The following is a 113,432-nucleotide window of genomic DNA, read 5'->3' on the forward strand; positions in this document are numbered from 1 at the left end:
CTCCGGGCCGTCGCCCTCCCAGATGTCCTTGATCTCCAGCTTCGCCGGGGGCTCGCCACCGGGGAAGTCGACCTCGGGCTTGTCCGTGTTCTTCACGTGAATTGCTCCTGCTGTTTCGAATGTGCAGCGGGGACAGTCTTACATCTTGATCGGATCCCGCAGGACTCACATCTTGGCGATGATGTCGACCGTGAAGACCAGCGTGGAGTTCGCGGGGATGCCCTGCTGCTCCTTGTCGCCGTAACCGAGGTCCGGGGGCACCACGATCAGCACACGGCTGCCGATCTTCTTGCCCGTGAGCCCCTGCGACCAGCCCTTGACGACCTGCGCCAGCGGGAACTGCGCGAGCTGCTTCCGCTTGTACGTGGAGTCGAACTCCTTGCCGCCCTCCCACAGCACGCCCTTGTACTGCACGAGCACCGTGTCCGAGGCCTTCAGCTCCGCGCCGTCGCCCTCGATCACATAGTTCGAGACGAGCTTCTTCGGGGCGTCCTTCTTCGGGACGTCGATGGAGGGCGCCTTGCCGTCGGTGTTCGTGCCGGCCTTCGGCAGGTCGATGTTGTCCTGCGCGACCTCCTTGCCCTTGGCGGAGCTCTGCGCACCGAAGGAACCCACGATGTCGACGACGAAGACCAGGGTGTCGGTGCCCTTGATGCCCGCCTGCGGGTTGCCCTGCTTGCCGTACCCGAGCGCCGGCGGGATCGCCAGCTCCACGCGGCTGCCCACCTTCTTGCCGACCAGCGCCTTGTCCCAGCCCGGGATGACCTGGCCGACGCCGATCGGGAAGACCGCCGGCTCCCCGCGGTCGTACGAGTTGTCGAAGACCTTCGCCGAGGCCCAGATCTGGCCCAGGTAGTCGGCCTGCAGCGAGTCGCCCTTCTTGACCTCGGGGCCCTTGCCCTCGATCAGGGTCTTCACCGCCAGGTTCTTCGACGGGTCGCCCGAGCCCTTCGCGACCGTCGGCTTCTGGCGGAACTTGTCGCCCTTGGTGATCTCGGGCAGCGGCCCGTCCACGATCTTCGCGGCGGCGTCCGCCGAGTTGGAACTGCCGTCCGTGTCCTTGGACTTGGCCTTGTCTGCCTTGTCGTCGCCGCAGCCGGCGAGCGTCAACAGTCCGGCGGGAACGGCGAGAAGCAGCGAGCGTCGGCGCACTTGGGGCCTCATCATCGGTAGATCTTGTGTGTGGGGTGCGCGCAACTCTACGACGTGAGAAGGGCGCCGTACGAGAAACGTACGGCGCCCCGCGTTGCGTTCCGCCCTCAACGGACAGCGGAACAACGGCGATTCATCACTTTCCGGAGATCACCCACCGGAGCTCGCATACCGGAACTCACATACCGGCGATGAGTTTCTCCACCCGGTCGTCCACCGAACGGAACGGGTCCTTGCACAACACCGTGCGCTGCGCCTGGTCGTTGAGCTTCAGATGCACCCAGTCCACCGTGAAGTCCCGGCGCTGCTCCTGCGCCCTGCGGATGAAATCACCGCGCAGCCTGGCCCGGGTGGTCTGCGGGGGCACCGACTTGCCCTCGAAGATCTTCAAGTCGTTGCAGATACGGGCGGCTTGCCCCTTCTTCTCCAGCAGGTAGTACAGCCCACGACGCCGGTGGATGTCGTGGTACGCGAGGTCTATCTGCGCGACCCGCGGATGCGACATGGTCATGTTGTGCTTCGTGCGGTACCGCTCGATGAGCTTGTACTTCATGACCCAGTCGATCTCGGTGTCGATCTTGTCCAGGTCCTCCTGCTCGATCGCGTCGAGCGTACGGCCCCACAGCTCCAGGACCCGCTCCACGGTGCCCGTACGAATGCCGCGGCGCTCGCAGAAGTCCACGGCCTTCTCGTAGTACTCGCGCTGCACTTCCAGGGCCGAGGCCTCACGGCCGCTGGCCAGGCGCACCTTGCGGCGGCCCGTGGTGTCGTGGCTGACCTCGCGGATCGCCCGGATCGGGTTCTCCAGGGTCAGGTCCCGCATCACCGTGCCCGCCTCGATCATGCGGAGCACCAGGTCGGTCGCGCCGACCTTCAACAGCATCGTCGTCTCCGACATGTTGGAGTCGCCGACGATGACGTGCAGCCGCCGGTACCGCTCGGCGTCCGCGTGCGGCTCGTCCCGGGTGTTGATGATGGGCCGGGAACGCGTCGTCGCGGAACTGACGCCCTCCCAGATGTGCTCGGCGCGCTGACTCACGCAGTACACCGCACCGCGCGGCGTCTGCAGCACCTTGCCCGCGCCGCACAGCAACTGCCGGGTGACGAGGAACGGAATGAGAATGTCGGCCAGCCGGGAGAACTCCCCGTGCCGGGCCACCAGATAGTTCTCGTGGCAGCCGTAGGAGTTGCCCGCTGAATCGGTGTTGTTCTTGAACAGATAGACGTCGCCCGCGATTCCTTCCTCGTGCAGGCGACGCTCGGCGTCGACGAGCAGGCCTTCGAGAATGCGCTCGCCTGCCTTGTCGTGGGTGACCAGCTCGGTCACGTTGTCACATTCGGGTGTTGCATATTCCGGATGTGACCCCACGTCGAGATACAGGCGGGCGCCGTTCCGCAGGAAGACATTGCTGCTGCGGCCCCATGACACGACTCGGCGGAAGAGGTAGCGCGCCACTTCGTCAGGCGACAGACGGCGCTGTCCCCTGAACGTGCACGTGACGCCGTACTCGTTCTCCAGCCCGAAAATGCGGCGGTCCATGACTGAACATTACGCCTGATGCCCCGCACTGAAACCGGGTTCGACAGCACCGTTTCGATCACTTTCCGCCGAGCTCGCCACCTGCCCGCCGCCCGCGCGAGCCGACAGCACCCGCACCGTGCCGAGCAGCACGAGGAGCGCGGCCACTCCCCCGGCACCCGCGACCGCGAACCCCGCGGGCGTCCCGGCGCCCTCGATCGCCGGTCCCGCAACGCCCGTTCCGACCGCGGCGCCCACCCCGAACGTCGTCACCAGCCACGAGAAAGCCTCCGTCACCGTCCCCCGCGGCGCGTGCCGGTCCACGACGATGAACGCGCAGGCCAACGACGGCGCGAGGAACACCCCGGAAACCGCGGCCAGTACGCACATCGCCAACACGTCGGGCGTGAACATCAACGGCAGGTAACCCAGCGCCAACAGCCCGACAAGCACCCGCAACCGCCGCTCCGGCGCCCCCGCCCACTGCCGCGCCCCGTACACCACACCGCCGAGCAGCGCGCCGAGCCCGAGCGCCGCCATCAGCCAGCCGTACACCGACTCCCGGCCCTGGTCGTCCGCGTACGCCACACCCGCAACGGTGATCGAGCCGAGCGCGAGGCCCACGAAGAAGAACGAGCCCAGCAGCGCGAGCAGCCCCGGCGAGCGCAGCGCACCCAGCCAGTGCGCCTCCCGCGGCGCCGAACGCCACTGCCTGGACGGCTCGGAGACCACCACCGACAACGCGCCCACCACCCCGACCGCGTTGATGACGAGCAGCGCCGCCCCCGGCGACCACAGCGCCACGAACAGCGTCACCAGCAACGGGCCCACGGTGAACATGACTTCCTGCGCCACCGCGTCCAACGCATACGCCGCATGCACCTTGTCCGCACGCCCGAGCACATTCGGCCACAGCGCCCGCAGACCGCCCTCCAGCGGCGGCGTGAACAGCCCGGCGACGCCCACCGCCACGTACGCGAGCCACAGCGAGCCGATGCCGACGAACGCGAACATGGCCATGCCCAGGGCCGAAAGCACCGCCGCAGGCAGCATCACGCGCGGCTGCCCCCGCAGGTCCACCGCCCGCCCCAGCAGCGGCTGCCCGACGGCCGTCGCCAGCCCGTACACCGCCGCCAGCGCCCCCGCCAGGGTGTAACTGCCGCCCTCGGCGCGGGTGAACAGAACGATCGCGATGTGCCCCGTCGCGTTCGGCAGCCGGCCCACGAGCGTGCCGGTGAGCAGCCGCGCCGCATGCCGGGTCCGCAGCAGCTCCACGTATCCCGCGGCCATGTCCTGCCCCTTCTCCCCGCCCCCTCGCAGCATCCCGCGCCGCACTCACCCGCGCTCGGGGACACCCGTGGAAGTTTTACGTATAACGTCGACCTCATACGTACCATGAGCCCGGACCGACGGTCCACCCCACCGCCGCCCCACCACAGCCAGAACGGAGCCCGACGTGGCACGGCCCACCAGCAAGGACGTCGCCAGGGCAGCCGGCGTCTCCCAGGCCGCCGTCTCCCTCGTCCTCGGCGACAAATGGCACGGCCGCGTCTCCCCCGCCACCGCCGACCGCGTCCGCGACGCCGCCCGCACCCTCGGCTACCGCCCCAACCTCGCCGCCCGCAACCTCCGCCTCGGCCGCACCCGCACCGCCCTCCTCGTCGTCCCCGCCCTCACCAACGACTTCTTCGCCCGCGTCTACACCGGCGCCGCCCGCAAAGCCGCCGAACACGACTTCGGCGTCGTCCTCTACCCCTCACCCGAAGGCCTCGGCCCCGCCAAGGACCCCTTCGCCTCCGCCCGCGCCGCCCTCGACGGCGTCATCGCCTCCTCCATGGCCGCCCAGACCCTCACCGCCCTGCACGGCGCCGACCTCCCCCTCGTCATGCTCGACAGCGACCCCACCGACCCCACCGCAGGCGCCCACGTCAACCTCGACGTCGCCGACGGCATGCGCCAGATCACCGAACACCTCCTCGGCCTCGGCCACCGCCGCTTCCTGCACCTCGCCGCCGACGTCGACTCCTGGACCTTCGCCGCCCGCGCCCAGGCCATCCAGGACACCCTCGCCGCCACCCCCGGCACCACCCTCCGCACCGCCCGCGCCCCGCTCTCCGCCGCCTACTCCCGCGCCGCCGCCACCCAGGCCCTCGCCGCCCCCGGCCCCCGCCCCACCGCCGTCATCTGCGACGGCGACATGATCGCCGCCGGCGCCTGCAAAGCCGCCCGCCGCATGGGCCTCACCGTCCCCGACGACCTCTCCGTCACCGGCTTCGACGACCTCGCCCTCGCCACCGCCGTCGACCCCGAACTCACCACCGTCCGCCTCCCCGCCGAACGCGTCGGCGAACGCGGCATGGAAGCCCTCACCGCCATCCTCGACGGCCGCAGCCCGCAGAACGACGCCCTCCCCACCCAACTCGTCGTCCGCGACTCCACGGCCCCGCCACACACCCCCTGAACCCGAAAAAGCCCCGCGCCCCCACACCGCTCACCGAGCGACACAGGGGCACGGGGCCACAACCAACCGGCGAAGACCTACTCCTCGCCCTCCTCCTCGTCCGACGGCGCATCCGTCGGCGCCGACGCGGCACCGTCCGCCTCCAGCAGACGCGCCAACTGCCGGCCCACGATCCGCTTGAACTTCCGCTGCTGCGGCCGCGTACGGTCAAGCACCGCCACCTCGAGCCGCTCGGCCGGAATCTCCCGCTCCCCGCCGTTCGGCTCCCGCGACAACGCCTGCACAGCCAGCTTCAACGCGGCCGCGAGACTCATCCCGTCCTCGTGCCGCTGGTCCAGATAGCTGCTGATCTGCTCGGCATTGCCACCCACCGCGACCGAACCGTGCTCGTCCACGATCGAGCCGTCGTGCGGCAGCCGATAGATCTGGTCACCCTCGGGCGTCTCCCCGACCTCGGCGACCACCAACTCCACCTCGTACGGCTTCTCCGCCGCACTCGAGAAGATCGTGCCCAACGTCTGCGCGTACACGTTCGCCAGACCGCGAGCCGTCACATCGTCCCGGTCGTACGTGTACCCCCGCAGGTCGGCGTAGCGGACGCCGCCGATCCGCAGGTTCTCGTACTCGTTGTACTTACCGGCCGCGGCGAAGCCGATCCGGTCATAGATCTCGCTGAACTTGTGCAGCGCACGGGACGGGTTCTCGCCGACGAACACGATGCCGTCGGCGTACTGCAGCACAACCAGGCTGCGACCACGGGCGATGCCCTTCCGGGCGTACTCCGCCCGGTCGGCCATGGCCTGCTGGGGTGAGACATAGAACGGCGTAGACACCGGCTATCCGTCCCTTTCTGTCAGTGGCTGGGCGATCATTCCGGGGCCTTCTCAGAGCAGCGCGGCACGCGGGCCGTCCGGCTCCTCGAGCCGCCGCTCGAGCACCGACCGCGCGATCTCCGAGGCCTCCTCGTCGGTCAGCCGGCGGAAACCCTCATCGGTGATCACGGTGACGATCGGATAGATCCGACGGGCCACATCCGGCCCACCCGTCGCCGAGTCGTCGTCCGCCGCGTCGTACAGCGCCTGCACGACCAGCGTCGTCGCCTGCTCCTCGGTCAGATCGTCCTTGTAGAGCTTCTTCATCGACCCACGCGCGAAGATCGACCCGGACCCGGTGGCGGCGTACCCCTGCTCCTCGGAACGGCCACCCGTCACGTCGTACGAGAAGATGCGGCCCTTCTCGCGATCCAGGTCGTACCCCGCGAAGAGCGGGACCACGGCGAGGCCCTGCATCGCCATGCCGAGGTTGGAACGGATCATCGTCGAGAGCCTGTTGGCCTTGCCCTCCAGCGAGAGCGTGGCCCCCTCGACCTTCTCGAAGTGCTCCAGCTCCAGCTGGAACAGCTTCACCATCTCCACCGCGAGCCCCGCCGTGCCGGCGATGCCGACCGCGGAGTGCTCGTCCGCGGGGAAGACCTTCTCGATGTCGCGCTGCGCGATCATGTTCCCCATCGTCGCCCGCCGGTCACCGGCGAGGACGACACCGCCGGGGAACGTCGCGGCGACGATCGTCGTGCCGTGCGGCGCCTCGATCACGCCCTTGGTGGGCGGGAGTTGACGATTGCCCGGCAGCAACTCCGGCTGGTGCTCGGAGAGGAAGTCCACGAAGGACGAGGATCCAGGCGTCAGGAAGGCAGCTGGTAGACGCCCGGTGCTACGAGGATTGGCTTCCACGAGTTTCCTTCCAGGTAAGCGGCGGCTCGCCTCATGGCGTCCGGTCGATCCTTGAACTGGCCCAAACCTGCATTGCAGCTGAAGCACAGCACGCCACGGACCTTACCCGTCTCGTGACAGTGATCAACATGTTCTGCAGGAGCTGCGAGACAGATGCAACAGACGCCCGCCTGTTGGCCTTCAGGTCGTCCAACTCACCAGGCGTCAGGCCGTACTTGCGCTTGAAGTAGGCAATCCGGTTCCGCTCCGCGCGACAGTCACGGCAGTAACTGGCCCAGCCGTCGGACGAGGTCTTGTTCCGCTCCCATTCGGAATGCGGCTTGACCTCACCACAGTCCGGGCAGCGCTTGTGCCCTCGCGGCACAGGCACCCGAATCCGCACCGGCTTCCCCTTGGCCTCCTGACGCTGCCGGTAGTACTCAGCTGCGCACTCCCGGCAGTACGCCTGGAGGCCATCCCTCATGGACCGGTTGCTAGCAAACGCCGCACGCGGCAAGACACGGCGACACCGCGAACAACACTTCGCCCCATCCGCCTCAAACACGACTCAACCTTCGATTCGAAGGCGAAATCACTCTCCACCCTTCTGAACGAAGGACCGCACGAAATCCTCGGCATTCTCCTCCAGGACATCGTCAATCTCATCCAGCACCGAGTCGACATCGTCGCTCAGCTTCTCCTGTCGCTCCTTGAGGTCCTCCGAGGCCTCGGCGTCCTGCGCCTGCTCCTCGACCTCCTCGGTGGAACGCGTCGCCTTCTGCTGTCCGCCGCCAGTGTCCTTGGTCGCCATCTGACTCACCCCGCTCGGTGTCGACGTTCGACGTTCTTGATCAGACCCTACGTTCCGGGTCGGACATCGGCCCCGCACTTGCATCAACGTGCGGGACCCACCCCAGTGATTCCCAGCTCCCGGCCTTTCAGCCGCCGGTCAGTTGCCCGAAAGCACCCGGACCAGCTCTTCGGCAGTCCTGCACCGGTCGAGCAGCTCCTTAACGTGATTACGCGTTCCGCGAAGCGGCTCCAGGGTGGGCACCCGCTGCAGCGAGTCCCGCCCGGGCAGATCGAAGATCACGGAGTCCCAGGAGGCCGCCGCGACGTCGTCCGCGTACTGCTCGAGGCAGCGGCCGCGGAAGTAGGCGCGGGTGTCCTCCGGAGGCTTGGTCTCGGCCCGCTCGACGTCCTGCTCGTCCAGGAGGCGCTTCATCTTGCCGCGTGCCGCCAGACGGTTGTACAGGCCCTTCTCGGGGCGTACGTCCGCGTACTGGAGGTCGACGAGGTGCAGGCGTGCGGCGTCCCAGTCGAGGTTGTCGCGCCGGCGGTAGCCCTCCATGAGTTCGCGCTTGGCGACCCAGTCGAGCTCGCCGGAGAGGCTCATCGGGTCGGTCTCCAGGCGGGTGAGGACGTCTTCCCAGCGGGTGAGGACGTCCTTGGTCTGCTCGTCGGCGTCGGCGCCGTACCGCTCCTCGACGTACTTGCGGGCGAGTTCGAAGTACTCCATCTGCAGCTGTACGGCGGTGAGGGTGCGGCCGCTGCGGAGGGTGACGAGGTGTTGCAGGGACGGGTCGTGGGAGACCTGGTGGAGGGTGCGTACGGGCTGGTCCACGGCGAGGTCCACGGCGATGAAGTTGTCCTCGATCATGGAGAGGACGAGGGCCGTGGTGCCGAGCTTCAGGTACGTCGAGATCTCGGAGAGGTTGGCGTCGCCGATGATGACGTGCAGGCGGCGGTATTTCTCGGCGTCGGAGTGCGGCTCGTCGCGGGTGTTGATGATGGGGCGCTTGAGGGTGGTTTCGAGGCCGACCTCGACCTCGAAGTAGTCGGCGCGCTGGCTGATCTGGAAGCCGTGTTCGTGGCCGTCCTGGCCGATGCCGACGCGGCCGGCGCCGGTGACGACCTGGCGGGAGACGAAGAACGGCGTGAGGTGGCGCACGATGTCGGAGAACGGGGTCTCCCGCTTCATCAGGTAGTTCTCGTGCGTGCCGTACGAGGCGCCCTTGTTGTCGGTGTTGTTCTTGTAGAGGTGGATGGGCTGGGCGCCGGGGAGCTGGGCGGCTCGTTCGGCGGCCTCGGCCATGATGCGTTCGCCGGCCTTGTCCCAGAGGACGGCGTCGCGGGGGTTGGTGACCTCGGGGGCGCTGTACTCGGGGTGGGCGTGGTCCACGTAGAGGCGGGCGCCGTTGGTGAGAATGACGTTGGCGAGGCCGATGTCCTCGTCGGTGAGCTGGCTGGAGTCGGCGGCCTCGCGGGCGAGGTCGAAGCCTCGCGCGTCGCGCAGCGGGTTCTCCTCCTCGAAGTCCCAGCGGGCCCGGCGGGCCCGGTGCATCGCCGCCGCGTAGGCGTTGACGATCTGGGACGAGGTGAGCATGGCATTGGCGTTGGGGTGGCCGGGGACGGAGATGCCGTACTCCGTCTCGATGCCCATTACTCGCCGTACGGTCATGCGGCCCTCCTTGCCCGGCGGCGTTCCCTTGTGGGAGCGGCGCTCAAGTACCGCTGGTTCTCCGATGCGTGTGCGGTGCCCGTCCCCGCACTGCGCTTCTCGGCGGTACGGAAGAGCCTAGAACGCCTTTGCGCTGGTGGGGAGATCAATTCGGTCATTGCTGTGGCTCGGTGTGTGTTCCCCGGGTGTTCCGGGGTGTTTCCGGGGGTGTTTCCGGAAAACAGTCGGCTGCGGGTACCCCGTGATGGGCACCCGCAGCCGCCCTGTTTTTTACAGGTACTGTCCGGTGTTCGCCACGGTGTCGATGGAACGTCCGGTGTCGGCGCCCTGCTTTCCGGTGACGAGGGTACGGATGTAGACGATCCGTTCGCCCTTCTTGCCGGAGATGCGGGCCCAGTCGTCGGGGTTGGTGGTGTTGGGAAGGTCCTCGTTCTCCTTGAATTCGTCGACGCATGCCTGGAGCAGGTGTGCGACGCGGAGGCCCTTCTGGTTCTGTTCGAGGAAGGCCTTGATGGCCATTTTCTTGGCGCGGCCGACGATGTTCTCGATCATTGCGCCGGAGTTGAAGTCCTTGAAATAGAGGACTTCCTTGTCGCCGTTGGCGTACGTGACTTCGAGGAAGCGGTTCTCCTCGGATTCGGCGTACATCTGCTCGACGACGGACTGGATCATGGCGGCTGCGGTCGCGTCGCGGTCGCCGGTGTGTTCGGCCAGGTCGTCGGCGTGCAGGGGCAGCGAGGACTTCATGTACTTGGCGAAGATGTCCTTCGCGGCCTCGGCGTCGGGGCGCTCGATCTTGATCTTCACGTCGAGGCGGCCGGGGCGCAGGATGGCGGGGTCGATCATGTCCTCGCGGTTGGAGGCGCCGATGACCACGACGTTCTGCAGGCCTTCCACGCCGTCGATCTCGGCGAGCAGCTGGGGGACGATGGTGTTTTCCACGTCGGAGCTGACGCCGGATCCGCGGGTGCGGAAGAGGGATTCCATCTCGTCGAAGAAGACGATGACGGGGGTTCCCTCGCTGGCCTTCTCGCGGGCACGTTGGAAGACGAGGCGGATCTGTCGCTCGGTCTCGCCGACGTACTTGTTGAGGAGTTCGGGGCCCTTGATGTTGAGGAAGAAGCTCTTGCCTGCGGCCTGTCCGGTGACTTCGGCGACCTTCTTGGCAAGGGAGTTGGCGACGGCTTTCGCGATGAGCGTCTTGCCGCAGCCGGGCGGGCCGTAGAGCAACACGCCCTTGGGCGGGCGGAGTTCGTGCTCCTTGAACAGGTCGGGGTAGAGGTAGGGGAGTTCGACCGCGTCGCGGATCAGTTCGATCTGGTTTCCCAGGCCGCCGATCTGTTCGTAGCCGATGTCCGGGACCTCTTCGAGGACCAGTTCTTCGACCTCGCTCTTGGGTACGACTTCGTAGACGTATCCGGAGCGGGGTTCGAGCAGGAGGGCGTCGCCGGGGCGGATGGTGATGTCGAGAAGCGGCTCGGCGAGCCGGACGACGCGCTCTTCGTCGGTGTGGCCGACGACCAGGGCGCGTTCGCCGTCCTCGAGGATCTCCTTGAGGGTGACGATGTCGCCGGCGCGCTCGAATTCCATGGCCTCGACCACGTTGAGCGCTTCGTTGAGCATCACTTCCTGGCCGCGTCGGAGCTCGTCGAGCTCGACGCTGGGGCTGACGTTCACGCGGAGCTTTCGGCCGCCGGTGAAGATGTCGCAGGTTCCGTCCTCGTTGGCCTGCAGGAAGACACCGAAGCCGGCCGGGGGCTGTGCGAGCCGGTCGACTTCCTCCTTGAGGGCCACGATCTGGTCTCGGGCCTCACGGAGGGTGTTCGCGAGCCGTTCGTTCTGGGCGGAGACTCCGGCCAGGTTTGTCTGCAGCTCGACGATCCGCTCTTCGAGAATTCTCGTGTGCCGCGGAGAGTCGGCGAGCTTACGTCGCAGGACGGCGATCTCCTGCTCGAGATAGGCAATCTGACCGGCGGGGTCGTCGGACCCTCGACCCGGGCGGATGCCGCGGTTCATGTCGTCGTCGTGGGCTGCCACGGTCCTCACCTCCTCCAAGGGGAGCTGGACGCTTCCTGACCCTACCTGGGCCGGTACGGATTGAAACCCCTAGATCACAAAGTGCTCTGGGCTGTGTCCGATCTTCACCCCTGTGTACTCCCTCACGCCAGGTGAATACCCACGGAACAACATCAAAAAGCGAGCGGTTGTAGGGTCGGAAGGTCCAACACCCGTCAGTACGGGGCCGACTTGTGAGTGAAGCGGGAGAGATGAGCGTGCAGCAGGAGGCCCGGGGAGCGGTCGTCGACGAGGAGCTCGAGGTCTGGATCGATCAGGACCTGTGCACCGGTGACGGCATCTGTGCGCAGTACGCGCCGGAGGTCTTCGAGCTCGACATCGACGGTCTTGCGTATGTGAAGAGCGCGGAGGACGAGCTGCTGCAGGATCCGGGGGCGACGACGCGGGTGCCGCTGCCGTTGTTGCGGGATGTCGCGGACTCGGCGAAGGAGTGTCCGGGCGACTGCATTCATGTACGGCGCGTGACGGACGGTGTCGAGGTGTACGGACCGGACGCGGAGTAGCGGCCCGTACACCTGGGGTGGGCGTCGGTCAGACGCTCTTGGCGGCGGGTTGTTCGCTGCGGACGAACGTGCCGTCCTGCCATTGCCACTTGGCCTTGTCCTGGGTGTCCGGGCAGCAGCTCGGGACGTCGGGCGAGGAGTAGCCGAGGAGGGTGGCGGTGACGGCTCCGCCGCGTACGGCGAAGTCGGTGACGCTGAGGCGGTCCTTGGGGTCGACGAGGGTGGCGACGACGCGGGGCTTGCCTTCGGTGCCTCGGGCGATGACGTAGACGCCGCTGGGCGGGGTGCCGGAGCCGGAGGCGCAGCGGACGACGGCGACGGTCTCGGGGCTGCGGTCGCCGTCGAGGTCGCCGGTGGCCTTCTTCTGGATCTGGGGTGCGGTGACGCCGCACTGCAGGGGGTAGTCGACGTTCTTCGGGTCGGGGGCGGCGGTTCTGGTGGCGGCCGGGGGGCCTGCCTGGGCTGCGGTGGCGTGGTCGGGCTGCAGGAACGAGGAGCCCGCGACGACTGCGGCCAGTGCCGTGGCGGTGGCGAGCCAGTGCACGGGGCGGGGGGTTGTGTGTGCCAGTTCCGGGACGGCGGGGTGCTGCACTAGGAGCGTCTCCTGTGGGCTGTGCCGGTGGGAGGGGTGCCCAGCATGGTGCCATACGTCACAGTCGGGTGGAACGGCGGGGTCCGATGTGGTGGCTTCGGGTATAAGCGGCCAACGGCCAAGCGCCGCCGTCGAGTTCCGTGTGTGGTGCGGGAACTCGGCGGCGGCGCTTGTTCGTTGGGGTGGTTCCTTCGGTGCGGTCAGCGGCCGGTGGCTGCGCCGCGGTCGGCGTTCGGTCCCGAGTAGTCCTCGCCGTACGCGCCCTTGGCGGGGCGGCGGCGGCGCATGGGGGGCTCGACTCCGTCGGCGAGGCGGCGGGCGGTGAGCAGGAAGCCGGTGTGGCCGATCATGCGGTGGTCGGGGCGGACGGCGAGGCCTTCGACGTGCCAGTTGCGGATCATCGATTCCCACGGCTGGGGCTCGGCGAAGCAGCCGATCTCGCGGATCGACTCGACGGTGCGGGCCAGCTGGGTGGTGGTCGCGACGTAGCAGCAGAGGATGCCGCCGGGGACGAGGGCCTTGGAGACGGCGTCCAGGCATTCCCAGGGGGCGAGCATGTCGAGGATGACGCGGTCGACGTCGGTGTCCCACAGGTTGTCCTGGAGGTCGCCGACGGTGAGCTGCCAGGCGGGGTGGGGGCCGCCGAAGTAGCGCTCGACGTTCTGCTGGGCGATCTCGGCGAAGTCCTCGCGGCGCTCGTAGGAGTGCAGCATGCCCTGGTCGCCGATGGCGCGCAGCAGGAAGCTGCTGAGCGAGCCCGAGCCGACGCCGGCTTCGACGACGCGTGCGCCGGGGAAGATGTCGGCGAAGGCGAGGATCTGCCCCGCGTCCTTGGGGTAGACCACGGCGGCGCCGCGGGGCATGGACAGGACGTAGTCGGGGAGCAGGGGGCGGAGCGCGAGGTAGGCGACGTTGCCGGTGGTGCGGACAACGCTGCCCTCGGGGGCGCCGATCAGCTCGTCGTGCGGGAAGGAACCCTTGTGGGTGTGGAAGTTCTTTCCCTCTTCGAGCGTGAAGGTGTAGTGGCGGCCCTTGGGGTCGGTCAGCTGTACCTGGTCCCCGACCTTGAAGGGCCCGCGTCGGCGGGCGGCACCGGTCGGTTCGGACATGCGACCAGGGTACCGGCCCGGCCGTGGGCGCCCGACCACGAGGGGGCGCCGACGACCGGGGGGTGCGGGTCGGGTGGAGCGGTGCGGTCAGTGGGAGCGGGCCATGGCCTTGACGAAGGCGCGCTCGACGTCGGCGGTGGAGAGGACGCCGTAGATCTCGCCGGTGGGTTCGACGACGAGGTACTCGGTGGCGGGGGTGGCGCGCAGGGTGTCGATGAGGTCTTCGCCGGCGAGTTCGGCGGAGACGCGCATGCCGTCGGTGAGGTCCTGGGCGAGTCCGCTGACGGCGACCCAGGGGCGGCGGTGTTCGGGGACGCCGACGATGGCGGCTTCGCGTACGAGCGCGGTGGCGTCGCCTTCGCTGTCGACGACGACGAGGGCGCGGGCGCCGGCGGCGTTGGCGCGGCGGAGGGCTTCGGAGAGCGGGGTGTCGGAGGTGACGGGGACGGCGCGGCGGGTGAGCTTGCGGGCCTGGAGCTGCGGGAGGTGTTCGCGCAGGCGGGCCATGCGGAGGCTGTTGCCGGCGCCGGTCCAGATGATCGCGGCGAGGATGGCGGCGAGCAGGGCGTCGGTGACGGTCTCCATGCCGATGCTGCGGGGGGCGGTGCCGCCGAGGGCGCCGGACTGGGTGAGCAGCGGGAGCCCGATGAGTACGGAGACGGCGAGGGCGCGGCCGACCCAGGCGGCGGCGACGGTGCCGGCCATGGGCTTGCCGGTGAGCTTCCAGACGACGGCGCGGAGCATGCGGCCGCCGTCGAGGGGCAGGCCGGGCAGCAGGTTGAAGATCGCCACGATCAGGTTGGAGATCATCAGGCCGGCCATGAGGACGCCGGGCACGGTGCCGGGTTCGACGACGTACATGCCCGCGTAGAAGACGGCGGTGAGGACGAGGGAGAGGAGCGGGCCGACGAAGGCGAGCATGAACTCGCGGCCGGGGGTCTCGGACTCCTTCTCGATCTCCGATACGCCTCCGAAGAACTGGAGTTGGATGCGGCGGACCGGGAGCTTGTACCGCAACGCGACGACGGTGTGGGCGAGTTCGTGGACCAGCACGGAGGCGTAGAAGGCGACCGCGAAGAACAGCGAGACGAGGTAGCGCAGGGCGCCGAGCTCGGGCAGGATCCGGTCGAGCTGCGCGCCGAAGACCCAGGTGATGAGGGCCGCGACGAGGAACCAGCTGGGTGCGACGTGGATCGGCACTCCGAAGATCCGGCCCATCACGATCCCGCCGCGGGTCCGCTCCGGCTTGGGGGCGGGAGCGGGGAGGGCCGCGGGCTTGGGGGCGGGTTCCGGCTTCGCGGGTTCCGGCTTCGCGAGGTCGGGCTTCGCGGGTTCCGGCTTCGCGGGTTCGGGCGTTGCGGGTCCGGGGGTTTCCGTCGCCGGTTCTTGCGCGCGCTCGGCCCGAGGCTCTTCAGGCGTCGGCCCGGGCTCGCGCTGCGGCTCCGGTTCCGACTCCGCTTCGGGCTTCGACTCCCGTGCCGCGGAAGGCTCCTGGGGTGCGTCGTCCGCCGGGGCGGGTTCCCGTACGGCGGACTCCTTCGGCTCGTTCGGCTCGCTCGGCTCGTCCGGCGTGCGCTCGGCGTTCTCCTCGTCGGCGCGCCGGGTCTGGTCCCGCCGGGCGCTCTCGTCCGTACCGGGGGCCGCTCCCCCGGCCCGGGAGCGCGGCTGGCCGCTCTCGTCCACTGTGACCCTGTCTCCTCGTTCGAAGCGTCTTCCGCCGCCGTGTGACGCGCCCGCCCGTCTGCCGGCCGGCGCGTCCCGTCGGGCGCCGTGAGCCGCTGGTTCTCTGATCATGCAGTGCGAGAGGGTGTGACGTCGATGGTATGCGTCCGCTGTCAGTGGCGGGTCGTAGGGTCTTCTCCATGGAAAACAGCACCGACACTGCCGTGGCCGCAGTCCCTCCGGCGTCGCTCTCGCCGTCCCGGGCGAGCGATTTCATGCAGTGCCCGCTGCTCTATCGCTTCCGGGTGATCGACAAGCTGCCGGAGAAGCCGAGCGAGGCGGCCACGCGCGGGACGTTGGTGCACGCGGTCCTGGAGCGGCTCTTCGACGCCCCGGCGGCCGAGCGGACCCCGCCGCGCGCGAAGTCCCTGCTGCCCGGCCAGTGGGACCGACTCCGGGCGTCCAAGCCGGAGTTGGCGGAGCTGTTCGGGGAGGCGGACGAGGAGGGCGCCGGGCAGCGCATGGCCGAGTGGCTGGCGCAGGCCGAGGCGCTGGTGGAGCGCTGGTTCACGCTGGAGGACCCGACGCGTCTGGAGCCGGCCGAGCGGGAGCTGTTGGTCGAGGCGGAGCTGGAGTCGGGCCTGAAGCTGCGCGGCATCATCGACCGCGTGGACGTGGCGCCGACGGGCGAGGTCCGCATCGTCGACTACAAGACGGGCAAGGCCCCGCGCCCGGAGTACGCGGAGGGCGCCCTGTTCCAGATGAAGTTCTACGCGCTGGTGGTGTGGCGCCTGAAGGGTGTCGTGCCGCGGCGGCTGCAGCTGGTGTATCTGGGCAGCGGCGATGTGCTGACGTACGACCCGGTGCCGGCGGATCTGGAGCGGGTGGAGCGGAAGCTGCACGCGTTGTGGGACGCGATCCGGATCGCGACCGAGTCGGGCGACTGGCGGCCACGGCGCACGAAGCTGTGCGGCTGGTGCGACCATCAGGCGGTTTGCCCGGAATTCGGGGGGACTCCCCCGCCGTATCCCCTTCCGGTCAGGGCGCCCGGCTCCGGCGGGGACGAGCAGGGCAGAATGGGCGACCCGGTCTAGACCGTCCGCTCTCGAAGGAGATATCTCGTGGCGATCCGCGTTCTGCTGGTCGACGACCAGCCGCTGCTGCGCACCGGCTTCCGGATGATTCTGGAGGCCGAGCAGGATCTCGCGGTCGTCGGCGAGGCGGGTGACGGGCTGCAGGCGCTCGACCAGGTGCGTGCGCTGCAGCCCGATGTCGTGCTGATGGACATCCGCATGCCCCGCATGGACGGGGTGGAGGCGACCCGGCAGATCACGGGCCCGGAGCGGGACGGCCCGGCGAAGGTGCTCGTCCTGACGACGTTCGACCTCGACGAGTACGTGGTGGAGGCGCTCAAGGCGGGCGCCTCCGGCTTCCTCCTGAAGGACGCGCCGGCGCACGAGCTGGTGCAGGCGATCCGGGTGGTCGCCGCGGGCGAGGCGATGCTGGCGCCGAGCATCACCCGCCGGCTGCTCGACAAGTACGCGGACCATCTGCCGTCCGGCGAGGAGCCGGTGCCGGACACGCTGCACACGTTGACCGAGCGCGAGGTCGAGGTGCTGAAGCTGGTGGCGCGTGGCCTGTCGAACGCGGAGATCGCGGCGGACCTGTTCGTCAGCGAGACCACGGTGAAGACGCATGTGGGCCATGTGCTGACCAAGCTGGGCCTGCGCGACCGCGTGCAGGCGGCGGTGTACGCGTACGAGAGCGGGCTGGTGCGGCCCGGCGCGCAGTAGCGGAACGGACGCGCGCGACGGCCCGGGGCGATCCTCCGCCCCGGGCCGTCGTGCGTCCTGCCGTGTGCAGGTCAGTGCTTCTCGAGTTCCCAGAAGCGGAAGACCGTGGAGGCGTCGAGGCACCATTCGACGCCGGTGACGCGGTCGGAGGTCACGGCGTACTGCTTGCCCTGCCAGACGGGCAGGACGGGCAGCTCGTCGGCGACGATCTCCTGGAGTTCGCCGAAGTCCTTCGCGGTGGCGGCCCGTTCGGTGACGGCGGCGGTGTTGGGGACGATCCGGTCGGTGATCGACTTGTTGCTGTAGTTGTTCTGCAGCACGTTGTCGTGGCCGAAGAACGGCTGGGTGAAGTTGTCGGGGTCCGGGTAGTCGGGGACCCAGCCCTTCACGTAGACGCCGTACTTGCCGTCCTTGATGTCCTTCTCGTACTGCTCGAAGGGCACGGACTTGACGTCGGCGTCGAAGAGGCCGCTGGCGTTGAGCTGGTCGGCGATGGCCTTGAACTCCTGGACCGTGGCCGGGCCGTAGCGGGACGGGGTGGCCCACAGGGTCAGGTCGACCTTGCCGCGCACGCCGGCCTGGCGGAGTGCGGCGGCGGCCTTGTCGCGGCGCGGGCTGTCGCCGTACGTGTCGAAGAACGGGGTGGTGTGGCCGGTGATGCCGGACGGGATGATCGAGTACAGCGGCGTCGCGGTGTCCTCGTAGACCTTGTTGACGAGGGCCTCGCGGTCGAGGAGGTAGGCCATGGCCTTGCGGACGCCGGGCTTGCCGGTGACCGGGTGGTCCATGTTGAAGACGAGGTGCTGGACCTCGGCGCTGGAGCCCTCGACGACCTCGACGCCGGACGCGTCGCCCTTCTTCTCGATGTCGGCTATGTCCTCGGCGGCGAGGCCGCGGTAGGCGAGGTCGATGCCGCCGTCGAGGATGGCCTGCTTGAGCTTGTCGCGGTCGCCGTGGAAGAACTTCAGGGTGAGCGCGGAGTTCTTGCGCTCGGCCGGGCCGCGGTACTTGGTGTTGGCCTTGAAGGCGGCCTGCTCGTCGCTGAAGGACTCCAGCGTGTACGGGCCGGAGCCGACGGCCTTGTCGTCGTCGCGCAGCCGGTCCGCCGGGTAGACGCGGTGGTCGACGATGGCGCCCGCGCCGGTGGCGATCTTGCTGGGGAAGGTGGCGTCCGGCTTCTTGAGGCGGAACACGACCGTGCGGGCGTCGGGCGCCTCCACGTGGTCGATCGAGGAGAGCATGACGGCGGCGGGGCCGTCGGCGGCGTTGATCTCACGGGTGCGGTCGAAGGAGAACTTGACGTCCTTCGAGGTCAGCGCGTTGCCGTTGCTGAACTTCAGGCCGGAGCGGAGCGTGCAGCTGAAGACCCGGGTGTGGGCGTCGGTGAAGCCGCACTCCTCGGCCGCGTCGGGCTCGGGCTGCGTGCCGCCCTTGGGGAAGCTGAGCAGCGACTGGAAGACGTTGTTGAACAGCAGCCACGAGCCGGGGTCGTAGCCTGCGGCGGGGTCGGTGGCGAGGACCTCGTCGGACATGCCCATGACCACGGCGCCGGCGGTGTCCTCGGCGCCCTTGTCGGTGCCGCAGGCGGTGAGCAGTCCCGCGGCGGCGAGGGAGGCCGCGAGGAACGGGGCGTACCGCTGGGTGCGCTTGTTCACGTTCTGGTTCGTTCCTTTGGTGCGCAGTGGTTCACGTGGTGCTGTACGTACGGAGGTTGGGCCGGTCGGGTCGGCCGGTTCAGGCGCCGGCGCCGCGGCCCAGCTCCCAGAGCTGCATGTTGGACGAGGAGTTGAGCGCCCATTCGACGCCCGTGATGTCGTCGCGGGCGGCGACGTACTGCTTGCCCTGCCACAGCGGGAGGACCGGGACGTCACGGGCGACGATGTCCTGGACGTCCTCGATGGGCTCGGCGGCGGAGAGCCGGTCGGTCTCCTGGCGGGACTCGGGGATGAGGGTGTTGCGGATCGTGCGGTTCGCGTACGGCGAGGCGAGGAAGTTGTCCTTGTCGAGGAACGGCGCGATGAAGTTGTCGGCGTCGGGGAAGTCGGGGAACCAGCCCATGCCGTAGACGGCGTACTTGCCGTCGAGCTCGTTCGGGCGGAACTTCAGCCAGTCGGTGCCCTTGATGTCGACGTCGAAGAGCCCGGAGGCGTTGAGCTGCTTGCGCAGGAGCTCGAACTCGGTCTTCGTGCCGGGGCCGTAGTGGTCCGTCGTGTAGTTCAGGGTGAGCTCGACGGGGGTGTCGACGCCGGCCTTGGCGAGGAGGGCGCGGGCCTTGGCGGTGCTGGGGTCTCCGTACTCGTTGAAGAAGGAGTTGGTGTGCCCGGTGATGGTGGCCGGGACGAGGGAGTAGAGCGGCTCGGCGGCGTCGCCGTACACCTTGGAGGTGATCTCGCCGCGGTCGACGAGCTGGGCCATGGCCTGGCGGACGGCGCGGTTCTTGACTTCGGGGGCGTCGGTGTCGAAGCCGAGGTAGCGCATTTCGAGGCCGGGCATCTCCACGACGTCGATCTTGTCGTCGTCGTTCTCGGAGAGCTTCTTGACCTGCGCGGCGTCGAGACTGCGGGCCATCAGGTCGATGTCGCCGCTCTCCAGGGACTCCCCCATGGCGTTGGAGTCGTCGAAGGAGCGCAGCTCCACGGTGTTGCTGCTCTTCGGCGTCAAGTTGCCTTTGTAGTGCGGGTTCTTGGTGAAGACGGCCTTCACGACGGTGTTGTCGTCGACCTCGGTCTTCAGGGTGTACGGCCCGGACGCGTCGATGTCGAAGCCGCTGCGCAGGTTCTTCGCGTCGTACTTCTCGGGGTTGACGATGCCCGCGGCGGGGGTGGCCAGCTTGTACGGGAAGGTGGCGTCGGCGCTCTTCAGGTGGAAGATCACCTTGCGTTCGCCGCTGGTCTCGACGGCGTCGATGTTGGCGAGGAGGCCGGAGGGGCCGTTCTTGTCCTTGATGGTGAGGACGCGTTCGATGGAGTACTTCACGTCGTCCGCGGTCATCTCGCTGCCGTCGGAGAACTTGAGGCCGCCGCGCAGGGTGCATTCGAAGCGCTCGTTGCCGCTGTCGGTGAAGCCGCAGCGCTCGGCCGCCTCCGGTTCGGGCTCGCCGCCGCCGCGGGGCAGGTGCATCAGGGTCTGCACGGTCTGCCGCAGCACGTTCCAGGAGCTCGCGTCGTACGCGTACGCCGGGTCGAAGGGGGCCGGGGTGCCGCCCGAGGTGGAGAACCGGTCGGTGGTGCCGACGACGATGGCGCCGTCCTTGTCGTCGCCGCCGTCCACCGCGCCGCAGGCGGCGAGGGCCGGGGCGAGCAGGCCGATGACGGCCGGCAGCACCAGGGTCTTGCGGTTCATGCTCGGACTTCTCCAACGTTCGTCCCCGCGGCCTCCGCGACAGGGGTGGGTCGGGGAGGCACGGGATGCGGTGCGATGTTCTCGCGACGAGATTAGTCCGCGCTGTCAGGAACGCTGGAGACGCCCGGAGTTGGACGGTAATCACGCTGTGACAGCGGATGTGGACGCAACGAATACCCAACCGCGGAAGTTTTCGTGCACGCGGCAATGAATCGGGACACAAGGTCACGCAAGTCCCTTGCCCTGTAAGGCTTGCAGCACATCCGGGCAGGGCTGTCGACCGGCGCTCGCGTGACAAAGCTCACGCCCGGAAGTCACGTGCGGGGTGAACTCCCGCCAATCCGGGCCTGTCCGGCAGGCGGCCCGGTCGGGGCTCGGCGGACCGGCGGGGTCAGTTCTCGGAGGGGAGCGGGATCAGTCCGCGGAGGAACGCGAGGTTCACGTCCTCCAGCGAGGAGACGACCGTACGGCCTCCGTCGGGGGTGATCGGCGCGACCGAGGGGACGGCGACGACGCGGCAGCCGGCGGCCTCCGCGGCGGCCACTCCGGTGGCGGTGTCCTCGACGACGGCGCAGCGCGCGGGGTCGGCGCCGAGGCCGGCGGCGGCGTGCAGATACGGGTCGGGGTGCGGCTTGGTGCGCTCCACCTCGTCGCCCGCGACGGTGAGGGCGAAGTGCTGCGGGCCGAGCGAGTCGAGGACGCGGTCGATGATGCGGCGGTGGGAGGCGGAGACCAGGGCGGTCGGGATCTCGTGCGCGGCCAGTTCGGCGAGCAGGCGGGCGGCGCCGGGCATCAGCGGGAGCTTGCGGCTGATGCGGTCCTCGAAGCCGTCGTTGAGCAGCACGGTCAGCTCGGGCAGCGTGATGTCGGCGCCGGTGGCCTCGATGAGGAAGCCGGCGCTGCGGGTCATGGGGCCGCCGACGACCACGTGCCGCCAGGACTCGTCCAGGGCGTGGCCCAGCTTCGCGAAGACCTCGACCTCGGCGTCCCACCAGAAGCCCTCGGTGTCGACCAGGGTGCCGTCCATGTCGAGGAGCACGGCCTGCAGGGCGGAGCCTTCGGCCGTTCCGGTACCGACTGCGGGGACCGTTGTGGTCATCCGGGCACACCTCCGTAAGGGACGAGAAGGCCGGTCGACCTGCGCAGCGGGGGTGAAACCCGCTCCGTAGCCGACCGGCCTGCACTGGACCGACCAGTGTACGTCGACGGACGTGGAAACGCCTCGGGATAAGGCCCTCGCCTGTCCGACGAGGGCCTCACCTGTGGTTGTGCGTCGTCACCGTGCGTTGAAGTACTTCGCCTCCGGGTGGTGGATCACGATGGCGTCGGTGGACTGCTCGGGGTGGAGCTGGAACTCCTCGGAGAGCTGGACGCCGATCCGCTCGGGCTGCAGGAGCTCGGCGATCTTCGCGCGGTCCTCCAGGTCGGGGCAGGCGCCGTAGCCCAGGGAGAAGCGGGCGCCGCGGTACTTGAGGTCGAACATGCCCTGCATCTCGGCCGGGTCCTCGCCGGCGAAGCCGAGCTCGGAGCGGACGCGGGCGTGCCAGTACTCGGCGAGGGCCTCGGCCAACTGCACGGAGAGGCCGTGGAGTTCGAGGTAGTCGCGGTACGAGTTGGCCTCGAACAGCTCGGCCGTGGCCTCGCCGATCTTCGAGCCGACGGTGACGACCTGGAGGCCGACGACGTCGGTCTCGCCGGACTCCTCCGGGCGGAAGAAGTCCGCGAGGCACAGGCGGCGGCCGCGGCGCTGGCGCGGGAACGTGAAGCGGGTGCGCTCGGCGCCGTCCTCGCCGAGGAGGATCAGGTCGTCGCCCTTGGACACGCACGGGAAGTAGCCGTAGACGACGGCGGCTTCCAGCTGGTTCTTGGTCTGCAGCTGGTCGAGCCAGCCGCGCAGCCTCGGCCGGCCCTCGGTCTCGACGAGCTCCTCGTACGTGGGGCCGTCACCGGTGCGGGCCTGCTTGAGGCCCCACTGGCCCTTGAACAGCGCGCCCTCGTCCAGCCAGGACGCGTACTCCTTGAGCTGGATGCCCTTGACGACGCGGGTGCCCCAGAACGGCGGCTCGGGCACCGGGTTGTCCACGGCGACGTCGGAGCGCACCGGGCCCTCGTCGGGCCGTTCCTCGACCTGGACGGAGGCGGCCTTCACGCGGCGCTGCTTGAGCTCGGGCAGGGTGGCGCCGGGGACGCCGCGCTTGACGGCGATCAGCGCGTCCATCAGGCGCAGGCCCTCGAACGCGTCGCGGGCGTAGCGGACTTCGCCCTCGTAGATCTCGTGGAGGTCCTGCTCGACGTAGGCGCGGGTGAGGGCGGCGCCGCCCAGGATGACCGGGAAGTCGGCGGCCATCTTGCGCTGGTTGAGCTCCTCCAGGTTCTCCTTCATGATCACGGTCGACTTGACCAGGAGACCGGACATGCCGATGACGTCGGCCCGGTGCTCCTCGGCGGCCTCCAGGATCGCGGAGACGGGCTGCTTGATGCCCAGGTTGACGACGTTGTAGCCGTTGTTGGACAGGATGATGTCGACGAGGTTCTTGCCGATGTCGTGGACGTCGCCGCGCACCGTGGCGAGGACGATGGTGCCCTTGCCCTCGGCGTCGGACTTCTCCATGTGCGGCTCCAGGTAGGCGACCGCGGTCTTCATGACCTCGGCGGACTGGAGCACGAACGGCAGCTGCATCTGGCCCGAGCCGAACAGCTCGCCCACGACCTTCATGCCTTCGAGGAGCGTGTTGTTGACGATGTCGAGGGCCGGGGTGTCCTGGAGGGCCTCGTCGAGGTCGGCCTCCAGGCCGTTCTTCTCGCCGTCGATGATGCGGCGCTGCAGCCGCTCGTCCAGCGGCAGGGCGGCCAGCTCCTCGGCCTTGCCCGCCTTCAGGGACTTCGTGGTCGCGCCCTCGAAGAGGGCCATCAGCTTCTGCAGCGGGTCGTAGTCGCCCTCGCGCCGGTCGTAGATCAGGTCGAGGGCGGTCTGCACCTGCTCCTCGTCGAACCGGGCGATCGGGAGGATCTTGGAGGCGTGCACGATCGCAGAGTCCAGGCCGGCCTTCACGCACTCGTCCAGGAAGACGGAGTTGAGCAGGATCCGGGCGGCCGGGTTGAGGCCGAAGGAGATGTTGGACAGGCCGAGGGTGGTCTGCACGTCCGGGTGGCGGCGCTTCAACTCCCGGATCGCCTCGATGGTGTTGACGCCGTCCTTGCGGGACTCCTCCTGGCCCGTGCAGATCGTGAACGTCAGCGTGTCGATCAGGATGTCCGACTCGCGGATGCCCCAGTTGCCGGTCAGGTCGTCGATGATCCGCTCGGCGATGGCGACCTTGTTCTCGACGGTGCGGGCCTGGCCCTCCTCGTCGATGGTCAGGGCGATCAGCGCGGCGCCGTGCTCCTGGGCGAGGCGGGTGACCTTCGCGAAGCGGGAGTCGGGGCCGTCGCCGTCCTCGTAGTTGACGGAGTTGATGACCGCGCGGCCGCCGAGCTTCTCCAACCCGGCCTGGATGACGTCGACTTCGGTGGAGTCGAGGACGATCGGCAGCGTCGACGCGGTCGCGAACCGGCCCGCCAGCTCCTCCATGTCGGCGACGCCGTCCCGGCCGACGTAGTCCACGCACAGGTCCAGCATGTGCGCGCCCTCGCGGATCTGGTCGCGGGCCATCTCCACGCAGTCGTCCCAGCGGCCGTCCAGCATGGCCTCACGGAACTTCTTCGACCCGTTCGCGTTCGTCCGCTCACCGATCGCCATGTACGAGGTGTCCTGGCGGAACGGCACCGTCTGGTAGAGGGAGGCGGCGCCCGGCTCCGGCTGCGGCGTCCGCTCGGTCGGCGTCAACTCCCGCACCCGCTCGACGACTTGGCGCAGGTGCTCGGGCGTCGTGCCGCAGCAGCCGCCGACCAGGGACAGGCCGTACTCGCCGACGAAGGTCTCCTGGGCGTCGGCCAGCTCCTGCGGGGTGAGCGGGTAGTGGGCGCCGTCCTTGCCGAGGACGGGCAGGCCCGCGTTCGGCATGCAGGAGATCGGGACGGTGGAGTGGCGGGCGAGGTAGCGCAGGTGCTCGCTCATCTCGGCCGGGCCGGTGGCGCAGTTGAGGCCGATCATGTCGATGCCGAGCGGCTCCAGGGCCGTCAGGGCGGCGCCGATCTCGGAGCCGAGGAGCATGGTGCCGGTCGTCTCGACGGTGACCGAGCAGATGACGGGCAGGTTCACGCCGGTCGCGTCGAGGGCGCGGCGGGCGCCGAGGATCGCGGCCTTGGTCTGCAGCAGGTCCTGGGTGGTCTCCACCAGGAGGGCGTCGGCGCCGCCGGCGATCATGCCTTCGGCGTTCTGCTGGTAGGCGTCGCGGAGCTTCACGTACGGGGCGTGGCCGAGGGTGGGGAGCTTGGTGCCGGGGCCCATCGAGCCGAGGACCCAGCGCTGCTGCCCGGTGGACTCGGTGAACTCGTCGGCGACCTCGCGGGCGATGCGGGCGCCGGCCTCGGACAGCTCGAAGACGCGCTCGGGAATGTCGTACTCCCCGAGGGCCGCGAAGTTCGCGCCGAAGGTGTTGGTCTCGACGCAGTCCACGCCGACCGCGAAGTACTCGGCGTGCACCGAGCGGACGATGTCGGGGCGGGTGATGTTGAGGATCTCGTTGCAGCCCTCGAGCTGCTGGAAGTCGTCCAGGCTCGGGTCCTGGGCCTGGAGCATCGTGCCCATCGCCCCGTCGGCCACCACCACTCGGGAGGCGAGGGCGGCGCGCAAGGCGTCCGCGCGGGTCGTGCTCGTGTTTACGGGGGTCGGCTGCGAGGCCATGGACGATCTCCCTGGAGTGCGACGGCTGTCGGCTTTGCGGCTACCGGCGGGAAGCCGCACGCGGCCAGGGTAGCCGGGTGCACCGCCCTCGTGGGAAGGGCGTCCAGCAGGCAGACAGCGACTCGGTCAGGTCGGCCCGCGCCGCTTCCCCCGGAAGGGTCGTACGGCACCCGGCTCGGGCCCCGGACGACGGAGCGTGCAGAATCGGCCACCGGCGGCGGAGACCCCGTGAACTCCCGCCGCACCCAGGGCTTCCGGCGTGTGCACGGAAGGCGGTCGAGCGCGTCGTGCGTTAGGACAAGTTCGGCATGGGCCGATAGTGTTCAGCATTGCCGAACGGGGCACGTACTAGGCGCAGGAACGGGGACGCACCGACCCCGGGCGCGCCGACAGTGGGAAGGGAGCCGACGCGGTGGCGAAGAACATCCAGTCGCTCGAGCGGGCGGCGGCCATGCTGCGGCTGCTCGCGGGCGGCGAGCGGCGCCTCGGCCTCTCCGACATCGCCTCCGCACTCGGCCTGGCCAAGGGCACCGCGCACGGCATCCTGCGCACCCTCCAGCAGGAGGGCTTCGTCGAGCAGGACGCCGCCTCCGGCCGCTACCAGCTGGGCGCCGAGCTCCTCCGCCTCGGCAACAGCTACCTGGACGTGCACGAGCTGCGCGCCCGCGCCCTGGTCTGGGCGGACGACCTGGCCCGGTCCAGCGGCGAGAGCGTCTACCTGGGCGTGCTGCACCAGCAGGGCGTGCTGATCGTGCACCACGTGTTCCGGCCCGACGACAGCCGGCAGGTCCTGGAGGTCGGCGCGATGCAGCCGCTGCACTCCACGGCCCTCGGCAAGGTCCTTTCGGCATACGACCCGGTGGCGCACAGCGAGGCCGTCGAGGGCGAGCGGAAGGACTTCACGCCGCGCACGGTCACCGAGCCGGCCGCGTTCGAGCAGCTGCTCGACCTCACGCGGGCGCGCGGCTGGGCGGACGACGTGGAGGAGACCTGGGAGGGCGTGGCCTCGGTGGCGGCGCCGATCCACGACCGGCGGCGGATGCCGGTCGGCGCGGTGGGTGTCACGGGCGCCGTGGAGCGGCTCTGCCCGGACGGCGAGCTGCGCTCCGAACTCGTGGCAGCGGTGCGCGACTGCGCCCGCGCGGTCTCGCGGGACCTGGGCGCGGGCCGCTTCTGAGCCGCCCGCGGCCGCCCGGCGACCGCACTCCCCCGTACGGGACCGGGCTTGGGTACGAGGCTTCCGCGCGCTCTGGAATCGCCCCGCGGGCAGGCTTTTCGTACCCGTCGGTAGCCGCTCTGTCACTGGGGTGACAGCCTCTCGACGTGCGAATTCCCGTGCGGTGGATAACGATCGCGATACCCCTCACACAGCTCTTGACGTCCACTTAACCCGGAGGCAAAACTGCCGTTCATCGGTCGGCATTGTCGAACACCTACCGGTAATGCAAGGTAGGGTGTCGCAAGGCGGATCGGGCCAAACGCCCTCAGCCTGAGGGCGCGAACCACCGGCGGGACCCGTGGTTCGCCTTCCCCTGGACGAAGGACAAAGGAGTCGCGGGTGTCCAGCTCCGACATCTTCATCAGCGAGACCATCGGTACCGCTGTTCTGATCCTGCTCGGCGGTGGCGTGTGCGCCGCCGTCACCCTGAAGCGCTCGAAGGCGTTCAACGCCGGCTGGGTCGCCATCGCGTTCGGCTGGGGCTTCGCGGTCCTCACCGGCGCCTACATCGCCGCCAAGTCCGGCGCGCACCTCAACCCCGCGGTCACCGTGGGCGTCGTCCTCAACGGCGGCGAGGGCGCTCCCACGTGGAGCGACACCCCGGCGTACTTCGGGGGCGAGATGCTCGGCGCCACGATCGGCGCGACGCTCGTGTGGCTCGCGTACTACGGGCACTTCAAGGAGCACCTCAACTCCCCCGAGGTCGCCGAGCAGAAGACCGCCAACCCCGGCCCCGTGCACGGGATCTTCTTCACCTCCCCCGAGATCCGCAACCCCATCCAGAACCTCGCCACCGAGGTCATCGGCACCACCGTGCTCGTGCTCGGCATCCTCTGCCTGGGCCTGGCCGACGGTGGCAAGGGCGTCGCCTGGGGCGGGCCGCTGCTCGTCGCGCTGGTCGTCGTCGGCATCGGCCTCTCCCTCGGCGGGCCCACCGGCTACGCCATCAACCCGGCCCGCGACCTCGGTCCGCGCATCGTGCACGCGCTGCTGCCGCTGCCCAACAAGGGCGGCTCGGACTGGAGCTACGCCTGGATCCCGGTCGTCGGTCCGCTCCTGGGCGGCGCCATAGCGGCAGGCATCTACAACGTCGCCTTCGCCTGAGCAGCCACGGAAGCCACGGCAGCCACCGGACCACCGACAGGCCGAGCGCACAGCGCCGCCGTACCAAAGACCTCTGGAGCACACAGTGACCGACGCACACACCGCAGGGCCCTTCATCGCGGCGATCGACCAGGGCACCACCTCGTCCCGCTGCATCGTCTTCGACAAGGACGGCCGGATCGTCGCCGTCGACCAGCGCGAGCACGAGCAGATCTTCCCGAAGCCGGGCTGGGTCGAGCACGACGCCAAGGAGATCTGGGCCAACGTCGAGAGCGTGGTGGCCGGCGCCATCGCCAAGGCTCAGATCACCGCCGCCGACGTCAAGGCGATCGGCATCACCAACCAGCGCGAGACCACGCTGCTCTGGGACAAGAACACCGGCGAGCCGGTGCACAACGCCATCGTCTGGCAGGACACCCGCACCGACGCGCTCTGCAAGGAGCTCGGCCGCAACGTCGGCCAGGACCGCTTCCGCCGCGAGACGGGCCTGCCGCTCGCCTCGTACTTCGCGGGCCCGAAGGTGCGCTGGCTGCTCGACAACGTCGAGGGGCTGCGCGAGCGCGCCGAGCGCGGCGACATCCTCTTCGGCACCATGGACTCCTGGGTCATCTGGAACCTCACCGGCGGCACCGACGGCGGCGTCCACGTCACCGACGTCACCAACGCCTCCCGCACCCTCCTGATGAACCTGCACGAGATGGCCTGGGACGAGCGCATCCTCAGCTCGATGGGCATCCCGGCCGCGGTCCTCCCCGAGATCCGCTCCTCCGCCGAGGTGTACGGCCACACCAAGGGCGGCGTCCTCGACGGCGTGCCCGTGGCCTCCGCGCTCGGCGACCAGCAGGCGGCCCTGTTCGGCCAGACCTGCTTCGAGAAGGGCGAGGCCAAGTCCACGTACGGCACCGGCACCTTCATGCTGATGAACACCGGTGACCAGCCGGTCAACTCGTACAACGGGCTGCTCACCACCGTCGGCTACCAGATCGGCGAGCAGAAGCCGGTCTACGCCCTCGAAGGCTCCATCGCCGTCACCGGCTCCCTGGTGCAGTGGATGCGGGACCAGATGGGGCTCATCCAGTCCGCCGCCGAGATCGAGACCCTCGCGTCGTCGGTCGAGGACAACGGCGGCGCCTACTTCGTCCCGGCGTTCTCCGGCCTGTTCGCCCCGTACTGGCGCTCCGACGCCCGCGGTGTGATCGCCGGCCTGACCCGGTACGTCACCAAGGCGCACATCGCGCGCGCCGTCCTGGAAGCCACCGCCTGGCAGACCCGCGAGATCACCGACGCCATGACGAAGGACTCCGGCGTCGACCTCGCGGCCCTCAAGGTCGACGGCGGCATGACCTCCAACAACCTGCTGATGCAGACGATCTCCGACTTCACGGACGCGCCCGTGGTGCGCCCGATGGTCGCCGAGACCACCTGCCTCGGTGCGGCCTACGCCGCCGGCCTCGCCGTCGGCTTCTGGCCGGACACCGACGCCCTGCGCGCCAACTGGCGCCGGGCCGCCGAGTGGACCCCGCGGATGCCCGCAGCGCAGCGGGACCGCGAGTACAAGAACTGGCTCAAGGCCGTCGAGCGGACCATGGGCTGGATCGAGGACGAGGACTGACCCCGCACGGGGCCACCCCTGACCCCTGACAGGCCGTGGCCCCCGGACGGGGCCTTGGACCTCGGTCGGACGAGTTGACGAGGAGCATTCACCCATGAGCACCCCCACCCTGCAGAACGGCCCCGCCTACCCGGCGCTCGGGCTGCACCCGGCGGGCGGTTCGAACCCGAGCCGCGCCGAGACCCGCGAGCAGCTCGCGAAGGCGACGTACGACCTGCTCGTCGTCGGCGGCGGCATCCTGGGCATCTCGACCGCCTGGCACGCGGCGCAGGCCGGCCTGCGGGTGGCCCTCGTGGACGCCGGTGACTTCGCCGGCGCCACCTCGTCGGCCTCCTCCAAGCTGCTCCACGGCGGTCTGCGCTACCTGCAGACCGGCGCGGTGAAGCTGGTCGCGGAGAACCACTTCGAGCGGCGCGCGGTGTCCCGTCAGGTGGCGCCGCACCTCGCCAACCCGCTGACGTTCTACCTGCCCGTCTACAAGGGCGGCCCGCACGGCGCCGCGAAGCTGGGCGCGGGCGTGTTCGCGTACAGCGCGCTGTCGGCGTTCGGCGACGGCGTCGGCCACCTGCTCTCGCCGTCCAAGGCCGCGCAGGACGTGCCGGAGCTGCGCACCGACAACCTGAAGGCCGTGGCCGTGTACGGCGACGACCAGATGAACGACGCCCGGATGGCCCTGATGACGGTCCGCGCGGCCGTCGAGGCGGGCGCCGTCGTCCTCAACCACGCCGAGGTCACCGGCCTGCGCTTCACCAAGGGCCGGGTCACCGGCGCCGACCTGAAGGACCGCATGTCGGGCGAGGAGTTCGGCGTCAACGCCCGCCTGGTGCTGAACGCGACCGGCCCGTGGGTGGACCACCTGCGGAAGATGGAGGACGAGAACGCGGCCCCGTCCATCCGCCTCTCCAAGGGCGCGCACCTGGTCCTCAAGCGCACCGCCCCGTGGAAGGCCGCGCTGGCCACGCCGATCGACAAGTACCGCATCACGTTCGCCCTGCCCTGGGAGGACATGCTGCTGCTCGGCACGACGGACGAGGAGTACGAGGGCGACCCGCGCGACGTGTCCGTCACCGAGAAGGACACCGCGCAGATCCTGGACGAGGCGGCGTTCTCGATCCGGGACCAGCAGCTGTCCCGGGACCTGATCACGTACTCCTTCGCGGGCCTCAGGGTGCTGCCGGGCGGGCCCGGGGACACCTCGAAGGCGAAGCGGGAGACGGTCGTCACCGAGGGCCGCGGCGGGATGCTGTCGGTCGCCGGCGGCAAGTGGACGACGTTCCGGCACATCGGCCGCACGATCATGAACAAGCTGGCGGAGCTGCCCGGCCACCCGCTCGGCGAGGACATGCAGCCGATCTCGCAGCTGCCGAAGAAGCTGCCGCTGCCGGGCATCTCCAACCCGAACGCGGTCGCGCACCGGCTGCTCGTGGACGGCGGTACGCCCGGTCCGCGGATGTCCGCCGACACCGCGCGGCACCTGGCCACGCACTACGGTTCGCTGTCCTTCGACATCGCGCGCCTCGCCAACGAGGACCCGGCCCTCGCGGAGCGCATCCACCCGGACGCCCCGGAGATCTGGGCGCAGGTCGCGTACGCCCGCGACCACGAGTGGGCCGAGACCGCGGACGACGTGCTGCGCCGCCGTACGACCCTGACGATCCGGGGCCTCGCGACGGACGAGGTGCGGGGCAAGGTCGAGGCGATGCTCGGCGAGTCCAAGTAGGTTTTCCCGTACGGGAGTTGAGCGGGGCGGTCACTGCGGTGGCCGCCCCGCTCGCGTGCCCCGGGGGTCAGGGGCGGCGGGACCAGTCGCCGGAGTTCTTCAGCCACTCCTCGAAGAGGGCGGTGTCGCCGAAGGACTCGACGCCGTCGTCGGCGAGGGTGCGGCGGCCGTACATGAGCAGCAGCAGCTCGGCGGCGGGCGCGCGGACGGCTACGGCGGCCTTCTCGTGCGCGTGGCGTACGGGGATGTCGTCGCCGTGCTCACCGGTGAGGTCGATGAGCCACTCGCCGGCGGCGTCCGGGGTGTCGGTGGCGTGCAGATGGATCGTGCGGCCCGGGCCGAGGAGCGCGCGGCGCGCGTCGGCGGAGGGGAAGGCCTGCGGCAGGGTGCTCATCTCGACCCACTCGCCGAGGCCGATGAGGGCGGTCGCCGGGTCGAGTTCGTACGGGATGCCGAGGGCGCGGTCGGCGTCGTAGCGGTGGACGGTCGCCTCCACGGCCATGCGGCGGGCCCAGAAGAGGGGGCTGTGCGGGGGTGCGGGCGACCAGAGCTCGGTGTCGGGGCCGGCGGCGCGGAGGGTCGCGGCGAGGTGGGCGGCGGTGACGGGGGCGGTCTGCCCCGCGGTGAGGTGCTCGGGGCCGGCGGCGCGGGTGCGGACGAGGCGTTCGGCCCAGGCGTACGTGTCGCCCACATGCCGGAGGAGGTCGGCGAGGGTCCAGCCGGGGCAGGTGGGGACGGGGAGGGATTCGTCCGCGGTGCGGGTGTGGGTGGAGAGGAGGTCGGTCTGCTCGGTGAGGGTGGTGCAGTACGTTTCGAGGTCGGCGGCGGGGCTGGTCATGGGCGCTGATTCTTCCCCTCCCCGCCCCTTCCCGAAAGTCCTCAGCGGACAGCTCCGGGGGCTGCGCCCCCGGGCCCCCGGCTGTCGTTCGGCTGCGGCGCCGTCGTGGCTGATCGCGCAGTTCCCCGCGCCCCTGAAGGGGCACAGGCAGGGGCCCGGGGCGCAGCCCCCAGGGGCGGGGTTACGGCGAGACCTCCTCCAGCCTGCGGCCCGCCGTCTCCTCCGCGCCGAGGCCCGCCACGACCGCCCCCGCGAGGGCCACCCCGCCGAGGACGAGGAAGACCGTGCCGATCTCGCCGCCCGCGTAGACCGCTCCGACCGCGATCGGGCCGAGGATCACGCCGAGGCGGTTGAACGCGCCGCCGACGCTGCTGCCGAGGGCGCGCATGCGGGTCGGGAAGAGCTCGGGCGTGTACACGTACAGGCAGATGTTGGAGCCGAAGAAGAAGACCGCGGCCAGGGACGACCAGACCAGGACCTGGACCGGGGTGTTCGCGCCGAGCCAGGACAGCAGGAGCAGCACGGCCGCGGCGCCGCCCAGGCAGCAGGTGATGACGCCGCGGCGGCCGGCCCGGTCGACGGTGAGCGCGGCGACGAGGCAGCCGAGCAGGCCCGCGCAGGACGTGACGGTGGAGTAGAGCAGGGCGTCCGACAGGGACAGCTCGTACCGGTTCTGGTAGATCGTCGGGAGCCAGGACGTGATGCCGTAGTTGACGAAGTAGCCGCAGAACCAGAGGGCGCCGATGACGAGGGTGCGGCGGCGGTAGCGGCCGGTGAACAGGCCGCGCAGGCCCGAGGAGCCCTGGCCGGGGGCCGTGGCGAGGGGCGCGGCCTCGCCGACCGGGGGCAGCGGCTTGCCGGTGGTGCGCTCGACGGCCTTCTCGATCCGGTCCATGGTCGCCTCGGCTTCGACGGTCCTGCCGTGGTCGGCGAGCCAGCGCGGGGACTCCGGGACGACCTTCATGACGAGGATGCAGAGGACCCCGGGGATCGCGGCGAGCGCGTACATCCAGCGCCAGCCGAGGATCGGCACGACCCAGGCGGCGACGAGGGCGCCGACGGTGAGGCCGGCCGGGAAGACGAGTTCGTAGAGGAGGACGAAGCGGCCGCGCTTGTGGCTGCGGGTGATCTCCGCGATGAACGTGGCGGCGACCGGGACCTCGCCGCCGATGGCCAGGCCCTGGACGAAGCGCAGGGCCATGAACTGCTCGGGCGAGGTGGTCGCGGCGAGGGCCAGGTTGGCGAGGCTGGACACCAGGATGCACAGGGCGATGACCTTGACGCGGCCGATGCGGTCGGCGAGGCGGCCGGAGAGCAGGGCGCCGGCGAGCATGCCGAGGGAGCCGATGGTGAGCATCAGCGTGGCGGCGGAGGTGGAGAGCTGGAACTCGGTGCGCAGCTCGGGCATGGCGTACGCGATGAGCAGCTGGTCGAAGGCCTCGAAGAAGGTCACGGCGCCGACGACGAGGCGGACGGTGACGTGCCAGCGGGAGAGCGGCAGGCGCTCGAAGCGGGCGGAGATGGCGGCCCGGACCGCGCTGTCCGGTGCGGGGCGCGGCGTGTCTGGGGCGTTGAGCGTCATACGGGGACTCCGCGGCGATGAGGGAGCGGGAGTGGGCACGGCAGGCGCTTGATGCACAGCCTACGGAACCCGGTAGCCGTTGCGGCTTAGCGCAAAGTTTCTAAGCGCTTAAGTTGTAACCCCCGCCTCCCGTGGGCCGTCAAGGGTCTGGACAGCGAAAGAAGTTCGATCGGGGTCTTGCGCCGAAATTATTTAAGCCCTTAGATTTCCAGCACTTAGCCGGACCGGGGCGCAGCCGCCCCGTCGTCCGGAGCCGCTCGAGGCGTACGCACGACGCCGCAGCAAGGAGATCCGCATGCAGCCGATGCACCCGACTCCCCCGGACGAGGCGCTGATCGCCGGAGTCTGGCGCCGCGGCGCGGGCGCCCCGACCGAGACCGCCGACCCGGCCACCGGACGCACACTCGCCACCGTGCACGCGGTCACCGTCGAGGAGGTCGACGAGGCGGCCGAGGCCGCGGCGCAGGCCGCCGCCGACCCGCGCTGGCGCGAGCTGCTCCCGCACCAGCGGGCCCGACTCCTCGTCCGCATCGCCGAGTTGATCGACGCCGAGGCGGACCGGCTTGCCGCCCTGCAGACCGCCGACACCGGCAAGTCGCTCACCGAGACCCGCGCCCTGGTCGCGAGCGCGGCCGGCACGTTCCGGTACACGGCCGCCGCCCTGGAGACCGCCGAGGAGACGCTCACGCCGTCGCGCGGCGCGTACGTCACGATGAGCGTGTACGAGCCGATCGGCGTCGTCGGCGCGATCACCCCCTGGAACTCGCCGATCGCGAGCGACGCGCAGAAGCTCGCCCCGGCTCTCGCGGGCGGCAACGCGGTGCTCCTGAAGCCCGCCGACTGGACGCCGCTGGTGTCCCTCGCCCTCGGCCGGCTGGTCACCCGCGCCCTCGCCGAACTCGGCCTGCCCACCGCCCTGTTGGCGGTGCTGCCGGGGCGCGGCAGCGTCGTCGGGGACGCGATCGTGCGGCACCCGCGCGTCGGCAAGGTGTCGTTCACCGGTGGCACCTCGACCGGCCGGACCCTCGCGCACGCCGCAGCCGAGAAGCTGATGCCGGTCTCCCTGGAGCTCGGCGGCAAGTCGCCGACGGCGGTCCTCGCCGACGCCGACGTCGAGCAGGCCCTCGCCGGGGTGATGTTCGGGGTCTACTCGTCCAGCGGCCAGTCCTGCATCGCCGGCTCCCGGCTGTTCGTGGCGCGTGCGCTGTACGACGACTTCGTCGGTGAACTCGCCGAGCGGGTGCGCAAGTTGCGCGTCGGCCCGGGCACGGACCCGGCCACCCAGGTCGCGCCGCTCGTGCACCGCAAGCACCGGGACGCGGTCGCCGCGTACGTGGACCTGGCCCGCAGCGAGGGTGCCCGGGTGCTCGCGGGCGGGGCCGTGCCGGAGGGCGCCGCGTACGCCGACGGGGCGTACTACCTGCCGACGCTGCTCGACGGGCTGCCGAACAGCGCGCGGGTCTGCCAGGAGGAGATCTTCGGGCCGGTGCTCGTGGCGCTGCCCTTCGACGACGAGGACGACCTGGTCGCCCAGGCCGACGCCTCGGTGTACGGCCTGGCCTGCGGGATCTGGACCCGGGACCACCGGGCGGCCTGGCGGATCGCGCGCCGGGTGCAGGCGGGCACCGTCTGGATCAACACGTACAAGCAGTTCAGCATCTCCACCCCGTTCGGCGGCATGAAGGACAGCGGCCTCGGCCGGGAGAAGGGCCGGGACGGAATCCGCCAGTACCAGCGGCAGAAGTCCCTCTACTGGGGCACCTCGGAGTCCCCGCTGCCCTGGGCCAACTGACCACACTCACGGAGCACTTGAGATGTCTCATCCCCCGATCGCCCGGCTGCGCGCGCTGCGCTCGGTCGAACTGCTCACCCCGGCCTTCGCGGAGGCCACCGACTTCTACGAGGACGCCTGGGGACTGGAGGTCGTCGAGTCCGAGCACAGCGCGAGCTGGCTGCGCGGCACCGGCCAGGAGCACCACGCCCTCCAGCTGACCCGCTCCGAGCGCACCGGGCTCGGCCGGATCGTGTTCGCCGTGGCCACCCCGGCCGAGATCGACGAGGCGGCGCGGCGGCTCGAAGCGCGCGGCATCGTGCCGGTCGCCGGGCCCGGGCCGCTCGACCAGGTCGGCGGCGGGTACGGGCTGCGCTTCCACGACCACGAGGGCCGGCTGATCGAGCTGTCCGCCGAGACCTGGGCGGTCGCCCCGCGCGGCCGGGACGCGGCCGTGCCGGTCGGCGTCACGCACACCGTCCTCAACACCCCCGACATCGACGCGGCCGTCGCGTTCTACTGCGACGTGCTCGGCCTGCGCGTCTCCGACTGGTCCGAGCACCAGATGGCGTTCCTGCGCTGCAACGCCGACCACCACTGCATCGCGTTCAACCAGGCCGAGTGGGTGTCCCTCAACCACGTGGCGTACGAGATGAGTTCGGTCGACCACTTCATGCGCGGGCTCGGCCGGCTGCGGCACCACGGGATCGTGCCGCAGTGGGGGCCCGGGCGGCACGGGCCGGGCAACAACACGTTCTCGTACTTCACCGACCCGACCGGGCTCGTCTGCGAGTACACGTCCGAGGTCGCCCAGGTCGTCGAGGACCGCTGGATCGCGAAGGTGTGGCGGCGGGTGCCGGAGCTGTCCGACCTGTGGGGCACGGCCGGGCCGCCGTCGAAGGAGATCCGCTGCCACATGGCCGGACGCCCGGAAGGAGAGCAGAAGTGAGCGTTCTGAAGGTGGGCCTGGTCGGCTGGGGCGCGATCGGCCGCGTCGTCGGCACCGCACTCGCCGAACAGGCCGTCCCGGGCGCCGAGTTGACCTGCCTGGTCGACAACCGCCCGCTCGGCGGGGCCGCGCCCGCGCCGCAGGTGCCGTTCGAGGAGGCGATCGAGCGGTGCGACCTGATCGTGGAGGCCGCGGGCCAGGGCGTCGTACGGGAGTGGGGCGAGCGTGTCCTCACCTCCGGCACCGACCTGCTCGTGGCGTCGACGGGGGCGCTCACCGACGACGAGCTCGCCAAGCGGCTGCTCACGGCGGGCCCCGGCCGGGTCTACTTCACCGGCGGCGCCGTCGGCGGCCTCGACCTGCTGCAGGCCGTACGGCAGCTCGGCCCGCTCGACGAGGTGCGCCTGACCACGACCAAGCTGCCGTCCACGCTCGAACAGCCGTGGATGGACGAGGAGTTGCTGGCCCGGCTGCGGTCGGCCACCGGCCCCGTCGACGTGCTCGCCGGCACCGCGCGGGACGTCCCGGCGAAGTTCCCGAAGTCGACCAACGTCGCGGCGTCGGTCGCCCTCGCCGTCGGAGACCTGGACGCTGTGCGGGTCCGGGTCGTCGCGGACCCGGGCGCCACCCGCACGCGCCACGTCGTCGAAGCCACCGGCCCGCACGGCGCGTACCGCTTCGAGGTCGCGCACAACCCCGACCCCGGCAACCCGGCCACCAGCCAGGTCGTCCCGTACGCGGTGCTGCGCTCGCTCGCGGCGCTCGCCGGCCGGACGGGACAGATCCTGTGACCGCCGGAGCGGCCGAAGAGGCCCCGGCGTCCGGAGCCGAGTCCCGCCCCCGCACCGCCGTCCACGTCGTCGAGGAAGGCGTCGAAGGGCCCCTGCTGTTCTGCCTGCACGGCATCGGCTCCTCCTCGGCCGCCTTCGCCCCGCAGCTCGACGCGCTCTCCGCGCACGCCCGCGTCGTCGCCTGGGACGCCCCCGGGTACGCCAAGTCGCCCGATCCGGAAGGGGAGTTGGACCTGGACGGGTTCGCGGACGCGGCGGCCGACGTGATCCGTGCGTACGGCGAGCCCGCGCACGTCCTCGGCGTGTCCTGGGGCGGCGTGATCGCGCTGCGGCTCGCCGTCCGGCACCCGGAGCTCGTCGCCTCGCTGATCGTCGCCGACTCCAGCGCGGGCTCCGGCACCGACCCGGAGAAGGCCGCCGGGATGCGGGCGCGGGCCGCCGAGCTCGCCGAGGTCGGACCGCGGGCCTTCGCCGCGCTGCGCGGGCCCCGGCTCGTCTCCCCGGACGCTCCGGCCGCGCTCGTCGACCGGGTCGTCGACACCATGGCCGGCGCGGTCCGGCTGCCCGGCTACGGGTACGCCGCCGAGTCCATGGCCGGCGCCGACCTGCGCCCCGAACTGTCCGCCGTCACCGCGCCGACCCTCGTGGTCTGCGGCGACCGCGACACGGTCACCGGCATCGAGGCCTCCCAGGTCATCGCCGGCGGCCTGCACAAATGCGCCTACGTGATCGTCAAGGACGCCGGTCACCTGGCCAACCAGGAACAGCCCGAGCGGTTCAACGCCTGGGTCCTGTCCCACCTGCACATCGCCACGAACCAGCGCACCCGCACCACCGGGAACACCCACCAGCGAAAGGGCTGAGCCATGCCTCTGACCACCACCGAGTACGACAACGGCGGCGACCTCGGCAAGTACACCGACTCGCTGATCGCCACCAAGGACTCCCGCGAACCCGACTGGGGCACCCTGTCCTTCCAGGAGAAGGCGGGCCCGCAGTACAAGCGCGCGCAGATCCGGTACGTCGGCTCCGGCGCCACCGGCAACCACGAGGGCGACAGCCGGATCCTGCCCTCCGGCGGCTTCACGTTCTCCAACATGCTGCTGCCCCCGGGCGCCGAGGGCCCGGCCCACACCCACCACGACGTGGAGGAGGCGTTCTTCGTCCTGGAGGGCGAGGTCCGCGTCGGCATCCACCGCGGCCCCGACGAGGTCGAGTACCGCACGCTCGGCTACCGCGACATGATCGTGGTCCCGGCCGGCGTGACCCGCTCGCTGAAGAACGAGGGCGACACGGACGCGCTGTTCTGCGTCGTCATCGGCACGCAGAAGCCGCAGGTCCCGACGTACCCCGAGTACTCCCCGCTGTACGGGATCACCCGTGACTGACCGGCCCGACGACGGCCGACGCCTGGTCGTCGTGACCGGGGCGGGCCGTGGCCTGGGACTGGCCATGGCCCGCCGGGCCGGCGCAGACGGCTTCCGGGTCGTCGTCGCCGAGGTCGACGCCGAACGGGGCCGGGCGGCGGCCGAGCAGCTGCGCGGCGAGGGCGTCGACGCCCGCTTCGTCCGCTGCGACGTCGCCGACCCGACGTCGGTCGCCGAACTCGCGGACGCCGTACGGGAGTCGGGCGGGCTGTACGGCCTGGTCAACAACGCGGCGCTCGCCAACGGCGTCGGCGGCAAGGAGTTCCAGGACATCGACATCGAGACCTGGGACCGCCTGATGACGGTCAACGCGCGCGGCCCCTGGCTCGTCGCCAAGGCCCTGCACCCGCTGTTCGGGCCGACCGGGCGGATCGTCAACGTCGCCTCGGACGCGGCGCTCTACGGCTCGCCCCGGCTCGCCCACTACATCGCGTCCAAGGGCGCCGTCATCGCCCTGACCCGGGCCATGGCGCGGGAGCTGGGCGAGCGCGGCATCACCGTCAACGCGCTCGCGCCCGGGCTCACCGAGTGCGAGGCGACCGAGACGGTCCCCGCGGAGCGGCACGGCCTGTACGCCGCGAACCGGGCGATCTCCCGGCCGCAGCAGCCGGACGACCTGGTCGGGCTCGCGGCCTTCCTCCTCTCCGAGGAGTCCCGCTACCTCACCGGTCAGGTGGTCGCCGTCAACGGCGGCTTCACCATGCACTGACCGACCGCCCGACCGACCCGACCCACTGAACTCACGCACGGAAGAAGGCAGTTATGGATCTGGGCCTCGCCGACCGGACCTTCGTGGTCACCGGAGGCAGCTCGGGCGTCGGCCTGGCCACGGTCCGCGCCCTGCTCGACGAGGGCGCGAACGTCGCCACCTGCGGCCGCGACGCCGAGCGCCTGAAGCGCGTCGGGGAGCACGAAAGGCTCCACACCGAGGTGTGCGACGTACGGGACGCCGACGCCGTACGGGAGTTCGTGCGCAACTCCGCCGCGGCGTTCGGCGGGCGGATCGACGGGCTCGTCAACAACGCCGGGCAGTCCCGGATGAAGCGCCTCGACGAGACCACCGGGGACGACTGGCGCGACGAGCTGGAGCTGAAGTTCGCGGGCGTCCTCAACCCGCTGCAGGCGGCCCGGGAGTGGCTGGCCGCTTCGGACGCGGCGTCCGTCGTCAACGTCAACGCCGTCCTCGCCAAGCAGCCGGAGCCCCGCCTGATCACCACCAGCGCGGCCCGCGCCGGCATCCTCAACCTCTCCACGTCCCTGGCGCAGGAGCTGGCCGCGGACGGCATCCGGGTCAACTCGGTCTGCCTGGGCCTGGTCGACACCGGCCAGTGGACCCGCCGGCACGCCGCCGCGGACACAGGGATGTCCTACGAGGACTGGCAGGCGGAGCTCGCCGCCGACCGGGGCATCGCGCTCGGGCGGCTCGGCCGGGCGGAGGAGGTCGCGTACGCGATCGTCGCGCTGCTCTCGCCGCGGGCCTCGTACATCACCGGAACCAGCATCGACGTCTGCGGCGGAGTCGGCCGCGGCATTCTCTGAGGGGTACTGCGCATGCGTTACGACCATGGAGGCGCGCTCCTCGTCGCCGTCCTGAAGGAACTCGGCATCGACACGGTCTTCGGGATCGTCTCGGTGCACAACCTGCCGCTCGTCGAGGCCGTCGACCGCGAGCTGCGGTTCGTACCCGTGCGGCACGAGGCGACCGCCGTGAACGCGGCCGACGCGTACGGCCGGGCCCGCGGCTCGATCGGCTGCGCCCTGACGTCGACGGGCACCGGCGCGGGCAACGCGGCCGGCTCGCTGGTCGAGGCGCTGGCGACGGGCACGTCGGTGCTGCACGTCACCGGTCAGGTGGAGGCGGAATTCCTGGGCAGCGGGCGGGGGTTCATCCACGAGACCAAGGACCAGCTCGGCATGCTGGAGGCCGTCTCCGCGTACGCCGCGACCGTGCGCTCCGCCGACGAGGCGGGCCGGGTGCTGCGCGCGGCGGCAGCGGCGGCGCTCGCCTCGCCGGGCGGCCCGGCGAGCGTGGAGTGGCCGATCGACCTGCAGTACGCGGCCCAGACGGACGAGGGCGGCGCCCCGGCTCAGGCCCCCGCGCCGACCCCCGACGCCGCTCAACTCTCCGCCGCCGCCGAGCTGTTGGCGTCCGCCGAGCGTCCGCTGATCTGGGCGGGCGGCGGCGCGAACCGGGCCCGTACGGAACTGGCCGCGCTGGTCGAGGCGACCGGGGCCGGGCTGCTCACCTCCAACTCCGGGCGCGGCAGCGTCCCCGAGGACCACCCGCAGGTCGTCGGCAACTTCGCGACGACGCCCGCGGGCCGGGCCCTGCTCGCCGACGCGGACGTGCTCCTGACCGTCGGCACCCACTTCCGCTCCAACGAGACGGCCGACTACGGGCTCGCACTCCCCGCGGCCCATGTGCAGATCGACGTCGACGCCGCCGCGCTCGGCCGCGTCTACCCGGCCACGCACGCCCTGCACGGCGACGCCGCGGCCGTCCTGCGGGAACTCCTCCCGCACGCCCGCCGCGCCGAGCCCGCCTGGACCGAGCGCATCGGCCGGGTCCGTACGGAGGTCCGGGCGGCGCTGCACGACAACATCGGCCCCCAGGCGGCGATCTGCGACGCGCTGCGCGCCGCGCTCCCCCGGGACGCCGTGGTCGCCCGTGACGTGACGATCGCGTCCAGCAGCTGGGGCAACCGCCTGCTCGAGATGTACGACCCGAGGGCCAACGTGTTCCCGCGCGGCGGCGGCATCGGGCAGGGCCTCGGCATGGGCATCGGGGCCGCGCTCGCCGCCCCGGACCGGCCCACCGTGGTGATGGCGGGCGACGGCGGCCTCGCCGTCCACCTCGGCGAACTCCTCACCCTCGCCCAGGAGCGCCCGCGCCTCACCCTGCTCGTGTTCAACGACGGCGGCTACGGCGTGCTGCGCAACATGCAGGACCGGTACGCCGACCGCCGCTCCGGCGTCGACCTGACCACGCCCGACTTCGAACTCCTCGCCCGCGCCTGCCGGTTGCCGTACCTGCGGATCGCGGCGGCCGAGGACTCCGGTGCGGTGATGGGGCAGGCGGTCGACTCCGACGGGCCGGTGCTCGTCGAGGTGGACCTGGCCGCGCTCGGCCCGATGAAGAACCCGTTCACCCCGCCCGTCAAGATCCCCGCCGCGTAGGGAGGCCGCCATGACCGCCACCACCGAAGAACGCCGCCTCGACCTCCTCGTCCGGCGGATGACCTGGGAGGCCGACGGCGTCCTGTCCGTCGAGTTCGTCCACCCCGACGGCAAGCCGCTGCCCGCCTGGACGCCGGGCGCGCACATCGACGTGCACGTGGGCGGGCAGATCCGCCAGTACAGCCTCTGCGGCGATCCCGCCGCGTGCGGCTCGTACCGCATCGGCGTCCTCGACGAGCCGTCCTCGCGCGGCGGTTCGCGGCACGTCCACACCAAGCTGCGGCCCGGCCAGACGGTCACCGTGTCCGAGCCGCGCAACCACTTCGCCCTGGAGGACGCCACGGGCTATGTGTTCGTCGCGGGCGGCATCGGCGTCACCCCGATCCTCGCGATGGCCCGCGAGGCCGCCCGGCGCGGCGCGGAGTGGCGCATGGTGTACGGCGGCCGCAGCCGCGCCTCGATGGCGTTCACCGACGAACTGACCGCACTCGGCGGCGACTTGACGCTCGTTCCGCAGGACGAGCTCGGTCACATCGACCTCGCCGCGGCGCTCGCGGAGCTGCCGGAGGGCACGCTCGTGTACTGCTGCGGGCCCGAACCGCTGCTCGCCGCGGTGGAGGCGGCGTGCCCGGCCGGGGTGCTGCGCCTCGAACGCTTCGCGGCGCCGGCCGTCGAACGGTCCGGGGACGACGGGGAGTTCGAGGTGGAGTGCCGCACCTCCGGGCTCACCCTCACCGTCGGCGCCGACACGTCGATCCTGGAGGCCGCCGAGCAGGCCGGGTTGAGCGTCTCCAGCTCCTGCCGCGACGGCATCTGCGGCTCCTGCGAGACGCGGATCCTCGACGGCACTCCCGACCACCGCGACTTCCTCCTCTCCGAAGCCGAGCACGCCGCGAACGCCTCGATGATGATCTGCGTCTCGCGCTGCGCCGCCGGCTCCCGCCTCGCCCTCGACCTCTAGACCTTGGGGAGTTCCCGCCATGACCACCGCAGAGACCTGGCCGTACCTGGAGATCCACCAGTCCCGTACGCGCGAGCCGTCGCCGTACGAGTACAAGCTGGCCGCCACCCTCGAAGAGGTCTTCACCAAGGACGGCCACGAACTGGCCGACGTCGTCCGCGGGTTGAACGCCCGCCAGGTCCACGCGCCCGACGGCGCCCCGTGGACCGAGGGCTCTTTCCGCGCCGAGATGCACCGACTGGGAGCGTGACCCGAGATGACCCAGACCGCCGACGAGATCTACGCGACCGGCCTGCGCGGCCAGTGGCACCCGGTCGTCCCCTCCGACTTCGTCGCGCCCGGCGCGATGCGCAAGGTGACTGTGCTCGGTGAGCAGTGGCTGCTGTTCCGCCGCTCCGACGGCACGCTCAGCATGCTCGCCGACCGCTGCCCGCACCGCGGCGCCCCGCTCTCCCTCGGCAAGCACCTGGGCGACCGGGTGGCGTGCTGGTACCACGGCGTGGAGGTCGAGACCGACGGCACCGTGTCGTCCGTGCCCGGCCTGCCCGGCTGCAACCTGGAGGGCAAGCAACTGGTCCGCTCCCTGCCGGTGCGGGAGGTCGCGGGCGCGGTGCTCGCCTACTTCGGCTCCGAACAGCAGCCGCAGCCGGTCGAGTTGACGCTCCCCGACCCGCTCACCGACCCGGAGATCGACGCGTTCCTCTGCTACGCGGAGTGGAACGTGCCGTGGCGGTACGCGGTGGAGAACCTGCTCGACCCGATGCACGGCGCGTTCCTGCACCACGACTCGCACACCATGTACGACGGCGACACCCAGGCCAAGTTCCGCATCCGGGAGACCGAGCGCGGCTACTTCTTCGAGAAGACCGACCAGCGGGGCGTCAACTTCGACTGGGTCGAGCTGTGCCGCACTGGCGTGGACTGGGTGGACCTCTCCATCCCGTACCCGCCGTCCGCGGGGCCCGGCGGCCCCTTCGGGATCGTCGGCATGGTCCGCCCGGTCGACGCCGAGCGCTGCGCCGTCTTCTTCTGGCGCTACCGCAAGGTCCAGGGCTGGCAGCGCGACACCTGGCGGTTCCTCTACAAGACCCTGATCGAGGAACGCCACTGGGCCGTCCTTGAGCAGGACCGCGTCATGCTGGAGGCCCTCCCCGCCGACGCCGACCAGCAGGAGAACCTCTACCAGCACGACCTCGGCGTGGTCCGACTCCGCCGCTTGTACCGCGCGGGGGCGGAGGCACAGGCAGCCGTCTGACGGGTTCCCCGCGCCCCTTCAGGGGCGCGGGGAACTGCGCGCTCAGCCCGGGACGACGCGCAGACCGCACTCCGCGGAAACCCCCACGGCGGGCCGGAGAGCAGGACCCCGGACGACACTCACTCCTCATCCGAGTCCGGCGCGTCCTCGATCGACCGCTCCAACTTCGACAGCAACCGCGCCAGTTGACGGCACTCCGCAGGAGACAACCCGGCGAGCATGCGCCGCTCGTTGTCCAGGTGCTCCGCGAACACCTCGTCGACCTTGGCGAGGCCCGCGTCGGTGAGGCGGGAGTAGACGACCCGCCGGTCGTCGGCGTCCCGCTCGCGCACGATCAGGCCGTCCTTCTCCAGCCGGTCGATGCGCAGCGTCACCCCGGCCGACGACACGAGCCCGGAGTCGGCCAGCTGCCCGGCGGTGAGCCGGTACGGCGCTCCCGCGCGGCGCAGCGCGGTCAGCACGTCGAACCCGGCCACCGCGAGCCCGTGCCGGTCGATGGCGGAGGTCAGCCGGCCGTTGTAGCGCAGGAACGTGCGATGCAGCCGGGCGAGGACCTCCAGGGGCGAGGTGTCGAGCTCGGGCCGCTCCCGCGCCCAGTCCTCGATGATCGACGCGACGGCGTCCCTGCCCGCGCCGTTCTTCCCCGAGTTCTTCCCCGCCATCTGCGCCTGTCCTTCCCCTCTGCGCGGCTCCCGCGAGCGCGCGCACGGCTCCCCGCGAGCCCACCGAAGAAATCTTAGCCCTGAAAGACATCCGCCCCCGTCCGGCCCTCTCCCGCCCCGGGGCCATAATGAGCCGAGAGATCGGATGTCTGCAGAGGCGGGGGCTCTCCATGGCGGTGACCGACGAGGCGATCGAGAAGATCAAGGGCATGATCGTCTCCGGCGCGCTGCGCCCGGGCGACCGCCTGCCCAAGGAGAGCGAGCTCGCCGCCGACCTGGGCCTGTCCCGCAACTCCCTGCGCGAGGCGGTGCGCGCCCTCGCCCTGATCCGCATCCTCGACGTCCGCCAGGGCGACGGCACGTACGTCACGAGCCTCGACCCGCAGCTGCTCCTGGAGGCGCTGAGCTTCGTCGTCGACTTCCACCGCGACGACACCGTCCTGGAGTTCCTCGCCGTCCGCCGCATCCTGGAACCCGCGGCCACGGCGATCGCCTGCACCCGCATCGCGGACGCCGAACTGGACGCGCTGCAGGCCCAGTTGGACGCGCTCGGCGCCGCCCCCTCGGTCGAGGAGCTGGTGGCGGCCGACCTGGAGTTCCACCGCGGCATCGTGCAGGCCTCCGGCAACTCGGTGCTGTGCTCGCTGCTGGACGGCCTGTCCGGGCCGACGACGCGGGCCCGGGTCTGGCGCGGTCTCACCCAGGAGGACGCGGTCAGCCGCACCCTGCACGAGCACCGCATGATCCTCGCCGCACTCCGCGACCGGGACGCGGAGGCCGCCCGCTCCTGGGCCACCGTGCACATCGCGAGCGTGGAGCAGTGGCTCCGCTCCACCCTCTGACCCGCCGCACGCCCCCGCACCCCGGCCGTACGTACGTCCAAAACCCCGCCCCGGTCGCACTGTTGACCGTTCGCCGCCCGGAGGAATAGACCTCCGTAAGGAAGCGCATGGATTACCTCTGGCGTGCTCAGCGCATGCAAGGGGGCTGCGGAGGCCCCCCGCGGACGCCGTAAGGTTGGGGCGTACACGAGTGGGGGTCCCTCCCGGGCGTCAAGGCTCTGGGGGAACGTCGGAAGGAGGCGCTGGGTGATCGAGCTCGAGGGGGTTCCCGAGCTGGTCGACCCGGTCATGGTGGCCGCGTTCGAGGGCTGGAACGACGCCGGCGACGCCGCCTCCACCGCGGTCGCACACCTGGACCGGGAGTGGAAGGGCGAGGTGTTCGCGGCGCTCGACGCCGAGGACTACTACGACTTCCAGGTCAACCGCCCCACGGTGTGGCTGGACGGCGGCGTCCGCAAGATCACCTGGCCGACCACCCGGCTCTCCGTCGTCCGCGTCGGCGGTGACAAGCCGCGCGACCTGGTCCTGGTGCGCGGCATCGAACCGTCCATGCGCTGGCGCTCGTTCTGCAACGAACTCCTCGGCTTCGCCCACGAGCTGGGCGTGGAGCTCGTGGTGATCCTCGGCGCCCTGCTCGGCGACACCCCGCACACCCGCCCGGTCCCGGTCAGCGGCGTCACGTCCGACCCGGACCTGGCGCGCACGATGAACCTGGAGGAGACGCGGTACGAGGGCCCCACCGGCATCGTCGGCATCCTCCAGGAGGCCTGCACGCACGCCGGCGTCCCGGCGGTCTCGCTCTGGGCGGCCGTCCCGCACTACGTCTCGCAGCCGCCGAACCCGAAGGCGACCCTGGCCCTCCTGAACCGCCTGGAGGACCTGATCGACCTGCGCATCCCGCTCGGCGAGCTGGCCGAGGACGCGCGCGCCTGGCAGCTGGGCGTGGACCAGCTGGCGGCGGAGGACAGCGAGGTCGCGGAGTACGTGCAGAGCCTGGAGGAGGCCCGGGACACCGCGGAGCTGCCCGAGGCGTCAGGCGAGGCCATCGCCCGCGAGTTCGAGCGCTATCTGCGGCGCCGCGACGGCGGCCCGGCAGGCCCGGGACACGCGACGGACGGCGGTGACGCGGGCCCGTTCCTGCGGGACACGTCGAGCGACCGTACGCGCCCACCGAAGCCGCAGCTCCCGCAGGAGCCGAAGGCCAAGCCGGATCCGCCCGCGAACGAACCGTCCGAGGACGAACCGCCCGCGGACGACCAGGGCGACGACCGAGGCGACGACCAGAATTGAGCCCCTCCGGCGATTGAGGAGCAGGGGCCCGGGAGAGGCAGAGCCCCCCGAAGCTCCGCAGGATTGCCCCCCTCCGAAGCTCCGCAGGATTTCGGGAAGGGCCGGGGCGGGGAGAGACCAGGCCCGATCCCGAACGCCGGACACACGAAGGCGCCGGACGAGACCGACTCGTCCGGCGCCTTCGTCGTACGCGTACGTACTGCTACCGCTACAGGGCCACGCCGAGCAGCGCGTCCACCGCGCGGGAGACCACGCCGGGCGCCCCCTCGTCCGTACCGCCCTCGCTGTCCTGGAGCGCCACCCAGCGGTCGACGGCCGCGAGCGCCTTCGGGGCGTCCAGGTCGTCGGCCAGGGCCTCGCGGATCTCCTCGACGAGCGCCTCGGCGGCCGGGCCGTCCGGGCGGGAGACCGCGGCGCGCCAGCGGCCGAGGCGGTCCACGGCGTCCTGGAGGACCTGGTCGGTCCACTCCCAGTCCGCGCGGTAGTGGTGGGAGAGCAGCGCGAGCCGGATCGCGGCCGGGTCGACGCCGTCGCGGCGCAGCTGCGAGACGAAGACCAGGTTGCCCTTGGACTTCGACATCTTCTCGCCGTTCAGGCCGACCATCCCGGCGTGCACGTACGCCTTGGCGAAGGGGTGCTCGCCGGTGAGGACCTGGGCGTGCGAGGCGCCCATCTCGTGGTGCGGGAACGCCAGGTCGGAGCCGCCGCCCTGGACGTCGAAGCCCATGCCGAGGTGGTCGAGGGCGATGGCGACGCACTCGATGTGCCAGCCGGGCCGGCCGCGGCCGAGGCTGGCGCCGTCCCAGCTGGGCTCGCCCTCGCGGGCGGCCATCCACAGCATCGGGTCGAGCGGGTTCTTCTTGCCGGGGCGCTCGGGGTCGCCGCCGCGCTCCGCGGAGAGCACCTTCATGGCGGCGGCGTCGAGCCGGGAGACCTCGCCGAAGTGGGCGTCCGACTCGACGGAGAAGTAGATGTCGCCGTCCAGCTCGTAGGCGGCGCCCATGTCGCGCAGCCGCTCGACCAGCGGGACGATCCCGGGTATGGCCTCGACGGCGCCTATGTACTGCTGCGGGGGCAGCATCCGCAGGGCGGTCATGTCCTCGCGGAAGAGTGCGGTCTCGCGCTCCGCGAGGCCGGTCCAGTCGACGCCGTCGCGCACGGCCCGCTCGAGCAGCGGATCGTCCACGTCGGTCACGTTCTGGACGTAGTGAACCTGCCGCTTGGTGTCGAGCCACACGCGCTGCACGAGGTCGAACGCGTTGTAGGTCGCCGCGTGACCCATGTGGGTCGCGTCGTACGGCGTGATGCCGCAGACGTAGATACGGGCGACAGGACCGGGCTCAAGGGCGATCAGCCCACCGGTCGCGGTGTCGTGGATCCTGAGGTCGCGGCCCTTGCCGGGCAGGGCGGGGACCTCGGAAGCGGGCCAGGCATGCATGCTTCGAGACTAACCGGACGCCCCTTCCGGATACGAACCGGACCGGATCTTCTGGCCGGGAAGGCGCTCTTGACGAACGTCCCGCGGCTGTGCCGCCCCCGGCCACACAGCGCGCGCCGGGCCCGGACCTCACACGGGCGGCCAGGGAATCGCGGGCCACGAGCCGTTCGGCACCGGGTGCACCCCGGACCGCAACAACTCGGCCACCCGTTCGCGTACGGCGTCGACCTCGGCGGGCGTGAGCAGCTCCGCGAGCCGGGCCGCGAGGGGCGCACCGTCGCCGAGGTCCCGCGCGAGGCCGTTGAGGACCTCGACGGCCTCGGCGGTGAGCGGCTCCCCCGCCCAGCCCCACAGCAGGGTGCGCAGCTTGTCCTCGACGTGGAAGGTGACGCCGTGGTCGATGCCGTACAGCTTGTCGCCGGGCGCGGGCAGCAGGTGGCCGCCCTTGCGGTCGGAGTTGTTGATCACGGCGTCGAGGACGGCGAGGCGGCGCAGGCGCGGGTCGTCGGCGTGCACGAGGAGCGCGGTGCGGCCCTCGCCGACCTCGGCGAAGCCGACGGCCTTCCAGCCCTCGCCGGGCTCCTCCGTGTCGACGAGCGCGAGGAGTTCGGGCGCCTCGTCCTGCGGCACGGTCTCGATCCACAGCTGGCACATGCCCTCGCCGTGCGGCCCGTCCCGCAGCACGGTCGGCGGCACGAGGTCCCAGCCGGTGGCCCGCGCCACCTCGTAGGCGGCGACCTCGCGCTCGGCGAGCGTGCCGTCGGGGAAGTCCCAGAGCGGACGCTCGCCCGCGACCGGCTTGTACACGCAGTCGGCGCGCACGCCGTCCAGCGCGACCGAGCAGAACAGCACGGCGTTGGAGGCCTCGCGGATCCGGCCGCGCACCGTGAGCTCGCCGTGCGTGAGCAGCTCGACGGCCTCGGCGGTCGCGGTCACAGGCCGCGCCGGTATCCGTTCTGACGCGGGCATACGTGTCCTTCCGGGTCGAGCGGCAGGCTGCACAGCGGGCACGGCGGGCGGCCCGCGTTCACGACGTCCAGGGCGCGCTTGGCGAACGCCCTGGCCTGCGCCCCGGAGAGCCGTACGCGCAGCATGGGCGGGCCGTTCTCGTCGTCCTGGAGCAGCCGCTCCTCCGCCTCGGCGAGGTCCTCCTCGTCGTCGGCGTCCAGCTCGACGAGGGCCTGCGCCTCGACGACCATGCGCTGCTCCTCGCCGTCCCAGGCGAGCGCCATGGTGCCGACGCGGAACTCCTCCTCGACGGGGGTGTCGAGGGGCGCGCTGTCGGCGATCTCGCTGGGCGCGACGGCGGGCACGGGGGCGCTGCCGCCGCTGCGCCGCACGACCTCGTCGAGCAGCTCGTCCATCCGCTCGGCGAGCGCGGCCACCTGGGTCTTCTCCAGGGCCACGCTCGTGACCCGGCCACCGGCGGAGGCCTGCAGGAAGAACGTACGGCGCCCGGGGAGCCCGACCGTGCCGGCCACGAAACGTTCCGGCGGGTCGTAGAGGAACACCTGACGGGACACGTCCTGGCCTCTCCCTCGGTATCGGGTACTGCGGCAATTACTGCGGCTGTCGGTCGCCGCGCCTCGAAGTGCTGCGGCACGGGCCGCAGTCGACGTGGGTCACCCTACTGCGGGCGACGATCACGGTGCGCCCGCACCGCCTCCCACGGTGGCGTCGCCCCGCCCCGCGTCCGGCCCGTTCTCCCGCGGCGCGAGCCCGGCCAGGTCCCCGGTGTCGCCGAGGCGTACGAGGAAGGGGCGCAGGCGCGTGTACCGGATCGCGGTGACCGAGCAGGGCTCGACGGAGATCCGCTGGAACAGGTCGAGGTGCAGCCCGAGCGCCTCCGCTACCAGCGACTTGATGATGTCGCCGTGCGAACACATCACATAGAGGGCGTCGGATCCGAAATCGCGCTCCACGCGCCCGTTCCACTCCCGTACCGCCTCGGCGGCGCGGTGTTGCATGGCGCGCATGGACTCGCCGCCGGGGAAGGCCGCCGCGGAGGGGTGCTGCTGGACGACCTCCATGAGCGGCTCGTCGGCGAGCTCGGCAAGCTTGCGGCCCGACCAGTCGCCGTAGTCGCACTCGTTGATGCGCTCCTCGGTGTGCAGCGTCAGCTCGGGGCGGGCGTCGAGCAGCGGCTGAAGCGTCTGCCGGCAGCGCTCCAGGGGGCTGCTGACGACCGTCGCGATCGGCAGTTCGGCGAGCCGCCCCGGCAGGGCGGCGGCCTGCGCGGCGCCGCGCTCGTCGAGGGTCACTCCCGGCGTCCGTCCGGCGAGCACGGCCGCGGTGTTGGCGGTGGACCGGCCGTGCCGGACGAGGATCAGCGTGGGCATGCCTGCCAGGGTAGGCGGAGCAGCCCGCAGGGGTGCGCCCCGGCCCGGATCACGGGAGAATGCGCGCAATGATCGTGGACTGCGCCATCTATCGCGAGGGCCGCCGCACCGACTGTGCGGAGGACTTCTCGGCAGCCCTGGAGCAGGCCCGGAGCAGCGGCGACGCGTTCCTGTGGATCGGCCTGCACGAGCCGACGAGCCGCGAGTTCGACCACGTCGCGGAGGAGTTCGGGCTGCACCCGCTGGCCGTCGAGGACGCCCTGAAGGCGCACCAGCGGCCGAAGCTGGAGGTGTACGACGACTCGCTGTTCATGGTCCTGAAGCCGATCCTGTACGACGAGTCGGCGGACACGATCAGCTCCGGCGAGCTGATGCTGTTCGTCGGCGACGCGTTCGTGGTCACGGTCCGGCACGGCGAGGGCGCGCCCCTCGCGGCCGTACGCAGGCGTCTGGAGGCCGACCCGGACGTGCTGCGGCACGGGCCGACGGCGGTGCTGTACGCGGTGAGCGACGCCGTGGTGGACCACTACATCGACGTGGCGGCCGAGCTGCACCTGGACCTGGAGGCCCTGGAGGCGGAGGTCTTCGAGCCGGGCCGCGGCGACACCCGGCACACGGCGGGCCGGATCTACAACTTCAAGCGCCAGGTCCTCGAATTCCGCCGCGCCACCATGCCGTTGGCGGCGCCGATGACACGCCTTGCGGGCGCGGCGGTGCCGTTCGTGCACGAGGAGTCGCAGCCGTTCTTCCGCGACGTCAGCGACCACCTGACCCGCGCCAACGAGAGCGTGGAGGGCCTGGACCGCCTGGTCTCCGACGTGCTGTCCGCCCACCTCGCCCAGACCGGGGTCCGGCAGAACGACGACATGCGCAAGATCTCCGCCTGGGCGGCGATGGCGGCGGTCCCGACGATGGTCGCGGGCGTGTACGGCATGAACTTCGAGCACATGCCGGAGCTGCGCCAGCCCTGGGGCTACCCGGCGGTGGTCCTGCTGATGGCGGGCGTGGTGTACGGCCTGTACCGGCTCTTCAAGCGGCGCGGCTGGCTGTAGCCGCGGGGGCCCGGCTAGGCGAACTCGGGGGCCGAAGTGGCGGGTCCGCCGAGGGCGTTGCGGCGCTCCGGCATCCTCAGGGACACCATCCGCCGCCAGCCGACGGCCTTCTCGTACGCGTACACGGCGTGGATGCCCGCGGCGAGCAGGGCCGCCTTGGCGCGCGACCAGCCGAGGATGCGTCCCATGTGCGCCATGACGGCGAGGCTCACGTCGCGGTAGATGCGGATCTCGGCGTGCGCGCACTCGTGCAGGATCCGCTGGATCTCCCGCCCGTGCCCGGCGTACGCGAACCGCAGCAACTCCTCGTGGCAGTACGCGAGATGGTTGTCCTCGTCGTGGGAGATCATCTTGACGGCGCGGCCGATGTCGGGGTGGTCCGCGAAGTGCTTGCGCAGCAGGTCCATCTGCTCGGAGGCCCGCTGCTCGGTGACCCGGCTGTGCGCGAGGTAGGTGATGATGTCCCGTTCGCCGAGCGGCTGTTCGGCCTTGAGGCGGCCGTGGGCGAGGCCGATGCCGTTCTTCTCCATGAGCATCGTGTAGTCGGTGTCCGGCGGGACCGGGCAGGGGTCGAGGCGGCGCTTCTTGAGGAGCGCGTTGAAGATCCGCCCGTGCTTGTCCTCGTCGGCGCCGTGCCGGCTGATCTTGGGGGCGAGTCCGCGCTGGCTCTCGGGTACGAGGGCGGCGATCCGGGCGTTCTCCCAGCCGCCCTGGGACTCGCCGCTGGCCGCGATGGAACAGAACAGCCGGAACGACTCGTCGTCGTCGAGGATCTCGGAGAACAGACTCTTGGCCGAAAGCATTGCCGCACCTCCTGGGTGCCCGCGAAGTGACCCCGCGAACGAGTCAAATGCGGCGCGGGGACCCGGGCAACACCAGTGTCGGACTGCTCGGCCGAACGGGGGACCCGAAACCGGCACCACGCGCGCGTGCGACGGCCTCCCGGAGACCTCTCCGGCCGCGTAACCGAGCGGCCTCCGGGGCGTTGTACGAGTAACGGCCGTGGCGGGGAAGACCCCCGAGCCCCCACCACGGCCGTAGAGCACTCCTCCGGAACCTCTCCGGAGCTCCTCCGGACGTCCCGGAACCCCGTCTCAGGCGAGGCCGGCCCGCTCCAGGGCCTCGGTTCCGGCGCGCAGCGCGGCCAGCCGCTCGTCGAGCGTGAAGCCCGCCGGGGCGAGCGTCAGCGTCGTCACACCGGCCGCCGCGTAGGCCTGCATCCGGTCGGCGATGCGGTCCACGGAGCCGAGCAGCGTCGTGGAGTCGATGAGCTGCCGCGGCACGGCGGCGGCCGCGCCGTCCTTGTCGCCGGACAGGTACTTGTCCTGGATCTCGGCGGCCTCCTTCTCGTACCCCATGCGCTGCGCGAGCTGGTTGTAGAAGTTCTGCTTCCGGCTGCCCATGCCGCCCACGTAGAGCGCCGTGTACGGGCGGAAGGTGTCGGCGAGCGCGGACAGGGACGCGTCGTCGTCCTCGCCGAGGGCGAGCGGCAGCGTCGGACAGACGTCGAAGCCGTCCATCGTCAGACCGGCCTTCTCGCGGCCCGCGCGGATGTGCCGGAGCGCGGTCTCCTCGATGTGCTCGGCGGAGGGGAAGATCAGCAGCGCGCCCTCGGCGATCTCGCCGGTCTGCTCCAGGTTCTTCGGGCCGATGGCCGCGATGTAGACCGGGATGTGCTCGCGGGCGGGGTGCACGGTGAGCTTGATGGGCTTGCCGGGCCCGTCCGGCAGCGGCAGCGTCCAGTGCTGCCCGTCGTACGAGAGGCGCTCGCGGCTCATCGCCTTGCGGACGATCTCGACGTACTCGCGGGTGCGGGCGAGCGGCTTGTCGAACTTCACGCCGTACCAGCCCTCGGAGACCTGCGGGCCGGAGACGCCGAGGCCGAGGCGGAAGCGGCCGCCGGAGAGGGAGTCCAGGGTGGCCGCCGTCATCGCGGTCATCGCGGGCTGGCGGGCCGGGATCTGGAAGATCGCGGAGCCGACGTCGATGCGCTCCGTCTGGGCGGCGACCCAGGACAGCACGGTGGCCGCGTCCGAGCCGTACGCCTCCGCGGCCCAGCAGACCGAGTAGCCGAGCTTGTCGGCCTCCTTGGCGACGGCCAGATTGTCCGCGTCCATCCCGGCACCCCAGTAGCCGAGGTTGATCCCGAGTCGCATGCGCCGAACCCCTTACCCATGAGTAACGTGCCTGTTGCGCGGACTCTAGCGCGCCGCCCCGCGATCCGTCAGCGGATGGTTGTCCACAGGGTCGCCCGGGTTCGGCACGTGAGCAGTAACCTCAGCGCCCATGGAGCAGAGGCATCTCGGCCGCACCGGCCTGCGCGTGTCCAGGATCGGCCTCGGCACCCTCACCTGGGGCCGTGACACCGACGAGCACGACGCCGCCCACCAGTTGAAGGTCTTCTGGGAGGCGGGCGGCACGCTCGTCGACACGGCGGACGTGTACGGCGGGGGCGAGGCCGAGTACATGCTGGGGCAGCTCGTCGAGGGCCTGGTGCCCCGGCGCGAGCTGGTCATCGCCACCAAGGCGGGCAGCGTGCCCGACCCCGAGCGGCGCTTCGACGGCTCGCGCGGCCACCTCCTCGCGGCCCTCGACGCCTCGCTGCAGCGCCTCGGCACGGACTACGTGGACCTGTGGCAGGTGCACGCCTTCGACCCGTCGACGCCGCTGGACGAGACCTTGCAGGCCCTGGACATCGCGGTGTCCAGCGGCCGGGCCCGCTATGCCGGGGTGTCCAACTTCTGCGGCTGGCAGCTCGCCAAGGCCGCCACCTGGCAGCTCGCGGCCCCGGGTGTACGGACCCGCCTGGCCAGCACGCAGATGGAGTACTCGCTGTTGCAGCGCGGCGTGGAGCGCGAGGTGCTGCCGGCCGCGCTCGACCTGGGCGTCGGGCTGCTGCCGTCCTCGCCGCTGGGCCGCGGCGTCCTCACCGGCAAGTACCGGCACGCGACGCCCGCCGACTCGCGGGGTGCGTCCGAGCAGTTGGCCCCGTTCGTGGAGCCGTACCTCGACGAGGCGGCGGGCCGCGTGGTGGACGCGGTGGCGACGGCGGCGGACGGCCTCGCGGTCAGCCCGCTGGAGGTCGCCCTGGCGTGGGTGCGGGACCGGCCGGGGGTGGCCGCGCCGATCGTGGGCGCGCGCAACGCACAGCAGCTCACGGCCGCGTTGTCAGTGGAGAGCCTTAGTCTTCCTGACGAGATCTGCAGGGCTCTCGACGACGTGTCGGCGCCCGTGCACCGCTACCCCGACCAGGACTGGAGCACCCTGTGAGTACGGAGTCCGCCGCCACGGACGAGACCGGCACCCCGCCCCCGAACCCGCCCGCGGACCCCGCACCGGCGGGGGCTTCGGGGGCTGGGGCTGAGGCTGGAGGCGCCGGGGGCTCGGATGCCGTCGAGGGTGCTGCGGGTGCCGGGGCCTTGAGTGCAGGCGAGGCTTCTGATCGGCCCGGCTCCCAGGACTCCGGGGACGCCGGGGACGCCGGGAACTCCGGGGACGCTTCAGGGGCAGAGGACCCCGAGGGCGCCGGAAGCGCGGCGGCGAGCGGCAGTGGCGACGGCAACGGCGACAGCGACAGCGACAGCGACAGCGATGCTCAACCCTCCGAAGCCGAAGCCGAGTTGGCCGCGCAGCGTGAGCTTCGGGAGCGGATCGAGCGGCGCAAGGCCGAGCGGGACGCCCCGATCGAGAGCGGCGCGAAGCTCAGCGGCACGGCGGCCGACCTGCTCGCCGCGGTCCGCGCCGTGGAGAGCGGCGAGAAGCCCGCGCGGACCGTCTTCGAACCGGAGCCCGCACCCCGCCGCCCCGCCCCGGAGCCCGCCCGCAGACCCGAGCGTCCGGCCCCGGTGAGCGCCCCGGCGGGGCCCGCCGCGGAGACCGTCGACGCGGTCCGCGCGGTGCTCGCCGAGGGCGGCGCCCCGGCCGCGCTCGCCGAGCAGGCCGCCACCGCGCTGGGCGACGGCGCGGAGGGCGTGCTGCGCGAGGACCCCTGGCAGCTCCTGCGGGTCACGGGCGTGCGCCCGGAGCAGGCCGACGGCTTCGCCCGCGCGCTGCTCGGCGACGCCTGCCGCCCGGACGACGAGCGCCGCAGCCGCGCCGTCGCCGTATGGCTTCTGGAGCAGGCGGCCGTCGCCGGGCACACGGCCCTCGACGCCCCGGCCCTGGAGTCCACCCTGGGGCGGTACGGGGTGGCGGACGCCGACGCCGCCGTGCAGAGCGCGATCGCCGAGGGCGACCTGCTGGTCTTCCAGGACGCCCTGGAAACGGCCCCCGGCACGCAGGGTCAGCAGCCGCCGGCCCCGAGCCCCGCCCCGGCCGCGGAGGCCGAGTCCGACGGAGGCGACGGCCACGGGGAGGAGCAGGCGGAGCCGGAGCGTCCGGTCCGCGTCCTGGTCGGTCTGGAGCGGTACGCACTGGCGGAGGAGAGCCTCGCCGACGGCCTCGCCCGGGTGCTCAACTCCCTTCCCAAGGAGGAGAGTCCACAGCAGTCGGCCCTGCTCGCGGCCGCCGGTTCGGCCCGCGGCTCGACGGCCGAGCTGATCCGCGCCGTCGCGGGCAGCAGCCTCGTCCTGCACACCGGCGGCGAAGCGGCCCGCGCCGAGCCCGCCGCCCTGGTCGCCGCCGCGGCGGCCGCCGGCCTGCGGGTGTGCGCCGCCTCCCACACCCCGTACGGAAAGCGGACGTTCGGCCGGGCGCTCGCGGCGCAGTCCGGCCGACCCGAGGCGGACACGGCCGAAGAGCACGCTCCGGCCCGCCCCGCCGTCGTCACGGTCGCCGAGCTGCTCTCCGGCGCGGAGGGCCCCGGCCGGGACGCCGAGGGCGCGTTCGAGGTGGACCTGCTCGTGCTGCTCGACGCCCCGCAGCTGGACGTCGAGGGCGCGGCGATGCTGGTCGAGTCGCTGCCCGACGGGGCGCGGCTGCTCCTGAGCGGCGATCCGGGTGCGCTGTGGTCGGCCGGGCCCGGGCGGGTCTTCGCCGATCTGCTGGCGGCCCGCGTGTGCCCCGTGGTGGTCTCGCGCGTGCCGGACGAGGGCCCGATCGGCGAGCTCGTCTCCGGGGTCGGCATCGGCGAGCTGAACCAAGTGGCCGCGCCCGGCAAGGAAGTGGTGATCGTCCCGGTGCGGGACGCGGGCGAGGCGGTGCACCGCACGGTGCAGCTCGTCGCCGAGTCGGTGCCCCGCGCGTTCGGCCTCGCCGCCGACGCGACGCAGGTGATCACCGTCGGCCACGGCGGCGCCGCGGGCACCCGCGCCCTGAACGCCGCCCTGAAGGAGCGGCTCAACCCCGGCCCGGGCCGCTTCGGCGGCTTCGACCCCGGCGACCGGATCGCGTACGCCCCGGCCCCGGGCCGTACGGTCGTGGGCCGCGTCGTCCGGGCCGACGCGGAGGGGCTGCATCTGGAGTGCGAGGGCCGACCGGTCGTCGTACGCAAGGAGCGCGTGGAGCAGGCCGTACGCCACGGGTGGGCGCTGACCGCGCACCAGGCCGTCGGACAGCGCTGGCCGGCGGCGGTCGTCGTGCTGCCCGGTGACGCGGCGCAGGGCCTCACCAGGGCGTGGGTCTACACGGCCTTCGGCCGCGGCGAGCGCCACCTGTCGGTCGTGCACGGCGTGGAGCAGGCCCTCCCCCGCGCGGTGGCCGAGCGCCCGGCGAAGCCGCGTACGACCCGCCTCCAGACCCTGCTGCGCACCCAGGTCCCGTCGGCGGAGTCCGCGGGCCGGGACGCCTGACCCGCACGCGCGCGGGCGCCCGCCGGACGAGTCCGACGGGCGCCCAGCCGTATCGAGAGCGGCCCCCGGCCCGGCCGCCCCCGTCCGGCCCTACGACTGCGTCGACGTGTCCGGAACCCCCTCCTCCAGGTCCTCGTCCTCGTCGAAGACCGAGCTGACGTCGAAACGGCAGACGATCTGCTGCGGGTCTGCCTGCTCGAAGGGGGCGTCCAGCCACTCCCCCGGTTCGGCCGGTTCCTCCGCGGCCGTGACCCAGGTCGTGGAGTCGCCCTCCTCCAGGCCGAACTCCTTGTGCCGCGAGGCGATTTCGTCCGGTTCGAACTCGCCGAAGAGCACTCCGAGCGCGGCGTGCACGCTCTGCCCCACGACGCCCGCGGCCGAGGGTTCGCCCGCCCTCGTGTCGGTGTCCAGATCTGCGACGCGCTGTGCCTGGGCCCGCAGCCGCTGCGGTTCGACCACGGTGTAGTCGCGGCGGATGAACACCGTCACCGCGCTCGGCTCGTCCGGGCCGATGTACGGCGGAAGGCCGTCCTCCGCGCCCGGGATCTCGAAGGGTGTGACCTCGTCGTAGGCGTCGTACAGCAGCTCGTCGTACGCCTCCGCCGCCGCGGCCAGCTGGTTGAACGCCTCATGGACGCCCGAGTCGTCCTCCCCCGACCTCTGCTCGACGGCCGCGAGATGGGCGTCGAGCGCGGCCTTGACCGCCTCGGCGGCGGCACGTACCTCGGCAGCTGTGGGCTGCGCAGCATCAGACATAGTGCAGACGCTATCCGTACGGGGGCGGTGCCCGCACAATAGATACCGATGCCGGAATACGAATTTGTCGACGTGTATGTGCCGCGCGGGGTGTCCCGCAAGGAAGCGACCCGCCTACTGACCGACCACGCCGAGTACGGGCACTGGGAGTTGGACCGCCTGAGCCTGCGCCGGGACGGCAGCCGCAAGGTGCGGTTGCGGCGCCGGATCATCCGTCAGGTGCGCGCCACCTGGTGAGCCCGCCGGACATGCGAACGGAGTGGGTGCCGTTCCTTCGGAACCCACTCCGTCGTCGTGCTCCCGGGTGCGTCAGGCGCGCACGCGGGCCTTGCGGTACAGCACGGTGCCGGCGAGCAGCATGCCCGCGGCGACCGGAACCGTGACGCCGAGCGGCAGGTCACTGCCGGTCTGCGCGAGGGTCTCGGTCTCCTGGACCGGAGTGACGAGATGCGTCTTCGGCTCGTTCGGCGGCTTGGTGGGCTCCTCTGCGACCGGGTCGCGGGGGTCCGTCGGCTTGCTGGGCGGCGTCTCCTCGTCCGGAGGCGTCACCTCGCCGTTGCTGCACTTGTTGCCCATGGCGGGGTTGAGGGCGCCGACGCCCGTCACCCCGTTCCCGCAGGCGTTCACGGGCACCTCGACCGGGGCCTGGATGTTGTTCCCGGAGAGGATGCCCGGAGAGTCGGAGGTGACGCCGGACGCGGTCGCACCGCCGCCGGAGCCCTCCTGCGAACCGCCCTCCGAGCCGCCCTGTGAGCCGCCGCCGGACCCGCCCTTGTCGGACGAACTGCCGCCTCCGTCGGAGGTGTTGCTGCAGTCGTTTCCGGCGGCCGGGTTGAGGAGGCCGACGACGTTCACGGTGTTGCCGCAGACGTTGACGGGCACCTCGATCGGGGCCTGGACGCTGTTCCCGGAGGCGACGCCGGGCGACCGCTGGGCGCTGCCGTTCGCGCCCGAGTCGGCGTGTGCGTAACCGGTGACGGCGAGGACGCCGCTCGCGGCCGCCACGGTGATCAGGCCTTTGCGCGTGACCTGTCGCATAGGTACTTCCCTGTCTTGGAACTACTGGGAACGCGCACGCCCCACCCGGGACGTGCGCTCTCAAATGCCCGAAGGCCCCGGAGTGCTGGGCCGCACTCCGGGGCCGCGGACTCAAACCCTCGAGGGGTGAGACGCCACGTATCAGTCGTTGACGCAGGTGTTGCCGAAGGCGGGGTTCAGCAGCCCGATCACGGAGACCGTGTTGCCGCAGACGTTCACCGGCACGTGCACGGGGACCTGGACGAGGTTGCCCGAGAGCACTCCCGGGGACTTCACGGCAGCGCCCTGAGCACCCGAGTCGGCGACGGCCAGACCCGCGCCCGCGAGCACCAGACCACCAGCGGCAGCCGCAGCAGCGACGACCTTCTTGATCATTGTTCCTCCTTGTTGGCAATGCAGTCCCAGCCGCGGACTGCACCACCTGTAACGAGGAGGGGTGGCGGGGGCTACGACCGAACGGCCCCGTTCACCCGTTTCAGTCAACTACGCACACGCAGACGATTCTTGAGCGCACGGGGGTCCTGGCTCAGGACGCGTCGATGAACCGGTCGAGGACGCGCACGCCGAACTTCAGGCCGTCCACCGGGACCCGCTCGTCCACGCCGTGGAACATGCCCGCGAAGTCCAGCTCGGGCGGCAGCTGCAGCGGCGCGAAGCCGAAGCAGCGGATGCCGAGGTCGTCGAAGGACTTGGCGTCGGTGCCGCCGGAGAGCATGTACGGCACGGCGCGGGCGATCGGGTCCTCGGCGCCGAGCGCGCTCTGCATGGCGTCCACGAGCTTGCCGTCGAAGTCGGTCTCCAGGGCCTTGTCGGCATGCACGTCCTCGCGCTTGACCCGCGGGCCGAGGAGCCGGTCCAGGTCGGCGAGGAACTCCTGCTCGTAGCCGGGCAGGAAGCGGCCGTCGACGTGGGCGGTGGCCTGGCCGGGGATGACGTTCACCTTGTAGCCGGCGCCGAGCATCGTCGGGGCGGCGGAGTTCTTGAGGGTCGCGCCGATCATCTTGGCGATGCCGCCGAGCTTGGCGAGCGTCTCGTCCATGTTCTCCGGGTCGAGCTCGGTGCCGAGGGCGTCGGAGAGCTCGTCGAGGAAGGAGCGGACGGTCTTGGTGACGCGGATCGGCCAGTTGTGCCGGCCGAGGCGGCCGACGGCCTCGCACAGCTCCGTGATGGCGTTGTCGTCGTTCGTCATGGAGCCGTGGCCCGCCGTGCCGTCCACGGTGAGCCGCATCCAGTGCATGCCCTTCTGGGCGGTCTCCACGAGGTAGAGGCGGAGGTTCTCGTTCACGGTGAAGGAGAATCCGCCGACCTCGCCGATCGCCTCGTTGACGCCCTCGAAGAGGTCCGGGTGGTTGTCGACGAGGTGCCGTGCCCCGTACGTGCCTCCGGCCTCCTCGTCGGCGAGGAAGGCGAGGACGATGTCGCGCGGGGGCTTGCGGCCGCTGCGCATCCGCTCGCGCACGACCGCGAGGGTCATCGCGTCCATGTCCTTCATGTCGACGGCGCCCCGGCCCCACACGCAGCCGTCGGCGATCTCGCCGGAGAACGGGTGGTGCGTCCAGTCCTGCGCGTTGGCCGGTACGACGTCGGTGTGGCCGTGGATGAGGAGCGCGGGCTTGGAGGGGTCCTCGCCCTCGATGCGGGCGACGGTGGAGGCACGGCCCGGGTGCGACTCGAAGATCTTCGGTTCCAGGCCGACCTCGGCGAGCTTCTCCGCCACGTACTCGGCGGCCTTGCGCTCGCCGGGCCCCGAGTGGTCGCCGTAGTTGCTGGTGTCGATGCGGATCAGGTCACGGCAGAGGTCGACGACCTCGTCCTCGCCGGTGACCGACGGTGCCTGCTCGCCCCTGCTCGACTCGCTCACGCTGCTTCCTCCCGAGTTGGCGCTGGTGGTCCCTCACATACTCGCGCGCCGACCCGTCCCGCCCCAAGGCAGGGCGGGGTCCGCAATGCGCCGTTCACGGTCGGGCGGGAGCAGGCCCGGGTGGGCCGGGGGTGTGATCAGGGGGCCTCGAATGTTTGCTATGGTTTTCCACGTCGCCGCGGGAAACCGCGGGTCACCGGTCCGGGTGGCGGAATGGCAGACGCGCTAGCTTGAGGTGCTAGTGCCCTTTATCGGGCGTGGGGGTTCAAGTCCCCCCTCGGACACAGCGGGAAGCGGGCCGTGACTTTCGAGTCACGGCCCGCTTCTTCGTGCGTACGAAACCCGGGTACGCGAGACCCGCGTACGCGAAGCCCGGGTACGCGAAAGCCGGTACGGGCCGTGGTGGCTCGTACCGGCTTTCGGGGGCGGTCAGTTGGCCGGGGGCCAGGCCTTGACGTGCTTCGGGCGGGGCGGTGCGTACGTCCGGACCTTGGAGGTCTTCAGGCCGAGGCGGACCAGGGACTCGGCGATGGTGACGGCGGCGGCCACTCCGTCGACGACCGGGACGCCGGTGCGCTCGACGACCTGCTCGGTCAGGCCCGCCATGCCGCCGCAGCCCAGGCAGACGACCTCGGCGCGGTCCTGCTCGACGGCGGCCGCGGCCTGCTCGACGATCGCGGCGACGGCGGCGTCCGGGTCGCTCTCCAGGTCGAGGACGCCGAGGCCGCTGGCGCGCACCGAGGCGAGCCGGTCGGTGAGTCCGGCGAGCTTGAGCCGGTCCTCGATGAGCGGCACGGCCCGGTCGAGGGTGGTGACGACCGAGTACTTGTGGCCGAGGAACTGCGCGGTGCTGGCGGCCGCCTCGGTGATGTCGACGACCGGCACGTCGAGCAGTTCCTGGAGCCCCTCGCGCCCGTGCTCGCCGTAGCCGGCCTGGATGACGGCGTCGAAGGGCTCGGGGTGGGCGCGCACCTTCTCCATGACGGCGATCGCCGCGAGGTAGCTCTCGTAGTTGCCCTCGCAGGACTCCGGTCCGAAGTCCGGGGTGAGCGGCACGATCTCGGTGCCGGGGGCGGCCACGCTCGCGGCCTGCTCACCGATGCTCTTCGTCATCGATGCGGTGGTGTTGACGTTGACGACAAGGAGTCGCATGGGGTGTTGTTCCTGATTTCTCGCGTGGTGGTGCGGGTGGGACGGGTGCGGCAGCCCGCTGCCGAGGCCCTCAGACGCTCGGTACGGCGATCTCCTCGCCGTCGACGTCCTCCTCGGGGACCGCGGGGCGGCCCGGCAGGACGACGAAGAGGGCGGCGGCGAGCAGGGCGCCGATGAACCAGGAGAAGCCGGAGATGCCCTTGAAGGTGGGGACGAGGGCGATGACCACGGCGACGGCGGCGGCCGGGACGAACGCGCCGATGGCGCGCGGGTTGATGCCCTTGCGGTAGGCGTACGTGGCCTCGGGGTGCTCGGTGTAGAGGTGCGGGACGTGCACGCGGGTCTTGCGGATCAGCCAGTAGTCGGCCATGACGATGCCGAAGACCGGGCCGAGGAGGGCGCCGAGGCCGCCGAGGAAGTAGTTGACGACGACCGGGTTGTTGTAGAGGTTCCAGGGCAGGATGACCAGGCCGATCACGGCGCTGACGACGCCCGCGCGGCGGAAGTTGAGCTTCCGCGGGAAGAGGTTGACCAGCGTGTAGACCGGGGCGACGAAGTTCGCCATCAGGTTCACGGCGACGGTCAGGATGATCAGCGCGAGCGAGGCGAGGACGAGCAGCAGCGTGTTCGGGATCGTCTGCACGATGTCGGAGGCGCTGGTGACGACCTTGCCGTTCAGCTTGAACTGGGCGCCGCTGAGGACGACCACGATGCCGGCGAAGAACAGCATGTTCACGGGGATGCCGACGAGGTTGCCGATGTTGATCGACCGGTTGCTCTTGGCGGAGCGCGTGAAGTCGCAGAAGTTCAGGACGAACGTGCCGTAGATGACGACCCAGAGGGCGGCGGCCTCCAGGATGTGGATCCAGCGGTCGGCGCCGGTGAAGGCCTGCCCGGCGTCCATGGCGATGGACATGTCGGCCTTGGTGAACATCCAGACGGCCAGGCCCAGCATGGTGACGAGGACGGCGGGGGCGGCCAGCTCGACGTACTTACGGATGGCGTCCATGCCGAAGCTGACGATCAGGACCTGGACGACCCACAGGCCGAGGAACGAGACCCAGCCGAGCAGGGAGAGGCCGAGGACGGACGTCTCCTCCAGGGCGGCGAGGCTCGGGATCAGCGCCTTGAGGAGCGCGGAGAGCACGGTCGCGGCCAGATAGGTCTGGATGCCGAACCAGGCGATGGCGACGCCGCCGCGGATCATGGCCGGGAGCTGGGCGCCCTTGATGCCGAAGGCGATGCGGCTCATCACCGGGAAGGGGACGCCGGTCTTGGAGCCCATGTAGCCGGAGAGGCTCAGCAGGCCGAAGAGGAAGACTGAGGCGAGCAGGAACGCGGCGAGGATGTCCCAGACGCCGAGCCCGAGCGCGAAGAGGCCGAGGGCGAAGGCGTAGTTGCCGAGGCTGTGCACGTCGTTGGCCCACAGCGTGAAGACGCTGTAGCCGCTCCAGTTGCGCCCGGCCTTCTTGGTGGGCGCGAGGTCCGGACTGTAGAGCCGGGAACTGGTGCCCGTGGCACTCGGCTGCGAGACGTCCGAGGGCGCCACTTCTGTGCGCGATGCGTCCTGTGCTGTGGTCACACCAGTCACCCTTCCGGGAATTCCGGTATACGGAATTGGTTTTTCGCTTCAGGTGTGGAGGGACGCTACGGCCGTTTTCGCATACCGGTCAAGAGGTTCGCGGGAGAAAACCACAGGTGAACGAGGGGTGATCAAGGCCGCAGCGGGTGGTTGAGGCCGTGAGAACCGGCCAAAACCCGTAGGTAAATGGGATACCAAAACTTGGCCGAGCACAAGGGGTGTCCAGGTCGCGGGCCCCTCGCCGCCCCGGCGCGCGTCCGGCCCGGGCACGGCAGAATGAGCGTCATGTCTCGTCGTACGACCTCACCCTGCCCCTGTGGACAGCCGCTCGACTACGCCGAGTGTTGCGGAAGATTGCACTCCGGAAAGGCTTCGGCGGCCACCCCGGAGGAGTTGATGCGCTCCCGGTACGCGGCGTTCGCCGTCGAGGACGAGGCGTATCTGCTGCGTACCTGGCATCCGCGCACCCGGCCGCGGCGGATCGGCTTCGAGCCGGGCGGTTCGATGCGCTGGACGGGGCTCGAGATCCTGGACAGCGCGGAGGGCAGCGCGTTCCACAGCACGGGGACGGTCACGTTCCGCGCGCGCTACGTCGAGGGCGGCCGCCCGGGCTCGCTGCACGAACGCAGCCGGTTCGAGCGGCTCGACGGGCACTGGGTGTACGTGGACGGGGAGATCTACGAGTAACCGCTCGGGTTCAACTGGCTGAGCTCGGGGGCTCGTTGAGGCCTGCTGGGTCGTCCACGTGCGGCCGCGCGCCCCGGCGGGACCACATCAGTACGGCCATGGCGATATGGCCGGCGACCACCGTCCCGACCGCGAGGGACAGCCAGTCGTGCACGAAGGTCGCGCCGGTGCGCAGCGGCAGCGGGGTCACGGACGTGGTCCACATGAGGAGGCCCGTCGCCAGCATCACCAGGACCGCTCCCCCGATCCACGCCGCGTACAGCTTCTGGCCCGCGTTGAACTTGCCCTGCGGGCGCGGGAGTTGCTCGCGGCGGAGGGCGGCGCGCAGCCAGCGGCGGTCGTGCGGTCCGAAGCGGTCGAGGCGGCGCAGGTCGGCGCGGAGCGCACGGGAGGCGAGTCCGGCCAGGAGCGGTACGGGCAGCAGCAGGCCGGTCCACTCGTGCACGGCGACGACGAGGGCGCGGCGGCCGACGAGTTGGGCGAGGGCGGGCACGTACAGGCAGGCCGCCGAGGCGATGCAGGTCAGCATCAGGGCGGCGGTCGCGGCGTGGGCCGCGCGCTCGGCGGGGCTGAACCGGGCCGCGGGCGGGGCGGGCACGGCGGGTTCAGGCGGTCGGGGCGTCGTCGCGGCCGTTGGACCGGCCGACCCAGGCGTCGACGTCATAGCCTCGCTCCTCCCAGTAGCCGGGGTGTACGTGGTCGGTGACGGTGATACGTGAGAGCCACTTGGCCGACTTGTAGAAGTACATCGGCGCGACATAGAGGCGTACGGGCCCGCCGTGCTCGTGGCCGAGCGGCCTGTCGCGCATGCTCAGGGCCACCAACACGTCGTCCCTGCGGGCCTGTTCGAGGGTGAGGCTCTCGCTGTACGCGCCGTCGAAGCAGGTGAAGCGGACGGCGCGGGCCTCGGGGCGGACTCCGGCGGCGTCGAGGAGGCGGGACAGGCGGACGCCCTCGAAGGGGGTCTCGGGGACCCGCCAGCCGGTCACGCACTGCACGTCCCGCACGATCCGCGTCTGCGGCTGCGCGCCGAGGTCGGCGAGCGTGTACGTCCGGGGCCGGTCGACGAGCCCGTCCACGCGCAGCCGGTACGTACGGGCGCTTCGGGGGCGTACGGACGCGGTGACGGAGTAGTAGCGGAAGCCGCCGCCTGCGGGCAGGGCCTCGCTGAGCCCGGTCGGGTCGCGCTGGGCGAGGGCGTCGACGCCGCGTTGCAGGAGCGGGGCGGCGGCGACTCCGGCGGCGCCCAGGCCGAGCATGCCGAGGACGATGCGACGGCCTACGGGGGCGCCTCCGGGGGCGTCGACGGGGCCTTCGAGGCCTTCGGGGTCCCCGGGACGTCGGGGGCCTTCCGGTGGGGCCGGGGTGGCGCCGGGCTCGGTGGGCGATGCGGGGTTCACAGGGCCGAGTTCAGCACTCGGTGGGCGTGGCGGCCAGGGGTCGGCGGGCGGCGTCCGCGTTTCGTCATCTTTGCGGCCCGCCGCCGCGCCCGTGCCCCAGTGGCCGCCGCGCCCCGTGGGCCCGTACGCCCGGCGTGCTCAGCCGGCGGCCTTCTCCAGTTGGAACGCCTCGTTGCCGAGGCCGATGCGGGCGTGTGCCTCGGGGCGGCGGGCCTTCAGGACCGCGCCGTGCACCAGGCCCGCGACCGCCGCGAGCCCGATCACCGCGGGCAGCGCCCAGGCGAGGGCGGAGCCGGGTCCGGCGCCGACGAGGACGTCGAAGTCCTTCACCGTGTACCCGGCGATCACCAGCAGCGCGAGCCCCGCGAGGGCGGAGGCGACGAGCCGCCAGGCCTGGGCGCGGGCGGCGCCGCGGCGGGCGAAGAAGACGATCACGGCGAGGGAGGCGGCGGCCATGAGGACGATGACGCCGAGGGCGCCGACGTTGCCCATCCAGGTGAAGAGCCGCAGCACCGGCACCGTCGGATCGCCCGCCGGCTTGTCGTCGGTGACCGCGAACGCCACGACGACCGCGACCGAGATCACCGTCTGCAGCAGCGAGCCCGAACCGGGCGCTCCGCTCGCCTTGTTGGTGCGGCCGAACGCGGCGGGCAGCAGGCCCTCGCGGCCCATGGCGAAGGCGTACCGGGCGACGACGTTGTGGAAGCTGAGCATCGCCGCGAACATCCCGGTGACGAACAGGATGTGCAGGACGTCCGTGAAGCCCGCGCCGAGCCGGTCCTCGGTGAGGCCGAACAGCAGGCCCGGGCCCTGCTCGCGGGCCGCGTCGACGATCCCGGACGGGCCGGCCGCGACGGTGAGCGCCCACGAGCTGATCGCGAAGAACAGCGCGGCGAAGCCGACGGCGAGGAACATGACGCGGGCGACGACGACTTGGGGCCTGCTGGTCTCCTCCGCGTACACGGGGGCCTGCTCGAAGCCGACGAACGCGGCGATGCAGAAGCAGAGGGCGGTGCCGAAGCCCGCGCCGGTCAGGGTGTCCGGGTCGAACGCGGTGAGCGCGAGCCCTTCGGCGGCGGGCTCGGCGACCGCCGCCACGTCGAAGATCACGACCAGGAGGCACTCGACGAGCAGCAGAACGCCCAGCACGCGCGCGTTGAGGTCGATCTTCAGCCAGGCAAGGACGGCGACCAGCGCGACGGCCGCCAACGCCGGTATCCACCAGGCGAGTTGGATGCCGAGGTAGGTGGCGAAGAGGGCGGACACCTCGAAGCCGAAGATGCCGTAGATGCCGACCTGCATCGCGCTGTACGCGACAAGCGCCACCAGGGACGCGCCCGCACCGGCGGTGCCGCCGAGGCCGCGGGAGATGTACGCGTAGAAGGCGCCGGCGTTGTGGACGTGCCGGCTCATCTCCGCGTACCCGACGCTGAACAGGGCCAGGACCAGGCCGAGGATCACGAAGAGCAGCGGCTGCCCGACGATGCCCATCACGCCGAACGTGGTGGGCATGACCCCGGCCACCACCATCAGGGGCGCGCTGGCGGCCAGCACGGAGAGGAGCAGGCCCGCGGTGCCGAGACGGCCGGCGCGCAGGGCGCGTTCCTCTCCTTTGTAGGTGTTGATCCGGTCGCCGTGCGGGGCGGTGCTGGTGCTTGTCGCGCTTCTGGCCGCGCCTCTTGTGCCTGTGGTGCTCGAACTGCCCGTGGACATCGTGGGGTCCGGTCCTTTCCGGTTCGGGTTCGTGCGGTGCGGTGCGGGCGCCGGGTGCCCGCGGACGAGTTCAGGCGGCGCCGATGGCCGCGCTGCGGGCGGCGCCGAAGGCCTGGGCGGGGTCGCGCCCGGGGTACGACCAGGGCTCCTCGGTGGCGTACGGGCCGATGCGCTGGAACAGGGCCGCCGCCTCGGCCGCCCGGCCCTCGCAGAACTTGGCGTGGGCGAGGAAGTTGAGGTCGATGCGGCCGCGCGGGTGCCGGGCGCCGTCCCACTCCAGCCACCAGTCGAAGGCGCCCTTGAGGACGATGCGGGCGAGCCGGCCCGACCAGTGCCCCGACTGCTCGGGCGGGGCGGAGGCGCGGGCGGCGCCGGCGAGGACGCGGTACCGCTCGGCGTGCGCGACGACCGGGAGGATCGCCAGCGGGGAGTCGGGCGGCGCCTGGTCGACGGCCCAGGAGGCGAAGTCGTACACCTCGTGCAGCGGGTCCTGGCCGAGGTCGGCGCGGCGCTCGGCGAGGCGACCGACCATCAGGTGGTGGGCGTGGTGGTGCTGGGGGTGGCGGTGGCGCACCTCGTCGAAGAGGCGGACCACGTCCTCCTCGGAGCCGAGGTTCCGGGCGAGGAGCAGCAGGGCGAGCCACGGCGTGGGGTCCTCGGCGTCCAGGGCGGCGGCCTCGCGGCAGGCCTCCTGGGCGCGCTCGGGGCGCTCCTTGCCGCGCAGGGCACGCCACACCGAGGCGCAGGCGAACAGGGCGGCGGCGTCCGCGCTCTCCGGTTCGACGAGCCGCCACTCCTGCGCCCACGCGCGCGTGGCGGGCGCCTGGCCGAGTACGACGAGGCGGTGGCCGCGGCGGTCCCAGTCGCGGCCGGTGGCTTCGAGCAGGGCGCGGGTGTCCGCCCAGCGGCCGCGCTCCAACGCGGTGCGCGCGGCGGCCAGTTCGGTGTCGTCGAGAGCGGGGTCGAAGACGTCTGCGGCGCGCTTGCGGGCACGCCCGAGCGGAGGAGGCGGTGGGGACACCTCTGCTGGTCCTTCCCATCACGGTGGTCAGGCGGAGGGTGTGGACGGTCGCGGGACGGCTCGGCCGGTGTGCGCGAACGGCAGTTCATCACGCAGCGCCGACCGAATGATCACGCACAGCTAAGCGGCAGGGCAGGATTCCGTCAAGGCCGGGCCGGGAGGAATCGATTCGCCAACTCACTTGTCCACAGGGCGACTTGGCTGCTCGGGGCGACTGTCAGTGGCGGGTCGTAGGGTCGCGAGAACAGGCCGGGAGCAGACCGGGAGCAGACCGGAACGCGCCCGGAGCAGACCGGAACGTGACCGGGACAGGACCGAACCACCGAGGAGCAGCGCTGTGCCGTCGACCGAACCGACCCTGAACGCGCGGGAGTTGCCGCCGATGGAGCTCGCCTTCCCCGGCCCGCTGCGGGACGCCCTGGTCGCCGCGGTGCTCGCGGGCTCGAAGACGACCACGACGGGACTGCTCATGGAGTACGAGAAGGAGGGCGAGCCGCTGCCGAGATCCGGGGACCGCCATGCCCTGATCGACTCCGCCGGCCGGCCCGTCGCGGTCGTGGAGACCACCGATGTCCGTGTCCTGCCGCTCGCCGAGGTCGGCCTGCGGCACGCGCTCGACGAGGGCGAGGGATACGCGTCGGTGGCCGAATGGCGGGTCGCGCACGAGGAGTTCTGGCACTCCGACCAGCTGAGAGCCGCCCTCGGCGAGCCGGAGCTCAGGGTCGACGACACGACCCGGGTCGTCGCCGAGCGCTTCAGAGTCGTGACGGTCACCGTCTGACCGGCCGCCCGCCTTCCCGGCTGCCGCGGGCCCCGACTCCCCCGGCCCCTACCCCACCGCCCGGGCCGCCGCGCGACCCGCCGCGCGGCCGGAGAAGATGCAGCCGCCGAGGAACGTGCCTTCGAGGGAGCGATAGCCGTGCACACCGCCGCCGCCGAACCCGGCGGCCTCCCCTGCCGCGTACACACCGGGCAGGGGGTCGCCGCCCTCCGTGAGCACGCGCGAGGTCAGGTCGGTCTCCAGGCCGCCGAGGGACTTGCGGGTGAGGATGTTCAGCCGTACGGCGACGAGAGGGCCGGCCTTCGGGTCGAGGATGCGGTGCGGGGAGGCGGTGCGGATCAGCTTGTCGCCGAGGAACTTGCGGGAGCCGCGCATCGCCGTGATCTGCAGGTCCTTGGTGAACGGGTTGGCGATCTCCCGGTCGCGGGCGGTGATCTCGCGGCGCAGCTCGGCCTCGTCGATGAGCGGCTCGTCGGTGAGGGCGTTCATGCGGCGGACGAGCGCGGCGAGGTCGTTCTCCACGACGAAGTCCTTGCCGTGGTCCATGAACGCCTTGACCGGCCCGGGCACGTCGGCCCGCGCCCGGCCGAGCACGTCGCGCACGGACTTGCCGGTGAGGTCCGGGTTCTGCTCGGAGCCGGAGAGGGTGAACTCCTTGCCGATGATGCGTTTGTTGAGCACGAACCAGGTGTGGTCGTAGCCGCTGTGCATGATGTGGTCGAGGGTGCCGAGCGTGTCGAAGCCCGGGAAGAGCGGGACCGGCAGGCGCTTGCCGCGGGCGTCCAGCCAGAGCGAGGACGGGCCGGGCAGGATGCGGATGCCGTGCTTGCTCCAGATCGGGTTCCAGTTCTCGATGCCCTCGGTGTAGTGCCACATCCGGTCGCGGTTGACGACATGCCCGCCCGCGTCCTCCGCGATGCCGAGCATCAGCCCGTCGACGTGGGCGGGCACGCCGGAGAGCATCCGGGCCGGCGGACGGCCGAGGCGCTCCGGCCAGTTGGCGCGGACCAGGTCGTGGTTGCCGCCGATGCCGCCCGAAGTGACGATCACCGCCTGGGCCTTGAGCTCGAACGCGCCGGTGACGGTGCGGCTGGACTCCTGCCCGCGCTCGATGTCGGACGGTTCGAGGACCTCGCCGGTGACGGTGTCGACGGCGCCCGCGCTGCGCCCGAGCCCGGTGACGCGGTGCCGGAACCGCAGGTCGACGAGGCCGCGGGCCACCCCTGCGCGCACGCGCCGCTCGAACGGCGCGACGATCCCCGGCCCGGTCCCCCACGTGATGTGGAAGCGGGGCACGGAGTTGCCGTGCCCGGTCGCCTCGTACCCGCCGCGCTCGGCCCAGCCGACGACCGGGAAGAAGCGGACGCCCTGCGCGTGCAGCCAGGAGCGCTTCTCGCCGGCCGCGAAGTCCACATACGCCTCGGCCCACTTGCGGGGCCAATGGTCCTCCGCGCGGTCGAAGGCGGCCGTGCCCATCCAGTCCTGGAGGGCGAGCGCGTGGCTGTCCTTGATCCGCATCCGGCGCTGCTCCGGCGAGTCGACGAAGAACAGCCCGCCGAAGGACCAGTGCGCCTGCCCGCCGATGGACTGCTCCGGCTCCTGGTCGAGGAGGATCACCTTCCGCCCCGCGTCGACGAGTTCGGCGGTGGCCACGAGACCCGCGAGGCCCGCCCCGATCACGATCACATCAGCGTCGTACGCCATGGTCATCCGTCCTGTCGGCGGTGCGCTCCGGGCGGAGGGCACGGGGGCTCGGGTTACCGGTGGGTTAGATCTTCGGCACGCCGGGGCGGGGCGTCAACCGGTGTGCGGGGCGGGGTGCGTGCGGGGCTCGTTGGACGTGCCGGGCGGGGCGCGGGTTGGATGACGGCATGAGCGCTGACGAGATCCTCGACATCGTGGACGAGCAGGACCGGGTGGTGGGCACCGCGCCGCGCGGCGTGGCGTACGCCGAGGGCCTGCGCCACCGCTGCGTGTTCGTCCTCGCCCGGGACGCCGACGGCCGCGTGTTCGTGCACCGCCGCACGCCGACGAAGCTGGTCTTCCCCTCGCTGTACGACATGTTCGTGGGCGGTGTCGTCGGGGCGGGCGAGTCGTACGACACGGCGGCGCTGCGCGAGGCCGAGGAAGAGCTGGGCGTCTTCGGACTCCCGCAGCCCGTGCCGCTGTTCAAGTTCCTGTACGAGCGGGACGGGCAGAGCTGGTGGTCGGCCGTGTACGAGGTGCGCTGCGAGCTGCCGGTTTCGCCGCAGGCCGAGGAGGTCGACTGGCACACGTTCCTGCCCGAGGCCGAGCTGCGGGAACGGCTCGGCGAGTGGGAGTGGGTGCCGGACGGCCTGGCCGCGTACGAGCGGCTCCTGGCCCGGCGGGCGGGGTGATCGGGCGCGGGTAGGGTGCGGAAGGTGAACGGGTTCGTGGAGTCGTTGCGGCTGTGGTTCGCCCCCGCGCGGGTGCGCGAGGAGGGCGAGACGCCGGACTACCGTTTCTCGCTCGCCAACGAGCGCACCTTCCTCGCCTGGATCCGTACGGCGCTCGCGCTGGTGGGCGGCGGTTTCGCGGTCGACCAGTTCCTGCCGGACCTGCCCTGGGGCTGGCGGGTGGCACTGGCGCTCGCGCTGCTCGTGGTGGGCGTGCTGTGCGCGCTGCGGGCGGTCAATCACTGGGTGCGCTGCGAACTGGCGATGCGCCGCGGCGAGGACCTCCCGGCCTCCCGCTTCCCCGCACTCCTCGCACTCGCGGTCGGCCTCGTGGCCCTGGCGATGGCGGTGGTGGTCCTCTTCGGCTGGGCGGAGAGATGAGCGAGGCCGATGAGCCCGGCGGGCCCAGTGACCCCAGCTCGCCCAGCGACGCGGACGGGCCCGGCGGCTCCAGTGGGCCAGGTGACTCGGACGCGCCCAATCGCCCCGGCGCCCCCGGCAACGCCGACGGTCCCGGTGGCCCCGGTGGCCCCGGTGTCCCGGTCGGGCCCCACGGCCCCAGCGGACCCGGCAACGCCGACCACCCCGGCGGCCTCGGTGCCCCGGGCGGGCCCAGGGCCCCCGGCGCCCCCGGCGGATCCAACTTCCCCGGCAACGCCGACAGGCCGGGTGGCTCCGGTGCCCCTGGCTACTCGAAGGAACGCGGCGGCCCCAGCGCCCCGGTCGGGCCCCACGGCCCCAGCAGCCCCGGTAACACCGACCACCCCAGCAACACCGCCCGGCCCCGCTCTTCCAGCGGCCCAGGCGGGCCCGGCACCCCCGACACCCCCGGTGCGCCGAACACCCCCGACACCCCCGGTGCGCCCAGCGTCCCCGACGCACCTGACGCCCCCGGCACCCCCAGCACGCCGAACACCCCCGCACCCCCCACCCCTCCCCACCGCGACCCCGGGCTGCAGCCGGAGCGGACTCGGTTGGCTTGGCGGCGTACGACGTTGTCCTGCACGGTTGCCGCCGTGCTGGCGGGGAAGCAGGCGCTGCACGGTGGGGCGGGGCCGTTGGCGCTTGCCGCGGCCGGGCTTTCGCTGGTGCTGTGGCTGGTGTTCGTGGCGGTCGCCAACCGGCGCATTCGTGCCCTGGCGAGCCCCCGGCCCGCGACGATGCGCTGGTCGACGGCCCTCGGCGCGGCCGGCTGCACGGTGGGCCTCGCTGTCTTCGCGGTGGCCGTGGTCCGCTGAGCGGTGGTGGGGGGGGTGAGGCCTATGCCCGGTCCCGACCCGACCCCCGCAGAACGGCGCGAATCCGGCATACGGGTCTAGCCTGGAGCCGTCACCCACCCCCGGAACGCACCGAAGGTGAGCAGTATGACCACCCTCCACCAGGAGCACCCCACGCACGAGCACATGCACGGCGAGGGCTGCGGGCACCCGTCCGTCACGCACGGCGACCACGTCGACTACGCGCACGACGGCCATCTGCACCGTGCGCACGAAGGCCACTGGGACGAGTGCGAGCCCGCGGGGCACCAGGCCCACGAGGGGCACGAGCACATGCACGGCGAGGGCTGCGGCCACCAGGCCGTCCCGCACGGCGACCACATCGACTACGTCCACGACGGGCACCGGCACGCCGAGCACGACGGCCACTGGGACGACCACTGAGCGGACACCGCCCGAAACACCCCGCGCCGCCCAGGCCGCCCTTCCCCCGCTGCCGCCCCTCCTGGCAGGCTCTCCCCGGAGAGACCCGCCAGGAGGGACCGGTGGGCGGGGGTTCCGTTTGACCGGTCGACCGGCCCTCTGCAACCGCGATGCAGCCGCGGAAACAGGGCGAGAGTCCGATCACTTTCGGCTGACAGGGTAGACGGCATACCGACTGGTCGGCATGATGCTTCCCGTAGTACCTACGCACGCACGGGTCAACTCACAGGGAGCGACAAGCATGGCCTCAGACCAGCCACCGGGCCTCGACCTAGACGCACTCCGCGGCCACCTGGACCGCGTGCACCCCGGACTCGTGCGCGGTCCGCTCGACGGACGGCTGATCGAGGGCGGCCGCTCGAACCTCACGTACGCGGTGACCGACGGGACGGACCGGTGGGTGGTGCGCCGGCCGCCGCTCGGGCACGTCCTCGCGACCGCGCACGACATGAAGCGCGAGCACCGGGTGATCAGCGCGCTGCGGGACACCGCCGTGCCGGTGCCGAAGGCGCTGCTGCTGTGCGAGGACGAGTCGGTGCTCGGTTCGCCGTTCTACGTCATGGAGTTCGTGGAGGGCACGCCGTACCGCACCGAGGCCGAGCTGACGGCGATCGGGGCGGAGCGGACGCGGGCGGCCTGCTTCAACCTGGTGGACACGCTGGTCGACCTGCACGCCGTGGAGCCGGAGGCGGTGGGGCTCGGCGACTTCGGCCGGCCCGAGGGCTTCCTCGACCGTCAACTGCGGCGCTGGGGCAAGCAGTTGGACGCGTCCCGCAACCGTGAGCTGGCCGGGATCGACGAGCTGCACGCGGCGCTGGGCCGGGAGCTGCCCGCCTCCCCCGCGGCGACCGTCGTGCACGGCGACTACCGCCTGGACAACGTCCTCATCGACGACCGCGAGCAGATCACCGCGATCCTCGACTGGGAGATGTCGACGCTCGGCGACCCGCTGACCGACCTCGGTCTGCTCGCCATGTACAGCGCGCGGCTCGAACTCCCCGACTCCCCCATCTCCACGACCGCTTCGGCGCCCGGGCACCCGGACGCGCGCGAGCTGATCGAGCGGTACGCCGCGCGCTCGGGGCGCGACGTGTCGGCGGTCTCCTGGTACACGGCGTTCGCCTGGTTCAAGCTCGCCGTGATCCTCGAGGGCATCCACTACCGGTACACGCTCGGGCAGACCGTCGGCCCCGGCTTCGACCGCATCGGCGAACTCGTACCGCAATTCATCGAGCACGGCCTGACCACCCTTCAGGAAGGCTGACCCGCAATGGACTTCGCATTCGACGCCCGCACCGAGGAGCTCCGTACGAAGCTGCTCGCGTTCATGGACGAGTACGTGTACCCGGCACAGCCGGTGCTGCACGAGCAGCACGCGCGGCTGGACTCGCCCTGGGAGGTGCCGCAGATCGTCGAGGACCTCAAGGCGGAGGCCCGCCGGCAGGGCCTGTGGAACCTCTTCCTGCCGGACGCGGAGCACGGGGCCGGGCTGACCAATCTGCAGTACGCGCCGCTGGCCGAGATCACCGGCCGCGCCTCGCAGTTGGCGCCGACCGCGCTGAACTGCGCGGCCCCGGACACCGGCAACATGGAGGTGCTCGCGCAGTTCGGCGACGAGCAGCAGAAGAAGCAGTGGCTGGAGCCGCTGCTCGCCGGTGAGATCCGCTCGGCGTTCGCGATGACGGAGCCCGAGGTGGCCTCGTCGGACGCGACGAACATCGAGACGCGGATCGAGCGCGACGGCGATGAGTACGTCATCACCGGGCGCAAGTGGTTCATCTCCGGGGCGATGAACCCCAACTGCAAGATCTTCATCGTGATGGGCAAGACCGACCCCGACAACGCGGACGTGCGCCGCCAGCAGTCGATGATCCTGGTCCCGCGCGACACCCCCGGCCTGACCGTGAAGCGCGCGATGACGGTGTACGGCTACGAGGACCACTGGCACGGCGGGCACGCCGAGGTGGTCTTCGACCGGGTGCGGGTGCCCGCGTCCAACCTGATCGGCGAGGAGGGCGGCGGCTTCGGCATCGCGCAGGCGCGGCTCGGCCCCGGCCGCATCCACCACTGCATGCGGCTGATCGGCATGGCGGAGCGGGCGATCGAGCTGATGTGCCGGCGGGCGGTGTCCCGTACGGCGTTCGGGAAGTCGCTCGCGCAGCAGGGCGTCGTGCAGGAGTGGATCGCGGACGCGCGGGTGGCCGTGGAGCAGTTGCGGCTGCTCGTCCTGAAGACGGCCTGGCTGATGGACACGGTCGGCAACAAGGGCGCGCACACCGAGATCCAGGCCATCAAGATCGCCACCCCGCGCACCGTCGTCGACATCATCGACCAGGCCGTCCAGCTGCACGGCGCGGGCGGCGTCAGCCAGGACTTCCCGCTGGCCGAGCTGTGGGCGTCGGCGCGCACCCTGAAGCTGGCCGACGGGCCGGACGAGGTGCACCAACGCTCCCTCGCCCGGCGGGAGTTGAAGCAGTACCTGTGACCTGAGGGTCAGGGGCGCAGGGCGCGCAGCAGCAGGTCGGCGAGGTGATCGGCGACCTGCTGCTGCGTGAGCGGGCCGTCCGGGCGGTACCACGTGGACAGGTGGTGCACCGAGCCGAAGTGGTAGTCCACGACGAGGTCGGCCGGGGTGGCGGTGGAGAAGACGCCGTCCTTCTGGCCCTCCTCGATCAGGGCCCGGAACCGCTCGTGGTAGCGGCGGCGCTCGGCCCGCACCTGCTTGTTCTTCTCGGGGCTCAGGTGGTGCATGGAGCGGAAGAAGATGGCGGCGTCGTCGAGGTTCTCGATGGTGGTGACGACGACGTCCGCGGCGGCGTCGCGCAGCCGCTGCTCGACGGGCGCGTCCGAGTCCGCGTACGCGTCGAGGCGCTCCTGCTGGAGCCTGAGGACGCGCGCGTAGACCTCCTGGAGCAGGTCCTCCTTGGAGCCGAAGTAGTGGTAGAGCGCGCCCTTGGTGACGCCCGCCGCCTCCACGATCTCCTGCACGGAGGTCCGGTCGTAGCCCTGCTCGGCGAAGAGCCGGGTGGCGGCGGCCAGGAGCCGCTGGGGGACGGGCGTGCCGGCGTCGGACTCCGTCACCTTGGCCATGGCCGCCACCTGCCTTTCGTACGTCTGCTGCTACGGGTGGGAACCGTATGCGATCTACGGGTGGGAACGCAGTTCCCGTCGGAGGATCTTCCCACTCGTGGTCTTCGGGAGCTCCGGCAGGATCTCCACCTCGCGCGGGTACTTGTACGCCGCGAGCCGCTCCTTGCAGTACGCGGCGAGGTCGTCCGGGTCGGCGCTCGTGCCGGGGCGGAGGCTGACGTACGCCTTCACGGACTCGCCGCGGTAGCTGTCGGGGACGCCGACGACGGCGGCCTCGCGGACGGCGGGGTGGGTGTAGAGGACGTCCTCGACCTCGCGGGGCCAGACCTTGAAGCCGGAGGCGTTGATCATGTCCTTCTTGCGGTCGACGACGTAGAGCCAGCCGTCGGCGTCCATGAAGCCGATGTCGCCGGTCCGCAACTCGCCCTGCGGGAAGGTGTCCTCGGTGGCCTCGGGGCGGCGCCAGTAGCCGGGGACGACCTGCGGTCCGGTCACCGCGATCTCGCCGTGCTCGCCGAAGGGCACGTCCGCGCCGTTCTCGTCGACGATCCGGACGACGGTGTCCGGCCCGGGCAGCCCCACCGACAGCGTCCCGGAGGCCGGGTCGACGGGCGCCTCGTGCTGCGGCGGCACGGAGGCACAGGGCGCGGTGCACTCAGTGAGCCCGTAGCCGTTGCGGATGTACGGGCCGAAGCCGGCGCGGAACTTCTCCACCAGGGCGGGCGGCAGCGGGGCGCCGCCGGAGGAGATGACCTCGAACGAGGAGAAGTGGTCGCGGGTGACGTCCGGGTGCGCGGCGAGGGCCATGAACGCGGTGGACGGGCCGACGGTGTAGTGGGGCCGGTGCTCCAGGAACGCGTCCAGGACCACGCCCGCGTCGAAGCGGTAGGCGAGGGCGAGCGTGCCGGTGTTGGCGAAGCAGGCGGCGAGTTCGCAGACCATGCCGGTGATGTGGAAGAGCGGCGCGAGCGCGAAGTAGGTGGCGCCCTCGGCGATGCCGTGCCCGCCGCGCTGCCGTTCGGCGTTGTACGTGATGTTGCCGTGCAGGTTCATGGCGCCCTTGGGGGTGCCGCTGGTGCCCGAGGTGTAGCTGATCAACGCGACGCCGTCGGCGGCCGGTTCGCGGTCCGCGGGCGGTGCGTCGCCCGTGCGGGCGACGGTCACGAGGTCGTCGGCGTCGGCGGCCTGCGGGAGCCGCTCGAAGCCGAGGACGCGGGCGTCGTCGCGGCTCTGCAGGTCGCGTTCGCAGGCGGTGAGCACGATCCGCACCGGCGAGTCGGCGGCCGTGTCGCGCAGGTAGGCGTCCCAGGCGCGGTCGGAGCAGATCAGGCCGGTGACGTCGGCGTCGTGCAGGACGTGCCGGACCTCGCCCGCCTTGTACATGGGGTTGACGGGGACGACGGTGCCGCCGGCCTTCCAGACGCCGAGGACGGCGAGGACGAAGTGCGGGCTGTTCTGCAGCATGACGGCGACCCGGTCGCCGGGTTCGAGCCCGCGGGCCGCGAGGTGCCCGGCGACGGAGTCGCTGAGCGCGTCCGTCTCCGCGTACGACAGGCGGCCGTCGAAGTAGGCGAGGGCGGTGCGCTGCGGAGCCGCCGCGGCGGCGGTGCGGAAGGCGTGCACGACGGTCGGCGGCGGGTCGGCGGGGGCGCGCTGGGCCTCGTTGAGCCGGCCGAGCCAGGGCTTGGCGGCGTAGCGGCCTTCGGGGGTCACGGTCACTGGGCGGCCTCCCACTTCTGCTGGATGTGGTTCATGTTGCCGAGCCAGCGGTCGGGTTCCGCGGCGCGGGCGGCGTAGTAGCCGGCGACCTCCGGGTGCGGAAGGATCAGGAACCGGTCGTCGGCGATCCCGGCGAACAGCGCGTCGGCGACGTCCTCGGGCTCGATGGCGGTGGGCGCGAGGACGAGTTCGCCGGCCGAGCCGGCGGCGGTGAGCATGTCGGTGCGCACCCCCTGCGGGCAGATGGCGTGCACCTTGAGGCCGCGGTGCCGGTACGTCAGGGACAGCCACTCGGCGAAGGCGTACGCGCCGTGCTTGGTGACGCTGTACGGGGCGGCGCCGACCATGGTGAGCAGGCCCGCGGCCGACACGGTGGAGACGAACCGGCCCTCGCCGCGCTCCAGCCAGCCGGGCAGCAGGGCGTGGGCGGCGCGGACGTGCGCCATCACGTTGACGTCCCAGGCACGGGCCCACACCTGCTCGTCGGCGGCCTCGGTGCCGCCGGAGGCGAGGCCGGCGTTGGCGCAGTACACGTCGACGGTCCCGCCGAGCGCGTCCCGTGCGGGCTCGACGGCGGCGGAGGCGTCTCCGGGCACGGCGACGCCGCCGATCTCGTCCGCGACGGCCTTCGCCTTGTCCGGGTCCAGGTCGTTGACGGCGACCCGCGCGCCCTCGGCCGCGAACCTGCGGGCCAGCGCGGCGCCGATGCCGGCCCCCGCCCCCGTGACGACAACTGCCTTGTCCCGCATGCTCTCCACCCTGGTCTCTCCCTCAGGAACGGCTCGTGCCGGGCGTGTGATCGACCTCGACGCGATCGCAGACTAACCAGTCGGTATGGAGCAGGGGAAGGGGCCGAACGCGACGGTCCGTGTCCGGTTCGTTCCGTGCGGGGCGCACGCGCGCTAGCGTGCGCCCCGCACACGGCAGCCGCCGCACCCCGCCGATGTCACGGAGGTCATGGAATGAATCTCTCCAGACGGAGCCTGCTCGCCGCCGGTACGGGGGCGCTCGCCGCGACGGCCGCCGCGTCGCCCGCGCTCGCCGACACCGCGGGCGGCGCGACCCGGCTGCGCACCGGCTTCGAGCAGCTGGCCGCGGACGGGTACGGGCTCCTCGCCGGCGAGCGGGTCGGCGTCGTCACCAACCCGACGGGCGTGACCCGGGACGTCCGGCACGTGGTGGACGTGATGCACGCCGACGAACGCGTCGACCTGGTCGCGGTGTTCGGCCCCGAGCACGGCTTCCGCGGCACGGCGCAGGCGGGCGGTTCGGAGGGCCGGTACGACGACCCGGCGACGGGCCTGCCGGTGTTCGACACGTACCAGAAGAGCGGGCAGGCGCTGGCGGACATCTTCACGGAAGCGCGCGTGGACACCGTCGTCTTCGACATCCAGGACGTGGGCGCGCGCTTCTACACGTACATCTGGACGCTGTACGACTGCATGGTGGCCGCCGAGCTGGCCGGGAAGCGGTTCGTGGTCCTGGACCGGCCGAACCCGGTGTCGGGGCGGGCGGCCGAAGGGCCGGTGCTGCACAAGGAGTTCGCGACGTTCGTGGGGCGCGAGCCGATCGCGCAGGCGCACGGGATGACGGTCGCGGAGCTGGCGCGGCTGTTCAACGCGGAGTTCCTGAAGCGGCCGGTCGAGCTGGAGACCGTGCTGATGGAGGGCTGGCGCAGGGACGCCTACTACGACGCCTCGGGCCTGCCGTGGGTGCCGCCGAGCCCGAACATGCCGACGCCGGAGACGGCTCTCGTGTACGCGGGGACGTGTCTCTTCGAGGGCACGAACCTGTCGGAGGGGCGGGGCACGACGCGGCCGTTCGAGCTGCTCGGCGCCGAGGGGATCGACCGGCGGTGGGCTCAGGCGGCGAACGAACTCGGCCTGCCGGGCGTGCACTTCAGGGAGGCGTACTTCGCGCCGACGTTCTCGAAGTTCCAGGGCAAGACGATCGGCGGGGTACAGCTGCATGTGCACGACCGGGGCCGGTTCGACGCGGTGGCGACCGGGATCGGGCTGCTGGTGACGGCGAAGCGGAGCTGGTCGGGCTTCGCCTGGCGCAGCGACCACTGGATCGACAAGCTCACGGGATCGACGCAGGTGCGCACGATGATCGACGCCGGGGCCGAGGCGGCGGAGGTCGTGGCCGCCTGGCAGGGCGAGTTGGCGGAGTTCCGGGCGGTGCGGCGGAAGTATCTGGCGTACCGCTGACCGAACCCGGCGTCTCAATATCCGGGACCGAACGTCCCACGTATTGACTGCACGCTACACCGATCGCCACAGTGCCGACGTGATCGACGACGACCCCACCACCAGCGAACCCGGCAAGGCCACCGCCCCCGCCGCCGCCTCGACGGACGAGAGTCCGGAGAGCCTGCGCCGGGTGGCGGTCGCCAGCTTCATCGGCACGGCCATCGAGTTCTACGACTTCTACGTCTACGGGACGGCCGCCGCGCTCGTCCTCAACGACGCCTTCTTCCCCAACCTCACCCCCGTCAACGGCACGCTGGCCGCGTTCTCCACGTACGCGGTGGCGTTCGCGGCACGGCCCATCGGCTCGCTGGTCTTCGGACACTTCGGGGACCGGGTCGGCCGCAAGTCGGTGCTCGTCGCCTCGCTCCTCCTGATGGGGCTCTCCACGGCGTTCGTCGGCCTGCTGCCGGGCTACGGGGCGTGGGGCATCTGGGCGCCGCTGCTGCTCGTCCTGCTGCGGTTCCTGCAGGGCGTCGGGCTCGGCGGCGAGTGGGGCGGGGCGGCGCTGCTCGCGGTGGAGCACGCGCCGCGCGGGAAACGCGGGATGTTCGCGGCGTTCCCCCAACTCGGCCCGTCCGTCGGGTTCTTCGCGGCCACCGGCATCTTCTGGCTGCTCTCGTCCGTGCTCGACGACGAGGCGTTCCGCAGCTGGGGCTGGCGCGTGCCGTTCCTGCTCTCGTTCCTGCTCGTGGCGGTCGGTCTGTTCGTCCGCCTGAAGATCAGCGAGACGCCGGTGTTCGCGCGCGTCATGGCCGCGCAGGAGGCGAGCCGCGCGCCCGCCCTGGAGGTGTTCAAGCGGCACCCGCGGGAACTGCTGCTCGGCGCGGGCGGCATGGTCGTCGCGTACGGCCTGTTCTACACGGCCACCACCTACTGCCTCGCGTACGGGACGAACACACTCGGGGTCTCGCGGAACACGATGCTCGCACTGTCCCTGGTGGCCTGCGTGTTCCTCGCCGCGGGCACCTGGTTCGCGGCGACCCGCTCCGACGCGGGCGGGCGGCGCCGGCTGGTCCTCGCAGGCAGCGGGCTCGCGGTGGTGTGGGGCCTCGTGCTCTTCCCGCTCATGGACACCGGGCAGCCGGTCCTGATCGCGATCGCGCTCGGCGGCGCGCTGTTCTGCATGGGCGTGGTGTACGGGCCGATGGGGGCGTATCTGCCGGAGCTGTTCGGGGCGCGGGTGCGGTACTCGGGTGCGTCGTTCGCGTACAACCTCGGCGGTGTGGCCGGCGGGGCGGTGGCTCCGCTGGTGGCGACGCGCCTGCAGGCGTCCTTCGGGTCGGGGGCGGTCGGGTGGTACGTCAGCGCGATGGCCCTGGTGTCGCTGCTGTGCGTGCTCGCGCTGCCGGAGACCCGGGAACGCGAACTGGGCTGACCGAGGTGCGGGCCGCGCTTACGTGAATCCCACAGCCGCTGTGATGGACTCCCGTTCACTCGGCGTTCCGACCGCACCGGCGAGCCGTGACGGATCGTGATGGGAGCCATCGAAAAACAGATGGAGCCGGATCGCGAGTCGATACGTCTATGTGGCGACGTCTTCTTTTCGCCGACGCCGAAGTAGCCGAAGCAGCAGCGACGGAGGTGCGATGCGGTGGCTGGATTCAGAAGCCTCGCGAGACAGGTCCGCGACGGACACAACGACTTGGCCCTGCGGCGGTACTCGCTGCGCAAGTGCCTGGAGCGATTCGCCCCTTACGGCCATCGGGCCACCTGGGACCACCTGTGCACCCGGGCCGGATTCGGCCCCGAGGACCGGTCCCCCGACCCGGCGCGGCTGACCGCCGCCCTGGACGAGCTGGAGGCGGCGCGGGCGGTGTGGCTCGCGTACGAGACGGACTTCGCGCACCGGCGCAAGCAGGAGAAGCACCACGGCCTGCGCCGCCCCGGCAGCGTCGACGACTGGCACCGGCTCACCTGGGGCGGCCACGGCGTCGCCTGGTGCGACGACCCGCACGTCCACCCCACGGAACCGCTCGCCGACGTGCTGCGCAAACTCATCGCCGCCCTCGAACGGGAGCCCGGGGACCACTGCCCGGTCTGCGCGTCCGCCGACATCGTCTGGAAGTACGACCTGGCGCACGAGCCGTCCGCGGGACCGGTGTGCACCGGCTGCGGCATCGTCGTGCCGCAGCCGGTCCTCGCACCCGGATCGCTCGCGCGGGCCCGGCAGTTCAGGACGCTCGTCACGGCCTGAGCGCGGTCACGCGTTCCGCCCCGAGCACGGCGGGGGTGCGCCGACGGCGCCGCACCCCCGTGCGCGGATCCCGCGCGGAGCCCGTGCCGGTCAGGGCACCTTCACGTCCGTGTGGATCGCCAGCTTGAACTGGGCGTGCATCAACGGGGTCTTGACCTTCACGTCGCCGGTGTCGCGCGCCGACACCTTGAAGCCCAGCGGCGTGCCCTTGCGCACGAACATCTGCCAGACGTACGAGCGGTACTGTCCGCCGCCCGTCGGTGCCGAGTCCGTCGTGGCCGTCGAGTCGTAGCCGGGGCCCAGCGGGTCCCGGACGAATCTCGCGCGGTACTCGTTGGGGCGGGAGTCCGGCTCCCAGAACACGAGCGCCGAGAGCACGCCCCAGCCGTCGTGGCTCGGCCAGATCAGGCCGGAGCGGGCGTCGGGGAACTTGGACGGCTCGCCGCCGCCGTGCGCGGGGTCGTGCATCTTCCAGGGGTCGTACGACTCCTGGTCCGAGGTGTACGGGAAGCGGACCAGGTGGTAGCCGTCGTTGTCGTAGGTGACGGCCTGCTTGCCGCCGCGGGCGGCGTCCCACAGCAGCGAGCAGATCACGAGACTCATGGGGCACTCCTTCTGACCGGGTCGGTCGGGCTGGGTCCGGGACGGTACCGCGTCCACGCGTCACGGCGCGCGTCCCTCCGCCCCAAGTCCCTTGCGGGTGGGGCGACTTGCCCTTGATTGATCCCCTCCCCGCCCCTTCCCGAAAGCCCCGCGACCCTTCGGGGCCTACTTGCGGTGCTCCGGGAGGAGGCGGGAGCCGGTCAGGCGGTCGCCGAAGACGTCGTCGGGGTTGGAGAGGACGCAGGTCTCCAGGGACAGGCAGCCGCAGCCGATGCAGTCCGTCAGGTGGTCCCGCAGGCGGCCCAACTGCTTGATCCGCTCGTCCAGTTCGGAGCGCCAGGTCTCGGAGAGGCGGGCCCAGTCGTCGCGGTTCGGCGTGCGCTCCTCGGGCAGTTGCGCCAGCGCGTCCCGGATCGTCGCCAGCGGGATGCCCACGCGCTGCGCGGCCCGGATGAACGCGACCCGGCGCAGCGTGTCCCGCGTATACCGCCGCTGGTTGCCGCTCGTACGGCGGCTGGTGATCAGGCCCTTGGACTCGTAGAAGTGCAGGGCCGAGACGGCGGCGCCGCTGCGCTGGGACAGCTGGCCGACGGTGAGCTCATGGACCTTCTCTGGAATCTGCGCCACCCCATCGACCCTACCTGCGCGATCCGTTGACAGGCGTCCGTACCGGCGAGCATGCTGAGCAAGCGCTTAGACATACTCTCGTGGGAGGCAGGACGACATGGCGGAGCCGAGGATCTTCAGGTCGGTCGAGGAGCTGCAGGCCGCGGTGGGCGAGGAGCTGGGCAGCGGTGACTGGCTGGAGGTCGACCAGAAGCGGATCGACCTCTTCGCCGACGCCACGGGCGACCACCAGTGGATCCACGTCGACCCGGAGAAGGCCGCGGACGGCCCCTTCGGCACGACGATCGCGCACGGCTACCTGACGCTGTCGCTGCTGCCCACGCTCGTGCCGCAGATCATGCGCGTGGAGAACGTCCGCATGGGCATCAACTACGGCACGAACAAGGTGCGGTTCCCCTCCCCCGTCCCGGTCGGCTCGCGGCTGCGGGCGACCGGCACGCTGAAGGACGTCACGCCCACGAAGGACGGCGGCGTGCAGATCACGACGACGGTGACGGTCGAGCGCGAGGGCTCGGACAAGCCCGCGTGTGTGGCGGAGTCGGTCTCGCGGTTCTACTTCTGAGCCCTCACCGCTGGGCTCCCACCATCCGCAGCACGAGGTCGGCGTACATCTCGCCGACCTCGTTCGGCGTCCAGCGGCCCGCCACGTTGAACCAGCGGGCCACGTCGATGCAGAGGGACAGCACGGCGAGGGTGGTGCCGGAGACGTCCGGCACCTCGAACTCGCCCGCGTCGACGCCGTCGCTGAGGATGCGGCGCACGGCGGCGTCGCAGCGGCGGCGCAGCAGGATCACCTCGGCGCGATGGTCCTCGCCGAGCGCGTCCAGCTCGTACTGCACCACGCGCGCGGTGGTGTGGTGTCCGGCGTGCCAGACGACGAAGGAGCGTACGGCCTCGGCGAGGCGGTCGGCGGCGGAGCCGGGGCCGTCGGCGGCGGACTCGAGGATGTCGAGCGCCTTGGTGTGACCGATGGTGCTGATCTTGTGGAGCAGCTCTTCCTTGGTCTTGTAGTGGATGTAGAGCGCGGCGGGGCTCATGCCGGCGCGGCCGGCGATGTCGCGGGTGGTGGTCGCGTGGTAGCCGCGCTCGGCGAACGCCTCGACCGCGGCGATCAGCAGCCGCCTCGCCGCGTCCGGGGTCACCTCGCCCCACGGCATGTCCTCGCCGCCGGTCTCCTCCGCCGCGGTCGTCATCACTGGCCCCTTCCCTCTCGCAGGACGAACACCATACCCCTGCCGGTGAGCAAGCGCTTAGGGTCGTGCCTGTTCGGGGGCCACGCCCCTGGCCGCGCCCCGTCAGGGGCGCGGGGAACTGCGCGAGCAACCACGGCGGCGGGAAGGCCGGACGACGGCGCAGGGGAGCCCCTCCGGCGATTGAGGAGCGGGGGCCGGGGGCGGAGCCCCCTGGGGGAGGCGCGGGCTTACGGCGTCTTGAACGGGTCGTGGTCCGCGAGGATCTTCTCCAGCCTCGCCTGGTCCACCCGGCTCACCAGCGCCCCCGCCTCCTGCCGGTCCCGTACGACCTTGGCGAGGGTGAAGGACGACGTCACGAGGTAGAGCATCGCGACGGCGAGGAAGGCCCGGATCCAGACGTCGACGTCCATGTAGAGGACGGCGATCACGACGGCCGCGAGGGCGACCGCGAACGACGCCACCGCCATGCCGTAGTACGCGGTGGTGCTCTGCTGCTTGATCGGCGCTTCGGATGTCATGACGGGAGGATCGTCCAGCGCGCCCCCGCCCTCCATCCGTACGGGTACTCAATCCCGCACACGCGTACTCAGAACGCCGAAATGCCCGTCAGCGCACGGCCGATGACCAGTTTCTGGATCTGGCTCGTGCCCTCGTACAGCGTCATCACGCGGGCGTCGCGCAGGAGTTTGCCGACCGGGTACTCGTCGATGTAGCCGTACCCGCCGAAGACCTGCAGGGCGTTGTTGGCCGCGCGCACCGCCGCCTCCGAGGCGAACAGCTTGGCCTTGGACGACTCGGTCGTGAACGGCTGCCCGCGGTCGATCAGGTCCGCGACCCGCCAGGTCAGCAGCCGGGCCGCGTCCACGTCGACCGCGATGTCGCTGATCAGCTCCTGGACGAGCTGGTGCTGCGCGATCGGCTTGCCGAACTGCTCGCGCTGACCCGCGTACGTGACCGCCGCGTCGAGCGCCGCCTGCGCGATGCCGACGCAGCCCGCCGCGACCGACATCCGGCCCTTGGCCAGCGCGGACATGGCGACCGAGAAGCCCTTCCCCGCGGGCCCGAGCATCGCGCTCGCCGGCACCCGCACGCCCTCCAGGACCAGTTCGGCCGTGGCCTGGCCGCGCAGGCCGAGCTTGCCGTGGACGGTGCGGCGGGTGAGGCCGGGGGTGCTCGTGGGGACCAGGAACGCGGAGACGCCGCGGTGGCCCGGCTCGGTGCCGGTGCGGGCGAAGAGCAGGACGACGTCGGCCCAAGTCCCGTTCGTGATGAACATCTTGGCGCCGTCGATGACGTACGAGTCGCCGTCCCGTACCGCCCGCGTCGTGAGGTTGCCCGCGTCGGAGCCGGTGCCGGGCTCGGTGAGGCCGAAGCAGCCGACGTACGCCCCGGAGGTGAGGCCGGGGAGCCACCGCTGCTTCTGCTCCTCGTCGCCCCACGAGGCGATCGTCTTGGCGACCAGGCCGAGGGAGACGGAGACGATGCCGCGCACCGACGAGTCGCCCCGGCCCAGCTCCTCGGTGACCAGGCAGTACGCGAGGTGGTCGCCGCCGGAGCCGCCGTACCGCTCGTCGATCGTGAGGCCGAGGAAGCCGACCTCGCCGAGCTTCTTCACGATGCCGCGGTCGACGCTCTCCGCCCGGTCCCACTCGACGACATGGGGCGTGATCTCCCGCTCGACGAAGTCCCGTGCGAGCTGCCGGACGGCGTTCTGTTCCTCGCTCAACTCCAGGTTCACCGGCTGCTCCCCACTTCTCGACGACCCCTGACCGCCACTTTAATTACCACTGCTAGTTTTTTGTCGGCAGGCCCTACTATGAGCCGCATGGCCCGACCGCGCAAGCCCCTGCTCAGCCGCGAACTGATCGTCGACACCGCCCGCGCGCTCGTGGACGCGGAGGGCCTCGCCGCGCTCTCCACCCGCCGCCTCGCCGCCGAACTGGGCGTCAGCGGACCCTCGCTGTACAACCACTTCCGTACGAAGGACCAGATCCTGGAGGCGGTCGCGGACTCGGTGAGCGCGCGGGTCGACCTGTCGATGTTCGAGGACGGCCGGCCCTGGCGGACCGCGCTGCACGACTGGGCGGTCTCCTACCGGGCGGCGCTCACCGAGCACCCGAACATCGTCCCGGTGCTCGCCCGCGGGCCCGGCCGCCGCCCGGCCGGACTGCGGCTCGCGGACGCGGTGTTCGGCGCGATGACCGCGGCGGGCTGGCCGGCCGCGCAGGCCACGTCGATCGGCGCCCTGATGCGGTACTTCGTGATGGGCTCGGCCCTCGGCTCGTTCGCGGGCGGCTTCGTCGACGACGAGACGGCGTACGACCCGGCCGACTACCCGCACCTCGGCCAGGCCCACCTGCTCGCCGACCGGCAGGAGAAGGTCGACGAGCGCGCCTTCGAGACGGGCCTGCAGGCGCTCCTCGACGGGCTCGCGGTGCAGTACGAGACGCTGGTCGCGGCGGGCCCCGACGGCCGACTCCCGCACGAGGAGTGACGGTTGCCCCGCGCGACGATTGACGGCTCTCGTCAATTCGTTCGGCGGCGAACCTTTCCGGCCTTAGTTTCGTTCCCATGAGCTCTTCCAACCGCACCGGCCGCCGCCCCGAGGTCCTCGCGATCGCGGCCGCCACCGTCACCGTCGTGCTGTGGGCCTCCGCGTTCGTCTCCATCCGCAGCGCCGGCGAGGCGTACTCGCCGGGCGCGCTCGCCCTCGGGCGGCTGCTCTCCGGCACGCTCGTCCTCGGCGTCATCTGGGCCGTGCGCCGGGGCGGGATACCGCCGCGGGCCGCCTGGCCGGGCATCGCCGTGTCCGGCGTGCTCTGGTTCGGGCTCTACATGGTCGCGCTGAACTGGGGCGAGCAGCTGGTCGACGCGGGCACGGCCGCGCTGGTCGTGAACGTGGGCCCGCTGCTCATGGCGCTGCTCGGCGGCTGGCTGCTCAAGGAGGGGCTGCCGCCGCGGCTGCTCGCCGGGATGGCGGTGTCGTTCGCGGGCGCGGCGATCGTGGGCCTGTCCATGTCGGGCGGCGGGGACGCCTCGCTGCTCGGGGTCGCGCTCTGCCTGGTCGCGGCGCTGACGTACGCGACCGGTGTCGTGGTGCAGAAGCCCGCGCTGCGGCACGCGAGCCCGCTGCAGGTCACGACGTTCGGGTGCGCGATCGGCGCCGCGGCCTGCCTGCCGTTCGCCGGGCAACTCGTCGACGAGGCGGCCCGGGCCCCGCTGTCGGCCACCCTCAACATGGTCTACCTGGGGGTCTTCCCGACGGCCCTGGCGTTCACGACGTGGGCGTACGCCCTGGCCCGTACGACGGCGGGGAAGATGGGCGCCACCACGTACGCGGTGCCGGCGATCGTCGTGCTGATGTCCTGGCTGCTGCTCGACGAGGTGCCGGGGTGGCTGACGCTGCTCGGCGGGGTGTGCTGCCTCGCGGGTGTGGCGGTGTCGCGCTCCCGGCCGCGCCGGGCCCGCGACACCGCCCCACTGCCCGCACCCGCGGGCGACGCGGAGGTCAGCGGGCAGCAGCCCGTCCGGCGAGAACCTTGATGCTGAACAGCGCGACGACCGCGAGCAGGATGATGTACGCCGACACCGACATCGACGTGCCCGTCGCCTCCAGGAGCAGCACCATCACGAACGGCGCGAGCCCGCCGCCCGCGACCGCCGCGATCTGGTAGCCGAGCGAGGCGCCCGTGTACCGCATCTCAGCGGTGAACAGCTCGGCGAACAGGGCGGCTTGCGGCCCGTACATGATGCTCAGGAAGCAGCTGCAGATGAACGTGCCGACGGCCAGCCAGAGCAGGGAGCCGGTGTCGATGAGCAGGAACATCGGCACCGCCCACACGGCGAGCCCGGCCGCGCCGAGGCCGTAGATGCGGATGCGGCCGATCTTGTCCGAGAGGGCCGCGGAGAGCGGGATCAGGGCGAGCTGGGTGAGGCTGATGCAGAGCGAGACCATCAGCACGGACTCGCGTTCCATGTGGAGTTCGCGGGTCGTGTAGTCGAGCACGCCGGTGATGATGATGTAGAACGTCGCGGTGTTCACGGCGAAGGAGCCGCCGGCGAGGAGCACCGTGCCGAGGTGGCCGCGCAGGATCGTGCGCAGCGGGGAACGCTTGGCGCCCTCGCCCTTCTCCTTCTCGGCGAGCGCCCGCTCGGCCTCCTTGAACGCGGGGGTCTCCTCGACCCGGGCGTGGATGTACCAGGCGAGGCCGAGCACCAACAGGCCGACCAGGAACGGCAGTCGCCACCCCCAGGCGGCGAAGTCCGCGTCGCTGACGAAGGCGCCGGCGACGAGGAAGACGGAGTTGGCGGTCACGACGCCGATGGGCACGCCGAGCTGGACGAGGCTGCCGTAGAGGCCGCGCTTGCCCTCCGGGGCGTACTCGGTGGCCATGAGCATCGCCCCGCCCCACTGGGCGCCGACGGCGACGCCCTGCATGATGCGCAGGACGACCAGGAGCAGCGGGGCGGCGATGCCGATCGTCTCGTACGTGGGGAGCAGGCCGATGCCGGTGGTGGCGAGGCCCATCAGGGTCAGGGCCATGACCAGCATGGGCTTGCGGCCGCGCTTGTCGCCGAGCTGACCGGCGATGATGCCGCCGATCGGGCGGGCCAGGAAGCCGACGGCGAACGTCGCGAAGGAGGCGAGGACGCCGGCGGACGGGCTGCCCGCGGGGAAGTAGAGCTCGCCGAGGACGAGGGCGGCGGCGATGCCGAAGACGAAGTAGTCGTACCACTCGACGGCGGAGGCGAGCGCGGCCGCGGTGGCCACCCTGCGGCGGTGCTTGTCCGTCGGTCCTTGGGCGGATGCGGGCGTGACTGCGGAAGGTGCCGAGTCCATGCGGATGCACACTCCGGTGGGTGCGGGGACGGTGGAATCGGGGGGCGGCGCCGGTGATGTGCGGGGAACGTACCGACCAGTCGGTGCGCGGTCAACGGGTCGTGCGGTCACAGTTTTTGCCGGGCGTTTGCCCGGGGCCCACCTGCGCTTGAGCAGCACGACGGCCCCGGCCGCGGGGGGGTGTGCGGTCGGGGTCGTGGGTGGGTGCGGGCGCGGGTGCGGGTGTTGGCGCGGGTGTGGGTGTGGGTGCGGGTGCGTCGTGGTGCGGGCGGGATCTTCCCCTACCCGCCCCTTCCCGAAAGCCTCCGGCGGTGTTCGTTCGGCTGCGGCGCCGTCGTGGCTGGTCGCGCAGTTCCCCGCGCCCCTGAGGGGCGGGCCCCTCCTAGTCGAAGACCACCAGTGCCCGCCCGCCCCTGCCCGCCAGCATGTTCTCGAAGGCCGTCGGGATGCCGTCCAGGCCGATGCGTTCCGTGACCAGGGAGGCGAGGTCGAGGCGGCCCGCGCGGACGTGTTCCGCGAGGACCGGCAGGTCGCGTTCCGGGTCGGAGTTCCCGTACACGCAGCCGGACAGGGTGCGGCCCCAGTGGAAGATCTCCAGGGCGTTGAAGCTGACCTGCTGGTCCTTGCCGCCGATGCCGACGACCGTCGTACGCCCGCCGCGCCGCGTGGACTCCCAGGCCGTACGGATCGTCACCGCCCGGCCCACGCACTCCACGGCCACGTCCGCGCCCTGGCCGCCGGTCAGCTTGCGGATCTCGCGGGCGGTGGTGTCGGAGGCGACGACGTACTCGGTGGCGCCGGCCGCGCGGGCCAGCTCCTCCTTCTCCGGGGAGACGTCGACGGCGACGATCAGGCCCGCGCCCGCGATCCGGGCCGCCTGCAGTGTGGCGAGGCCGACGCCGCCGACGCCGAAGACGGCCACCGACTCGCCCTCGCGTACGCGCGCGGAGTGGTGGACCGCCCCGTACCCGGTGAGGACGGCGCAGCCGAGGAGGGCGGCGTCGGTGAGCGGCACCCCGTCCGGCACCGGCAGCACGCAGTTGGCGGCGACGACGGTCTCCTCGGCGAACGCGGCGACGTTCAGGCCGGGGTGCAGCTCGGTGCCGTCGGGCAGCTTGGCGTAGACGTCCGCGGCGCCGGCGAGCGCGTGGGAGCAGAGCCAGACCTCGCCGATCGAGCAGGCGTGGCAACTTCCGCAGGACGGCGCCCAGTTGAGGACGACGCCGTCGCCGGGGGCCACGTGGGTCACGCCCGCGCCGACGGAGACGACGGTGCCCGCGCCCTCGTGGCCGAGCACGCAGGGCGTGGGCACCCGCATGGTGCCGTTGGACAGGGACAGGTCGGAGTGGCAGACCCCGGCGGCGGCGAGGCGGACCCGGACCTGGCCGGGGCCGGGCTCGGGCAGGTCGATCTCCACCAGCTTCAGCGGAGCGTCGACGGCGGGCAGAACGGCGGCGCGGACCACGTACGTACTCCTCTTTCGGCTCTTTCGGAAGGCGAGACGGCTCAGAACTGCAGGGACTTGGTCTGGAGGTACTCGCCCAGGCCGTGCGGGCCCAGCTCGCGGCCGACGCCGGACTGCTTGTAACCGCCGAACGGGGCCTGCGGGTTGAAGCGGCCGCCGTTGATGTCGACCTGGCCGGTGTCCATGCGGCGGGCGAACGCGACGGCCTCCGCCTCGTCACCGGCCCAGACGGCGCCGGCCAGGCCGTAGACGGTGCCGTTGGCGACGGCGAGTGCCTCGTCCTCGTCGGCGTACTTCAGGATCGACAGGACCGGGCCGAAGATCTCCTCCTGGGCGATCGTCATCTCCGGCGTCACGTCCGCGAAGACGGTCGGGCTGACGAAGTAGCCCTGCTCGTACGGGGTTTCGGTGCCGCCCGCGACCAGGCGGGCGCCCTCGGCGACGCCCTTCTCGATGTAGCCGCGCACCCGGTCCCGCTGCTTGGCGTTGACGACCGGGCCGATCCGGTCGGCGTACTTGGCGGCGGCCGCGGCGGCCAGCTCGACCGCCTCGTCGTACCGGTCGGCGTGGACCAGCATGCGGGTCCAGGCGCTGCAGGTCTGGCCGGAGTTGGACATCACGTTGGCGACGCCGACGTTCACGGCCTTGGCGAGGTCGGCGCTCGGCAGGATCACGTTGGCGGACTTGCCGCCCAGCTCCAGGGCGACCGGCTTGATCGCCGCGCCCGCGGTGGCGCCGATCTGCTTGCCGACGGCGGTGGAACCGGTGAACGAGACGAGGTCCACGCCCTCGTGCTCGGCGAGCGCCTGCCCGGCGACCGGGCCGAGACCGGTGACCAGGTTGAACACGCCCGCAGGCAGGCCCGCCTCCTGCACGGCCTCCGCGAAGAGCTGCGCGACCAGCGGGGTGTCCTCGGCGGGCTTGAGGACGACGGTGCACCCGGCGGCGAGCGCGGGCGCGGCCTTGGCGACGATCTGGTGCAGCGGGTAGTTCCAGGGCGTGATGGCGCCGACGACGCCCACCGGTTCGAGCAGCACGGTCGAGTTGCCGATCTTCTCCTCGAAGGCGTACGAGGCGGCGAGTTCGGCGTACGAACCGGCCACGGCGATCGGCACGCCCGCGTGCACGGCCTGCGAGAACGGCAGCGGCGAGCCCAGTTCGGCGGTGACGGTCTCGGCGATCTCGTCCTTGCGGGCGACCAGCACGTCCCGCAGGGCGCCGATGAGGGCCGCGCGCTCGGCGGGCGGGGTCGCGGCCCAGCCGGGCAGGGCGGCGCGGGCGGCGCGCACCGCGGCGTCGACGTCCTCGGCGGTGCCGGCCGGGACGTGCGCGATCACCTGCTCGTCGACCGGGTTGACCACCGCGATGGTGTCCGGGCCGGCGGCGGGCCGCCACTCGCCGCCGATGTACATGCCGTCGTGCGCCTTCATGGCACTCCTTCCGAGCCTGTCTTCCGTCGTCCGGCACCCAAACTAGCGGTGATAGTTTTCTGGCGCCAGGGTCACCTGCGAACCCAGGGGCAGCGTACGGGCGCACGGAACGGCCCGGCGGTGGGGTGCACCGCCGGGCCGTCGCACGCAGCCTCCGCTCAGGCCGTCGTACGTGCGTGACCGCTCAGGCCGTCGTACGAGGCGTCGCTCGGGCCGTCGTGACCTGCACGCGGGTCCCGGCGCCCGCCGCGAGGGCGTTGTGGCGCTCCTCCCAGGTGGCTAGGGCCATCGCGCAGGCGTGGTCGACGTGCCGGAGTCCGCCGAGGTCGAGGTGCAGCTCGCGGTCGGCGGGCAGCGCCTCCAGGGAGTCGAGCAGCTTGGGCAGCCGCAGGAAGGTGGCGTTGCCCAACACCCGTACCCTCAGGGCGGGTCGGGCGCCCTTCTCGGCCACGGGCTCCTCGGTCGTCTCGATGTGGACGTGGCTGACCTCCCACGCCGTCTTGGCCACGGCGAGCAGCAGGCCGATGAGCACACCCTCGAAGAGGTTGCCGACGACGATCGCCACGGCGGTGACGGCCAGGATCACCAGCTCGCCCCGGTGCTCGCGCCACAGCGGCCCGAGGTCCTTCCACGGCACGAGCTTGAACCCGGCGTGCACCAGGACACCGGCGAGCGCGGCGACCGGGATGACGCCGAGCGCCGCCGGGAACGCCGCCGCGAAGACCAGCAGCCAGACGCCGTGCAGCACCCGCGAGGCCTTCGTACGGGCGCCCGCCTGCACGTTGGCGGCGCTGCGCACGATCACCGCGGTCATGGGCAGCGCGCCGAGGGCGCCGCAGACCGCGTTGCCCGCGCCCTGGGCCATCAGCTCCTTGTCGTAGTCGGTGCGGGGGCCCTTGTGCAGGCGGTCCACGGCGGCGGCGCTGAACAGCGACTCGGCGGAGGCGATGAGCGCGAACGCGAGGACCGTGCCGAGCATCGCGAGGTCGGCGAGCGCCGCGAACTCGGCGCCGCCGGGCGGCTGTACGGCGTCGAGCAGGCCCTTGACCTCGACGCGGGCGACGGGCAGGCCGAGCACCGCGACGGCGAGCGTGGCCGCCGCGACCGCGACCAGCGGGGCGGGAAGGACGCGGGCGGCGGCCTTCCAGCGCGGCCACAGCACGAGCAGCGCGATGGTCCCGGTGCCGACGGCGAGGGCGGCGAGCGCCTCCGGCGAGGCGGCCACGTCGAGGACGAGCCCGGGCAGTCCCGCGAGCTTGGCGAGCCCGCTGCCGGGCGCCTCCAGGTCGGCGAGGGCGTACACCTGTCCGGCGATCAGGACGAGCCCGATGCCGGCGAGCATGCCCTGCACGACGGCGACCGAGATGGCCCGGAACCAGCGGCCCAACTTCAGGGCGCCCATGGCGAGTTGGAGCAGTCCGGCGGCGAGCACGAGCACGCCGAGCGCGGCGAGGCCGTACGTCTGCACGGCCTCGTACACGAGGACGGTGAGGCCGGCGGCGGGGCCGGAGACCTGGAGGGAGCTGCCGGGCAGGAGGCCGGTGAGGAGGCCGCCGACGATGCCGGTGACGATGCCGAGCTCGGCGGGCACGCCGGAGGCGACGGCGACGCCGACGCACAGCGGCAGGGCGACGAGGAAGACGACGACGGAGGCGGTCAGGTCGTAGCGGAGGGTGCCGCGGGAGCGGGGTGCGGGCGGGGGGCTGGGCATCGGTTCGGTTCCCGGTGCGGGGGCAGGCATGGTCGTTCCCTTCACAGCGGCAGGAAGGCGTCGGCCGCCGGGTCGTGCTCCATGACCAGGCCGGTGTCCACGGCGTAGTACCAGCCGTGCAGCCGCAGCCGTCCGGCCGCCGACCCCTCGCGTACGCAGGGGTATTGGCGGAGCCGGTCGAGCTGGGCCTTGACGTGGCGCTGGACGTGCCCGGCCACCTGGGCGTCGTCGTCGATGCCGGACTCGGGGTCGCGGACGGGCAGGTGCGGGAGTTGGCGCTCCAGCCGGCCGGCGACAGCGGGGACGGACGCGAGGGGGCGTCGCGGGCCCGCAAGGACCGGGGAGACATCCCCTCGGTCTTCGCCGTGGACGCGGGCGCGGACGGCGCCGCAGTGGGAGTGGCCGCACACGACGATGTCGGGCACCCGCAGCACGCTCACGGCGTACTCGATGGTGGCCACCTCGCCGCTGGCGCCCTCGGCGTACTCGGGGACGGCGTTGCCCGCGGTGCGCAGCTCGAAGAGCCGGCCGGGGCGGGCGCCGGTGAACAGGGACGGGATGACGCGGGAGTCGGAGCAGGTGATGAACAGGGCTTCGGGGGACTGTCCTTCGGCGAGCCGGCCGAAGGCCTCGCGCTCCTCCCCCGCCGCGGCGATGCGGCCGGGGAAGTCGCGGGCATGGTCGATGAACGCGTGCATGGGTTCCTCCTGGCGTTCCACGCCGGCGGGCGGGGGCGGGCACGCAGACCTGCGGGCGCGCGGGCACGCAGACGTGCGGGTGCGCGGGCAGGCAGGGGTGCGGGCGCGCGGGTAGGCAGGGCTTGGCGCCGGGGCACGTCGTGGGTGCCTCGGTCGGTGTGCGCCGGTTGTGCCGCCGTCGGGAAACGTGGTCGGTCGGGGGCGTGCTGATGTGCGTACGGGACGCGGGGGCGCCTCGGGTGCCGGGGCCGCGCGGGCCTACGGGAGGGCTGCCGCGGGGCGGGTGACCTGCGGGGGCGCGGCCCGGGGCGGGCCGGGGTTCAGCAGCGGAACACCTGCAGCAGGGCGGGCCGTTCGCCGGGGTCGGGGGCCGCGGCGACGGCGGCGTGCCCGGTGACGGATCTCGGGGCGCGCGCCGGGTGTGCGGCGGGCGCGGGGGCCGCTGCGGCCGTGCCCGGGTCGGGCAGCGGCACGGGCGCGGCGACCGCGGCGCGGATCGCGCGCCGGTGCCGGCAGTCGTCGAACGGGCCCGGGTGGCGGTCCTGTTCGGCGTTGGCCGCGCCGCGTCCCGGGCCGGCGGCGAGGCCGGCGGGGGCGGGCGGCGCGGCGACCGCGGCGTACGGGTCGGTGGCCGCGGGGTTCTGGTCGGCCGGGCCCGCCACGGCGGAGTCCGTGGCGACGGCCAGGGCGAGGAGGGCGCAGAGGGCGGCGGTCAGCAGGCCGAGCAGGGCGCGGCAGCGACGCATCTCAACCCCCTCGCCCCTCTGGTCGGTTCACTTCCGGAACGGCAAACGCCGTCGGCGCCTCGGACGCCGCGGGTGTCGCCGTACGTGATCACCATTGTGCCCAAGTGCCGTTCCCAGTGTGCCCGTTGGCATGTGAATGGCTGGTTAACTCGGGGGTCGTGAGCGGGGCGATGTGGCTGGTTTCACGCCGCTCAGCGCTTCGCGTGGTCCGTCCGGGCCGGTTTCGCGCCCCGTGCGCCGGTCGTGCTTTGCGTCCGCAGACCTCCGCGCAGGCCGAGTCCGGCCGCGGCGACGAGGAGCACGCCGAGCATCAGGAACGGCGCGGCCGCGCCCGCGACTCCGGCGACGAGTCCGGCGGAGGCGGGGGCGGCGACCTGGCCGAGCCGGTTGCCGGTGAGGCGCAGCGCGAGGGCGGTGGAGCGGGCGCCGTCGGGGGCGGCCTGGACGACGGTCGTCATGGACAGCGGCTGGCCCACGCCGAGGCAGAAGCCGAGCACGGCGAGCATCAGGGCGAGCGCCCACACCGGTACGGGCAGGGCGATGCCGGCGCAGAGGAGGCCGCCGACGAGGCAGGTCGTGACGAGCAGGGCGGTGCGGCCGATCAGCCGGATCATCGGCGTCATGACGAGTCGGCAGGCGATGGTGGCGGCGGCGCGCAGGCTGAGCAGCAGGCCGACGGTGGCGGGCGCGATGCCGCGGTGCTCGCCGACGACCGGCAGGTAGGCGGTGAGGATGTCGGTGGCGGACAGCACGGCGAGGCTGATGAAGATGCCGGCGGGGACGCCGCGGGTGCGCAGGATGCGGTGGACGGGCACCTTGGCGTCCTGTTCCGCGCGGGCGCGTACGGGCGCACGGTGCTCGATCCGCCAGAGCGAGCCGAGGGCGACGGCCGCGACGGCCGCGGAGACGATCAGGGCGAGTGCGCTGGTGCGCGCCATCGCCCCGTCCTGCTCGGAGATGAGGAGTCCGGCGGCGATCGGGCCGACGAGCTGGCCGAGTGAGGCGCCGATCGTGAAATGGCCGAAATTACGGTCCTGTTCGGCGGGCGCGGACTGCCGGGCGACGATCGACTGGGCGCCGATCACGAAGCAGAGGTGCCCGAGTCCCATGACGCCGCTCCACGCGGCCATCGCGGCAAGGGAGTTCACGGCGCCGCTCAGGGCGCAGCCCCCGGCGATCAGGACGACGCCGATCGGCAGCAGCGGCGCGCACCGGCCGTGGTCGGTGCGTCGGCCGAGGGGGACGGCGGCGAACAGCGGGAGCAGCGCGTACACGCCCGCGATGACGCCGACGGCGCGTTCGTCGGCGCCGAGCGAGAGGGCCCGGTAGGACACGGCGGGCCGCGCCATCGACACCGCCCCCTGCGCGAAGCTGAAGGCGATGACGAGGCGCAGCAGCCACGTCCTTCCGGGCCCTGGACCGCCGTCCGTCATGCTCAGACGATCCCGAAGAGGATGGCGGAGGCGAGCACCACGAGCGAGGTGAGGGCGGCCCATTTGACGGTGAACCGGGTGTGGTCGCCGAACTCGACCTTGGCCATGCCGACGAGCACGAACACGGCGGGCACCAGCGGGCTCGACATGTGCAGGGGCTGGCCGGCGATGGAGGCGCGGGCGATCTCGACGGGCGCGATGCCGTGGGCGGCGCCGGCCTCGGCGAGGACGGGGAGGACGCCGAAGTAGAAGCCGTCGTTCGACATGAAGTACGTCAGCGGGAGCGACAGGAGGCCGGTGACCAGGCCCATCTGCGAGCCCATGGCGTCGGGGATGGAGCTGACCATCCACTTGGCCATCGACTCGACCATGCCGGTGCCCTGCAGGACGCCGGTGAAGACGGCGGCGGCGAAGACCATGCCGGAGACGTTGAGGACGTTCTCGGCGTGGGCGCCGATGCGGGCCTTCTGGTCGGCCATGTTGGGGAAGTTGACCGTGAGGGCGAGCGCGGCGCCGAGCAGGAACAGCACCGGGATGGGCAGCAGCTCCATGATCATCGCGGCCATGAGGGCGGCCGTCAGGAGCGCGTTGAACCAGTACAGCTTGGGGCGCAGGGTGGCGCGGTTCGGGTCGAGCCCGGCGAAGGTCTCGCCGTCCTCGTTCCGGTACGAGGGGGCGCTGTGGTCGCCGCCGCCGGTGCCGTTGCCGCTCGCCTTGCCGGAGGCCTTGCCGGAACCGGAACCGGAACCGGCGCCCGCGCCGACGAGGACCTTCTCGTCGACGGTCTCGGTCTCGGTGACCGCGTCGAGGGAGAGGTAGCCGACGCGCTTGCGCTCCCGGAGGCCGAGGACGTACGAGAGGGCGAAGACGGCGAGCAGGCCGACGGCGAGCGCCGGGATCATCGGGACGAAGATGTCGCTGGCGTCCAGCTTGAGCGCGGTCGCGGCGCGGGCGGTGGGGCCGCCCCAAGGGAGCGTGTTCATCACGCCGTTGGCGGTGGCGGCGACACCGGTCAGCACGACGAGGCTCATCTTCAGCCGCTTGTAGAGCGGATACATCGCCGAGACGGTGATCATGAAGGTGGTGGAGCCGTCGCCGTCGAGCGAGACGATCGCGGCGAGCACGGCCGTGCCGACGACGATGCGCATCGGGTCGGCCTTGCAGAACCGGAGGATGCCGCGCACGACCGGGTCGAAGAGGCCGACGTCGATCATCACGCCGAAGTAGACGATCGCGAACATCAGCATCGCCGCGGTGGGCGCGAGGTCGGTGACGCCTTCGAGGACGTAGTCCCCGAGCTTCGCGCCCTGTCCGACGAAGACGCAGAAGAGTGCGGGGATGAGCACCAGTGCCGCAATCGGCGACATCTTCTTCATCATGATCAGGACCAGGAAGGTCGCGATCATGGCGAAGCCGAGGATGGTCAGCATGTGGATACCTAACGTTCGCCCTTGAACTCCACCAGGGGCCGGCGGTTCGCACGACGTTAAGACCCGCTATTCGGCGTTAACAAGATGTTGACACGCGAGCAATACGAGCAAAACTCCTGGTCACAGCCTTGCCTGCGCGTTCGTGTCGACGGGCGTGAGCAGAACCGGCACTCCGTTGAGCACCGCGGTGCCGGACAGCGGGTCGAGGAGCGTCCCGTCGAGCAGCTGGTTGCTGTTCACCCCGGGCGCGGCCGAGGCGACGGCGGTACGGGTGCCGGGCCGGTCGTGCCCCCAGCCGTGCGGCAGGCTCACGACGCCCTCGCGTACGGCCGCGGTGACCTCGGCGGGCGCCTCCACCTCTCCCCCGGCGCCCTTGACGCGGACGAGGGCGCCGTCGGCGATCCCGTGGCGGGCGGCGTCCTCGGGGTGGATCTGCAGGGTGCAGCGGTTGGAGCCGCGGTTGAGGGCGGGGACGTTGTGCAGCCAGCTGTTGTTGGACCGCAGGTGGCGGCGGCCGACGAGGACCAGCCCGGCGGGTTCGCGGTCCAGGGCGGCACGGAGGCGGGGCAGGTCGGCGGCGACGCGCTCGGGAAGGAGCTCGACGCGCCCGCTGCGGGTGCGGAGCACTTCGGGGAGGCGGGACCTGAGCGGCCCGAGGTCGATGCCGTGCGGGTGGGCGAGCAGCCGGTCCAGGCTGAGCCCTTCCGGGTCGGCGCCGAATCCGTCGCCGTACGGGCCGAGGCGCAGCATCAGGTCGAGTCGGCGTTCGGCGCCGCTGTCGCCGGTGAGCAGGGCGGCGAGTTCCTTCGGGTCGCGGCCGTGCACGCGCGCGTGCGGGTCGGCGACGGCCTTGCCGAGGGCTCGGTCCACGACCATGGCGTCGACGGCGTCCGGCGGGGTGCCGTGCATCCCGGAGGCGGCGAGGATCAGCCGGGCGTGGATCTCGCACTCGTCCATCGCGCCGTCCTGGAGCGGTAGGGCGGCGCGCGTGTAGCGGGCCTGGTTGCGGACGGCGAGGGCGTTGAACGCGAAGTCGTAGTGGGCGCTCTGCGCGGGCGGCGGCGGGGGCAGCACCACGTGCGCGTGCCGGGAGGTCTCGTTGAGGTACGGGTCGACGCTCACCATGAAGTCGAGCCCGGCGAGGGCGCGGTCGAGGCGGTCTCCGTCGGGCGCGGAGAGCACCGGGTTGGCGGCGAGGACGAGCAGGGCGCGTACGCGGCCGTCGCCGGGGGTGTCGATCTCCTCGGCGAGCGCGGCGGCGGGCAGCTCGCTCTTGACCTCCGGGTGCCCGCCGACCCGGCTGGTCCAGCGCCCGAGCCGGAAGCCCTTGCCGGGGGCGGCGGGGCGGGGCGCGCGGTCGGTGGCGGAGAGCGGGAAGAGGACGCCGCCGGGCCGGTCGAGGTTGCCGGTCAGGACGTTGAGGACGTCGACGAGCCAGCTCGCGAGGGTGCCGAACTCGACGGTGCAGGTGCCGATGCGGCCGTATACGGCGGCGGTCGGCGCGGCGGCGAGCTCCCTGGCCAGCTCCCGGATCTCCCCGGCCGGCACGTCGCAGGTGGGGGCGACCGCCTCGGGGCTGAACTCCCGTACGGCGTCCCGGACTCGGTCCACCCCTTCCACGTACGACTCAAGGCGGCCCAGCGCCGTCAGGTCCTCCTCGAAGAGCACGTGGACGAGGGCGGCGAGGAGGAGGGCGTCGGCGCCGGGGCGGATCGCGAGGTGCCGGTCGGCGAGCTCGGCGGTGCGGGTGGTGCGCGGGTCGACGACGGTGAGGGTGCCGCCGCGTGCGCGCAGGGCCTTGAGGCGGCCGGGGAAGTCGGGCGCGGTGCACAGGCTGCCGTTGGACTCCAGCGGGTTGGCGCCGAGGATCAGCAGGTGGTCGGTGCGGTCCAGGTCGGGCACGGGGATCGCGAGCGGGTCGCCGTAGAGCAGTCCGGAGGAGACGTGCTTGGGCATCTGGTCGAGGGTGCTGGCGGTGAAGAGGTTGCGGGTGCCGAGGGTGCTGAGGAGGACCGGCGGGTAGAGGGCGCCGGCCACGGTGTGCACGTTCGGGTTGCCGAGGACGACGCCGACGGCGTTCGGCCCGTGCTCCTCGGTCAGGGGCCGCAGTGCGGCGGCGATCGCGTCGAAGGCCTCGTCCCAACTCGCCTCCTCCAGGCGTCCGTCGCGGCGGACGAGGGGCCGGGTGAGCCGGTCGGGGTCGCTGTCGAGCTCGCCGAAGGCGGCGCCCTTGGGGCAGATGAAGCCGCGGCTGAACACGTCGTCGCGGTCGCCGCGCGCTCCGGTGACGCGCGTGCCCTCGATGGTGAGCGTGAGCCCGCAGGTGGCTTCGCAGAGCGGGCAGATGCGGCGGGCGGTACGGGAGTCGTCAGTACGGGCGTTGCGGGACACGGGCCCTCCCAGGGGCGGCGGCAGCGGCGGCGCACAATCCGCTGCGAGCATACCGACCGGTACGCACGGAGGCGAGGGTCCGGCGTGAGGTTCGCCCCGTGTACGCCCGGGCTTCAGTCGAGGGACCGCGCCAGGTAGGCGTGCAGCAACTCCCGGGTCTCGGCGACGAGTTCGGCGTCCCCGTCGGGCCGCAGCCGGAACGCGAGGCGCAGCACCGCGTCGGCCGCCTCCACGCCGACCAGGAGACAGCGCCGGAGCCCGGCGTCGAGCGGCCGCCCCAGGTGCCCGGCGAGCAGGTCGGCGAGACGGTCGGCGAGCAGGTGGTTGGCCTCGGACGGCGCCTGCACGGGGCCCGCGAAGTCGACGAGCGAGAAGCCGGGGACGGTGCGCTTCATCGCGAGGTACTCCTCCAGCGCGGCGTCGACGGCCGTCCGCCAGTCGTCGTGCCCGACGGCCGCGAGCCGCCCGGTGATCCGCTCCGCGTACCGGTCGAGGTTGCGCTGCGCGAGGGCGTCGGCCATGGCGCGCTTGTTGCCGAAGAAGCGGTACACGGACCCGATCGGCACGTCCGCCCGCTCGGCCACGGCACGGGTGCTCAACGCCTCGTACCCGACCTCGTCGAGCAGCCCGGCGCAGGCGTCGAGTATCCGGTTCAGGCGTTCGGCGCTGCGCTGCTGCACGGGGGCGCGGCGCAGGGTCGCCTTCGGCTCGGGGGTCCAGGACATGCGGGTGAGCGTAACGAGTCAAGGGCGCCGTCGTACGGGGCTCGGCCTTCCGGGGCCTTCCCCCGGACCCCGCCCCCTCGCCCGCCGGGCTCGTCCTCAAACGCCGGACGGGCTGGATTGTTGACGACCCCCTATCCGAATCCTACGGTGGTCCATAGGATTCACTGGTCCGGCAGACGCCGGCGGCAGACGCAGAGATTCTTCGGCAGCGGGGAGCGCAGATGAGCGGGACCGAGCAGGCGCGGAAGACGGCGGAGGGGCTCTCGTACCTCTCCGGTTTCGGGAACGAGCACAGCAGCGAGGCGGTTCCGGGGGCGCTGCCGCTCGGGCGGAACTCCCCGCAGCGCGCCCCCCTCGGCCTGTACGCGGAGCAGCTGAGCGGCAGTGCGTTCACCGAGCCGCGGGCCCACAACCGCCGCTCGTGGCTGTACCGCATCCGCCCCTCCGCGGCCCACCCGGCGTTCACGCGGATCGACAACGGCGCGGTGCGCACGGCCCCGTTCACCGAGTCCGTGCCCGACCCGAACCGGCTGCGCTGGAACCCGCTGCCCGAGCCCGCGCCCGGCACGGACTTCCTGGACGGCCTGTGGACCCTGGGCGGGAACGGCGACGCGACGCAGCGCACCGGCATGGCCGTGCACCTCTACCACGCCAACTCCCCCATGGAACGGCGGGTGTTCAGCGACGCCGACGGCGAGCTGCTGATCGTCCCCGAGCAGGGCGGGCTGCTGCTGCGCACCGAACTGGGCCTGCTGCGGGCCGAGCCGGGCGAGGTGGCGCTGATCCCGCGCGGTGTCCGCTTCCGCGTGGAGCTGCTCGACGCGACCGCCCGCGGCTACGTCTGCGAGAACTACGGCGCCCCGTTCCAGCTCCCCGACCTCGGCCCGATCGGCGCCAACGGCCTGGCGAACGCACGGGACTTCAGGGCCCCGGTGGCGGCGTACGAGGACGTCGAGGGCGAGGTGGAGGTGGTCAACAAGTACTGCGGCAACCTCTGGCGCGCGGTCTACGACCACTCCCCGCTCGACGTGGTCGCCTGGCACGGCAACCACGTCCCGTACGTGTACGACCTGCACCGCTTCAACGTCATCGGCACGATCAGCTACGACCACCCGGACCCGTCGATCTTCACGGTGCTCACGTCGCCGACGGACACCCCGGGGCTCGCGGGCGTCGACTTCGTGGTGTTCGCGCCGCGCTGGCTGGTCGGCGAGGACACGTTCCGGCCGCCGTACTTCCACCGGAACGTGATGAGCGAGTACATGGGCCTGATCGAGGGCGCGTACGACGCGAAGGCGGAAGGGTTCGTGCCGGGCGGCGGCTCGCTGCACAACATGATGTCGGCGCACGGCCCGGACCGGGAGACCTTCGAGAAGGCGTCCGCGGCCGAGCTGAAGCCGCAGAAGATCGACGACGGCCTGGCGTTCATGTTCGAGACCCGCTGGCCGGTGACCCTGGCCCCGCAGGCGGCTCAGGCGTCCCACCTGCAGACGGGCTACGACGATGTGTGGCAGGGTCTCCAGCGTCATTTCCGCTCGTAAGCAGGAGCAGTACGGAGCAGCCGTGACCGCCTTCGCCCCGGACTCGATCGTCCTCAACCGCAAGCTGCCGCTGTGGTACCAGGTGTCGCAGTCCCTGCGCGCCTCCATACTCGGCCGCAGCCCGGACGCGCCCCTGCGCCTGCCCACGGAGGAGCAGCTCGCGGCGCACTACGGCGTGAGCGTCCTGACCATGCGGCAGGCGCTCAAGGAGCTGGAGGACGAGGGCCTGATCAGCCGGCACCGGCGGCGCGGCACGTTCATCGAGCCGAGCGCCGAACGCGGCGCCCCGGTACGCCTGTTGGGCTCGGTCGACGCGATCGTGGCCCAGCAGTCCGGTATGCGCACCGAGCTCCTCGACCACGGCAGCGGCCCGGCGCCCGCCGACGTCGCCGAGTTCTTCCCCGGTCTGCCCGAGGTGGCCGCGTACCACCGGCTGCGCAGCGACGAGCAGACCGGGGAGCCGACCAACCACGCGCGCAACTGGGTCCGCCCGGACGTCGGCGGCCGGATCGACCCGGCGGACCTGGAGCGCTGGCCGATGACGAAGGTGCTGCGCGACGTGGTCGGCGTCGGCATCAGCCGCATCACGGACACCGTGGAGGCGCGGCTCGCGGACCCGGAGACGGCCGCGCTGCTGCAGGTCCCGCTGCTCAGCCCGATCCTGCACTACACCGGCGTCACCTACGACGAGGACGGCGCCGTCCTGGACGTCGCCCGCATCCACTACCGCGGCGACCGCTTCTCGTTCACGGTCACCCTGGACGCCCACTGATCGCTGCGCTTCCCGGGCCCCCTGGACGCCCGCTGATCACGCCGTACGATCGGTGCGTGACTCACTCGGACGTGGCAGCTGTTTCCGCCGCCCCGCTGCTCGACGATCTGCTGCCCTGGTCGGTCGCCCCGCTGCGGCTCGGCCGCGGCTGGCCGATGGCGCCGGACGCGGCGTCCCTGAAGGCCCGCTGGACGGCGTTCGTACGGGCCGAGCCCGAGCGGCGCGCGGAACTGCTCCGGCCCAGCAGATCCCGCTCACTGACCACCTCGGTCGGCCAACTCCCCGGGCAGAGCAGCGGTACGGGCGCGCTCGCGGGCGAGGACGGGCCGTGCCCCGAGCCGGTGCGGGTGCTGCACGGCCCGTTCGACGAGCAGTGGCTGATACCGGACCACCGTCTGATCGACGCGGCGAGGCCCGAGTTGTGGCGGGTCGCCGACGCCGACCAGCTGTTCCTCGTCGAGCCGGGGCACATGCCGGACTCCGGCGGGCCCGCACTCGTCGCCACCGCGCTGCTGCCCGACGGCCGCTCCCCCGCCGGCCGCCCCGGCCGCATCCGCCCCCTCTACCGGCGCCCCGGCGGCACCGAACCCAACGTCGCGCCCGGCCTGTTGGCGACCCTCACGGACCGGCTCGGCACGGAGGTACGCCCCGAGGAACTGCTCGCCTGGTGCCTGGCCGCGGCCCGCCGCACCGCATCGGGCTGCCGCGTCCCGCTCACCGCCGACCCCGACGTGTGGGCACACGGCGTGGACCTCGGCCACCGCGTCCTGTGGCTGCACCTGCGCACCGGCGAACGCCCCAAACTCCCCGGCGGCCGCCGCCCGTACGTCCGCTCCGCCCTCCCGCCCCGGCCCACGGAACTCCTCTACGACCGCGAGGAGGAAGCCCTGCACATCGGCGAAGGGCGCATCTCCCCGGTACCGGCGGCGGCCTGGGACTTCCACGTCTGCGGGGTGCGGGTCCTGGAGCTGTGGTTCGAGCGGCGCACGTGGACGGAGGACACGGACGGCCTGGAAGCGGTACGCCCGACGACTTGGCCGCAGACGTGGACGTCGGAACTCCTCGAACTGATCACGGTCCTGGCCCTGCTGGCGGAAGTCCGGCCGCGGCAGGAGGAGTTGGTACGGGCTGCCGCGGAGGCCCCGCTGAACGCGACGGCACTGGGAAGGGCAGGCGTCCTCCCGGTACCTCCTTCGGCAAGACGCCCGGCGTCGGTCCTGGACCACAACGAGGAAGGCCCAGGCGGCCAGTTCGCACTGATCTGAGCGAGGCACGTCTCCGGCTGTCCCACCGTCGTGGAGCTGTGCCCACCCTCCCCATCGCCCTGCGGAACGCCTGCCCACAGCAAGGTGAGGGGGCTGGTGCGCCCCGAAAGGGGCGCGGGGAACTGCGCGACCAGCCACGACGGGGGGAAAGCCGGGCGACAGGCCAAGGGGGCAGGGACGCGCCCCGAAAGGGGCGCGGGGAACTGCGCGACCAGCCACGACGGCGCGGCAGCCGAAGAACGACCGGGGTCCGGGGCGCAGCCCCGGGTCAGGGGGGGGCCGGGGGAAGTCACCGGTGCAGCTTCCCCCGTGCGACAAGCTCCAGCACCCCCGCCACCGCAACCCCCTGCACCGCCATCAACCCCACCAGCACGAACAACTGCACCGCCCCCGCCTGCACAGGCGAAGCCCCACCGAGCAGCATCCCGACGAACGCCCCGGGCAGCGTGACGAGCCCGACGGTCCGTGTCTGGTCGAGCCCCGGAAGCAGCGCGTCCGACGCCGCGGGCCGGGCGACGAGGAGGCGGGCCTCCGGGTCGGTCAGGCCGAGGGCCATCGCGGCCTCCACCTCCCCCTTCCGTGTGTCCAGCTCGTCGAGCGCGCGCCGCCCGCCGAGCACGGTCGCGGTGAGCGCCCCGCCGATCAGGATGCCGGTGACGGGGATGAGGGTGATGCCCTTGAGCGGGACGAGCCCGGTGAGCAGCAGTGCCAGGACCACGGGGGCGACGCCCGCCCCGATCGGCACGGCCGCCCACCACCAGCTGCCGTTGCCGGTGATCCGGCGTCCGGCGGTGCGGGCGGCCACCGCGTACATGAGGGCGATGAAGCCGAGCAGCAGCGGTACGGAGCGGACGACCCAGCCGATCAGCAGGGAGACGGCGGCGAGTTGGGCGGTGGCGCGCAGCCCGGCGACGACGATCTCGCGGGCCCGCCCCCGGTCCTCGGCGGGGCTGAGCCGGGCGAACGCGGCGACGCAGGCGGCGACCGCGAGCAGCACGGCGAGGACCGCGCCCAGGGTGAGGTTGACGGGCAGCAACGTGGCGGAGGCGGCGTACGCGGGCACGCCGCAACCCTACGGTCAGGGCTGCGCGAACCCGTCGAGGAGCCGCCCCACCGTCCGTTCGAAGGCCTCGTCGGCGTCCGGGGGCGGCGGGCCCTCGGCGAGGAGGGCGGCCAGGCGCGGGTAGGCGCCGGAGGCGACGCGGCTCGCCATGTACGCGCCGCGCACGGCCTGTTCCTGCTCCTCGGTCCAGGGCAGGGAGCGGCTGCGCTCGGCGATGGCCAGTTCGTTGGCGACGGAGATCATCGCGGTGCCGTTGACCATCGCGATCAGCTCCATCTTGGTGCCGCCGGGTGCGTCGAGCGGTTCGAGGCAGGACAGGCAGTGCTCCAGGAACCGCAGGGCGTTCGGGCCGAAGGCGTACACCGTGGACATGACGTGGGTCAGCCAGGGGTGGCGGCGCAGGATGACGCGGGCCTGCCGGGCGATGCCGAACATGTCGGCCCGCCAGTCACCGCTGGGCGGCGCGTCCAGGTCGTACTCGGCGCTGACGGCGTCGACCATCAGCTCGTACAAGTCCTCTTTGCGCGGCACGTAGTTGTAGAGCGACATGGTGCCGCAGCCGATCTCGGCGGCGACGCGGCGCATCGAGACCGCGTCGATGCCGTCGGCGTCGGCGATCCGCACGGCCGCCGCGACGATGTCGCTCCTGGTGTACGCGGGTCTGGGGCCGCGCCCCGTGCGCTCGGGCCGCGTCCAGATCACTTCGGGTACGGCCGCTCGGCCCGCCATCGATCATCACCTCCCTCACATCGTAGTTACGTACAGCGTACGTAGTGCGCTACGGTGGGGCCATGACTTCTACGTACGCTGTACTTAGTGAAGGTCTGGAGAAGCGCTTCGGCGACGTGCACGCGCTGCGCGGGCTCGAACTGGCTGTCCCCGAGGGCTCGGTGTGCGGGCTGCTCGGCCCCAACGGCGCGGGCAAGACGACCGCGGTGCGGGTCCTGACGACGCTGCTCGCACCGGACGCGGGCAGCGCGCGGGTGGCCGGGCACGACCTGGTGCGCGAGCCGCACGAGGTCCGCCGGCACATCGGCGTCACCGGGCAGTACGCCTCGGTCGACGGCGACCTGACCGGCGCGCAGAACCTGCGCCTGTTCGCCCGGCTGCTGCGCGCCCCGCGCTCCCGCGCCGCCGAACTCCTGGAGCGGTTCGACCTGGTGGCCGCGGCGGACCGGCCCGTGCACACGTACTCGGGCGGGATGCGGCGCCGGCTCGACCTCGCCGCGAGCCTGATCACCCGGCCCCGGGTGCTGTTCCTCGACGAGCCGACGACCGGCCTCGACCCGCACAGCCGGAACCGGATCTGGGACTCCGTACGGGAGTTGACCGGGCAGGGCACGACCGTGCTGCTGACCACGCAGTACCTGGAGGAGGCCGACCAGCTGGCCGACGACATCGTGCTGATCGACGAGGGCCGGGTCGCGCAGCGCGGCACCCCGGCCGAGCTGAAGGCCGCGATCGGCAGTTACGCCCAGGCCGTGGTCGCCGACGCGGACGCGCTGCCCGCCGCCGCTGCCGTGCTCGACCGGCTCACCGGGGCCGAACCGGTCCTGGACGCCGAGCACCGCACGGTCGCCGCGATCAGCCTCGACCGCACGCTCACGCTGCCCCGCCTTGTCCGCGAACTCGACGCCGCGGGCGTGCCGTTGCTGGACGCCGCGCTGCGCCCGCCCACCCTCGACGAGGTGTTCCTGCGCCTCACCGCACGCAAGGAGACCGCCGCCGCATGAGCACCCTCGCCCTCGCCCACGACACCTCCGCCGTCCTCGGCCGCCACCTCCAGCGACTGCGGCACGCCCCGGCGATCACGGTCATGACCAGCACCATGCCGGTGGTCTTCCTGCTGTTCTTCGGGTACGTGTTCGGCTCGGCGCTCGCCATGCCGGGCACGGAGTACCGGGCGTTCCTGGTGCCGGGACTGCTCGTCGCGACGGCCGCCAACGGCATCATGAACGGGATGTTCGCCGCCGCGCAGGACTCCCACCGCGGCGTGATGGACCGCTTCCGCACCCTGCCGATGAGCCGCGCGTCCGTCCCCCTCGGCCAGGCCTTCGCCGACCTCCTGACGACGGCGGCCGGGCTGGTCCCGCTGCTCCTCGTCGGGTACGCGATGGGCTGGCGCATCGAGGGCACGCCGGCCCAGGCCCTCGGCGCGTTCGGCCTGTTGCTCCTCTTCCGCTTCGCGAGCACATGCGTGGGGATGTTCCTCGGGATCGTCTCGCGCAGCGAGGAGGCCGCGGGCCAGTTGGGCGGCGCGACGTTCATGCTGCCGCTGCTGTCCAACGCGTACATCCCCACGACCAACCTGCCGTCGTGGCTGCGCACGGTCGCGGAGTGGAACCCGATCAGCGCGGTCACGACGGCGGTACGGGACTTGTTCGGCAACGCCCCGATCCCGGAGGGGGCAGCCTGGCCGGTGACGCATCCGGTGGCGGGGTCGGTGCTGTGGTGCGGGTTGCTGATAGCGGCGTTCCTGCCCCTGGCCGTCCACCGGTACGGCAAGCGAGGCTGAGCCGTTCCTTTCCCCACCCCGCCCCTTCCCGAACTGGGGCTCCGCCCCAGACCCCGCTCCTCGAACGCCGGAGGGGCTGAATTGCCGAGCCCCCGGTTTTCAAGGGGCGCGGGGAACTGCGCGACCAGCCACGACGGCGCAGCAGCCGAACGACAGCGCCGCAGGCTTTCGGGAAGGGGCGGGGAGGGGAAAACTCCCCGCCCCGTGGACTACTTCTGGGGGGTCAGCTCAGGTCCCAGGGACGAGAACCGCTCCTGTGACACCACCGTCGGGGCGGCCAAGTGATCCCGGCCGGAGGCCACTTCTGCCCCGTCTCCTTGAGGAACCACGCCGGAGGCTCGTACATCGGCGGCTCGTACCCCTCCGGGAGGGCCGTCTTCCACGAGACCCCCTCCGTCCGCTCGGCGAACTCCTCCTTCACCGCCCGCAGCCGCTCCGGCTGCGTCACCAGGTCGACCGCGGTCGCCGCCAGATACTTCGCCGCCGCGAGCACCGCCGCCCGCCCGGGCGCGGCCGCCGCGCAGGCCGCGGTCGACCAGGTGTGCATCTTCGTGCCGATGGGCGCGAGCGCCGCGCCCATCGACACGGTCGGCACGTTCCAGCTGATGTCCGCGACGTCCGTGGAGCCGCCGCCCATGAACACCGGGTTGGGCGGCTTGAGTTCGCCGATCTCCGCGTGCAGCCCCTTCTCCGGAAGGCCGAGCGACTTCTGCAGCTCCTTCGCCAACTCCTGTGCCTCGCCGGTGAATTCGGGCGGCCCGATCTGCCGCATGTTGTCGTGCAGGAGCTCGGCGAAGGACCGGGAGGGCAGCTGGTTCCAGCAGGCCGCGGTGATCCGGTGGCTCACCTTCGTCTGCGCGGCCTTCGCCGCGGCCTCGGACACGGCGATCACCTTGTCGAGCAGCACCTGCACGCGCGCGGGGCTGCCTTCGCGTACGTAGTACGAGATCTCGGCGATCTCCGGCGTGACGTTCGGGATGTCGCCGCCGTTGTTGATCACCCAGTGGAGGCGGCCGCTGGGCGCCAGGTTCTCCTCGCGCAGGAACTCCGACATCGTCGCCATCATCACGGCCGCGTCGAGGGCCGACTTGTTGCCGAGCGGGGTGCCGCCGTGCCCGGCGACGCCGAGGAACGTGAACGTGACGGCGGTCATGGCGGTGGTGCTGCCCCAGCCGGTCGCGTTGGCGGTCGACGGGTGCCAGTCGAGGAACGCGTCGAGCCCGTCGTACACGCCCTTGGACACCGCGTACGTCTTGCCGACGAGCGTCTCCTCGGCCGTGGAGCCGAAGAACTTCACGGTGACGGGCAGGTCGTGCCGCTGCGCGGCCTGCGCCACGGCCGCTGCGGCAGCCGCGGCGGCGGTGCCGAGGGCGCTGTGCCCGCAGCCGTGCCCGGGCCCGTACGTCGGCGCGTACGGGTCGTGCACGTACTCCAGCGGGTCGTGCCGGCCGACGCCCTTCTTCTGGGAGAGGCCGGGCAGCGCGTCGTACTCGCCGCTGAAGCCGATGGCCGGGCCGCCCGAGCCGTGCCGGAACGTCGCGGTGAACGCGGTCGGGAAGCCGGCGGTGCCGAACTCCACCTGGAATCCGGCCTTCCGGAGGAAGTCGGCCTGGGCGAGGGACGACTTCCACTCGCGCAGGGACAGCTCGGCCAGCTCCCAGATCTCCTCGTTGAGGCCGGTGACCCGGTCGGCGTGGGAACCGATCCAGGCGAGCGCGCTCCGCTTGGCCGGGCTGTCCTCGGCGAGGCCCTCGGGCGCCTGGTACGGGCCGTCGGCCGCGGCGGGCTCGGCGGCCGCGGCCATCGCCGGGTCGGCGTCGACGGCCGTCGCGGCGGCGGTGACTCCGGCGGCGCCGAGGAGCTGCATGATGCGCCGGCGGCTGAGCGCGGGGTGGCCGACGGCGGCGGTCTCGTGGTCGTGCTCGTGCTGATCGTGCAGGTCACACACGCGGGCCTCCGGGGGTGAGGGCGAGTGGCGCGGACGCGGTGCAGGCAGGCAAACAGGCACACGGGCAACGGGACGGCGGCCCACCGGAGTTCGGTGTAGCCGCCATGCGTCTGACGGTGATCGGCAGCTTGGACCGTGATCGTCCCCACGTCAACAGGCGCGTGACAGCGGGCCGGACGAGGTTCAGGATCGTGGACCATGCAGAGCTCTCCGCGGCCCCCGCAGCCGCTTCCCCTGGACGGGATCACGGTCGTCGCCGTCGAGCAGGCCGTGGCGGCGCCGTTCGCGACGCGTCAGCTGGCCGATCTGGGCGCCCGCGTGATCAAGGTCGAGCGTCCGGACGGCGGTGATTTCGCGCGCGGCTACGACACGGCGGCGGCCGGTCTGGCCTCGCATTTCGTGTGGGCGAACCGCGGCAAGGAGTCGCTCGCGGTGGACCTGAAGGATCCGCGCGGTCTCGCGGTGGTGCGGGCCCTGGTCGCGGAGGCGGACGTGTTCGTGCAGAACCTGGCGCAGGGCGCGGCGGCCCGCCTTGGCCTGGACGCGGAGTCGCTGTGCGCGGCGCATCCGCGGCTCGTGGCGGTGGACATCTCGGGGTACGGGGCGGGCGGCCCGTACGCGGACAAGCGGGCGTACGACATGCTCGTGCAGTGCGAGGCGGGGCTGGTGTCGGTGACGGGGACGCCGGAGCAGCCGGTGAAGGCGGGCATCCCGGCGGCCGACATCGCGGCGGCGATGTACGCGTTCTCGGGGGTACTGGCGGCGCTGCTCAGGCGGTCGACGACGGGGCTCGGCGGTGTGGTGGAGGTGTCGATGCTGGAGGCGCTCGCGGAGTGGATGGGCCATCCGCTGCACCATGCGATGCACGGGGGCGAACCCCCGGCGCGCACGGGCCTCGCGCACGCCGTGATCGCTCCGTACAACGCGTACGGGACGGCGGACGGGGCGCGGGTGCTGTTGTCGGTGCAGAACGACCGGGAGTGGCGGCGGCTGGCCGAACTGGTCCTGGAGCGGCCGGAGTTGGGCACGGACCCGGCGTACGCGACGAACGCGGCGCGGACGGCGCACCGGGAGGCGACGGACGGGCTGGTGGGGAGTGCGCTGGGTCGGCTGGACGTGGACACGGCGCTGGCGCGGTTGGAGAAGGCGGGGATCGCGTGTGCGCGGCTGCGGGACGTCACGGAGGTGGCGGCGCATCCGCAGTTGGCGGCGCGGGAGCGGTGGCGCGAGGTGGGGTCGCCGGTGGGGCCGTTGCGGGCGTTGTTGCCGCCGGTGACCTTGCCGGGTGGGGTGGAGCCGGCGATGGGTGCGGTGCCCGCGCTCGGCGAGCACACCGGGGCGCTGCTGCGTGCCGTGGGGATGTCGGACGCCGAGATCGCAGCGTTGCGCCGGGACGGTGTGGTCGCCTGAGCGGGGTGGTCACCGGGGTGCGGTGACCGGCTGAGCGTGACGGGCCGGGGTGTGGCCCGCGGGCTGCGGGCTCACACTGTCGTGCTCTGCTCTGTCCTGCTCGCTTCCGGGCCGGCTCAGTGGCCGCCGAAGAGCGAGCGGGTCAGCCGCCGGAGCGGCGCGAAGAGAGAGACCTTGCGCACACGGGCCACGCGGCTCGTGCGCTCGTGCGCCACATCACGCGTGGTGAGCTCGCGCATCAGCAACGTCGCGTCCGCCGACTCGCGCTGCGGAACGGCAGGGCCGCCCAGCACCGACAGATGGCGGTCGAGACGAGAGCTGGTCGCACTGCTCCCGCAGGTGATCGCAGGGACTCGCGCCCTGCTGCGCACTGTTATCTGTTCCATGTCACTCCCCACCCGTACGAGGGCACCCGGCCCGGGCAGGTTAACCCTATCGCCCCGCCATGACACTCGTGTATCCCGGTCACAGGATTCACTTCCACCTTAAGGATGTTGACACTCACTCGTTGAATACGCCTTATTCCAGGGCGAGTTGGACAAGTGGGGCGCGACCGCGTCATGGTGACCGACCGTTACCCCGTGGTCGGCCGGGAGCCTGTTCGCCCGTACCGCCGAATGGCGGAACACGGCGTGTCCCGGTGACCTGTGTGGACCGTAACGCGGCGCGGGGACTTGAGGTCTGTGATGATCGCCACTTTCCGGCGCGGCGATGTTTACGGGGCCGAAACGCGGGGCCGAGAGCGACCCGGCGGGCACGCTCCGTCACACTCGGCGCCGCATCGGAGGCTCAAGTCGCGCTCTCGCGAGGCAAGTTGACGAGTCGTCCGTCCGGCGACCTCGACGGGCGGGAGCCCCGGTCGCACCCGGGGCCCCCGCCCGCGTACTGCGGTCGTACTCACGTGGTCGTTCTATGTGGGGGTGAAGCTGAGGGGGCTCGTGCGGCTTGTCGGGCTCACACGGTGCCGTTGAAGGTGGGCAGGTATCCGCCCGACTGCCCGGCGGCGGTGGGGTGGTACGACTCGCCGATGTTGCTCCAGTTCACGCTGTGCAGCCAGGAGTCGCCCGAGCAGATCTCGTGGCCGGTGAAGGCCGAGGTGGGGTTGCCGAAGGCGAAGCCGTGGTCGGCGGCCCGCTTGGCGGTGGCGGCGTTGAGGTGGTCGGCGGCCCCGTTGATGGCGGCGCGCTCGTTCTCGGTGAGGCCCGCGACACAGCTGCCGCTGAGCTTGTAGAAGCGCGGGTAACCGAGCACGGCGACCTGCGCGTTGGGGGCCTTGCCGCGGATGGCGTCGTAGGTCGTGTCGAGCTTGCCGGGAAGCGTCGTGTCGACATATCGCTTCG

The 113,432-nt window shown here is 71.9% G+C and carries 105 protein-coding genes and 1 tRNA gene (2 of these 106 running past the window's edge); 46 read left to right on the forward strand and 60 right to left on the reverse strand.

Annotation, left to right across the window (positions count from 1 at the left end; genetic code table 11):
* The 4 genes from ACIDOF_RS06730 to ACIDOF_RS06745 all read right to left on the reverse strand — a co-directional run.
* On the reverse strand, positions 1–96 hold the beginning of the coding sequence (locus ACIDOF_RS06730) for an FKBP-type peptidyl-prolyl cis-trans isomerase (RefSeq protein WP_409004771.1). 282 nt of this gene lie to the left of the window's left edge; the window shows 96 of its 378 coding nt (coding positions 1–96); it begins with the start codon at positions 94–96; its stop codon lies beyond the left edge, outside the window.
* Between the two features lie 69 nt (positions 97–165).
* Positions 166–1,152 (reverse strand): FKBP-type peptidyl-prolyl cis-trans isomerase, encoded by a 987-nt coding sequence (locus tag ACIDOF_RS06735; RefSeq protein WP_409004929.1) that lies wholly within the window; start codon positions 1,150–1,152, stop codon positions 166–168.
* A gap of 178 nt (positions 1,153–1,330) precedes the next feature.
* Positions 1,331–2,692 carry a Pup--protein ligase gene (gene pafA / locus ACIDOF_RS06740; protein ID WP_409004772.1) on the reverse strand — a complete coding sequence of 454 codons (1,362 nt, stop codon included), beginning with the start codon at positions 2,690–2,692 and terminating at the stop codon, positions 1,331–1,333.
* Positions 2,693–2,701: 9 nt separating this feature from the next.
* Complete coding sequence (locus ACIDOF_RS06745) at positions 2,702–3,961, reverse strand: MFS transporter (protein ID WP_409004773.1); 1,260 nt, start codon at positions 3,959–3,961, stop codon at positions 2,702–2,704.
* Positions 3,962–4,127: 166 nt separating this feature from the next.
* Here ACIDOF_RS06745 and ACIDOF_RS06750 point away from each other — a divergent pair, with 166 nt between their 5' ends.
* A complete protein-coding gene (locus tag ACIDOF_RS06750; protein ID WP_409004774.1) occupies positions 4,128–5,132 on the forward strand; it encodes a LacI family DNA-binding transcriptional regulator in 1,005 nt (334 codons plus the stop codon).
* 77 nt (positions 5,133–5,209) lie between these two features.
* Here the strand turns inward: ACIDOF_RS06750 and prcA are convergent, their stop codons facing one another.
* The 6 genes from prcA to arc all read right to left on the reverse strand — a co-directional run bounded on the left by prcA (position 5,210) and on the right by arc (position 11,339).
* Positions 5,210–5,965, reverse strand: a complete 756-nt coding sequence (prcA, locus tag ACIDOF_RS06755; RefSeq protein WP_308940924.1) for a proteasome subunit alpha — start codon at positions 5,963–5,965, stop codon at positions 5,210–5,212.
* Positions 5,966–6,016: 51 nt separating this feature from the next.
* A complete protein-coding gene (gene prcB, locus ACIDOF_RS06760) occupies positions 6,017–6,862 on the reverse strand; it encodes a proteasome subunit beta (protein ID WP_409004775.1) in 846 nt (281 codons plus the stop codon).
* Positions 6,814–7,017: an endonuclease VII domain-containing protein gene (locus tag ACIDOF_RS06765; protein WP_409004930.1), complete on the reverse strand. Its 204-nt coding sequence runs from the start codon at positions 7,015–7,017 to the stop codon at positions 6,814–6,816. Before ACIDOF_RS06765 ends, prcB begins: the two co-directional genes overlap by 49 nt.
* A gap of 416 nt (positions 7,018–7,433) precedes the next feature.
* The gene (locus ACIDOF_RS06770; protein WP_161704060.1) at positions 7,434–7,652 is read right to left on the reverse strand and encodes a ubiquitin-like protein Pup; all 219 of its coding nucleotides are present in this window, start codon (positions 7,650–7,652) and stop codon (positions 7,434–7,436) included.
* A 138-nt stretch (positions 7,653–7,790) separates the two neighbouring features.
* Positions 7,791–9,302: a depupylase/deamidase Dop gene (dop, locus tag ACIDOF_RS06775; protein ID WP_409004776.1), complete on the reverse strand. Its 1,512-nt coding sequence runs from the start codon at positions 9,300–9,302 to the stop codon at positions 7,791–7,793.
* 270 nt (positions 9,303–9,572) lie between these two features.
* Complete coding sequence (arc, locus tag ACIDOF_RS06780) at positions 9,573–11,339, reverse strand: proteasome ATPase (RefSeq protein ID WP_409004777.1); 1,767 nt, start codon at positions 11,337–11,339, stop codon at positions 9,573–9,575.
* A 230-nt stretch (positions 11,340–11,569) separates the two neighbouring features.
* Between arc and ACIDOF_RS06785 the strand changes: the two genes are divergently transcribed.
* Positions 11,570–11,881 (forward strand): ferredoxin, encoded by a 312-nt coding sequence (locus ACIDOF_RS06785; RefSeq protein ID WP_409004778.1) that lies wholly within the window; start codon positions 11,570–11,572, stop codon positions 11,879–11,881.
* 28 nt (positions 11,882–11,909) lie between these two features.
* On the opposite strand, the gene ACIDOF_RS06790 is transcribed toward ACIDOF_RS06785, so the two are convergent.
* The 3 genes from ACIDOF_RS06790 to ACIDOF_RS06800 all read right to left on the reverse strand — a co-directional run bounded on the left by ACIDOF_RS06790 (position 11,910) and on the right by ACIDOF_RS06800 (position 15,265).
* Complete coding sequence (locus ACIDOF_RS06790; protein WP_409004779.1) at positions 11,910–12,473, reverse strand: hypothetical protein; 564 nt, start codon at positions 12,471–12,473, stop codon at positions 11,910–11,912.
* Positions 12,474–12,673: 200 nt separating this feature from the next.
* A complete protein-coding gene (locus tag ACIDOF_RS06795) occupies positions 12,674–13,582 on the reverse strand; it encodes a tRNA (adenine-N1)-methyltransferase (RefSeq protein WP_409004780.1) in 909 nt (302 codons plus the stop codon).
* 87 nt (positions 13,583–13,669) lie between these two features.
* On the reverse strand, positions 13,670–15,265 hold the full coding sequence (locus tag ACIDOF_RS06800) for a site-2 protease family protein (RefSeq protein ID WP_409004781.1): 1,596 nt from the start codon (positions 15,263–15,265) through the stop codon (positions 13,670–13,672).
* Between the two features lie 179 nt (positions 15,266–15,444).
* Here ACIDOF_RS06800 and ACIDOF_RS06805 point away from each other — a divergent pair, with 179 nt between their 5' ends.
* Positions 15,445–16,338 (forward strand): RecB family exonuclease, encoded by an 894-nt coding sequence (locus ACIDOF_RS06805; RefSeq protein ID WP_409004782.1) that lies wholly within the window; start codon positions 15,445–15,447, stop codon positions 16,336–16,338.
* A gap of 27 nt (positions 16,339–16,365) precedes the next feature.
* On the forward strand, positions 16,366–17,037 hold the full coding sequence (locus tag ACIDOF_RS06810; RefSeq protein ID WP_409004783.1) for a response regulator: 672 nt from the start codon (positions 16,366–16,368) through the stop codon (positions 17,035–17,037).
* Between the two features lie 71 nt (positions 17,038–17,108).
* On the opposite strand, the gene ACIDOF_RS06815 is transcribed toward ACIDOF_RS06810, so the two are convergent.
* From ACIDOF_RS06815 to metH, 4 genes are all read right to left on the reverse strand, one after another.
* Positions 17,109–18,692 carry an ABC transporter substrate-binding protein gene (locus ACIDOF_RS06815; RefSeq protein WP_409004784.1) on the reverse strand — a complete coding sequence of 528 codons (1,584 nt, stop codon included), beginning with the start codon at positions 18,690–18,692 and terminating at the stop codon, positions 17,109–17,111.
* A 79-nt stretch (positions 18,693–18,771) separates the two neighbouring features.
* Positions 18,772–20,379: an ABC transporter substrate-binding protein gene (locus ACIDOF_RS06820; protein WP_409004785.1), complete on the reverse strand. Its 1,608-nt coding sequence runs from the start codon at positions 20,377–20,379 to the stop codon at positions 18,772–18,774.
* Positions 20,380–20,770: 391 nt separating this feature from the next.
* Positions 20,771–21,478, reverse strand: coding sequence for an HAD family hydrolase (locus ACIDOF_RS06825; protein ID WP_409004786.1), 708 nt, complete (start codon positions 21,476–21,478; stop codon positions 20,771–20,773).
* Positions 21,479–21,655: 177 nt separating this feature from the next.
* Positions 21,656–25,165, reverse strand: a complete 3,510-nt coding sequence (gene metH / locus ACIDOF_RS06830) for a methionine synthase (RefSeq protein WP_409004787.1) — start codon at positions 25,163–25,165, stop codon at positions 21,656–21,658.
* Positions 25,166–25,577: 412 nt separating this feature from the next.
* Here metH and ACIDOF_RS06835 point away from each other — a divergent pair, with 412 nt between their 5' ends.
* The 4 genes from ACIDOF_RS06835 (at position 25,578) to ACIDOF_RS06850 (ending at position 30,820) form a co-directional block, all read left to right on the forward strand.
* Positions 25,578–26,342: an IclR family transcriptional regulator gene (locus ACIDOF_RS06835; RefSeq protein ID WP_409004788.1), complete on the forward strand. Its 765-nt coding sequence runs from the start codon at positions 25,578–25,580 to the stop codon at positions 26,340–26,342.
* 381 nt (positions 26,343–26,723) lie between these two features.
* Positions 26,724–27,488 (forward strand): MIP/aquaporin family protein, encoded by a 765-nt coding sequence (locus tag ACIDOF_RS06840; RefSeq protein WP_409004789.1) that lies wholly within the window; start codon positions 26,724–26,726, stop codon positions 27,486–27,488.
* A gap of 85 nt (positions 27,489–27,573) precedes the next feature.
* A complete protein-coding gene (glpK, locus tag ACIDOF_RS06845) occupies positions 27,574–29,100 on the forward strand; it encodes a glycerol kinase GlpK (RefSeq protein WP_409004790.1) in 1,527 nt (508 codons plus the stop codon).
* Positions 29,101–29,194: 94 nt separating this feature from the next.
* Positions 29,195–30,820, forward strand: coding sequence for an FAD-dependent oxidoreductase (locus ACIDOF_RS06850; protein WP_409004791.1), 1,626 nt, complete (start codon positions 29,195–29,197; stop codon positions 30,818–30,820).
* Between the two features lie 67 nt (positions 30,821–30,887).
* On the opposite strand, the gene ACIDOF_RS06855 is transcribed toward ACIDOF_RS06850, so the two are convergent.
* Positions 30,888–31,658 carry a maleylpyruvate isomerase family mycothiol-dependent enzyme gene (locus tag ACIDOF_RS06855; protein WP_409004792.1) on the reverse strand — a complete coding sequence of 257 codons (771 nt, stop codon included), beginning with the start codon at positions 31,656–31,658 and terminating at the stop codon, positions 30,888–30,890.
* 181 nt (positions 31,659–31,839) lie between these two features.
* The gene (locus tag ACIDOF_RS06860; RefSeq protein ID WP_409004793.1) at positions 31,840–33,240 is read right to left on the reverse strand and encodes an MFS transporter; all 1,401 of its coding nucleotides are present in this window, start codon (positions 33,238–33,240) and stop codon (positions 31,840–31,842) included.
* 304 nt (positions 33,241–33,544) lie between these two features.
* Between ACIDOF_RS06860 and ACIDOF_RS06865 the strand changes: the two genes are divergently transcribed.
* From ACIDOF_RS06865 to ACIDOF_RS06915, 11 genes are all read left to right on the forward strand, one after another.
* Complete coding sequence (locus ACIDOF_RS06865; protein WP_409004931.1) at positions 33,545–35,032, forward strand: aldehyde dehydrogenase family protein; 1,488 nt, start codon at positions 33,545–33,547, stop codon at positions 35,030–35,032.
* Between the two features lie 22 nt (positions 35,033–35,054).
* The gene (locus ACIDOF_RS06870; protein ID WP_409004794.1) at positions 35,055–35,960 is read left to right on the forward strand and encodes a VOC family protein; all 906 of its coding nucleotides are present in this window, start codon (positions 35,055–35,057) and stop codon (positions 35,958–35,960) included.
* Positions 35,957–36,751, forward strand: a complete 795-nt coding sequence (locus ACIDOF_RS06875) for an aspartate dehydrogenase domain-containing protein (protein WP_409004795.1) — start codon at positions 35,957–35,959, stop codon at positions 36,749–36,751. The genes ACIDOF_RS06870 and ACIDOF_RS06875 overlap by 4 nt, the downstream gene beginning before the upstream one ends.
* Before the next feature lie 92 nt (positions 36,752–36,843).
* A complete protein-coding gene (locus tag ACIDOF_RS06880) occupies positions 36,844–37,614 on the forward strand; it encodes an alpha/beta fold hydrolase (protein ID WP_409004932.1) in 771 nt (256 codons plus the stop codon).
* A gap of 3 nt (positions 37,615–37,617) precedes the next feature.
* Entirely contained in the window at positions 37,618–38,139 is a 522-nt protein-coding gene (locus ACIDOF_RS06885; RefSeq protein WP_409004796.1) for a cupin domain-containing protein, read from the forward strand.
* Entirely contained in the window at positions 38,132–38,887 is a 756-nt protein-coding gene (locus tag ACIDOF_RS06890) for an SDR family oxidoreductase (protein WP_409004797.1), read from the forward strand. Before ACIDOF_RS06885 ends, ACIDOF_RS06890 begins: the two co-directional genes overlap by 8 nt.
* A gap of 53 nt (positions 38,888–38,940) precedes the next feature.
* Positions 38,941–39,717: an SDR family oxidoreductase gene (locus ACIDOF_RS06895; protein ID WP_409004798.1), complete on the forward strand. Its 777-nt coding sequence runs from the start codon at positions 38,941–38,943 to the stop codon at positions 39,715–39,717.
* A 12-nt stretch (positions 39,718–39,729) separates the two neighbouring features.
* Entirely contained in the window at positions 39,730–41,355 is a 1,626-nt protein-coding gene (locus ACIDOF_RS06900) for a thiamine pyrophosphate-binding protein (RefSeq protein WP_409004799.1), read from the forward strand.
* Positions 41,356–41,365: 10 nt separating this feature from the next.
* The gene (locus tag ACIDOF_RS06905) at positions 41,366–42,316 is read left to right on the forward strand and encodes a PDR/VanB family oxidoreductase (RefSeq protein WP_409004800.1); all 951 of its coding nucleotides are present in this window, start codon (positions 41,366–41,368) and stop codon (positions 42,314–42,316) included.
* Positions 42,317–42,335: 19 nt separating this feature from the next.
* Complete coding sequence (locus ACIDOF_RS06910) at positions 42,336–42,566, forward strand: recombinase-like helix-turn-helix domain-containing protein (protein WP_409004801.1); 231 nt, start codon at positions 42,336–42,338, stop codon at positions 42,564–42,566.
* A 6-nt stretch (positions 42,567–42,572) separates the two neighbouring features.
* On the forward strand, positions 42,573–43,571 hold the full coding sequence (locus tag ACIDOF_RS06915; RefSeq protein WP_409004802.1) for a Rieske 2Fe-2S domain-containing protein: 999 nt from the start codon (positions 42,573–42,575) through the stop codon (positions 43,569–43,571).
* 119 nt (positions 43,572–43,690) lie between these two features.
* Here ACIDOF_RS06915 and ACIDOF_RS06920 read toward each other — a convergent pair whose 3' ends face one another.
* Positions 43,691–44,233, reverse strand: a complete 543-nt coding sequence (locus ACIDOF_RS06920) for a MarR family winged helix-turn-helix transcriptional regulator (protein WP_409004803.1) — start codon at positions 44,231–44,233, stop codon at positions 43,691–43,693.
* 170 nt (positions 44,234–44,403) lie between these two features.
* Here ACIDOF_RS06920 and ACIDOF_RS06925 point away from each other — a divergent pair, with 170 nt between their 5' ends.
* Together ACIDOF_RS06925 and ACIDOF_RS06930 are read left to right on the forward strand one after the other, a co-directional pair.
* Positions 44,404–45,075: a FadR/GntR family transcriptional regulator gene (locus ACIDOF_RS06925; RefSeq protein ID WP_409004804.1), complete on the forward strand. Its 672-nt coding sequence runs from the start codon at positions 44,404–44,406 to the stop codon at positions 45,073–45,075.
* 246 nt (positions 45,076–45,321) lie between these two features.
* Complete coding sequence (locus tag ACIDOF_RS06930; RefSeq protein ID WP_409004805.1) at positions 45,322–46,365, forward strand: PAC2 family protein; 1,044 nt, start codon at positions 45,322–45,324, stop codon at positions 46,363–46,365.
* 208 nt (positions 46,366–46,573) lie between these two features.
* On the opposite strand, the gene mshC is transcribed toward ACIDOF_RS06930, so the two are convergent.
* The 4 genes from mshC to ACIDOF_RS06950 all read right to left on the reverse strand — a co-directional run bounded on the left by mshC (position 46,574) and on the right by ACIDOF_RS06950 (position 50,142).
* On the reverse strand, positions 46,574–47,803 hold the full coding sequence (mshC, locus tag ACIDOF_RS06935; RefSeq protein ID WP_409004806.1) for a cysteine--1-D-myo-inosityl 2-amino-2-deoxy-alpha-D-glucopyranoside ligase: 1,230 nt from the start codon (positions 47,801–47,803) through the stop codon (positions 46,574–46,576).
* Between the two features lie 129 nt (positions 47,804–47,932).
* Positions 47,933–48,772 (reverse strand): SCO1664 family protein, encoded by an 840-nt coding sequence (locus ACIDOF_RS06940; RefSeq protein ID WP_409004807.1) that lies wholly within the window; start codon positions 48,770–48,772, stop codon positions 47,933–47,935.
* Positions 48,736–49,326 (reverse strand): DUF3090 domain-containing protein, encoded by a 591-nt coding sequence (locus tag ACIDOF_RS06945; protein WP_409004808.1) that lies wholly within the window; start codon positions 49,324–49,326, stop codon positions 48,736–48,738. The genes ACIDOF_RS06940 and ACIDOF_RS06945 overlap by 37 nt, the downstream gene beginning before the upstream one ends.
* A 120-nt stretch (positions 49,327–49,446) precedes the next feature.
* Positions 49,447–50,142, reverse strand: a complete 696-nt coding sequence (locus ACIDOF_RS06950; RefSeq protein WP_409004809.1) for a histidine phosphatase family protein — start codon at positions 50,140–50,142, stop codon at positions 49,447–49,449.
* 59 nt (positions 50,143–50,201) lie between these two features.
* Between ACIDOF_RS06950 and corA the strand changes: the two genes are divergently transcribed.
* Complete coding sequence (corA, locus tag ACIDOF_RS06955) at positions 50,202–51,194, forward strand: magnesium/cobalt transporter CorA (protein ID WP_409004810.1); 993 nt, start codon at positions 50,202–50,204, stop codon at positions 51,192–51,194.
* A gap of 14 nt (positions 51,195–51,208) precedes the next feature.
* Here the strand turns inward: corA and ACIDOF_RS06960 are convergent, their stop codons facing one another.
* Positions 51,209–51,997, reverse strand: a complete 789-nt coding sequence (locus tag ACIDOF_RS06960; RefSeq protein ID WP_409004811.1) for a ferritin-like domain-containing protein — start codon at positions 51,995–51,997, stop codon at positions 51,209–51,211.
* A 291-nt stretch (positions 51,998–52,288) separates the two neighbouring features.
* Complete coding sequence (locus tag ACIDOF_RS06965) at positions 52,289–53,350, reverse strand: LLM class F420-dependent oxidoreductase (RefSeq protein WP_409004812.1); 1,062 nt, start codon at positions 53,348–53,350, stop codon at positions 52,289–52,291.
* 130 nt (positions 53,351–53,480) lie between these two features.
* Here ACIDOF_RS06965 and ACIDOF_RS06970 point away from each other — a divergent pair, with 130 nt between their 5' ends.
* Entirely contained in the window at positions 53,481–54,464 is a 984-nt protein-coding gene (locus ACIDOF_RS06970) for an aldo/keto reductase (RefSeq protein WP_409004813.1), read from the forward strand.
* Complete coding sequence (locus tag ACIDOF_RS06975; RefSeq protein WP_409004814.1) at positions 54,461–56,923, forward strand: helix-hairpin-helix domain-containing protein; 2,463 nt, start codon at positions 54,461–54,463, stop codon at positions 56,921–56,923. The genes ACIDOF_RS06970 and ACIDOF_RS06975 overlap by 4 nt, the downstream gene beginning before the upstream one ends.
* A gap of 90 nt (positions 56,924–57,013) precedes the next feature.
* Here ACIDOF_RS06975 and ACIDOF_RS06980 read toward each other — a convergent pair whose 3' ends face one another.
* Complete coding sequence (locus ACIDOF_RS06980; protein ID WP_409004815.1) at positions 57,014–57,679, reverse strand: hypothetical protein; 666 nt, start codon at positions 57,677–57,679, stop codon at positions 57,014–57,016.
* Between the two features lie 48 nt (positions 57,680–57,727).
* Here ACIDOF_RS06980 and ACIDOF_RS06985 point away from each other — a divergent pair, with 48 nt between their 5' ends.
* The gene (locus ACIDOF_RS06985; protein ID WP_175410115.1) at positions 57,728–57,916 is read left to right on the forward strand and encodes a DUF5703 family protein; all 189 of its coding nucleotides are present in this window, start codon (positions 57,728–57,730) and stop codon (positions 57,914–57,916) included.
* 72 nt (positions 57,917–57,988) lie between these two features.
* On the opposite strand, the gene ACIDOF_RS06990 is transcribed toward ACIDOF_RS06985, so the two are convergent.
* From ACIDOF_RS06990 to ACIDOF_RS07000, 3 genes are all read right to left on the reverse strand, one after another.
* On the reverse strand, positions 57,989–58,717 hold the full coding sequence (locus ACIDOF_RS06990) for a chaplin (RefSeq protein ID WP_409004816.1): 729 nt from the start codon (positions 58,715–58,717) through the stop codon (positions 57,989–57,991).
* Positions 58,718–58,858: 141 nt separating this feature from the next.
* Positions 58,859–59,092, reverse strand: a complete 234-nt coding sequence (chpH, locus tag ACIDOF_RS06995; protein ID WP_409004817.1) for a chaplin ChpH — start codon at positions 59,090–59,092, stop codon at positions 58,859–58,861.
* A 151-nt stretch (positions 59,093–59,243) separates the two neighbouring features.
* Positions 59,244–60,578 carry a M20/M25/M40 family metallo-hydrolase gene (locus ACIDOF_RS07000; protein ID WP_409004818.1) on the reverse strand — a complete coding sequence of 445 codons (1,335 nt, stop codon included), beginning with the start codon at positions 60,576–60,578 and terminating at the stop codon, positions 59,244–59,246.
* 199 nt (positions 60,579–60,777) lie between these two features.
* Here ACIDOF_RS07000 and ACIDOF_RS07005 point away from each other — a divergent pair.
* A tRNA-Leu gene (locus ACIDOF_RS07005) sits at positions 60,778–60,862 on the forward strand.
* Between the two features lie 145 nt (positions 60,863–61,007).
* Here the strand turns inward: ACIDOF_RS07005 and ACIDOF_RS07010 are convergent.
* Complete coding sequence (locus ACIDOF_RS07010; protein ID WP_409004819.1) at positions 61,008–61,730, reverse strand: aspartate/glutamate racemase family protein; 723 nt, start codon at positions 61,728–61,730, stop codon at positions 61,008–61,010.
* 70 nt (positions 61,731–61,800) lie between these two features.
* Positions 61,801–63,279: an NCS1 family nucleobase:cation symporter-1 gene (locus ACIDOF_RS07015; protein ID WP_409004933.1), complete on the reverse strand. Its 1,479-nt coding sequence runs from the start codon at positions 63,277–63,279 to the stop codon at positions 61,801–61,803.
* A gap of 318 nt (positions 63,280–63,597) precedes the next feature.
* Between ACIDOF_RS07015 and ACIDOF_RS07020 the strand changes: the two genes are divergently transcribed.
* On the forward strand, positions 63,598–63,999 hold the full coding sequence (locus ACIDOF_RS07020; RefSeq protein ID WP_409004820.1) for a YchJ family protein: 402 nt from the start codon (positions 63,598–63,600) through the stop codon (positions 63,997–63,999).
* A gap of 10 nt (positions 64,000–64,009) precedes the next feature.
* Here the strand turns inward: ACIDOF_RS07020 and ACIDOF_RS07025 are convergent, their stop codons facing one another.
* The 4 genes from ACIDOF_RS07025 to ACIDOF_RS07040 all read right to left on the reverse strand — a co-directional run bounded on the left by ACIDOF_RS07025 (position 64,010) and on the right by ACIDOF_RS07040 (position 68,133).
* Entirely contained in the window at positions 64,010–64,663 is a 654-nt protein-coding gene (locus tag ACIDOF_RS07025; RefSeq protein ID WP_409004821.1) for a cytochrome b/b6 domain-containing protein, read from the reverse strand.
* Positions 64,605–65,399, reverse strand: coding sequence for a molybdopterin-dependent oxidoreductase (locus ACIDOF_RS07030; protein WP_409004822.1), 795 nt, complete (start codon positions 65,397–65,399; stop codon positions 64,605–64,607). The genes ACIDOF_RS07025 and ACIDOF_RS07030 overlap by 59 nt, the downstream gene beginning before the upstream one ends.
* Positions 65,400–65,537: 138 nt before the next feature.
* Positions 65,538–67,112 carry an APC family permease gene (locus tag ACIDOF_RS07035; protein ID WP_409004823.1) on the reverse strand — a complete coding sequence of 525 codons (1,575 nt, stop codon included), beginning with the start codon at positions 67,110–67,112 and terminating at the stop codon, positions 65,538–65,540.
* A gap of 70 nt (positions 67,113–67,182) precedes the next feature.
* A complete protein-coding gene (locus tag ACIDOF_RS07040; RefSeq protein WP_409004824.1) occupies positions 67,183–68,133 on the reverse strand; it encodes a hypothetical protein in 951 nt (316 codons plus the stop codon).
* A gap of 382 nt (positions 68,134–68,515) precedes the next feature.
* Between ACIDOF_RS07040 and ACIDOF_RS07045 the strand changes: the two genes are divergently transcribed.
* A complete protein-coding gene (locus tag ACIDOF_RS07045; protein WP_409004934.1) occupies positions 68,516–68,914 on the forward strand; it encodes an ASCH domain-containing protein in 399 nt (132 codons plus the stop codon).
* A 48-nt stretch (positions 68,915–68,962) separates the two neighbouring features.
* Here the strand turns inward: ACIDOF_RS07045 and ACIDOF_RS07050 are convergent, their stop codons facing one another.
* Entirely contained in the window at positions 68,963–70,618 is a 1,656-nt protein-coding gene (locus tag ACIDOF_RS07050; RefSeq protein ID WP_409004825.1) for an FAD-binding dehydrogenase, read from the reverse strand.
* A gap of 167 nt (positions 70,619–70,785) precedes the next feature.
* Here ACIDOF_RS07050 and ACIDOF_RS07055 point away from each other — a divergent pair, with 167 nt between their 5' ends.
* From ACIDOF_RS07055 to ACIDOF_RS07080, 6 genes are all read left to right on the forward strand, one after another.
* Positions 70,786–71,292, forward strand: a complete 507-nt coding sequence (locus ACIDOF_RS07055; protein ID WP_409004826.1) for an NUDIX hydrolase — start codon at positions 70,786–70,788, stop codon at positions 71,290–71,292.
* A gap of 24 nt (positions 71,293–71,316) precedes the next feature.
* Entirely contained in the window at positions 71,317–71,712 is a 396-nt protein-coding gene (locus ACIDOF_RS07060) for a YidH family protein (RefSeq protein ID WP_409004827.1), read from the forward strand.
* Between the two features lie 572 nt (positions 71,713–72,284).
* Positions 72,285–72,569, forward strand: coding sequence for a DUF202 domain-containing protein (locus tag ACIDOF_RS07065; RefSeq protein WP_409004935.1), 285 nt, complete (start codon positions 72,285–72,287; stop codon positions 72,567–72,569).
* A gap of 126 nt (positions 72,570–72,695) precedes the next feature.
* Entirely contained in the window at positions 72,696–72,992 is a 297-nt protein-coding gene (locus tag ACIDOF_RS07070) for a hypothetical protein (protein WP_409004828.1), read from the forward strand.
* A gap of 280 nt (positions 72,993–73,272) precedes the next feature.
* A complete protein-coding gene (locus ACIDOF_RS07075) occupies positions 73,273–74,295 on the forward strand; it encodes a phosphotransferase family protein (RefSeq protein ID WP_409004829.1) in 1,023 nt (340 codons plus the stop codon).
* 6 nt (positions 74,296–74,301) lie between these two features.
* Positions 74,302–75,516 carry an acyl-CoA dehydrogenase family protein gene (locus ACIDOF_RS07080; RefSeq protein ID WP_409004830.1) on the forward strand — a complete coding sequence of 405 codons (1,215 nt, stop codon included), beginning with the start codon at positions 74,302–74,304 and terminating at the stop codon, positions 75,514–75,516.
* A gap of 8 nt (positions 75,517–75,524) precedes the next feature.
* On the opposite strand, the gene ACIDOF_RS07085 is transcribed toward ACIDOF_RS07080, so the two are convergent.
* From ACIDOF_RS07085 to ACIDOF_RS07095, 3 genes are read right to left on the reverse strand one after another with little or no spacing between them, the layout of a single operon-like run.
* Positions 75,525–76,121, reverse strand: coding sequence for a TetR/AcrR family transcriptional regulator (locus tag ACIDOF_RS07085; RefSeq protein WP_409004831.1), 597 nt, complete (start codon positions 76,119–76,121; stop codon positions 75,525–75,527).
* Between the two features lie 54 nt (positions 76,122–76,175).
* Positions 76,176–77,855 carry an AMP-binding protein gene (locus ACIDOF_RS07090; protein ID WP_409004832.1) on the reverse strand — a complete coding sequence of 560 codons (1,680 nt, stop codon included), beginning with the start codon at positions 77,853–77,855 and terminating at the stop codon, positions 76,176–76,178.
* Entirely contained in the window at positions 77,837–78,589 is a 753-nt protein-coding gene (locus ACIDOF_RS07095; RefSeq protein ID WP_409004833.1) for an SDR family oxidoreductase, read from the reverse strand. The genes ACIDOF_RS07090 and ACIDOF_RS07095 overlap by 19 nt, the downstream gene beginning before the upstream one ends.
* A gap of 213 nt (positions 78,590–78,802) precedes the next feature.
* Between ACIDOF_RS07095 and ACIDOF_RS07100 the strand changes: the two genes are divergently transcribed.
* From ACIDOF_RS07100 to ACIDOF_RS07110, 3 genes are all read left to right on the forward strand, one after another.
* A complete protein-coding gene (locus ACIDOF_RS07100; protein ID WP_409004834.1) occupies positions 78,803–80,050 on the forward strand; it encodes an exo-beta-N-acetylmuramidase NamZ domain-containing protein in 1,248 nt (415 codons plus the stop codon).
* A gap of 79 nt (positions 80,051–80,129) precedes the next feature.
* Complete coding sequence (locus ACIDOF_RS07105) at positions 80,130–81,467, forward strand: MFS transporter (RefSeq protein WP_409004835.1); 1,338 nt, start codon at positions 80,130–80,132, stop codon at positions 81,465–81,467.
* 216 nt (positions 81,468–81,683) lie between these two features.
* A complete protein-coding gene (locus ACIDOF_RS07110; RefSeq protein WP_409004836.1) occupies positions 81,684–82,286 on the forward strand; it encodes a hypothetical protein in 603 nt (200 codons plus the stop codon).
* A gap of 90 nt (positions 82,287–82,376) precedes the next feature.
* On the opposite strand, the gene ACIDOF_RS07115 is transcribed toward ACIDOF_RS07110, so the two are convergent.
* Both ACIDOF_RS07115 and soxR read right to left on the reverse strand, forming a co-directional pair.
* The gene (locus ACIDOF_RS07115) at positions 82,377–82,889 is read right to left on the reverse strand and encodes a hypothetical protein (protein ID WP_409004837.1); all 513 of its coding nucleotides are present in this window, start codon (positions 82,887–82,889) and stop codon (positions 82,377–82,379) included.
* A gap of 165 nt (positions 82,890–83,054) precedes the next feature.
* On the reverse strand, positions 83,055–83,516 hold the full coding sequence (gene soxR / locus ACIDOF_RS07120; protein ID WP_409004838.1) for a redox-sensitive transcriptional activator SoxR: 462 nt from the start codon (positions 83,514–83,516) through the stop codon (positions 83,055–83,057).
* Positions 83,517–83,613: 97 nt separating this feature from the next.
* Here soxR and ACIDOF_RS07125 point away from each other — a divergent pair, with 97 nt between their 5' ends.
* Positions 83,614–84,078, forward strand: a complete 465-nt coding sequence (locus ACIDOF_RS07125) for a MaoC family dehydratase (protein ID WP_409004839.1) — start codon at positions 83,614–83,616, stop codon at positions 84,076–84,078.
* Positions 84,079–84,082: 4 nt separating this feature from the next.
* On the opposite strand, the gene ACIDOF_RS07130 is transcribed toward ACIDOF_RS07125, so the two are convergent.
* The 3 genes from ACIDOF_RS07130 to ACIDOF_RS07140 all read right to left on the reverse strand — a co-directional run bounded on the left by ACIDOF_RS07130 (position 84,083) and on the right by ACIDOF_RS07140 (position 86,447).
* Positions 84,083–84,709, reverse strand: coding sequence for a TetR/AcrR family transcriptional regulator (locus ACIDOF_RS07130; RefSeq protein ID WP_409004840.1), 627 nt, complete (start codon positions 84,707–84,709; stop codon positions 84,083–84,085).
* Between the two features lie 227 nt (positions 84,710–84,936).
* On the reverse strand, positions 84,937–85,227 hold the full coding sequence (locus ACIDOF_RS07135; protein ID WP_409004841.1) for a YiaA/YiaB family inner membrane protein: 291 nt from the start codon (positions 85,225–85,227) through the stop codon (positions 84,937–84,939).
* 68 nt (positions 85,228–85,295) lie between these two features.
* Positions 85,296–86,447 carry an acyl-CoA dehydrogenase family protein gene (locus ACIDOF_RS07140; protein ID WP_409004842.1) on the reverse strand — a complete coding sequence of 384 codons (1,152 nt, stop codon included), beginning with the start codon at positions 86,445–86,447 and terminating at the stop codon, positions 85,296–85,298.
* Between the two features lie 87 nt (positions 86,448–86,534).
* On the opposite strand from ACIDOF_RS07140, the gene ACIDOF_RS07145 reads away from it, so the two are divergent.
* Positions 86,535–87,203: a TetR/AcrR family transcriptional regulator gene (locus ACIDOF_RS07145; RefSeq protein ID WP_409004843.1), complete on the forward strand. Its 669-nt coding sequence runs from the start codon at positions 86,535–86,537 to the stop codon at positions 87,201–87,203.
* Between the two features lie 77 nt (positions 87,204–87,280).
* Positions 87,281–88,252 (forward strand): DMT family transporter, encoded by a 972-nt coding sequence (locus tag ACIDOF_RS07150; protein WP_409004844.1) that lies wholly within the window; start codon positions 87,281–87,283, stop codon positions 88,250–88,252.
* Here ACIDOF_RS07150 and ACIDOF_RS07155 read toward each other — a convergent pair.
* The 10 genes from ACIDOF_RS07155 to ACIDOF_RS07200 all read right to left on the reverse strand — a co-directional run bounded on the left by ACIDOF_RS07155 (position 88,218) and on the right by ACIDOF_RS07200 (position 101,578).
* A complete protein-coding gene (locus ACIDOF_RS07155) occupies positions 88,218–89,549 on the reverse strand; it encodes an MFS transporter (RefSeq protein ID WP_409004845.1) in 1,332 nt (443 codons plus the stop codon). The two genes, ACIDOF_RS07150 and ACIDOF_RS07155, sit on opposite strands and share 35 nt — an antisense overlap.
* Before the next feature lie 382 nt (positions 89,550–89,931).
* On the reverse strand, positions 89,932–91,014 hold the full coding sequence (locus tag ACIDOF_RS07160; RefSeq protein ID WP_409004846.1) for a Zn-dependent alcohol dehydrogenase: 1,083 nt from the start codon (positions 91,012–91,014) through the stop codon (positions 89,932–89,934).
* A gap of 41 nt (positions 91,015–91,055) precedes the next feature.
* On the reverse strand, positions 91,056–92,444 hold the full coding sequence (locus tag ACIDOF_RS07165) for an aldehyde dehydrogenase family protein (protein WP_409004847.1): 1,389 nt from the start codon (positions 92,442–92,444) through the stop codon (positions 91,056–91,058).
* A gap of 184 nt (positions 92,445–92,628) precedes the next feature.
* Entirely contained in the window at positions 92,629–94,155 is a 1,527-nt protein-coding gene (locus ACIDOF_RS07170) for a SulP family inorganic anion transporter (protein ID WP_409004848.1), read from the reverse strand.
* Between the two features lie 41 nt (positions 94,156–94,196).
* Complete coding sequence (locus ACIDOF_RS07175) at positions 94,197–94,853, reverse strand: carbonic anhydrase (RefSeq protein WP_409004849.1); 657 nt, start codon at positions 94,851–94,853, stop codon at positions 94,197–94,199.
* Between the two features lie 320 nt (positions 94,854–95,173).
* On the reverse strand, positions 95,174–95,599 hold the full coding sequence (locus ACIDOF_RS07180) for a hypothetical protein (RefSeq protein WP_409004850.1): 426 nt from the start codon (positions 95,597–95,599) through the stop codon (positions 95,174–95,176).
* Positions 95,600–95,790: 191 nt separating this feature from the next.
* Positions 95,791–97,032 (reverse strand): MFS transporter, encoded by a 1,242-nt coding sequence (locus tag ACIDOF_RS07185; RefSeq protein WP_409004851.1) that lies wholly within the window; start codon positions 97,030–97,032, stop codon positions 95,791–95,793.
* Positions 97,033–97,034: 2 nt separating this feature from the next.
* A complete protein-coding gene (locus ACIDOF_RS07190; protein ID WP_409004852.1) occupies positions 97,035–98,462 on the reverse strand; it encodes a CitMHS family transporter in 1,428 nt (475 codons plus the stop codon).
* A 120-nt stretch (positions 98,463–98,582) separates the two neighbouring features.
* On the reverse strand, positions 98,583–100,853 hold the full coding sequence (locus ACIDOF_RS07195) for a molybdopterin-dependent oxidoreductase (RefSeq protein WP_409004853.1): 2,271 nt from the start codon (positions 100,851–100,853) through the stop codon (positions 98,583–98,585).
* 113 nt (positions 100,854–100,966) lie between these two features.
* Complete coding sequence (locus ACIDOF_RS07200) at positions 100,967–101,578, reverse strand: TetR family transcriptional regulator (protein ID WP_409004854.1); 612 nt, start codon at positions 101,576–101,578, stop codon at positions 100,967–100,969.
* A gap of 221 nt (positions 101,579–101,799) precedes the next feature.
* On the opposite strand from ACIDOF_RS07200, the gene hmgA reads away from it, so the two are divergent.
* From hmgA to ACIDOF_RS07215, 3 genes are read left to right on the forward strand one after another with little or no spacing between them, the layout of a single operon-like run.
* The gene (hmgA, locus tag ACIDOF_RS07205; RefSeq protein WP_409004855.1) at positions 101,800–103,119 is read left to right on the forward strand and encodes a homogentisate 1,2-dioxygenase; all 1,320 of its coding nucleotides are present in this window, start codon (positions 101,800–101,802) and stop codon (positions 103,117–103,119) included.
* Between the two features lie 22 nt (positions 103,120–103,141).
* Positions 103,142–103,891: a GntR family transcriptional regulator gene (locus tag ACIDOF_RS07210; protein ID WP_409004856.1), complete on the forward strand. Its 750-nt coding sequence runs from the start codon at positions 103,142–103,144 to the stop codon at positions 103,889–103,891.
* A 56-nt stretch (positions 103,892–103,947) separates the two neighbouring features.
* Positions 103,948–105,156, forward strand: a complete 1,209-nt coding sequence (locus ACIDOF_RS07215; RefSeq protein ID WP_409004857.1) for a type ISP restriction/modification enzyme — start codon at positions 103,948–103,950, stop codon at positions 105,154–105,156.
* A 289-nt stretch (positions 105,157–105,445) separates the two neighbouring features.
* On the opposite strand, the gene ACIDOF_RS07220 is transcribed toward ACIDOF_RS07215, so the two are convergent.
* Both ACIDOF_RS07220 and ACIDOF_RS07225 read right to left on the reverse strand, forming a co-directional pair.
* Positions 105,446–106,219 (reverse strand): ABC transporter permease, encoded by a 774-nt coding sequence (locus tag ACIDOF_RS07220; protein ID WP_409004858.1) that lies wholly within the window; start codon positions 106,217–106,219, stop codon positions 105,446–105,448.
* Between the two features lie 15 nt (positions 106,220–106,234).
* Positions 106,235–106,948: a TetR/AcrR family transcriptional regulator gene (locus ACIDOF_RS07225; RefSeq protein WP_409004859.1), complete on the reverse strand. Its 714-nt coding sequence runs from the start codon at positions 106,946–106,948 to the stop codon at positions 106,235–106,237.
* A 62-nt stretch (positions 106,949–107,010) separates the two neighbouring features.
* Between ACIDOF_RS07225 and ACIDOF_RS07230 the strand changes: the two genes are divergently transcribed.
* Positions 107,011–107,952: an ATP-binding cassette domain-containing protein gene (locus ACIDOF_RS07230; protein ID WP_409004860.1), complete on the forward strand. Its 942-nt coding sequence runs from the start codon at positions 107,011–107,013 to the stop codon at positions 107,950–107,952.
* A complete protein-coding gene (locus ACIDOF_RS07235; protein ID WP_409004861.1) occupies positions 107,949–108,734 on the forward strand; it encodes an ABC transporter permease in 786 nt (261 codons plus the stop codon). Before ACIDOF_RS07230 ends, ACIDOF_RS07235 begins: the two co-directional genes overlap by 4 nt.
* 223 nt (positions 108,735–108,957) lie before the next feature.
* Here ACIDOF_RS07235 and ACIDOF_RS07240 read toward each other — a convergent pair whose 3' ends face one another.
* Positions 108,958–110,682, reverse strand: coding sequence for an amidohydrolase (locus ACIDOF_RS07240; protein WP_409004862.1), 1,725 nt, complete (start codon positions 110,680–110,682; stop codon positions 108,958–108,960).
* Positions 110,683–110,880: 198 nt separating this feature from the next.
* Between ACIDOF_RS07240 and ACIDOF_RS07245 the strand changes: the two genes are divergently transcribed.
* A complete protein-coding gene (locus tag ACIDOF_RS07245; protein ID WP_409004863.1) occupies positions 110,881–112,092 on the forward strand; it encodes a CaiB/BaiF CoA transferase family protein in 1,212 nt (403 codons plus the stop codon).
* Between the two features lie 116 nt (positions 112,093–112,208).
* On the opposite strand, the gene ACIDOF_RS07250 is transcribed toward ACIDOF_RS07245, so the two are convergent.
* Positions 112,209–112,478 carry a hypothetical protein gene (locus ACIDOF_RS07250; RefSeq protein ID WP_308940838.1) on the reverse strand — a complete coding sequence of 90 codons (270 nt, stop codon included), beginning with the start codon at positions 112,476–112,478 and terminating at the stop codon, positions 112,209–112,211.
* Between the two features lie 568 nt (positions 112,479–113,046).
* Positions 113,047–113,432 carry the 3' end of an SGNH/GDSL hydrolase family protein gene (locus tag ACIDOF_RS07255; RefSeq protein ID WP_409004864.1) on the reverse strand. Its footprint extends 424 nt past the window's final position, so only the last 386 of its 810 coding nucleotides appear in the window; its start codon lies off the right edge, out of view; its stop codon occupies positions 113,047–113,049.

The sequence above is a fragment of the Streptomyces sp. Da 82-17 genome, from assembly GCF_046098215.1.
Classification (GTDB): Bacteria; Actinomycetota; Actinomycetes; order Streptomycetales; family Streptomycetaceae; genus Streptomyces.

Coding starts and splice junctions, on each gene's coding strand:
- ACIDOF_RS06970 (WP_409004813.1), top strand. CDS start 53,481: ATGGAGCAGAGGCATCTCGGCCGCACCGGCCTGCGCGTGTCCAGGATC.
- ACIDOF_RS06940 (WP_409004807.1), bottom strand. CDS start 48,772: ATGCCCGCGTCAGAACGGATACCGGCGCGGCCTGTGACCGCGACCGCC.
- ACIDOF_RS07175 (WP_409004849.1), bottom strand. CDS start 94,853: ATGCACGCGTTCATCGACCATGCCCGCGACTTCCCCGGCCGCATCGCC.
- ACIDOF_RS06850 (WP_409004791.1), top strand. CDS start 29,195: ATGAGCACCCCCACCCTGCAGAACGGCCCCGCCTACCCGGCGCTCGGG.
- ACIDOF_RS07165 (WP_409004847.1), bottom strand. CDS start 92,444: ATGAAGGCGCACGACGGCATGTACATCGGCGGCGAGTGGCGGCCCGCC.
- ACIDOF_RS06920 (WP_409004803.1), bottom strand. CDS start 44,233: ATGGCGGGGAAGAACTCGGGGAAGAACGGCGCGGGCAGGGACGCCGTC.
- ACIDOF_RS07095 (WP_409004833.1), bottom strand. CDS start 78,589: ATGCGGGACAAGGCAGTTGTCGTCACGGGGGCGGGGGCCGGCATCGGC.
- ACIDOF_RS07125 (WP_409004839.1), top strand. CDS start 83,614: ATGGCGGAGCCGAGGATCTTCAGGTCGGTCGAGGAGCTGCAGGCCGCG.
- ACIDOF_RS06825 (WP_409004786.1), bottom strand. CDS start 21,478: ATGACCACAACGGTCCCCGCAGTCGGTACCGGAACGGCCGAAGGCTCC.
- ACIDOF_RS07135 (WP_409004841.1), bottom strand. CDS start 85,227: ATGACATCCGAAGCGCCGATCAAGCAGCAGAGCACCACCGCGTACTAC.
- ACIDOF_RS07185 (WP_409004851.1), bottom strand. CDS start 97,032: ATGACGGACGGCGGTCCAGGGCCCGGAAGGACGTGGCTGCTGCGCCTC.
- ACIDOF_RS07050 (WP_409004825.1), bottom strand. CDS start 70,618: ATGGCGTACGACGCTGATGTGATCGTGATCGGGGCGGGCCTCGCGGGT.
- ACIDOF_RS06900 (WP_409004799.1), top strand. CDS start 39,730: ATGCGTTACGACCATGGAGGCGCGCTCCTCGTCGCCGTCCTGAAGGAA.
- ACIDOF_RS06795 (WP_409004780.1), bottom strand. CDS start 13,582: ATGTCCGAACCGACCGGTGCCGCCCGCCGACGCGGGCCCTTCAAGGTC.
- ACIDOF_RS07075 (WP_409004829.1), top strand. CDS start 73,273: ATGGCCTCAGACCAGCCACCGGGCCTCGACCTAGACGCACTCCGCGGC.
- ACIDOF_RS06855 (WP_409004792.1), bottom strand. CDS start 31,658: ATGACCAGCCCCGCCGCCGACCTCGAAACGTACTGCACCACCCTCACC.
- ACIDOF_RS06985 (WP_175410115.1), top strand. CDS start 57,728: ATGCCGGAATACGAATTTGTCGACGTGTATGTGCCGCGCGGGGTGTCC.
- ACIDOF_RS07025 (WP_409004821.1), bottom strand. CDS start 64,663: ATGACGTCGACGCCTGGGTCGGCCGGTCCAACGGCCGCGACGACGCCC.
- ACIDOF_RS07200 (WP_409004854.1), bottom strand. CDS start 101,578: ATGTCCTGGACCCCCGAGCCGAAGGCGACCCTGCGCCGCGCCCCCGTG.
- ACIDOF_RS07080 (WP_409004830.1), top strand. CDS start 74,302: ATGGACTTCGCATTCGACGCCCGCACCGAGGAGCTCCGTACGAAGCTG.
- ACIDOF_RS06770 (WP_161704060.1), bottom strand. CDS start 7,652: ATGGCGACCAAGGACACTGGCGGCGGACAGCAGAAGGCGACGCGTTCC.
- hmgA (WP_409004855.1), top strand. CDS start 101,800: ATGAGCGGGACCGAGCAGGCGCGGAAGACGGCGGAGGGGCTCTCGTAC.
- ACIDOF_RS06980 (WP_409004815.1), bottom strand. CDS start 57,679: ATGTCTGATGCTGCGCAGCCCACAGCTGCCGAGGTACGTGCCGCCGCC.
- ACIDOF_RS06805 (WP_409004782.1), top strand. CDS start 15,445: ATGGAAAACAGCACCGACACTGCCGTGGCCGCAGTCCCTCCGGCGTCG.
- ACIDOF_RS06895 (WP_409004798.1), top strand. CDS start 38,941: ATGGATCTGGGCCTCGCCGACCGGACCTTCGTGGTCACCGGAGGCAGC.
- ACIDOF_RS06745 (WP_409004773.1), bottom strand. CDS start 3,961: ATGGCCGCGGGATACGTGGAGCTGCTGCGGACCCGGCATGCGGCGCGG.
- ACIDOF_RS06965 (WP_409004812.1), bottom strand. CDS start 53,350: ATGCGACTCGGGATCAACCTCGGCTACTGGGGTGCCGGGATGGACGCG.
- ACIDOF_RS07070 (WP_409004828.1), top strand. CDS start 72,696: ATGACCACCCTCCACCAGGAGCACCCCACGCACGAGCACATGCACGGC.
- ACIDOF_RS06860 (WP_409004793.1), bottom strand. CDS start 33,240: ATGACGCTCAACGCCCCAGACACGCCGCGCCCCGCACCGGACAGCGCG.
- ACIDOF_RS07085 (WP_409004831.1), bottom strand. CDS start 76,121: ATGGCCAAGGTGACGGAGTCCGACGCCGGCACGCCCGTCCCCCAGCGG.
- ACIDOF_RS06905 (WP_409004800.1), top strand. CDS start 41,366: ATGACCGCCACCACCGAAGAACGCCGCCTCGACCTCCTCGTCCGGCGG.
- ACIDOF_RS06785 (WP_409004778.1), top strand. CDS start 11,570: ATGAGCGTGCAGCAGGAGGCCCGGGGAGCGGTCGTCGACGAGGAGCTC.
- metH (WP_409004787.1), bottom strand. CDS start 25,165: ATGGCCTCGCAGCCGACCCCCGTAAACACGAGCACGACCCGCGCGGAC.
- ACIDOF_RS07170 (WP_409004848.1), bottom strand. CDS start 94,155: ATGCCCAGCCCCCCGCCCGCACCCCGCTCCCGCGGCACCCTCCGCTAC.
- ACIDOF_RS06910 (WP_409004801.1), top strand. CDS start 42,336: ATGACCACCGCAGAGACCTGGCCGTACCTGGAGATCCACCAGTCCCGT.
- ACIDOF_RS06915 (WP_409004802.1), top strand. CDS start 42,573: ATGACCCAGACCGCCGACGAGATCTACGCGACCGGCCTGCGCGGCCAG.
- ACIDOF_RS07020 (WP_409004820.1), top strand. CDS start 63,598: ATGTCTCGTCGTACGACCTCACCCTGCCCCTGTGGACAGCCGCTCGAC.
- dop (WP_409004776.1), bottom strand. CDS start 9,302: ATGACCGTACGGCGAGTAATGGGCATCGAGACGGAGTACGGCATCTCC.
- ACIDOF_RS06925 (WP_409004804.1), top strand. CDS start 44,404: ATGGCGGTGACCGACGAGGCGATCGAGAAGATCAAGGGCATGATCGTC.
- ACIDOF_RS07100 (WP_409004834.1), top strand. CDS start 78,803: ATGAATCTCTCCAGACGGAGCCTGCTCGCCGCCGGTACGGGGGCGCTC.
- ACIDOF_RS07055 (WP_409004826.1), top strand. CDS start 70,786: ATGAGCGCTGACGAGATCCTCGACATCGTGGACGAGCAGGACCGGGTG.
- ACIDOF_RS07190 (WP_409004852.1), bottom strand. CDS start 98,462: ATGCTGACCATCCTCGGCTTCGCCATGATCGCGACCTTCCTGGTCCTG.
- ACIDOF_RS07155 (WP_409004845.1), bottom strand. CDS start 89,549: ATGGACTCGGCACCTTCCGCAGTCACGCCCGCATCCGCCCAAGGACCG.
- ACIDOF_RS07180 (WP_409004850.1), bottom strand. CDS start 95,599: ATGCGTCGCTGCCGCGCCCTGCTCGGCCTGCTGACCGCCGCCCTCTGC.
- ACIDOF_RS07115 (WP_409004837.1), bottom strand. CDS start 82,889: ATGAGTCTCGTGATCTGCTCGCTGCTGTGGGACGCCGCCCGCGGCGGC.
- pafA (WP_409004772.1), bottom strand. CDS start 2,692: ATGGACCGCCGCATTTTCGGGCTGGAGAACGAGTACGGCGTCACGTGC.
- chpH (WP_409004817.1), bottom strand. CDS start 59,092: ATGATCAAGAAGGTCGTCGCTGCTGCGGCTGCCGCTGGTGGTCTGGTG.
- ACIDOF_RS07145 (WP_409004843.1), top strand. CDS start 86,535: ATGGCCCGACCGCGCAAGCCCCTGCTCAGCCGCGAACTGATCGTCGAC.
- ACIDOF_RS07235 (WP_409004861.1), top strand. CDS start 107,949: ATGAGCACCCTCGCCCTCGCCCACGACACCTCCGCCGTCCTCGGCCGC.
- ACIDOF_RS07150 (WP_409004844.1), top strand. CDS start 87,281: ATGAGCTCTTCCAACCGCACCGGCCGCCGCCCCGAGGTCCTCGCGATC.
- ACIDOF_RS07035 (WP_409004823.1), bottom strand. CDS start 67,112: ATGTCCACGGGCAGTTCGAGCACCACAGGCACAAGAGGCGCGGCCAGA.
- ACIDOF_RS06950 (WP_409004809.1), bottom strand. CDS start 50,142: ATGCCCACGCTGATCCTCGTCCGGCACGGCCGGTCCACCGCCAACACC.
- mshC (WP_409004806.1), bottom strand. CDS start 47,803: ATGCATGCCTGGCCCGCTTCCGAGGTCCCCGCCCTGCCCGGCAAGGGC.
- ACIDOF_RS06820 (WP_409004785.1), bottom strand. CDS start 20,379: ATGAACCGCAAGACCCTGGTGCTGCCGGCCGTCATCGGCCTGCTCGCC.
- ACIDOF_RS07045 (WP_409004934.1), top strand. CDS start 68,516: ATGGAGCTCGCCTTCCCCGGCCCGCTGCGGGACGCCCTGGTCGCCGCG.
- ACIDOF_RS07130 (WP_409004840.1), bottom strand. CDS start 84,709: ATGACGACCGCGGCGGAGGAGACCGGCGGCGAGGACATGCCGTGGGGC.
- ACIDOF_RS07225 (WP_409004859.1), bottom strand. CDS start 106,948: ATGGCGGGCCGAGCGGCCGTACCCGAAGTGATCTGGACGCGGCCCGAG.
- ACIDOF_RS07010 (WP_409004819.1), bottom strand. CDS start 61,730: ATGCGACTCCTTGTCGTCAACGTCAACACCACCGCATCGATGACGAAG.
- ACIDOF_RS07250 (WP_308940838.1), bottom strand. CDS start 112,478: ATGGAACAGATAACAGTGCGCAGCAGGGCGCGAGTCCCTGCGATCACC.
- ACIDOF_RS07230 (WP_409004860.1), top strand. CDS start 107,011: ATGACTTCTACGTACGCTGTACTTAGTGAAGGTCTGGAGAAGCGCTTC.
- ACIDOF_RS06990 (WP_409004816.1), bottom strand. CDS start 58,717: ATGCGACAGGTCACGCGCAAAGGCCTGATCACCGTGGCGGCCGCGAGC.
- ACIDOF_RS06865 (WP_409004931.1), top strand. CDS start 33,545: ATGCACCCGACTCCCCCGGACGAGGCGCTGATCGCCGGAGTCTGGCGC.
- ACIDOF_RS06960 (WP_409004811.1), bottom strand. CDS start 51,997: ATGCTTTCGGCCAAGAGTCTGTTCTCCGAGATCCTCGACGACGACGAG.
- corA (WP_409004810.1), top strand. CDS start 50,202: ATGCGCGCAATGATCGTGGACTGCGCCATCTATCGCGAGGGCCGCCGC.
- ACIDOF_RS06885 (WP_409004796.1), top strand. CDS start 37,618: ATGCCTCTGACCACCACCGAGTACGACAACGGCGGCGACCTCGGCAAG.
- ACIDOF_RS06870 (WP_409004794.1), top strand. CDS start 35,055: ATGTCTCATCCCCCGATCGCCCGGCTGCGCGCGCTGCGCTCGGTCGAA.
- ACIDOF_RS07245 (WP_409004863.1), top strand. CDS start 110,881: ATGCAGAGCTCTCCGCGGCCCCCGCAGCCGCTTCCCCTGGACGGGATC.